Raw genomic sequence first — 115,343 nt, forward strand, 5'->3', positions numbered from 1 at the left:
GCATATATCCATAACCTTGAATTGTGGACAGAGGCGTACGCAGATCATGTGAAATTCCTGACATCCACTCTCTTTGATCTTTCTCCAGCCGCTCGCGCTCCTTCTCGGTTCGGGCCAATTGATCAGCCATTTGATAGAAAGATTCAATGACTTCCTTATAGAGCCTGTAACGGTGTCGCATTGTGCCATTGGAGCGAAATATCTTGCGTTTGTCCTTGTTGGTAAGTACCTGATCGTACTGCCCACGCCCCATACGTTCGAACCAGCCTGCGAACAGAATCAGCGGCTGACCGTAACGGTAGCCATGCCAGACCGATAAGGGTACTGCCAAGAGAAGAGCTAGACCTGCAAACCACATAAGTCCGCGCGTTGCCGTATCCATCGCCGGATGTTTCAAAGGTCCTCCCGCTGGATTGGGTGTATACAGGATCCAGGTCATTCCACTGCGCTGGTCCCGATGGGCGACAATATTCGTATCATAGTTGCTGGGTGATTGCTGGATTGCCAGAATGTCCAGTGGACGGTACCCCTTCTGCAAATACGTTCCAGCACCGATGGCTTGTTCGGTATGACCCGTGGAATTGATTACCTGGAGATAACTGCCGGTTTCACGCAGTCGCTGATCCAGAAAAGAAAGCTTTTCGCTAGATACCATCCCTTGCTGCCCATATTCGTGGAACCAGGCCATGAGCTGATCAAGGTCAGAACTTTGGTAGCCAAGGATATACAGAATCGGCACATTAAAGGCAAAGTTAAGATGAGTTTGAACAGCATACGTCCCAAGTGTCCGTGTCTCCTGAATATCGAGTAGTTGGGCGATAGAGTACGATGGCGACAGCCCATCATACGAATTTGTATTTACTTCGTAAATGACCCCGCCTTCGGCATTTACAACCTGCATCCACATTCCTTTTTCCTCAATAAGCTTATCCCACTTGGGGGAGATTTGAATGGTCCCGTCTTTTGAAGAAGCTTCTTGAGCAATCAGTTGTAAGGCCCCCACCGGAAAGTTCCGGCGCAACTCACTATTGGTCGTGTTTTGAAAGAATATAATGCAAGCAATGAGAGTAATGGCCAGAATGATCAGGGCATAAAAGATCAATTGATACGTGAAGTGAAATGTCATGCGCTGTTGTATCTTCATTGCTCCTGAAACTCCTTTGACAGCTTGTAGCCGAGCCCGCGTACGGTCAGCAGTAGCTTTGGATTTCCTGGATCGATCTCGATCTTCTCTCGTATGCGCCGAATATGTACCATTACTGTCGAGTCATCTCCCTGTCCGTTGATCCCCCACACCTGATCGTAGAGTTGTGTTTTGGAAAATACGACCCCAGGAAACTTGCAGAAATGCAGCAGCAGATGGAAAACCTGCGCAGGACAAGGTACAGGCTGTCCCTCCACGATTAACTGCCCCTCCGCCTCATTCACGGTGAAGCGGCCGAATCGGTAAACCCCTGGTTCAGGGCGTTTCACCTGACTCACAGTTGGAGCTTCAGGCTCCAAACGGCGTATGCGCGCCTGAATTCTTGCAGCTACCTCCAAAGGATTGAAGGGCTTGGTAATATAATCGTCCCCGCCCATAGCGAATCCCCTCAGCACATCGAGATCGGATGCCTTAGCCGTCAGAAACAAAATATGCGGATTTCCATATTCACGGAGCTTGGAACAAAGCTCCAGACCACTCCCGTCCGGGAGCGTGATATCGAGCAGAACGATATCCGGGGAAACCCGCTGTACCAGATCGAGAGCTTCCGCACAGGTGGAAGCATCGTAAAGCTGATGGAACCCTGCCCTGCGAAGCACCATTTGCAGCATGGTGACAATCGAGGGTTCGTCGTCGACAATTGCGATTTTAATATCCGTTTGATTGGTCATCGTTTTCACCCATTTCATAGTAGCATACTGACATTAACAGAACCTAAACGGCTTAGGCAAACTTAAACGATTGTTCAGCAACTCGTTTAGGCTCTGTTTCAATAACGCTGTTAGCATAGGAAATGAGAAACCTGATTGGCGACAAATCTATTTTATTTTAGGAGGAAAACATTTGATTATTACAACAACAGCAATAGTTGAAGGTTCCCCGGTCAGGCAGTATATCGGCGTAGCAACAGGTGAAGTCATCATCGCTGCCAATGTCGGGAGAGACTTTCTCGCTTCATTTAGAGATCTTCTAGGGGGCCGTTCTCGTACCTATGAAAACAAGCTAAGAGAAGCAAGAGACGCTGCCTTTGAAGAAATGACCAAGCAAGCCGCACAGATGGGAGCCAATGCCGTAATCGGTGTGGATCTGAACTACGAAGTTGTTCGTCAAGGTATGCTCATGGTCGCTGTCAGCGGAACGGCAGTTATTATCTAAGCATTCAAACCTAACCAAAATATAAGTCTATTAATTTTTGGTCATCTATTCCATCAGATAAATCAATAAAATATTCTTGCTGCCACTTTTGTGTTTGCGCAGCTGATTTATTTAACTCTTTTCCCAAGAGGGGTAAACTCTAATAGCCATCTTCCCTTTAGTGTCCTCGTTTTTCAAAATTCCTTTTTCGAGTAATTTAGATTTTGGAAAAACAAACTGTCCCTTCATATCTCCATTCATAATTGAGATTATTAGTTTGTCTGGACTTTCGAAAAAGGAGTACGGTTGATTTTGATTGTTTTCATCCTTTTCCCAAAATACAACAAAAAACCCTTTTTTCTTAGGAGTTAATTTGGCGAGTCGACTTCGATATGTATAATTTCCAATATAGATAATCATTCCTTCATATTCTCTATTATGCTTTTCTTCAATGATGTTTGTAATCTCTATATTATCAAAGTTAGCAAGTAAGCTATCTATTAGCTCTTTAGATTTAAACATGCTCTCATCCCCTCAATCATTTTTTTCGACGTTAATTATAGCCTCTAAGTATGTTTATGAAACGGAACTTTCATTTTTTTGTTACAGCTACTCGCAGTTTGTGATATGGTCAGTGAGGTGCGATCAGCCCGTACACATTTACATATCATGCGAGGAGAAGATTGAAAGTGAATGAAATAAAAGCATTGGAGAACCCGAACAAGTTTAGTGATCCTTTATTTGTGACACTAGTTGCAAGTTTATGTTGCTTGTTATGGGGGAGTGCCTACCCGTTTATTAAGCTTGGATATAGTGCTTTTGATATCTTGGCAGAAGATATTCCATCCAAATTTGTATTTGCAGGTTATCGATTTATTTTAGCAGGATTACTGCTTCTATTCTTGTTTCGTGTCATTAGTAAACGGAAATTTGAACTGTCTGGACGACAATTTTCAAGCTTAATATTGCTTGGCATGTTCCAAACGGGTCTGCAGTATATGTTTTTTTATGTGGGTGTAGCCAATACGACAGGTGTCAAAGGTTCGATTATGAATGCGACAACGACCTTTTTCAGTGTGGTTCTAGCACATTTTTTATATAAAAATGATAAACTGAGCAAAAATAAAATAGTCGGCTGTTTGCTAGGATTTATTGGTGTAATTATTGTAAATTTCCACTCCAATCTGCTGGAATTCTCCTTCTCTCTCACAGGTGAAGGTTTCGTTATTATTGCGGCTCTTATTTTTTCCATTACGGCCATCTATGCAAAGCACTTAACAGGCTCCATCGACGTCCTGGTTATTACCGGAGTTAGCTTGTTTGTCGGCGGACTGGCACTCACCATATTGGGACTCCTGCTTGGCGGCCGGGTTACACATTTTACACTTGAATCAACGGGTATCTTGATTTACTTAGTTTTGCTTTCATCAGCCGCATTTTGTTTGTGGAATCTACTTCTGAAATACAACAAAGTGGGAAAAGTATCTGTGTATAACTTCCTTATCCCTGTATTTGGTGCATTGCTATCGGCGTTGTTTTTGGGAGAAACGATTTTGGAATTCAAAAACCTAATTGCATTGCTCTTTGTATCCATCGGTATTTATATGGTCAATAGAGTAATCTCAACAAAATAATATTTTTCTTTCCAAACGAATGGGGACTCCCCACCTAAGATTTGGTACAAGACCGTACTCTCTAAATACAAGAAAAGGTCGCTAATGAGCGACCTTTTTTTGTATTTAAGTCTCAACTTTTCGCACTACAAACAGGAGTAAACAACATTACGCAAGCGGGGATGAACATAAGGCTCCTGATTGTTCAGCAGATGCTGCGCATACATAACCGTAAGTTCAGAGTCTGGATCAATAATGGCCATGCAGCCGGCAGCACCACTCCATCCGAATTCACCAATTGGGCTTAACGAACCGCTGCCCGCTTTGGAGATATGTGTACGTACACCCAGCCCATAACCATACCCGCCCATATGATCCCAGGAATAATCATTACGGGTCAGATCGTTCAGATGGTCTGTGCGCATCAGCTCAATTGAAGCCTGTGACAGAATGCGAACGCCATTTGGACTTGTTCCTTTTCCCGTCAGCGCACTAAGAAACAGTGCATAGTCGCTAACGGTGGACAATAGTCCGGCACCGCCGCTCTCCAAATCCGTGCCTACCCGGAATCCGTTTCCGTCCATTCGTACGGCTTTTTCAAGCTCATCATTGTAAGCATACTGCGGAATCAGGCGAGTCTGCTGTTCCTCGTTCAGGTCGAATGCCGTATCGTTCATACCTAGCGGTCCGATAATTTCTTCTTGCAGATATTTACCAAAACGTCTGCCACTCACAACCTCCACCAAAGCTCCGAGCACATCGTGACACATGCTATAGTTCCAATGCGTACCTGGCTCAAACAGAAGCGGTTCCTTGGCAAGCGCTTTCGCGAAGTCTCTTGTCGATAATATTCCGTTGGTGCTCTGCACAGCTTCCTGAATGCTTGGCGAGCCAACATCATAGGAGAACCCGGCAGTCATCGTAAACAAGTCGCGTACTGTAATCGCCTTTGTCGCTTTTTCCAATCTGACCTCGCCGCTCGATAAAGTTTTCTTCACCGTCATCTCGGCATATTCCGGCAGATAATCAGATACCGGATCGCTCAGCAGCATTTGCCCTCTCTCTACAAGTTGAAGTGCTGCCACACAGGTCATAATTTTCGTCATGGAGTAGAGATTAAAGATCGCCCCCTCGCCGATGGGCGTTTGCTCCTCCAGATTGGCGTAACCATTCCGGTAACGGAAAACGGTATCATTTTGATGCATCACTAGGACTTCTGCCCACGGAATTCTCCATGATGTGATGCGGTCAATAAATGACGCAAGCGGTTTAAAGTCCATATTTCCCCGTCCTTCTATGTAGAATCGTTTATCAATGCACATAGTGGATCTGTGTTCATACACATGACCCACATAGTATTAATATACGACCATTCACATGCATTGACCATATCTAATAGAAAGCAACTTTTCGACAATCTGTACCGATTTTAGAATCGGTACGATTACTAGAGTGTCTTGACCATGATAAAATCGATTTGTTCCTCGTCCCCCATATAAAAAGAGTGTGAGCCCGTTTGCACAAATCCCATCTTCTTGTAAAAAGCAATGGCATTGTCATTCTTTTCCCATACTCCGAGCCAGATTTCCTTCTTTTTGTGTTCCAGTGCCGTATCCATCGCTTTATTTAGCAGATATTTACCTAGTCCGTGCTTTTGGAATTTATTCCTGATATAAATCCTCTCAATTTCGAGTGAAACATCACTCATTTGTTCGGATTGGGCGCCATCTCTGTTCACTTTTAGATATCCGGCAAGTTCATCATTGTAGTAGACGAAGAAGATGTCTGAACAGCTATTAGATAACTCGGCTTCCAACTGTTTAGCGTTAAATGCTCTTTCGAGATAGGCCCTCATATTGTCAAGGGAATTCTGATCTTTGAATGTATCGTTGAATGTTTCTATACTTATTTCTTGTAATTTTAGTAAATCCTCGTGACTGCATGCTCTTATTTCCACTGTCATTCTGATATATCTCTCCTTCTATGAATCAATTACTTATTTGAAAAGAGTTCAGTTTTTTGTTGCAAATACAACATTTATTATATTTTTAATCTACTCCAAATTTGTATAGTTTGCAACATAAAATAATGAGACCAGGCAGATTAAAATACGTAGCAAACGTTTTCGGAATGTTTAATAAGTTTTCCTCGGTCAGTCTATTTAAGCAGTATTTCTTTATATTCTGTCGGACTAAGTCCTGTATATTCCTTAAACACCTTGGAGAAATAATGCTGATCACTGAACGATAACAGATCTGATAACTCCTTAAACTTCATATCCGGTTGACATTCCATTAGTCTGCATGCTTCCTTGATTCTAAGCTTTGTATAATACTGAACAAATGTGACTTGCGTTACTTTTTTAATGACTCTGCTAACGTAGGAGGGGCTGACGTGAAACTTCATTGCAATGTCATTGATGGATATTTGGGTGTACTTGTTCCGTTTGATGTACTCATCCATTTGCATAAACAGATCTTCTCTGCTTTTCCGACCATGGGATTGAAGCATATCAAAACATTGTCCAATCCATTCCGTTAATTCACGGCAGAAATCACCATATGTTTCTTCATCGAACAGTTTTTTTGCTCTAAGCTCCAAACCAAGCCTAATTCCCGCCCCTTGCTCTTCAACCAAATGTGCGAATGTATCCACTACTAAATTGATAAATCGTTCCAATTCTTTCACATGTACGTTATCCTCCGTCCATCGATTCATCAACTCGGACAGCTTAAGGGCAAACTGCTCCTTCTGACGAGCTTGTATCATGTGGACAAAAGCCAACTCCAGTGTGGAATCCAGACAACCTGCTTCAGTTCTTGTTATGGAAACCGGATTTCCGCTATCCAGCACCAATCCATTGTTCAATCGCTGGTGAATCGATAAGATGGACGATATTTGATGATAAAGCTCAGACAGATTTGCATCTTGAGACCATAGCAGCTGCCCCGCGATTGTAGTGTCCATACCTTGTACATCTAAATGACGGCGCAACGATTCGAGACACTCATGTACAGAAGAATACAAATCAAGAATCCCCCTGTTTACAAAAACGATGAATTGCTGCGGAGTTTGACTTAGAAACACTTTACATGGACGAGGAGCAAAAAAATCTTCTAAAGAAGCCTGTAATGTCTTTTGTCCCCATCGTTCCCGTTCCGAGGTGAAGGGCTGCCTGCGCAGAATGATCATCATTTGGGCCAAAAAAGCAGCATGGTCTCCTGGCTTAAGTTCAGCATAACTATGGGGATCAACGATCTCCTGCAGCTCATGGAAGTACCTAGACCTCGATTGTTCAAGCTGTTTAATAACTCTGCCCATGACTTCCTCCAGCGCCTCAGGCTCGACGGGCTTCAGCAAATAGTCGAACACCTGCAAATTCAATGCTTTTCGTGTATATTCAAAATCGCTATACCCGCTAATTAGAATGACCCTCAATTCAGGCTGGGCAAGCTTCGCCTGCTCAATTAGTGATAAGCCATCCATCTTGGGCATTCGAATGTCTGTCAACAGGAGATCGATAGGCTGCTTCTGAAGTGCTTCTAACGCCTCTTCCCCATTTGTGGCCGTAACTGCCACGTGAATGGGAAAATCCAGCTTATCCAACAGCATTTTAATATTGCGCAATATAGGTTTGCTATCCTCAACGATCATGATATTGTACATAGTCTATCCCTCCTGTGCTCAGTAAAAATCCCTCGTCATCGATCCGATGATTTGAATGGTTGCTCCTTTTTCCTTGTCTGAATGATTGTTGTAGATGTTAAATAAAAGCCGATTGCTATACATCAGTTTAAGTCGATTCACGCTATTGACGATCCCCATGTTGCCAAGAGCTGTCTGACGATCAGGGGTTTGATTCATTCCGGAGCCGGACTTCTGTATATTGGACAAAATCTCTTCTATTTTGTTTGGCTGGAAGCCCTCTCCGTTATCTTTGATCTCCAATGCCCATAATCCGTTATACTGCTTCACGGTAATTTGGATACGCCAGGGAGGTGTGGTATTAAAGAAAGCGTGCTCAATACAGTTTTCAACAAAAGGCTGAATGACCAGCCGCGGCAGCCGGATTTCACTCGTCAGTTCATCAGCATCGATGTTCCATTCCAAATCTTCTTCATACTTTTGTTGTACCAACGACAAGTAATGTCTTGTATGCTCAAGCTCATCCGTCATCGTCACATGTGCATAGGGAGATGAAACAATATAACGTAAACTGTCTGACAGATGTTTGCACATATCGGACACGACCTGGCTTCTCCCCTCTTGAGCAGCAATACTGATCAAATAAAGGACGTTATGAAGAAAATGGGGAGCGATCTGAGCTTGTAATGCGGAATTCCGCGCAGTGACTTCTTCATGTAACGCCTTCTTCTCACGATCAATGGATTGCTGTAAACGTTCCATCAAGTCCTGAAAAGCTTCATTCAACAGCAGCAGGTCGTTATTTTTAGGTCGTTCATCAACTTTCAGCTTCATATTGCTGTAGTTGATGCGCCAAATCTGGCTGCGAAGCTTACGAATGGGAAGCAACAGGTTGCGTGTGGAGAAGAAAATGTACACGAAAGAAATGAGCATTAAGGCCGTAATCAGCAAAATGGACATGCTTTGTACGGAACGGATCGAGCCTAATACCGAATCTTTCGGCGTTATTATAAAAGTAATCCAACCCGTCTGGTGAGATGTAGAATGCGTAACGTAATTATTTTGTTCATCAACTGCCAGTCCTTCGTCGGATAATGGTTCTTTCCACTCCAATTCGTTCTTTCTCATTTCCAAGCCAGTCATTTGCTCACCTTGCTTGTTCAAAATGAATACATCTCCCGCAGTAATTCCTTCCGTAAGGTTTTGAATGTAAGCTTGATCCATTTGAATACTAAGATATCCGTATAACTTGCCATTCTGATCGTTGACCGTACGGACAAAGGAGATCGTGTCTGCATCTCGAAGCAGAATAAAACCGTTCCCTGTCCACTCTCGTCCACTTCTACTTTTTTCCGTTAAGGCACTTAACATTGTTGGAGGATGCCCTGAACCCAGATACGATGTGAGCAGCACACCTTGTTTATCATAAATGGACATGTCCTTGATGTTCATGCTGGGGCCAATAGCCTGAAACATGATATCTTTTAGTTTCCGAATCTGCTTCAGTCTTTCATAATTGCTTGGTGCTGAAGAGCTCTTGTCCATCGTTGCGAAGATGTCCTTATTGGACAATATGCGCTGGGACATCTGGTTTTGCTGCTCTACGTATAGGTCAACCTGTTCTCGTACCTTTGTGGCAGTGACCAGTATATCCTCCTCTGTCTTTTGTGTAAGCGGGCGGATAACGACAAGGTTCACATAAACGATAAAGCAGCCCAGCACGAACAAAAGAAGGGCGAGAAATGTCAATAATACTTTTGTCTGCAAGCTGAATTGTGTGGCTCTATGTTTAAATTTACCCATGCTTCGGGAAGCCTCCTGTCTTGTCATGCTGTGAAACTCGTCTGGATCATGTCTTAATGTAGCATGGGTTCGAATGAAATGATAGCGATTTCAAGTTCAGGATTTTACACATAAATATTCAAGCACAGACATGTACCGGAGAAGAAGTGGATTTTATAATTGAATTTGTAAACGGATTCATTACATGTTTCAGAGGGGGATTTACGTTGAACATGCATAAAAGAAAAAAAGCAGCATCCATTGTACTGGCGAGCTTGTTGTCCATCTCACTGACCGCTTGCGGATCAGGTGGCACTGATTCTGATACGTCTGCAAGCAGTGGAAATAAGAACAGCAAGGTCACACTGGAATTGGCCATTTCGAAGAGTTCACAGGATTCTGCCTTTATCCAGCAGGATATTCTCGATGAATTTGAAAAACAGACCCATATTTCTGTTAATCTGCAGCTCATTCCGGCTGAGCAAACAACGACCGTACTGCAAACCAAGCTGGCTGTAGACGAAACGCCCGACATCATTCAATACAATTTGGCCAGTGCGGTTACGGATTTGAATCTTGAGCGCAATTTCGAAATACTGGATAACGAGTCCTGGGCCAGCAGAATTGTAAACAAAGATGTACTTTCCGCTGCCGGTCATATCTACAGCTTCCATGTCAGCCAAGATACGGGCATGCAAGGCGTCGTGTACAACAAACAGATTTTTGCTGACCTTGGTCTGTCCATCCCTACAAGTTACGAACAATTTTTGGCGATCTGTGAAAAAATTAAAGCTGGCGGCATCACCCCTGTATTCATGCCCTATAAAGATGCATGGGCTGCGAACATTTGGCCAGCGGCAGCATTTGCCGATTTTGTAGCCAAAAATGATCCGTCTTTTTTTGATGAACTCAACAGCAACAAAAGAAAATGGTCCGATATTCCCGAGTTCAAAACATTTTTGCAGCAGCAATACGAAGTCTACACCAAGGGGTATACCAATACGGATGTGCTGAGCGACAGCTATGACATGGCGGTTGGCAAATTCCTGAACAAGGAAGTCGCCATGATGTTTATGGGAGATTGGTTAATCGAAGGCGTAGCAGAACAGGATCCAAGCATGGAACTCGGCGTATTCCCAATTCCGTCTTCCGATGATGCCAAACTGGGTGCAAGTCCGCTTGGAGGACAGCTGTTCATTCCGAAAAAGGCTAAGCATTTGGATGAAGCCAAACAGTTCCTGGACTTTATCGCCTCCAAGGAAATTGCGCAACAGATCGTCGATTCCAAGGGCTATGTATCCAATTTTAGCGACGTTACTACACCGGAGTTACCTGCTTACAAACAGGATATCGTCGACAATTACATCCTGCCCAAGAAAACTGTGTTGACCACGGATGCTTACATGCTGGTAGATCGAAGTGAGCTATACAGACTGTTACAGGATCAATTCGCTGGCGGTTTGACTCCGGAGGAAGTTCTGAAATCCTGGGATGAGAAGTTCAGTCAACTGATGCAGGATAAAGGCGTTTCCGGTTTCTAAGAAATGAAATACAGGGCAGCATGTCATTCCTGAATGATGTGCTGCCTAGCCATAACGGAGTGTGAGACATGAAAAGGGCTAAAAATTTATATTCGTATTACATGGTATTTCCGGCACTACTCATCTACTCTATCTTTTTTGTCATTCCAGCAATTGCTGCTTTCTACTACTCCTTTACGGATTGGCGTCTGGATCGAATTGATCTGAAGTTTATCGGATGGGACAATTTCGAGAAAATTTTCTCAGACAAAACGCTTATTTTGGCGCTTAAAAATACGGCAATTTTTGCCGTTGTTACGGTTGCTGGCAAAAATATTATTGGTCTGCTATTAGCCGTAGCCCTAAATATGAGATTAAAAACGAAGAACCTGCTGCGCGCAATTTTCTACTCCCCTTCCATACTGAGCATTCTGGTCATCAGCATCTTGTTCACACCAATGCTGCGTACAGAAGGTACAATCAATCGTGTATTGGAAGCAGTCGGATTACATTCGTTGAGCCAGGCTTGGTTGACCAATCCTTCCCTTGTCATCTGGACGATTGCCATAGTATCCATCTGGCAAAGCGCCGGATTCCAAATGGCCATCTATCTGGCTGGTTTACAATCCATTTCTCAAGAATACTATGAAGCCGCTACGATTGATGGAGCAAGCTCCTGGAAAAGTTTTTTCAAAATTACACTGCCCCTTTTGCTGCCAGCCATCAATATTAATCTGATGTTGACGCTGATTGGTGGGCTTAAAGTATTCTCGGAAGTGTATGTCATGACTGGCGGAGGTCCAGGCAACGCTTCACAAGTTGTGGGAACAATTATTCTCCGCTCCTTCGGCGAAGGAAACTGGGGACTTGGTACCGCAGTCAACACACTTCTGTTTGTGGCGGTCACGATTATTGCTATACCGCTATTGATTTTCATGCGGCGCAAGGAGGTTACGGAATAACATGGGATATACACGCAAACTCGCTATTCGCAACTATGTTGTTGAAGGATTTCTGCTCCTCGCCTCTCTGCTCATTCTGTTGCCTCTGGTGATTCTAATATTAGGTTCGTTTAAAACGAGCGCTGAAGTACTCAGCTTCTCCTTGAGTTTGCCGGATAAATGGCAGTTTTCAAACTATGTCCGAGTATTTGAAGAAGGCGGTCTGTCCCGAGCATTCCTGAACAGCATCTGGATTACAGGGATCTCGTCCATTATCAACATTGTGGCTTCCTCAGCAGCATCCTTCATTCTGGCACGCCGGGACACAAAACTTTCAAACACAATATATATGTATTTTTTCATGGGACTGATTGCGCCGATGTCGATCATTACGACGATTCGGGTCGTACAGGGATTGGGGTTTTACGGCAGCATATCTAGTGTCATCCTGATTTATGCTGCGCTTAATACCGCTTTTAGCGTATTTTTGTACAGCGGATTTATCAAAACCATTCCAAAAGCGCTGGACGAGGTCGCGTTTCTGGAAGGTGCCAGCGTATTCGGCGTGTTTTTCCGTATTGTTACACCGCTCATTCTGCCCGTTAACGCAACGGTAGCGATCATGGTGTTTATGTCGGTATGGAATGATATTACGATTCCGGTGTACTTCCTTACGAATAGTTCAACGTGGACTATGCCGCTTTCGATCTATAATTTTTACGGCAAATACAGCCGCGATTGGAATTTGATTTTTGCAAATCTTGTACTGACTTCACTTCCTGTGTTTATCCTCTACTTGTTTGGACAGAAATATATCGTTAGCGGACTTACTGCAGGTGCAGTCAAAGGGTGACCATTGGTATTTAAATAGAAATAAACTTAGGACGCTTTTGGGAAATCAACTCCCAAAGCGTTTTTTTGTCATACTATCTTGACGTTTATTTACAATACACACTTCTTTGTTTATTTCTGAACAAATTCAATGAATCTAACAATTGATTATACATTTCTCCCTTATATAATAATAGATAGATGTTCATTACTGTATAAATGTAAATTTAAATTACACATCAGTGTTACTACAGTAATGGATGCCATTCATTTTATCCCATGCAATCCATTCATGTTGAAAGGAGATGCTACGATGGACAGACCCTATACGATTTGTCATATGCTTAGTTCGTTGGATGGCAAAATTATCGGGGATTTTCTGGAAGATGATCGGTCAGCCTACTTCATTCATGAGTATGAACGTATCCATGACCGCTACGAGTGTAATGCTTGGATGTGCGGACGAATCACGATGCAAGAGCATTTTGCACATGAATATATTCCTCCATCCAATCAAGACAAGCAGTCCCCCATTCCTCGAACGGACTATATTGCGCAGAAAGACGTTGAAACTTATGCCGTCGCTATAGATCAACACGGCAAATTGGCTTGGAACCACAATTATATATCTCAAGAGAATGGCAACAGAACAACGGATCACATCATTGAAGTCCTGACTGAAGAAGTTCCCGATGCTTATCTCGCATATCTGCAAGAATTGGGCATCTCTTATATCTTTGGTGGAACGAAAGAGCTGAACGTTGTGACGGTTGTTAAAAAATTGAAAGCATTGTTCTCCATCGATCGATTACTGCTTGAAGGCGGCGGTGTCTTAAACGGTTCTTTCCTGAACGAAGGTTTGATCGATGAGCTGAGTCTCGTATTCGTTCCTTTTGCAGAGGCAAGCTCTCCAGCTTTGACCATGTTTGAGAATAGTTCGAGTTTCAAAGAAACCTTCCCCGTTCATTTTGAATTGATAAGAGTCGAACCAATGGAACATAACGGATTGTGGATGACTTATCGAGTAGAAGGAAATTCTAAATAATTCTTAAATGTACAACGAATGGAGGATCACATAGCTATGGAAAAAAAACAAACTGCTGGACGAGATATATTGGGTGACTTCGCCCCCAAATTTGCAGAGTTGAATGACGATATTCTATTTGGCGAGGTATGGTCACGAGTAGAAGAATTATCTAGTCATGATCGCAGTATGATTACCGTCTCTGCACTTATTGCCGGTGGAAATTTCGAACAATTAACCCCACACCTTCATAAAGCAAAGGAAAATGGAGTAACTCGTAATGAAGTGTCCGAAATGATTACTCACCTTTCCTTCTATGTGGGCTGGCCTAAGGCATGGTCTGCGTTCAATATTGCAAAAGATATTTTTAAATAAAATAGAAAGTAGGGAACCATTATGACAAACGAACATTTGAGTAATAGCACCATCTTCCCGCTGGGAAAAAAAGTAGAAGCCAATTTTATTGGAGACGCGTATCTGGAGATGGTTTTTACAGATGAAACTCCACTAAACACTAGCATTGGAAATGTCACTTTTGCGCCAGGAGCACGCAATAATTGGCATTCACACGCTGTAGGTCAAGTGTTACTTGTTACAGGTGGTGAAGGCTGGTACCAGGAAGAGGGTAAACCTGCACAATTACTTAAAACCGGAGATGTTGTAAATATCGCTCCGAACGTTAAGCACTGGCATGGGGCAACAGCCGAAAGCTGGTTTGTGCATCTGGCTATGACACCAGGACAAACGGAATGGTTAGAGCCTGTGAATGATGAGTGGTACAACGCGCTCTAAGGCGAAGGAATCTGTATCTAAATGAAAGGAATGAAATTGAATATGTCTAATATTGCGGGTAAAGTTGTAATTCTTACGGGAGCATCCAGTGGGATTGGAGAAGCTACCGCGAAAGTTCTTGCTTCGAAAGGAGCCAAGCTGGTATTGGCAGCTCGCCGGGAAGAACGTTTAGTACAATTGCAAAGAGAAATTCGGAACAATGGTGGTCACGCTATTATCAAACCAACAGATGTGACTTCGCATACTCAAATGGAAGATTTGGCTGAATATGTACTAAGCGAATTTGAAAAAATTGATGTTCTAATCAACAATGCAGGAAGCATGCCTCAAGCCTTTCTTTTCAAGAAAAAAGTTGATGAATGGGACAATATGATCGATGTAAACATTAAGGGTGTCCTCTATGCTATTGCAGCAGTTCTTCCGTCTATGAGAGAACAGAAATCAGGTCATATTTTGAACCTTTCCTCTGTTGCCGGACATAACATATATCCAGGTGGAACCGTATACTGTGGAACGAAACATGCCGTCACAGCCATCTCCGAAGGCTTGCGCCAGGAAGAAGCCATGAGCGGCACAAATATCAGAGTCACCAATATTTCTCCAGGCGCTGTCAGCAGCGAGTTACTGGAAACGACAAGTGATCCTGAGTCCAAAGCAGGTTTAGATGAGTTCTACAAATCCGCTATTGATGCAGATCACATCGCACGTGCAATCGCATTTGCAATCGAGCAACCATCGGATGTAGCGATTAATGAAATGATCATTCGCCCAACGGTTCAAGTGGGTTAGTGGTATGATTCTCGATATTTTGATAAATTCGTCGTATCATTAATACAACAGAAAATCCAATCGCAATGTTATGAGCGATTGGATTTTCTGTTTTTATAGTTGCAGTTCAAATGGTAAAGGCCCATACAATCTATTATAACACAATTTAAATTGTGCTAGTGTCAATCACGAATCTGTACTTCACATCTGAAGCTAATACACGTTGGTATGCCTCGTCAATTTGGTCAGCTGAAATGACTTCGATCATAGGAACGATACTATGTTCTGCACAGAAATCAAGCATTTCCTGAGTCTCACGGATGCCCCCGATCATTGAACCTGCAAATGAGCGACGGTGACCGATAAGGGACATCACATTCACTGCCAACGGCTCTCCAGGAGCACCCACATTTACCAGCGTGCCATCCAGTGTGAGCAGTGAGAAATAAGCATTGATGTCGATATTTGCACTTACCGTGTTAATAATCAGATCAAAAGACCCGGCGAGTTTTGCGAACGTATCAGGTTCACTTGTGGCATAGTAATGATCTGCCCCGAATTGCAAACCATCCTCTTTTTTCTTCAATGATTGTGATAGAACAGTTACTTCTGCGCCCATGGCATGTGCAATTTTGACAGCCATATGACCCAGTCCACCCAGACCTACAACCGCTACTTTTTTACCTGGTCCCGCTCCCCAATGATTTAGCGGCGAGTATGTTGTAATACCTGCACATAGTAGAGGGGCAGCGACATCCAGCTCGATGTTGTCCGGAATACGAACGATGAACTCTTCGGTTACGACGATGTGAGTGGAGTACCCACCTTGTGTAGGTTCGCCGTACTTATCGACACCCGCGTAGGTAGGAACATTTCCTTTGAGACAGTACTGCTCTTCTCCTTGGCGGCAGTTCTCACATTCGCCACAGGAATCAACCATGCACCCCACCCCTACTCGGTCACCAACTTTGTACTTTGAAACTTCGGCTCCTACATCGGTGACAATTCCTGCAATCTCATGTCCAGGTACGAGCGGATAGTTTACGGGACCCCATTCGCCGTGAGCAGTATGGATGTCAGAGTGGCAAATACCGGCATATTTAATCTCGATCAGAACATCGTGCAAATCCAGATCGCGTCGTTTAATCTCAGCCGCCCGGAATGATTGGTCCGGACCGTCAACAGCTCGTGCTTTAGCAGTTATCATCATAAAACCTCCTAAGATTGTCATTCTTCCTTTTCTCTTGCAAAACTATCTTAATCCCTCTAGTTAACTCTAGGTCAAATGTCTTTTGAGATTTTGACATCCTACAACCTGCGTGGTAAAATCCCAAAAGAAATTAGAGTTAGCTCGAAGTCTATATTAGTACGAAAAGAGGAACATAAATGACATATTCAATTAGCGAAGTTGCTAAAGAATTGAATCTAACCGTATATACATTGCGTTACTACGACAAGGAAGGACTCATGCCCTTTGTAGAACGTACCCCTGGCGGAGCTCGAAACTTCAAAGAATCAGACATCGATTTTTTAAAGATCATTCAATGTCTGAAATCTACCGGGATGCCGATCAAGGATATCAAAGATTTTATTGCATGGTGTTCCGAGGGTGACTCCACCTTGCAGGAGCGATATGACATGTTTACCGAACGTAAGGCTAGTGTAGAAGCACAAATGGAAGAACTTAGAAAGACTATGGAAGTTATTGAACATAAACGTGCATATTACAGGACTGCTCTCGATGCTGGAACGGAAGAGATTCATAAAAGCAATCGAATGGGGAACTTCATTGCTAACTAAAATCGTTATATTTAACTCACAAAAAAGAGCCCAAACGTCTATAGACGTTTAGGCTCTTTTTGTTCAATCCACTTTAGCTTGACGTTATATTGTTAATAACCCATATCCTTTAATATTTTGGATAATGTACGCAAACGCTCGCCGATCATTTCATCGTCATCACTCAAAGCTTGGCTGAACAGTTTAATATCTTCATTTATTCTCTCATTGTCCGTACAGATCTCCACGGACATTGCATCCCCTTGTAGGCCAACACGATCGATGACAGGCTGCTCTGGGTCATATAAATTCTCATATCTATAGGCCTCACGAAAATGTTCCAAGGACCGACAGATCAGAATGGACAAATCCAGCACACGATGGAGAGGCAGTTCTTCAGATTGTCTGGACCACTTTTCTCCGGTATATCTCCATACTTTGGCTGAAATATCAACCTTTCCTCTATCGTTCCACTGGGCCAATCCCAGGGAAAGACCTTTTGCGTCCGTGTTTCCGGCCATACGGCCGTCAACCTTTTCATAATTATCCGATACGACAACAGGTTTATGTTTTAACGTTGTAGGTATTTTCAATTTATTCCCTCATTCCGTTTACCTTTTTTACTAATTTACTAAACGACGGTTTCATCTTATCTTGATTTTAACCGTTAGTCAAATCAGTTTCCTGTTACATGATTTAATTCTTTGGAGGTCTATTATAGCCCTTGTCTCCGTAAGGCTGTAACTTCTGAAACCACGGCTTCAGGATTTGTTTTTGTTCCCAACGTATATCCGTCACCTTATCGATGTCCTTCTGTTCCAGTACCTCATAAGTGAATGCCTCTTCTCCGAATTCTCTCCATTCTTTTTGTAACTCGGCATTCGCAAATCTTCCTTGATCCAGCTGCATCTGCAGAGTAAACCATTTGTTTTTCAAGTTGGGATAGCTGTCGATATAGATTTTTCCGTTTACTTTGTTTTTAATTTGGGCTACGCCCATATACGTCTTGATCTGCTTATATTCCTCCAGTAGCTCCCTGCGCTTATTCATATCCATCTCTCTATCTCCTTATCGTTTCAATTCTCTTTCCGTCATAGTGATGGAGTTCCCTCGGCAACTTTATTTCTTCTTTCAATGACAATAGGGAGCAATAGTAGCGCACCAATAATCACAAAAACACCACTCGCTATAAATACACTAAGCAGGGAAAACGTATCCTTGAGATACCCGGAGGTAAGCATGCCAACCACCATCATTCCCATAAAAATCGGCATGATCGCTCCGGACACCCGGCCAATAAATGCCCCTTCCGTATTCCGCACAAGAAGCGTCTGAATCCCACCTTGGATACACGGGAAGAACAATCCGCTGATTACGAGCAGAATAATGGTTAACCAAATTTGTGTTGATGCGCCCATTCCGACCGTACAGATCGCATTAACAAGTAAGCCGACTAAAAGCAGTAACTGTGGCTTTACTTTTTTAGCGATCCCGATAATTACAGCACCTCCGACCAACATGGCCGCCCCATTTGCCATTACGAGCCATTGTAAGAATTCTTTATCCTGACCCAAATTTTCAATGACAAGAAAGAGCTGAAGCGGCTGAGTCAATCCTGATGCCAAACCAACTGCCGAAAAGGTTAATCCCAGTGTTCTCAAGGATTTATTTGCCCCGATATAACGCAGGCCATCCGTGAGCTCTTTAACGAAGCCGCCACGATTCCCTGATTTCTCCTCCTCTACATCTCGGGGAAGCGATAATAATACAAGCGAAGAGCCCAGAAACATGACCGCTGTTAGGATGAGGGATACGCTAATGCCAAACTTAAGGAAAATAAACGTGCCGATGACTGGCCCCAAAACCATAAAGACAGCAACAAGCGTTTGGGACATCGCCATAACACCCTGCAATTGTTCGGCTGGTACATGCCGTTTGTACAGTTTCATCGCGGAAGGCTGAGAAAACTGTGACAAGCTGGCAGAAACGAAAGACCCAATCAGAAGTGCAACCCATCCACCATTTATGACTGCAAGCAATACAACGGCAACGGACAAACCTGATAATAAATCGCTCCATACCATTGTTTTTTTCGGCCGCCATCGATCGGCAAAGGTACCGCCAATCAGACCAAATATAAAGATCGGTGAAAATTCCGCTACCGAAATCAATGAAATATCAACCGGATTATTATGCGTCAATTCGGAAACATAAAGAAGCACCGCATAATTACGGATCCAAATTCCGAGCTGCAAGAGCACCCGGGAAAGGATAATTGTTCGAACATATGGATTGGCAAACATGTTAATACCCCATATCCTTTAAGATTTTTGCTAACGTTCGCAGCCTTTCAGTATTCATTCCATCATAAAGCAACTGCTTCTTTCATTTTTATTCCTCCTATTCCCCAACTTTTGATTTAGTAATTTACTAAATTACTAATTTACTAAATCACGGCTTCATTCTATACAGGATATCTTCCTTCGTCAACCGTTTTTTTGAATGCTTCCTTTTCAATTCTGCTTTTGAACAAAAAGTGATCCATGGGAAAAAGGTGCTGTTCAGCTTATTTTCACAATAATTTTTGTGCTAGAAATGTATCCAATAAAACAAAAAAAGCCGCTAAATTAGCGGCTTTCCGTGCTCGAACATGTATGATATGTCTTTTCAAATTGCTTACACTCAATGAAGTCACACTTGTGGACCAGAGAATCAGACTTCAGGGGCTACTAATTAGGACTTGGAATCGAATAATCTACTTTAGGAGCAGTGGCTCCCTCCGGCTTTAATTGAATGGACCGCTGGCAGATCGCTGTGATCACAAAAGCCATCAGAGCTAGTAGCACAGCTACTGGTGGCACCCAGTTTAAACCACCTAAATTGACAGCAAGCCCGCCAATTCCGGAACCGAGTGCTATCCCTACGTTTGCTGCCACGGGTAGCAATGTGGACGCAAACGGTCTGGAATTCGGCGCGATCGCTCCGGAGACGTCGAACAGATAGAGCTGGGACGCTGCGCTCATGGATGATGACAGGCAACCGATCATGAACAGGAACGCCAAGCCCAACCACAGGTGAGACACGGTGAAGCTGAGTCCCAGAAAGATTGCAGCTTGAATGACGAAAAGCCATTTGAGCTTGGGCAAGAAATCTCCTTTGGCTATTTTGGCACCGATCCAGTTGCTCAGTATGCTGCAGGCACCGTAGATAAGGAGTACAGCGCTAATCCAACGTGCAGGTACACCCATGGAGTTCCCCAGCAAAGGAGTAATATAAGTGAAAATCACAAAAATACAACTGTTTCCAAGAACCGGAATCAAGCAGGCCAGCAATATGCGCGGCTTCATAAATAGCGCCATCTGATCACTGAATGAACCCGCAATGGTCGTCGTTTGTCGCGGAAGAATCCGGAACATGAATATGAATGGCACAACCCCAATGCCTGCTGTAACAACAAACGTCATGGACCAGTTCAGATGCTGTCCGATGAAGGTTCCGAGCGGAACGCCAAGCACATTGGCAATGGAAAAGCCACCCAGTATCCAGGCAATCGCTTCCCCTCTCCGTTCCCGGTTAACTGCATCGCTTGCAATCGAGATCGAAAGCGATATCGTAAGTCCGCATGCTACGGCTGAAACGACCCGAATAACCATCAAGGAATAGAACGTCGTTGAGAAAATGGTAAGTACGTTCAAGGCAAGCACGACTGCAAACCCGATTAAAATGGAGTTTCTTCGGGGAATTCTGGCCAAGAAAGCAACGGCAAACGGTGTTCCGATCGCATAGGCAATAGCAAAGCCAGATACGAGCGCGCCTGCGGCAGCCAGTGACACTTTCATATAAGTTTCGATTTCCTTCAATACGCCCACAATTACGTATTCGGTTGTACCCAATACAAAGCTAACCAATGTAAGTGTTAAAATAAGTAAATTTTCTCTTTTTCTAGTCAAAAATAAGCCCTCACATTTCTCTCTAATGTTGCAAACGTTTCATTTTCTTAAATGGATTCCTTTCTTAACAGATTTTGCTTTCACATCCCTTCAATTCGATATATAGTACATATTATTGAATAGTGAAATTGTACTGTCAGACATGCTAAGCGACAATCAAGGTTGTTGTGATCTTCATCCAAAACATTATGTATGTTGTCATTTCACCATAGAATCTTGAAGGGAAGACATTAATGAATACACGCCATGAGCCAGACCGACTGCATGAAGATCAAGATTGCATTATTATTTATGTAGGGAAGTTGGCAGATAATCCTCATTGGAGTTTTCCTACCCATAAGCATGACGATTTGCATGAGATTATTTATGTTAATGAGGGACAGGGCTCGTTCACGATTGATGGGACAAAGCACTCGGCTCAAAAGGGAGATGTTCTTGTATACAATAAGGGAACACTTCACGAAGAAAGATCGGACCCGGAATTCCCTTTATCCACCTTTTATTGCGGCTTTCGTTTCAAAGAGGGTACTCGTGTCAACAATGATTGGGTTGTTCCACCTGGTAGTGATCCAGTTGTTCGTGCCAATCGTTATTCCGAAGAGATCCGTTCGTTAATGCAGACCATGTTCAATGAATTTTCAATCCGGGAAGAAGGATACAACTCTATCTCTCATCATCTGTTGAATGCCGTTCTGCTGATTATCAATCGCATGTCTCACCATCAGCGCACAGCAAATGAGATCGTTCGAAGCAATACCCTCGCTGAAAGTATCAAAGATTATCTGGACACGAACTATCGTCAAAATATTAAGCTGAAAGACTTGGCTGATCAATTCCATATCGACTTCTATTACTTGATTCATATGTATAAAAATTGCTACGGTACCTCCCCTTATCATTACCTCATTCAGCGAAGAATGGGAGAAGCGACCCGATTGTTGGTTTCAACCAAGAAAAAAGTATGGGAAATCTCCAAATTGGTTGGGTACGAGAACCCAAACTACTTTACGATTCTATTTACCAAAACAGTCGGTGAATCTCCGAGAAGTTTTCGCAAAAGAAACCAAAAAGACATGTTCGGTGACCCTTCCAACTAAAAAACAGGTAGCTTGAGGGCTACCTGTTTGGTCATGCGTCAATAAGAGTATGTCCATGTTTATTGGCAAGTCCTTATATTTGCCACTCATGTTTTATCAATTAAGTGCTTCGTTAGGGGCTTCATCCGAGTCTGGTTCAACATGAACATGGACAGTGTATACCTCATGTTCCCTTAACAATTCGTCTTCTACATTTGTTGAAATATCATGAGCTTTCTGAAGATCCAAATCCGATCGTACCAGAATTACCACATCGACAACGGCATTATTACCGTAATTCCGGGCTCTTAAGTCTTTTACCGCCTCTACGCCATCTACACTGGCGATTGTACTCCTGTATTCCTTGATTAGCTCTTCGTCAAATCCATCCGTAAGATGGTGTGTTGCTTCACGAAAAATGTCCCAAGCGGTTTTACATATTAGAAATCCCACTGCTACAGCTGTTAATGGATCAAGCCATGGTAGGCCGAATTGTGAACCAATAATCCCTATAACTGTCCCTATACTAACCCAGGCATCAGAAATATTATCTTTTGCAGCCGCCATAACCGCCTGGCTCTTGATCTTCAAAGCAAGTCTCTTGTTATATCTGTATACGAGATACATCACAGCGGCACATAAAATGCCTGTCCAGGCTGCCATGATGTCCGGAGATTCGCTTTTCCCCTGGAAGACGGATGTAATCGCTCCGTAAAGCACTTGCAGCCCAACTACCATCATTATGAAAGACGCAACCAGTGAGGCAACGGTCTCTGCTTTCCAATGTCCGTATGTATGATCTTTATCAGCAGGTCGTTGAGCAAGTCTCAGACCGATAAGAACCGCGATCGAAGCTATAATATCGGTAGCATTGTTTAACCCATCGGCTTTTAAAGCTTCAGAATTAGACATATAACCGATAATCATTTTAATTGCAGTCAAACAAATATAAGCAATAATACTGATAATTGCTCCCTTTTCACCTAGTTTTAAGTTCTCATACTTTATTTGCTCCACGAAACGTAATCCCCCTGATCCCAACTGTTTTCTAGCACTTTACGATGGTATCATCACGATGTTGTGTGGGTCTAGAGAAACGTTTTGAACCAAGTAAAACAATGTCTGTACAACGAAAGAGTTTGACCTCGGCCAAAAAAAGTTGCGATAAGTAAACTTTTAGATATTGTGAATCGCCCCCCTTCTCCAGTCACAATGCTCCTCTTTACTTCGGTCTGCCCCACCTTTTCCGCCATATGGCTTGACTCTGGTATCGTACCAGGGTTTATCGTGATGTATAACAAATATGGCTTTACAAATCAGGAGTGGATGAAGATGATGTTGCAAAAACAGTTTGACCAAGTGTTTAAAATTATGAAGCAATCGTTTCCCGCAGCCGAATATCGGGAATATTCAGAACAGAAGAAGCTGCTGTCCCATTCATGCTATCGCCTTCTTACAGAGGAAAATGAGCAGAATGAAGTGATTGGCTTTCTCGCAGGCTGGGAGTTCGAGTCGTTCAGATATGTTGAGCATTTGGCTGTTTCTCCGAACATTCGTGGAGACGGCATAGGCAAGCGATTAATGGAGCGTTTCATGAACCAGTCAGACAAGCCGGTTATATTGGAAGTTGAATTGCCAGAAGATGAGCTAAAGCGGAGAAGGATTGGATTTTATGAGCGCCTGGGATTCTGCCTGGGAGATCATTCTTATGTTCAGCCACCCCTTCGTGCTGTAAGTCAGCAAACCTTACCTTTACAGATCATGAGTTATCCGGCAAAGTTGACCCCGACACAATTTGAAATGGTGAGAAAATTGCTGTATAAGGAAGTGTATGGCGCGACTTCAGCATACGCGCACGCATATAATAGTTAATTGCAAACGAGGAAGAAAACCGATGAAAAACGATTATAAAATCAATGAAATCTCGAAGCTTTACGGAATAGGTGTTGACGCGCTGCGTTATTACGAAAAATTAGGATTGCTCGTGCCTCGGCGAGACGGAAACGGATATCGTCTGTACAGCCTTCAAGATATGTATAAGCTGAACATCATTCGGGACCTGCGCCAGTTGGATTTTACCATGCAACAGATCAAAGCGTATTTAGATCAGCAAAGTGTCGAAAATACACTTGAACTGTTATTGACTGAACAGGAAATGATTAAGGAACAAATAGCCAAACTTGAAACTACCCAGCGTATTATTCAAGGCAGAATCAAGGTGTTAACTGATGCCAGCAAAATTCAGACAGGAGTTTTCTGTATCAAAACGTATCCTGACCGGCCGTGTCTGCAGCTCAATACACGCATAACTCGGGATGAGGAGATGGATTATGCCATTAAAAAGCTACATCAAAAACATAAAAGTCATATTCCGGACTTTGGAAACCAATTATATGGTGCATCCGTGTCGCTTGAGGAACTAAAACATGGCGTGAAGGATGTTTTTAACTCCGTCTTCTTTATCTTCGATCCTGACGAAGCCAGAACGATCGATTACGATTACATGCTGCCAGCTGGTGAGTATCTTTCCCTTTTTTATCGGGGTAACTACCGTCAAAGTTATGAAAAAATGCTTGAGGTCGTTGCTTATGCGAATGAAAAAGGGCTCTGTGTAATGGGGGATCCTTTTGAAATCTATGAAATTGATAATCGTGATACGATCATTACCGCGCAATTTCTGACCGAAATACAGTTGCGGATTGTCAAAGAATGATAAACTCCTTAAGGTAGAAGTTATTGGATACGACGACTTGATACTATAACTTCTACCTTTATAACAAAAAAAGCCGCTAAATTATTAGCGACTTTTTGTATGTTAGTATGTTAAATCCTTTTCTCTGCGACAGTAACTCCAACTCATTGTAGTGATTAGTGAATATCTTTCTTTTTGAAATTTCCGCCCTTCACTTCGGCTACGTCGTACACTACAATAAAAGCGTTGGGATCAATTTCGTGAATGATATCCTTGATTTTGCTTTCTTCCATACGGTTGATTACGCAGGTAATCTCTTTGAATTGTTCATTGGAATAACCACCGTAAGCATCGGTATAGGTTGCTCCACGACCTAATCGGTCACGAATGGTTTCGACCATGATTTCCGGTTGATTGGTGATAATTTTAAAGGTTTTGGAGCCGCTCAAACCTTCTTCAACGATATGTATCACTTTGGAAGCGATGTAATATGCAAGTGCGGACAAGATCGCCCCTTGCAGACCAAATACAGTTGATACGACAATAAAGACAAACATGTTCAAGAATAAGATTAGATCACTGGTTCCAAAAGGTAATTTGCGTGAAAGCAGGACAGCCAACATATCGATTCCATCCAATGCTCCACCGTTACGTAGCGCCAAACCCATACCAAAACCGATGATAATCCCACCCACAACGGTAATTAATAGTGTATCCCCTTGAATAATCGTGGGTACATGGTGCATAAGGCTTGTACCCACAGCTAGCGAGGCAATACCGATAATGGAGTAAATAGCAAAGCTCTTACCTATTTGTTTGTAACCTAACCATACAAATGGAATGTTGATGATACCAATCAGCATCCCTAACGGTAAACCAAACAGTTGTGAACCAACGATACTAAGACCTGTCACACCACCGTCTGATACATTGTTTGGAATTAATACGGCTTCCAGTCCATACGAGGTGATAAAAGCCCCGATCATAATCAATAATACTTTGGAGATGATTTTCAGTTTGTTCGATTTTTGCACGTTCCTTTGATTCATTCCTTTTCCCCCTTGGACAATTAACCGATAAAAAATAGTCTATAATAAATATCACTATTTTGGCAAATTAATAATATTTATTAGCAGGACTGCTTCTGTTGATTGTATCAATTACTCCACAGCTCCAGTGGCGCCGATTCGAAGATCAACTTCCACATCAAAATCAGCTCGGGATAGTTCTTGCCCCCAGTTAGACTGCGCTTCCTTATATAAGGGGTATTGATATGCCCTGGCATAAAATCCAAACCCGAAAGGATCAATTTCATAGTCCTGGCACTTTTTGATGAGCGCCTCAATGTTTTTTTTCATTTCCTTACTCAATTTATTTTCCATTTCCTCAGAATTTTCCAAAAGTTCAAATTCAAGAAACTTTTCAGTTATAATAATGATCGACTTTACTTTAATTTTGTATTGAAATCTGCCATTTTCATAAAAGGATTTAGTTTTTACGGAAATATCGCCTAAAGAAAAACTCACCTTGTCGATGTTAAAGGGCAATGTTTGTTGTAGGTCATCAACCTGAAAAGTTAAACTGACCCCTGGCTCAGCTTGATTTTTCAAAATATGAAGAAGTGACGTTTCCTGATAAGACAGAGAAGTTCTGTATTGCCCTTTTTGGGATAAAAGAGTCGTTCCTTTTAGCATAATCTTGTTATTTTCGATCTTGATCTCCGAGATGGAAGGCGTCATCGCTCGGTCATTCAATTGTCTATGCAGCTCCTGCGCGGTTGTTTTCACAGTAGCTGAACTTCTACTGCCTGAATCCACAATCGCTTTTACAAATAAAGGTAACGGCGGTTGGTCTTTTGCTTGAAACTGAAAAATATCCGCAATAGAACCATCAAAAGCAACGATGCGATCGGTAATCGTATTCCGAGGATCACGGAACGTAACATCAAGCACTTTAAACCAATCCTTATATTGAAGCAATTGTTTTCCTATAATAATGACTTGATAATTACGTCCCGCAAGCGAACCCGGAAATTGGGCATCCTGCTGATTCCTCGACTGCCTTAAACCTTCTGCTATTCCTCCCCCTTCCCGGCTTTTCTTTTGAATGTCTTTACTGAATACAGGTGCAGATATATAATAATGGAGCTTTTTATCTATGACATCCAAACCAAGAGCCAATGGAACCGTTGCATCTTCTAAATTGGTTTTGTCGTTGGAGCAACCTGTGAGCGCAGCCAATAAAATACAAAACAGACTCGAGATCATGAATTTTACGCCCCATTTCATAAGTCTCGCCCCCGTCCCATCTTTTTGCGGATCGCTACATACAGAAGAATGCCCGCAGGCAGAGCAAACTCCATCATAAATCCAATGTAATTAAGTGCATAGTTTATTTGGGCTGATTCAATAAAGCTAGGCCGATAGAGGAAAAAGCTAAGTTCAATGACAACACACCACACTGCAAGGTGGTATCTTTCCTGACCCTTTCCCACCAGCGATGCAGAGCACTTCGACACCAGATACATGGAGGGAATCCATATGCATGAGAACACAAACAGATAAAATGCAATAAATAGCACTTCCACCCGCTCTATAAACTGGAATTCAATGGACTTCATAATGCTAATCACCGGGTCGTTATACTCCCCGATCTCATCTGGGCTAAAATACACGTAACAAATCAGCGTGATTCCCAAGTAAACCATGCAAGTAAGCGTGTTTGATATCATCATGGCAGGCAATGCCTTTTCTTTGTTAACTAGATGGGGATAGAGAAACAAAACTAAACCGATGCCAAGCATCGGATAGATCATAAATTTTATGGATGAAAGAACCGGAAACCATCCCTCTTTAAAGATGGGCAGTAAATAGAGCCAATGGGCATGACTCAGCGTAGATACATAAATGAACGGAATCCAAACGGAGAGCATCGTGACAATTTCACTATACCGGCCAATCGCCTGGAAACCATGTTGCGCAATCTGAAATGTGGGTATGAGCAGCAGCAGGACTAGAATATAAATATATGTGCTCGGCAATAACCATAATTTAATGACAAGTGAAGCAACCATATAACCGTCATATGCCAGAAGCAAATAATAGGCCATAAATATAAAAGCAGCCATTTTTGCTGCCCACACGCCAATATAACGCTGAATCAATTCTAGTATTGAGCTGTTTGGATTATATCTCATCACCTTGACGATCGCTATGGAGGCCAACGTCGCCAGTCCCCAGCCCAAGAAAATCACTAGCCAACCATCCGTCCCCGCATGTCTTGCGAGTTCTCTTGGAAGAGACAAAAAAGCAACGCTGATTTGGAAAGTAGAAATAATAAGAATGAATTGAAGCATAGTTACCGGACGAAAAGTCTTCATTTGCTAGTTTTTCTCCTTCCATCCTCTACTTTTCCCCTGGCGTCTTGACTGACGTGATTGCGTGCTTACGGGACGGTTGTTCATCATCCACAACGGTACCCGTAATAAGGTATCCTTCCAATCCGCAGCTCTAAATGGAGCTATAGGTGTGCTATAGGAGGTATTGAGCGAGTTTAATGTTATTAATCGGCCGATGATGGTCATCATACCCACGACTAGTCCGATGAACCCAAACCAGTTAGCGAGTATCATCATCATGAAACGCATGAGGCGTACAGCTGCCATCATATCTGGATTAGGAATAATAAAAGATGAGATAGCTGTAAAAGCGACGACGATAACCATCACATTGCTGATCAGCCCAGCCTGAACAACCGCCTGTCCAATGACAATACCTCCCACGATCCCTACGGTCTGCCCTACCGGAGCTGGAAGCCGAACCCCCGCTTCCCTTAGCATCTCAAGTGTGATTTCCATAATGATTGCCTCAACGAATGGAGGGAATGGAACTTGGCCCCTTGATTCACCAAGCGTTAACAACAGTTTCATCGGTATTATCTCAAAATGAAATGAAATGACTGATATAAAAAATCCAGGCAAAAAAATGGCGATGAAAAAGGCAAACATACGTAAAACTCTAAGAAATGACGAAATGGACCATCTGGAACTGTAATCATCAACCGTCTGAAAAAAGGACATGAAGGTAACAGGAGCTACCAACACACTGGGAGAACCATCGACCACAACGACACATCGTCCTTGCAGTATTTGAGAAGCAGCTGTATCCGGTCTTTCTGTCGTAATGATTTGGGGTAGTAAAGCAAGGGGTTGGTCTTCAATAAATTCTGCTAATTCTCCAGTGTTAATAATGGCATCCACATCTATGGATTGAATCCGTTCTTCGAGTACTTTAATCATCTCCGGTTTCGCCACATCTTCCAAATAAAGCAAGGATACTTCCGTTTGGCCTCGCTTCCCAACGATATACCGTTTGAGCTTTAACTCTTTGTCCGCGATATAACGGCGGATCATGGCTATATTTTGAGAACCGGTCTCAGTAAATCCTTGATGAGCTCCTTTCAGTGATGGCTCCTGCTGAGGATCCTCAATCGCTCGCTGCGGCAAACCTTTTGTATCTAGTGCATAGGCGATACTTCTTCCTTCGATAAACAGTACGCTATAGCCGAGGATAATGGAAAGTTTGAGATCATCCCACTTGGTATACGGCTTCATATATCCAACCGTTGTTATGAAGTCTTCGGAGGGGTTTCCGGTTTCGAGCTGAAGCGGAGCAAGAACATCATGATTAAGCGACGTTTTGTCAGTCAATGCTTCCATATAGATGATGGTAGCTTGTTCTCCAGTTTGTTTTATATGTAGCTTTCGAATGATCAGATCGGGAGTATCTGTGAAAATTTCTTCAATTCTAAGGATGGATTCGTCTAAACTTTTGGTGATGCTTTCATCTTTCCTGATCATGGCAGATTGTTCATCCACTACCCTAGCCTCCCTTCTTCCAGCAACTTTTCCTTATTATGACGATTATTGGAGACGATATGCATATCACTGAAATCTACTTCAAAGTTAGTCCACAAAACTTATTTTATGTATATAAAAATGTAACCGTTGGCTCTTTTAGTCGGGAATAATATACATCAAGTCAAACACAAAAAAGACGCTCCTAGTACCCAATTGGATTGGTACTAGGAGCGTCTTATATTGGATCATTTCCTAACAGAAACGGATTTATTATAAAATAGACCATTCTGTCTGAAAACGCAGTATAAAGTAAGGAATAATGAAGTTAAGCCAATCTCATTTTGAAGTCCTGATACCCGAACTCGCGAACCACTTCGCAATCGCCATCTTTTCTTTTCACAGCAATGGCTGGCAGCGGCATACCGTTAAATGTATTGGTTTTGACCATGGAGTAGATCGCCATGTCCTCAAATACCAGTCTGTCACCCGTTTTGAGCGGTTGGTCAAACGAATAATCGCCGATCACATCACCTGACAGGCAAGTTTGTCCACCCAGACGATACAGGTGGGCTTTCTCCCCTGCTTCTCCCGAACCGATAAGCGGCGGGCGATACGGCATTTCCAGCACGTCCGGCATATGGCATGTTGCCGAGGTATCCAGAATGGCAATGTCCATACCGTTCTTGTGGAAATCGAGCACAGAAGTCACCAGGAAGCCCGCGTTCAGCGCAACCGCTTCGCCCGGCTCCAGATATACTTCCAGACCATATTTTTCCTGCATGCGTTTAATGCAGGCTTCCAGTCTAGGAATGTCGTAATCCTCGCGTGTGATGTGGTGTCCACCGCCGAAGTTGATCCATTCCATTTGTGGCAGCCATTGTCCAAACTTCTCTTCTACCGCATTCAGCGTCGTTTCCAGATCATCTGAATTTTGCTGGCACAAGGTATGGAAATGCAGTCCGGAGACTCCTTCCAACAGCTCAGCACGGAAATCTTCTTGCTTTGCACCGAACCTTGAACCAGGAGAACATGGATCGTAAATCTCATGCCCCTCCTGAGTCGAGCATTCAGGGTTAATACGCAGGCCTACTTTTCGACCAGCCTGAAGCGCTTTGCCCTTGAATTTCTCCAGTTGGGAGAATGAATTGAAGATAATATGATCAGTAATCGAAAGGATTTCATCGATCTCATCTTCGCGATAAGCCGGGGCAAAGACGTGGTTCTCTTTGCCCATCTCCTCATGACCCAGGCGGGCTTCATACAGCCCGCTTGCCGTTGCACCGCTCAGATATTCTCCAATGAGCGGATACATCGTGGTCATGGAAAATGCTTTCTGAGCCAGCACGATTTTGGCTCCTGTACGTTGCATGACACCGTTCAGGATTTTGAGATTTCTTTCGATAAGTCCTTCGTCAACAACAAAACATGGCGTCGGTAATTGCTCAAACCGCATCTTAACGAACAAGCTCCGATTCTTTGACTTCTTCTGGCAATTCGTCAACGAGTACTGGTTTGAAATCTTCAACCCATGGGAGACCCCATTTGTTCAACTCTTCCATGAATGGATCTGGGTTGAACTCTTCAACGTTGTATACGCCTGGTTTGTTCCATTTACCTGTCATCACCATTGCTGCACCAATCATAGCTGGAACACCTGTTGTGTAAGAGATGGCTTGGGAACCAACTTCTTTGTAGCATTCTTGGTGATCACAAATGTTGTAAACGTAGTACGTTTTGTCTTTGCCGTCTTTTTTACCTTTGAAAATGCAACCGATGTTCGTTTTGCCCACAGTACGTGGTCCAAGGGACGCCGGATCTGGCAGTACCGCCTTCAGGAATTGCAGCGGAATGATTTGATTGCCTTCGTATTCGATAGGTTCGATCGAAGTCATGCCCACATTTTCAAGTGCTTTCAAGTGCGTAAGGTAGCTTTGACCAAATGTCATGAAGAAACGAATGCGTTTCAGACCAGGCATGTTTTTAGCCAAGGACTCCAGCTCTTCATGATAAAGCAGGTACATGTCTTTCTCGCCAACTTCTTTGAAGTCATAGACACGTTTGATTTCCATTGGTTTCGTTTCGATCCATTCACCTTTTTCCCAGTATCTTCCGTTAGCCGAAACTTCGCGGATGTTGATTTCAGGGTTGAAGTTGGTTGCGAACGGATAGCCGTGATCCCCACCGTTGCAATCCAGAATGTCAATATATTCAATCTCGTCAAAGTAATGTTTCAGGGCATAAGCAGAGAATACACCAGTAACACCTGGGTCAAATCCACTGCCTAGCAAAGCTGTAATTCCCGCTTTTTCAAAGCGCTCTTTGTAATCCCATTGCCATTTATATTCAAATTTTGCCGTATCTTCCGGCTCATAGTTCGCTGTATCCATGTAGTTCGTTTTCGTTGCAAGGCAAGCATCCATGATTGTCAGGTCTTGGTAAGGCAATGCCAGGTTCATGACGATATCCGGTTTAACTTCGTTGATCAGTGCGATCAGTTCGTCAACGTTGTCGGCATCCACTTGAGCTGTCGTAATTTTTGTTTTACCGCCGTCCAACTTCGCTTTAAGATCGTCACATTTGGATTTCGTACGACTTGCGATGCAGATTTCCTCAAATACTTCGCTGTTTTGAACGCATTTATGAACTGCTACTGAAGCTACGCCGCCGGCGCCGATGATTAGTGCTTTTCCCATTTTCCATTCTCCTAACCCAATATGAATTTTTTTTAAATTAACTTCATTATTTTTCTCATTTTTCAACTTTCCGCCCGTTCTGAACCAACAAAAAAAGCAAGGTGAAAAATGCCCCAAACGCGCATCATCACACTTGCTTGTCGATATACATCATTAAAAAGACGCAAAGTTTCCATAACTAAAAAAGTTCAAAAGAACTCCTCTAGCGGAAAGCTTCTTCATGTATATCAATATCAGATCAGAGTCTATATAGCAAATAATTCGCCTTTACCACTCTTATTGACCGTTTCACAAGTTGATGTGCAGATGCACTGGTTGTAAAGTAACCAACTTATAAAATTTGAGCTTTTAACTCAATCAATAAGGCAACATAAGTTGCCAATCGGCGTTTGACCCGGCTGTCCGTATGGCCTTAACTTCCTTAAGAGAAGTGGTCAAAAATTATCTGCTGGAAAGAACTGATTCATGTTGATATATCTGCTTTCCAAAATCACAGGTCTTACAATATCAGATACATTAAAAAAAATCAAGCGATCTCTAAAAATTTATTTATTCATCATTTTGGAACACACATTTCTCTCTTAGGCATATCTGATTATAATGGCAAATCTTTAAATAGTTACTTCCTAATGTATCCAGATCTTTCTCAATTTTCAAACTGACATATCAACGATAACGATGTGTAACATGGAAGTTGGATTATCCTAAAATAGATTGATTTAGGTAGAATAATCCTTTAGTTTTCTATGTCGAATATAAGTTATTACACGAAGTTAAGAAAAAATATAAAACTCCCAAAAATATTTTCTTCCCACTTGAAATTTTATACATTTTTGATATAGAGATATGATATATTTGGTATGTAATTTAAAATATATCCCAGAAAAGAGGATCTTATGAAAAAAGCTGTTTTGCTATTTGCTGCAATTTTCATGTTTTTGCTTTCCAGCGCTCCATCAGCATCTGCAGCTGGAGACCGCCTCATTTATGACATCATGTATAACAATTCGATTCCACTCGTATCCAACAACGTCAGGTTTTCACTGCAATACAGCGTCTACGGCGACCTACAGCTCTGGGATAACCGCACACACACGATGTTATGGAACACCAAGACCAATGACACGAGAATAAATCATTTCAAGATTGATTATTGGAGTGGAAAACTAGTGCTCCAGGATCCCCAAAACACACCTTACTGGACGTCAGACAACAAGGCATGGTCTACATCGTACTATGGAGCGGACAATCTGCCACCCAACCTCAGGGGTAACGTGCTCATCGTTCAAAACGACGGCAATTTGGTGCTATACAATACAGAAACACCGAGTGCAGGTTGGTATCCTGTCTGGGCTTCCAATACAGGAGGCCATTAAGGTCTATTGTACTGGAGTACAAGCTGTTAATCGAAGCTTCAATTGACTGATGCTTACCCTCATTTCTTTACGGTAATACAAATACACTCCACACAGTATAAACGTGTGCGAGTGTATTTTTTTGTAAGGTGAATGTTTAAGCTGCATTGACGCATACTCTTTCATTCGTATCTGTGTGTATCTTGCTCTCTATACTCCAACTTCTCCGATCATTTGCCGCTCTATCTTTTTCAACTCATAAAAATAACCTTTTTGCTCCATTAACTCCGCATAGGAACCTGCTTCCACTACCATTCCCTGTTCCAGCACTACAATGCGGTCCATCTCTTCCAGACCAGTAAGCCGATGACAGATCAAGAGAAGCGTATCCTCAGCTGCTTGTGCGTAGAGATGTTTCATCACACGTTCTTCTGTAACGTAATCCATTGAGGAAGTAGGTTCATCGAGAAGCCATAACCGTCTCTTACGAAGCATGGCCCGTGCCAAAGCCAGTCTTTGCTTCTCACCATCCGACAGGTTTTCCCCTTTTTCATATACTACATCGGTTAAAGCTGTATTCGGCAGCTGTACTTTTTCCAGCACATCTACCAGTTGTTCATCCGAATGTTCTTCATCATTCAGCAAAAGGTTATCCCGGATCGTTCCCCGGAAGAAATGACTTTGCTGCAAGACAACATTAGCCGTCTGCCAAATGCATGCCTCATCCAGTTCCTTCAACGAAATGTCATTTAATTGAATCTCCCCAGTTGTAGGTGTACGCAGTTTAAGCAGCAGTTCAATAATCGTTGATTTGCCTGATCCGCTCGGTCCGACAATCGCCGTTTTGGAGCCGGGTAAAATATGCAGCGAAATGTCCTTTAACGCTGGTCTCCACTCCCCTTCATATTGAAACGTAACATCGGAGAGATCAAGCGAAACAGCCTGATTGGCAGATAACGCTCCTTCTGGCTGTGTAGACACAGACTGCCTGTCGGAGGTCTGTATGGTTTCCGTCAGACGTTTGGCTGCGTGCTCGCTATCCTGCTTATACAAAGGTAATGTCGCCATTGCCGCAGCTTCTTCGAATACGGTTAGTGAGGCCATGACCAGCATTGCAAGAAACACGCCAGCCAGCGCTCCATCGATAATCAGATAAGCACCAAGTGTCAGCACGCCCCAGGAAATAAGGAACGTAACCAAAGCATGCATGGATTGCCCACGCAGGAGGTGTCCGGCAGCCCGATGCTGCTGGACCGTCAACGCAGCAGAAGCCTTCTGCAGCTGCTGCTCCCGTTGAGTCAGTTGTCCGTACACTTTCAAATCCCGGAACCCATACAATACTTCGGTGACTTCTGTGGAAAGCAGTGCCCGTTGTTCGCGAACGTGTCCATGTATTTTTCGCTGTCCAAGCAAAACTATTCCTGGTACAACCAATGTCGTTGTGAGCATACCTACTACAAACAAAACCGCAATCCAGAATGAAAAGGCAGAAGTAAACAACACTGTAGCCAAAAAGACCATAACAACAATAATCGGTGGATAAGCGACGCGCAAAAAATAATGTTGCAGACTCTCCACATCCCCAACAATGCGCGCAAGCAGGTCCCCGCTTCGTTTTTTGTTCAATATACCCGGCGTCAAAGGAATGAGTCGGGCAAAAAAGGATGTACGCAAACGGCTAAGCATGGAAAATGTCGCCCGGTGTGAATACAAGCGCTCTCCGTAACGACTGGCCGCCCGAAGCAGTCCAAGCAGCTTGACCAGCGAGGTGAGTACAATTAAGGTGTAAAGCGGTGGCGCGAAGACCGTTTGCGAAATCAGATATCCGCTAGCCGAGAAGAGGGCCACTCCTGCTATCCCTGCAATAAACCCACCTAGAATAGAAAGAATGATATCCTTTCGCTCCTGAATCATGGCTTTGGACAAAATCGCTAGCTCATTCATGATAAGCCCCCCTTTCGTTGAACATCAATCATCTCGGCATACTGGGGTAGGCGCGCCATAAGCTCTTCATGGCGTCCCGAATCTACTAGCACACCGTCGTCCATAAACAATATACGATCAGCATGTTGAATCGTATATAACCGGTGAGCCACCGTAATCATCGTCGCGGTTTCTGCCAATGTGGCAATGGAATGTTGCAATATCTGCTCTGTGCGCAGATCCAGTCCTACCGTGGGTTCATCAAACAATATGATGGATGGGCGCTTCAAAAAAGCACGTGCCAAGGCAAGTCGCTGCTTTTCCCCACCAGACAGCCCCCTTCCTCCTTCACCAACCAAGGTATCGAAGCCATGCTCCAATTGGGCAGCAAGTTCGGCAAGCCCGGCAACCTCTGCCGCCTGCTCGATTTCAGTCCTGGATACATTTCGCCCAGCACCAATCGCAATGTTCTCAGCAAATGTACCTGCAAAAATATAGGGATGCTGTGTAATGTAGCTAACGTGTTCGAACCATGAAGTCTCATCATATTTGAATAGCGGCTGTCCATTTACCAGAACCTCTCCTGATGCTGGCTTCAGCAAACCCGCAATGAGATGGAGTAACGTCGTTTTCCCTGAACCACTTTTGCCGACAATGGCAATGTATTCTCCCGGATCAAGCTGTGCTCGACCAGTCTCAAGCTCGAATGATTCGGGCGCATACCGAAATCGGAGATGGTTCAATATGATGGTCGGCGGTATGGAACTGCCATTGGAACGGTCCATTTGCAATGTCCCTATCCCGTTTCCTCTTTCCATCCGATCCATGTTATCGACCTCGTCAATTCCATCAGATATACCGGATTCTTCTTTGCCATCTACCGATATACTCTCCCCAGCCGTTTCCTCAAGCATCTGCTCTACCTTACGAACCGCTCCCATACTTGTTCGCCCGCTGTGAAAAGCCGTTCCCGTATTTTTCAACAGACTGTAAAACTCGGGAACGAGCAGCAGCACGAGAAACGCGGTATGGAACGCCATCGATTTGAATACAAGCAGCTGGATTGCAAGCTCAAGAGCCACGATACCGATGCTTAGCATTACGATCGATTCCAGCATGAACGTATTGGTAAACGCAATCCGCAAAATGCCCATCGTGGCATCGCGGTAACCGAGGCTAGCGCGTTCAATCTCCTGCTGCTGACGGTGAGCCCGTCCAAATATTTTCAACGAAACCAGCCCTTGAAGAGAGTCAAGAAACGTACCGGAGAACTCGGCCAGCTGCGCATATTTCTCCTCTGATTTGTTCTTTGTTTTTAGTCCCACCAAAATCATGAACAAGGGGATAAACGGTGCCGTAAACAGCATAATGAAGCCTGAATTGGCATGCTGCATAAACGTTACCACCAAAATCAGAATCGGAATGATGGCAGCCTCCATCATACGCGGCATGTACTGACTGAAATAACTGTCAGCCTCATCCACAGCATCCAGAGCAACACTGACCTTTCCGCCTGTTTGTCCACGAAGGGTTGATGGCATCGAGGCATGGGTCAAATGTTGCAGCACGGCTGCTCGCAGATTCGTCTTCGCACTGGAAGCCATATGCAAACCAACTTTTCCGTTCCCATAAGACAACCCTGTACGTACTACCATGACAGCCAGAAGTATCCCGAGCAGCATGACGACCGACGAAAGGGAAGCCTTCTCCACAAAAATCCGTTGTACTGCTTCAGCAAGCAGCGCAGCCTGACTTACAATCGCTGCACCCAGCGCAAGTGAAATCACTGCAAGAAGCACGAGACGTTTTCGTTGCCCAGACATTTGTTGAGAGATCAGGCTTGTTTTCCTCTTCATGTAAGCTCTCCTCCTTTCTATGAACCTGTGAGATTACTCCCTTACATCACATATTAAATTCAATTTATTTTTTTCCCTTAACATAATCCGCATCAAACAGAAACAGTTTGAAAACCAGAATTAAGGAAGGAATCAACATGCACATGCCACCGATAAACACAACAACCAGTGCGAAGCCCATCGCTGGTGAGGTTACACTGTTTTGAATTGTAATAAACGGATCAAGGATATAAGGATATTGACCAATTCCGTAAGCGAAAAAGGCACAGAAAAATTGCAGCATGATACATATAAACGCTAATCCGTAGCGGCGTCCGTTATAGATCAGCCACATCGCAATCATGAAGAAGGCAACGGAAAGCGCAAGTAGCCACCATAAATCCATCATATTTTGAAAATGTCGCTCATTGTGCTGTCCCAAATAAATAAATGCAGTCAGTGCGATGATAATCGTCGGTGTGCTCCAGAACAGGGCATAGTTACGAACCAGCTTCAATGCAGAGTGATCCTCTGCCCGCGACGCATAGAAGGTCAGAAATGAGCTACTAATGAACAATACGGACACAATCGCGAGTCCAACGATGCTCCATGATAACGGATTGGTAAACAGTGTCCAGTAATCCAGCGAAACCGTCGAACCCTGCTTCACGATAAAACCACCTTCAGACAGCGTTAGCGCCACTGATAGCGAAGCGGGAATAAGCAATCCCGAAGCTCCATATAGAAACAGATACACGATATTATTTTTGGAACCATAGTTCTCAAAGGCATAAAACGACCCACGAATGGCGAGCAAAATGACCGCAATACTGCCCGGTACAAGCAGTGCTGATCCGTAATAATAAGCCGTGTCCGGAAAGAATCCAACGATGCCAATATAGAAAAAGACAAAAAATACATTCGTAATCTCCCATACCGGTGATAAATAACGGGAGATCAGACGATTAATCAGGTGATCCTGTTTCGTCAAGCGTGCATAAAAGGCAAAGAAACCCGCCCCGAAATCAATGGAGGCTACAATTAAATAGCCATACAGGAACAACCAGAGCACCGAGATGCCAATCAGTTCGTAACTCATGTACGCTCACCCTTTTCTGTAGACGGATTACGCTTCTCCTTCATCCATTTCTCCATCTCGACTTCTGCCGGATTATTGTTGAACAAACGTCTTAGTACGAGAACACACATGACTCCCAGAACGATGTAGAGAAGCAGGAAGAAGAAAAAGATCATTCTGATGTTGGGTGATGAAGTGGCGGCTTCTTCAACACGCATATATCCCCGGATAATCCACGGCTGTCGCCCCAGTTCAGCATAGAACCAGCCCAGTTCAACTCCGAGAAAAGCCATGGGTGCGCCTAGTGCTATAATCCCAAGCAGCCACTTGTTCAGCTCATTGCGCTTTTTCCAGAACACAAACAGGAAGTACAGAACCGAGATAGCCAGCAGCGTAAATCCGATTCCCGCCATTAAATCAAACAGGTAGTGAACGAGCAGCGGCGGCCATTCGTCCTCCGGAAACTCCTCCAGTCCGGTTACTTCGGCATTAAAGTCACTAAAGGCCAGGAAGCTAAGCAGTTTCGGAAGGTGAAGGGCTCCTATAATTTCATGCTCCGCATTCAGCCATCCCAATAAAATCAAATCTGCGCCACTTTCTGTCTCAAAATGCCATTCTGCTGCTGCAAGTTTCTCCGGCTGATGCTCGGCCAGAAATTTGGCGGACACATCTCCCGCTAATGTGTTCAGTAAGCCGAACAGCAGAACCACCGCCATCATGAGATTCAAGGCTTTTTTGTGGTATGCAGATGCCCCTTTTCTCAGAAGCGCAAAGGCTGCAATTCCGGCTAACAGGGCAGCTCCTGTCAAATAGGCTGAGCTTAATACATGGAACACCTTGGAGAACGTCGCCGTATTCAGCATCGCCTCCACTGGGTTAACCGCTGTGAATTGGCCTGCTTCCATGACAAAGCCTCCAGGCTGGTTCATGAAGCCGTTCACCGTTGTAATAAACACAGCCGACATGCCTGCACCTGTGACGATTGGAATCGTCAGCAGCCAGTGGATGTATGGATTTTTGAATCGATCCCACGTATACAAATAAATGCCCAAGAAGATGGCTTCAAAAAAGAACGCAAACACTTCCATGAATAGCGGGAGTGCTATGACATTGCCTGCCAGTTTCATAAAATTCGGCCACACCAGGGCCAGCTGCAGTGAAATCGCTGTACCGGTCACCACACCAACCGCCACAGAAATGACAAACCCTCTTGACCACCTCTTCGCCATCAGTGTGTAATGGGGGTCCTTCTTGCGAATCCCCATGAACTCTGCAATTGCGATCATTAGAGGTATACCGACGCCAAGCGTCGCAAAAATAGCGTGGAAGCCCAGCGTCATACCTGTCACCAGCTTGCTCCACATCACCGTATCGATTGCCATCCTTTACTGCCTCCTTTCAAACTCTGTTCGATTTTCGTACTGATTTGAAACTTTTAATTATTAGGTCAGTCATCCCTTGGGCTACGTTTAATATCAGGTTTAGAGAAGTCCCACGAAATAGGTTCAGAGTTTGTCTATAAAGCGTTCCTCCATCATTGTATGTACAAAGAGAATTTTTTCACAAAGTAAGAGACGAAGGAAGCTTTACCTGATACTGAAGGGCCAAAGTACTTAACAGGACCTAATAGTTAAAATTATTATATCTTTGTGAATTAGCAATTCAATCACTGACACGTCTTCGTCCCTAAATGTTCAAGAAAGGATCAACTCTTTCTGACAACTCGGTGAAAAGCGTAAAAAATACCCAAAGGAGCTATTGATTCTTTGGACACAACCGTGGTATTGCGATTTTCAATTCTACTATGCGTGCAAGATGTTCGGGAAAAATAAAACTAAAGAAGCCGCTCGTATAGCGAGCGACTTCTCGACTTTTTTTGTTCATAAGTGTAACAGAGCTTCAATTCTTTTGCTGTACGGTCTGCTCCAGCCATTGCTGCAAGGGAATATCTTTGGTCAACTCACCGAGCAGAATGTGACTGAATATACCTTCCTGATTGATGATCATGGTCGCTGGCAACCCGGTGATACGATACAGGCCGGAGACCTTTCCGGTCACATCAATGATAACAGGGAAATCGAATTGCTGTTTCTCCATAAATTCACGAATGGTGCCCTTCGCTTCCCCCACGTTGACAAACAGAGTCTCTACATCGTTTTGATACGTCTGAGCAATCTGATTAATCATTGGCATTTCCCTCACACAGGGCGTACACCATGAAGCCCAGAAGTTAATCATGACGACTTTGCCCCGATAATCGGAGAGCTTCACCTGTTCTCCGGCTGAATTAATCGCAGTGAATTCAGGAGCAGTTGCACCGGCTTCAATAGCACCAGTTCTTTTGGAGTCGGATGATGAAGTCCCCTGGTAAATTGCCCACACAGCGGCCAGCACAGCAGCCATTCCAATCAGGATAGTAAGCAAACGTCTCATTTTCGCACTCATTTTTTTACTGTTTATTTCCAATCGATTCACCTTCATTTTAAGCCAAGACTATGATGAAATGCAGCATGAAGCGAACCGAACTGCTCTCGAAACTCCTCAGTAGAGCCATCTCCCACATTACGTCCTTGGTTCATAAAAACAATCTGATCCGCAACATCATCTGCGATTTCAAGCTGGTGGGTGGAGAACACGACCATATGTCCCTCCTCCTTGATCTGTTTTATCAGATTTGTAAACTCTTGCATCCAGAAGGGGTCCAGTCCATTCGTCGGCTCATCCATGATCAGCAGCGGAGGCTTGGACAGCAGAGCCTGGGCAAATAACACACGCTGCCGCATACCTTTGGAAAAGGTCGTGACCCGCTTCTTTTTTTGATCGGCCAAGCCTACCATAGTCAGTACTTCCGTTACTCTCTCTTTGGACACTTTCCTAAGCGCCGCCCAGAACTGGAGCACTTCCTCTGCCGTCAGACCCTGGTTGAAATGATAATCATCTGGCATATATCCTATCTGTTCCGAATATCGCTTTCGTTCTTTGGACCAGCGCATCTTGTTTACAATGATTTCTCCGGAGGTAGGTTGAAGAATACCTGCGAGCATACGCAGAACGGTGCTTTTTCCGGCCCCATTTCCGCCACATAAGGCAAGCACATGACCGGAAGAAACGCGAAAGGATATATCTTCAACGATCTGTTGTTTTTTTATGGATTTATACAGTCCAACAATCTCTGCTTCCACGTTATCCATGGGAACGCCCCCTTTCCCAGATCCCGTAGACTACCACGATAGAACATGCAATCCACAGCAGACATATCCCTGTAAAAATCCAGCTTCCACTCGCTGGTTGCACCCAATCTACCCACTGATAATATTCAGGTCCCAGTATAGAGCCCCCGCCAAGTTTGATCACAACAAACAAACGTACCAGCTCAGCCGGATTGATGAAGGTTAGAACGGTGAGTAAGGGTTTTACCCACTGATAAGGCATGAGTCCCAGCACGGAGATTAGAAGCGTAGGCCATCCGATCACAGCAAAAAACCAAACGGATACGGATATTGTTAACGCTTGCCACCGATTTTTGGATAACGAACCAATGAACAGTGCAATATTCAGAAATAGCAGCACCAGTCCACAGGAGAATACCAGAAACAATAAGTACGTCATAACATCTAAAGGGCTGCCCACCCATCCGCTAAGAAGTCCCATGAGGCCGTAACCGAATGTTACTATAGTCACTAATACAACCGACAGACCCAGATATTTTCCAACAATAAAAGACATCGTACCGATGGGGTATGTGGACAACAGCTGCCAGCTACCCTCTTCCTTTTCAGAAGTCAACGAGAACGAGCCCAGAAAGAGCGTCATCAGCGGCAACAGATAAAGAATAAGATTTAACATGGAACCTGTCGTGCCAGAGTAGCCTGTTACAAAATTCTGAGAATTAATGATTAGCAAACTCAGACTAAATATGCAGAAAAGAATCAAAAATGAATATGACCAGGGGTTGCGAAATCCCATTTTCATTTCTCGTCGAACGACTTGTAACATATCTCCCATCATGCATCACCATCTTCATTGGAAATTTACTTATGGCCTGAATCTTCCGTTGATTCACTTTCCCCATGTGTTTCTTGATGTACGCCTTCACTCATTCCCTCTTCGGAATGCCCATGCTCACCCATCATATCCATCGTCTCTGTGTTTTGTTTCCAGTCGTGGGAGGCGAGGTCTTCAGCGGTCATGATCGTTCCTACACCCTGCTCGGCAACAAATGCTTCGGCAGATGGTTTATCCTTGAAATTGAGGATCCCGTAAGCCATCGGTGTACGCAGTGAAGCGTCATATACATACGTGGCTTTGCTGTACTCAATCCATTCCTTGTCATTATAATCACGAACAAAATCCATCCCGATGTTATCTGTTCCGTTCTCTTCTTTCCACTGGTGCATACAACCAATGTCATCAAATTTATAATTTTTACCGTCTTTCGTGGTAAGCTGCGTGGCATAAGCATCATCTTTCACCTGCATTTTGCAAATGGCACAGATATCCACGTCTTCATTAATAGGCAATGCCTCGTATTTTTTTCCGCAAGCTGTTAATAACAGCACCCCAAAGAGAAGTACCATGACTGTTTTCCAATGTGTTTTCATTCTCATTTTCGTAATACCCCCATATTGATCATAATAAAAGTGGCCATGCCCAGCAGAATGCATCCGACGATCCAAACCCCAGTTGTCTCTTTGATCGCTTGTGAACCTTGTGTACCTGACTTCGTCGTCTGTGATTCCGCTTCCATACTCATTAATGGCGATCTGTCGCTTGTCCACTCTGCCTTACCTTCCGTAAACAAGTTGCTCATAAAGATCATGCCTGGAGATTGAAAGAAAAGCTGATAGGCCGAATTTCGGTTGACCACTTGCTCATAAAAAGGATTAATCCCATAGGACAATTCACTAATTCCATCCTTGTTCAGGTCAAGACCTTGAAAGGAATCCCAGTAGTTTTCCATCATCTCATTGTTCCGGCTGTCCATCGCTGAAGCTTCAATCACATTCGAAACAAATTGGTTTCTGGTAAACTGATTATCCTCCGCAAGCACGAGCTGAATTCCAATGAAATTCCGGAGCACCACATTGCCGCGAATTTCATTTCCTGAGGATTCAGCAATGTTCATGCCAACACGATTACCTTCCACGACATTGTTATGAACCGAGGATTGCTGTACGTCATACAACAAAATCCCTTGTGAATGCACATTTTCGTTCTGTTTGCGAAAGGAATTTCCCGATACAACCGTATTCTTGACGCCCATGACCATGGCTCCGGTACTGTTGTTCTCTCCCACATTGTCCACAACAGAGGAGCCATCGATATACATACAATGAATGCCATACCTGGTATGTAACAGGGTGTTAGCCTTCACCGTAAGATTGCGACTGTTCTCCAGATAGATACCATCCCGCATACCCGTAATTTTGTTGTCTTCGATGTGGGTACGATGGGAATTGTAGAGATCAATGCCATTCCCCTTTTGACCACTGGAAGCAGACTCCGGACCAGCCCATGAAATGGTATTGCTATGTATGAGCCCATCGACAGAACCCCGCAGCACGATTCCAAAACTTTGACTCTGAATATCCAGGCCCGTGATCTCTACACGATCTCCTTCAACCTGAATCGCTGCAGTGGGTTCGTTTGTTAAGTGTTGAACCGTGAAACCCTGCAATGTCACTCCATCTGAACGAATGGTGATCGTGGATTCAGCTTCCGTATTCAATAACGTTACGGAGGAGTCCCCCCGAATAGATATATTCTTGTCTATACTTACGGGACCAGAATAAATACCCGGCTCAAGCACAAGCACTTCTCCAGGGCTAGAACCATCAATGATGGACTGGAGTGGAATAGCATCTTTGGTTTCAGGAGCAGCGTTTGCAGTGTCAAACGGGTAAGAGAGCGGGATCGATAGTATCCCAATAAACAGCAACATGCTCAGGACAATCCGTTCGCGAAACATCATAACCTCCTTCATGAAACACACTGCTCATAGTGTACATAAAAACAAATTTTTACCATATAGCTCAAGCTGGCTATAGAGTTGGACCTTTTGTGTCCAAATTGTGAGTTCATTGTGGTGAAAAGCAAATAAAGTGACATCCACTTATACATAAAAACAGAAAGAACGCTCCGATATAGTAAAAAAAGCTTATTACAGACGATTGTGGTCTGTAATAAGCCCTTGCTCCAATGCATAACGTGTCAGTTGAACACGATTTTGAACCTGTAGTTTTTGCAAAATGTTTTTCAAATGATTCTTGACCGTATACTCTGAAATTGTAAAATTCACAGCGATTTCTTTGTTGGTCCATCCTGCAGCCACGCCATACAGAATATCCTTTTCTCTTGTCGTTAGCGGAACATCAGGTTCTTTTTTCTCCGTGAGTGAGACATCCTTCAGGATTTGGTAAGCCACCTCGCGGCTCAATGGAGCCTCTTCTGTAACAATGGAATGAAGATATTCCAGCCACATGGACGGTTCCAGATTTTTGAGCAGATAACCCTGAGCTCCCCGCTTCAACGCTTCCAGTAGGTGGAGTACATCATCCGAGACGGTAATCATAACAATTTTCACATAAGGAAAGGCCAATTTGATCCGCTGTGTTGCTTCAAGACCGTTCATAATGGGCATTTGAATGTCCATGAGGATTAGATCGGGAAGCCACTGTTCTGTATAATCAACCGCTTGTTGACCGTCCGATACGACGCCAATCACTTCGAAGCCGGGATCCATGGATAAAATTTCACATATGGCTTCTCTTGCATGAGCGTGATCGTCTACCACAAGTACGCGAGTATGGCTCATAACATCTCACCATCCTTTGAAAATTCGACAACAGTAAGCTGCTGCTCCCTTCGGAATTGCATGGTAAAGTTCAGTTCATTCATCCGCTCTCTCATGATTTTCAGTCCATATCGATCCTTTCGTTCAAAGGGATTCATCTCAAATCCTTTTCCATTATCTCGAATCGTGATATTCCAGCACTTCTTGTGCCCGTTCCCCTGAATCCATCCTTGTGAAGCAGATGCATGCTTTTGAATATTAAAGAGAGCTTCCCGAATACAAGCGAGAAGTTCTACTTTCTCTTTGTCAGTAAATGCATCATCCGGGATGCTCCAATCCAGTTCGATTTGGACGGGGACATCTTTGGCAATTCTTCGAATTTGGCCAAGTAGTGTGACCGATTCGTTTATAGTGAAGGTATTGTCAACGTTAGGATCATAACGTAAATCGGCAATGGCCTGACGCACATAACGATTGACTTCATGGACCGTTTTCTTGATCGAATACACATCGTCCAGCTGTTGATCCTGCTTGGCTTGTTCCTCCAAACGCCCCACTTTCACCGATAACAAGAAAAGAGATTGGGCGATTCCATCATGAAGTTCCTTGGCCAGCTTTTCACGGGATTCAAGCGCAATTTTGGCAGCACGCTCATGCTCCAGTTCTTTTTGAATACGTTCCAGGATAAGAAACAGCCGAGTTAACAACGTTATACTCACAACATATACAATGACAGGCGTAAGCCAGTTGCCCAAATTCATTGATATATAGGGGAGTAGAAACTGATGTCGTACATATTCCCAGAGACCAACCGTTAAGGTGGGAATGAGCAAGATCATCCACTTGATTTGTTTATAAGACATATTCCCCTCCTGAACTGCAAGATAAGAATCAGTGAGGTAAACGAAGAATATAACCGAACCCCCACAGGGTGTGAATCAGATCTTCCCGATTCGGCACATGCTCGGATAGTTTGTCACGCAACCGTTTCACATGGGTATCTACGGTTCGATAATCCAGATCTTCCTCATGCTCCACTTTCCAAACAATTCTCAGCAAATCCTGCCTGGAGAATGCGATTTCCGCGTGTGTCGCCAGATGATATAGCAAATCAAATTCTTTGGGAGTCATATGAATCTCCTCGTCTTCTACTGTGACTCTTCGGGACGTAGGATTGATTAAAATAGAGGAGATCAACACCTCGCTTGCTGAATGGTCCTTAGGCGCAGGTTTGATTAATCCGTTATAACGAGCCATCATGGTTTTGATGCGCAGCACAACTTCCCTCGGACTGAACGGTTTCATGACAAAGTCATCCGCTCCGGCTTTGAAAGCTTCAAGCCGATTTCCCTCTTCTGACTTGGCTGTCAGAAACATGACGGGTATGCTTAAGTTGGTCCGTAGATATTGGCATATTTCAATCCCCTTAATATCGGGGAGAATCCAATCCAGAATGATCATGGCATACGAGTCATGATGAAGCTTGCTTAAGGCTTGCCAGCCCAGCGAAGCCTCCTCAACGATAAATTGTTCTTTCTCCAAATACTTTCGAAGAAGTCCACGGACCCGTTTATCATCATCTACAATCAATATTCTATTTTGCTGCAGGGTCCCGTTCATGTCTTACCTCCAAATCTTTGTGATATGTAATCAGCATACCTTCAACGTACTCAAAAGGCATGACTCCATAGAGCCATGCCTTTAATAATCTATCTCTGAATTGTAGACAATGTATGAACGATTATGTTCAGGCTTATTTCTTGCCAGTGACGGCTGCTACCACATCGTCGGCAACCTTGCCATCTGCAATTGGGCCGGACATCATCCAATGTCTGGCAGACACTTTGAACACATGATTAGCCTTCACAGCAGGCATCGTTTTCCAAACATGAAGTTTCTCGACTTCCGTTGCAACGGCACTGTTCTCATTGAATTCTTCTTTCGTGCTAATCGATCCTCCGTAGATGGCAAACACATAATCAGCTCCAATGGAGGGCAGCTTCTCCAGAGATGTCGTGACTCCCCAATCGTCCTTAGTATCCTTTTGGAATGCTGCAACGCTTTCATCTGGATTTAATCCCAATTCAGTGTAAATGAGTGGAGCGAAGCTCGGGAAGAACACCTGCAGATCCTTGTCCGATGGACGCATGAAGACAACTGTTTTGTCCGGGCCCACTGCCGAAATGATATCTTCCTTGGCCTGTTTCAGTTTGTCAGTGTTCGCCTGAAGCACCTCTTGTGCTTTATCTTCCAGACCCGTTGCCTTGCCTATTTCCACAATGGTTTTCTCCCAATCATCCGGTGAATAGGCAATGGTTGGCGCAATCTTGCTCAGTTCCTCATACGCTTTGTCGTCAATGGCGTTTCGCTGAACCACGATAAGATCGGGCTGGGTTGCCAGAATGGCTTCCAGATTCGGATTGAAATCCGCATTTCCAGCGAGCGGGATCTTCAATGCTTTCAGTTGGTCATCCAAGTAGTAGCCATCAAAGTCGTATGCATAGACCATCGGTACGCCCAGGGACAATGTAAGATCCTCAAGACCAAATACGGCAACACGTTTTGGATGCAGCGGAACTTCCGTTTTTCCCATGGCATGTTCGATGACCTGAGTCTGAGGCTCTTCGGCAGTTTGAGTCGCTGCGCTTGCGTTTGTCTTGGTCGTTTCTGTTGTGGCTTGCTCCCCTGCTGTATTTGTTTTATTTCCGCAGGCAACAATCATAAGTGAAAGAACCAACAGCAGGAGCATCAATCCTGCAATTCCGCGTTTCCTTCCGTGTGTAGCTTTTTTTGAACGATCTCTTCTAAAGAGATCATTATTTTCTGTCTGAGACATGAGTTCCCCTCCGCATTTCTGTATTGAGAATGATTATCACATGATGATTATACAGATGTTCCTCAGCGAAGAAAATAGAAGAAGATGTCTACTTTCGCCCATTACTGGGCACTAAATAGCAAGTTTACTTCCTGAAGCAGAAGTTCATGCCGATTGGCTGTATGTTCCAGGATCGGTTCGCTTAACCAATGGCCTCCCTGTGTTAGATATACGTGCCGGTTTCGTACGGCATGCAGCTGCTTCCAGCTTTCCGCATGTTGAAGCCTCTCCCACAACATCTGGGAATGATGGTCCTTCATAACACTAACGATGATGACGTCCGCATCGAATGCAGCAATCTGTTCGGCTTCCACATATCTGGTAAATTCGATCTGATCCACACCCGAAGCCGCGGCAATCTTCAAATCGTCATAAAATACGGTTCCTGCTCTTCTTCCCCAGATTTGAATGCCCCGGGGAGACACACTTAGTGCGATTAGCTTACCTTGTTGAAACGAATCAGGAATATGATGAAGAACCGTTTCCACCTTTTCCTCATATCCAAGAAGCCATCTTTCACTTTCATTCTCCCGATCCACAAAACAGGCCGTTCGCCGCAAATGTTGCCGCCAATCTTCTCCGTGCCAACTTAGAAACAACACCGGTGCGATGTGCCGCAGCTTCTCTTTCTCCTCTTCGGGGATCATCTCGTCCAATGCAACAATCCGGTCTGGCCTGGCCCGCATCAATGCTTTGAGGTTGAAATCATAGTCGTGGCTGAGTGCTACCTTGACATCATAACGATATTTCCGGCGGTAATCATCTGTCCAAAACTGATCAATGGGCGCTGCGAAGGGGATGATTTGCAGGGTCAGCAAATGCCCAATATTGGGCCAGCTGTACGCAGCTGTTTTACATTTCCTGTTTGCCATATATGTACGAGGCGGTAATCCGACCTGCTTTTTGAATTGGCTGCTGAAATAGTGTTGGTCCTTGAAACCTGCCAATAGAGCAATGTCCTTCAGTGGTTGTCCTTCTTCCATCAGACGTTTGGCCTCGTTGGTACGAATCTCTGCCAGATAGTCCATCGAACTCTGATCGAATTTCTCTTTGAATGATCTCATGAAATAATAGCGGCTCATGCCCGCCTCATCGGCCAGGTTCTCGACTGTGATTGTATCCTGATAGTGATGCAGCATGTATTCCCGTGCTCTCTCGAGTGCGTTCTCGTGTTGGTTCTGCTTTTTGAACAGCAGATGCAGCAGGTCCTGGAGACCCGCTTGGCTTGCGAAACGATCTGTTGAATCACCCGTATGCCAGTAATTGACGATTTTTCCGCAAAGTTGCTGCACCTGTGCATCTGGAACCGTGATTGACCCACCAAGCTCCGTTAACAAACACTCAGAGGACACCTTCTGTCCACCATATGGAATGATGCCGATATGAATCCGGTACACGATCTGCTCTCCATCCGTTAAGTAAACGGTCTCGACCCGTTGGCCTGGTAATACAAAATGGGCACTATTAGGTACGAAAGGATGCGGTATACCATCAATGACGATTTTGCCGTGACGATTTGCAGCAACAAGAATGACATGATCTGGTGTTTCTTCGTATACCAAGCGATAGGCCTTGTCGACCGAATCCTTGAATACGTTCTTTAATCCATACCATGCGAGATCTGCTGCTGTCTGTCCTTCACCCTGTGGGTGATTTTGTTGTAATTGTGTCATCGTAGCGCATCCCTCTTTTCGAATCTTCTTCAGAATTCTAAATGATAACAATTCTCAATGTCAATCATAATTCTCTCATGCACCAAATATCGTGTCTTCGAATATGGATATCTACTAAGCCACAAATTTTTTAAACCTAGTAATAGAGCCCATTCATCAGGTTTTTCACAAAATTGATACCAATATGCATTTGACAAAGCTATATATTGATATAAAATTAAGAAATAGATCTATATATAGTGTTTGTATTTGATCACCTTTCATTTGTCAAGGAGGATATGATAGTGCTAATTGTGTATGATTCGATAACCGGGAATGTTAAGAGGTTTATTTCCAAGCTTCAACTGCCGGCTGTTCAGATTCAGAATCAAATGACGATTGATGAACCGTACGTACTTGTGACATATACAACAGGTTTTGGACAGATACCTGATAAGGTGTCTTCTTTTTTGCAAAAAAACTCTAAATACCTGATTGGCGTGGCCGCCAGCGGTAACCGTAACTGGGGTGAGCGTTTTGCCAAAAGTGCAGATTTGATCTCTGCATCTTATAACGTCCCGGTTATCAGTAAATTTGAATTATCAGGTTCCAAGAAAGACGTGGAGTATTTTGAACAGGAGGTGAGCCGCATTGCGACATATTGAATTAAATAACATGCTGCTAAAGCGTGACTCTGATGGCTTCTTCCAGTTACATAAGGATAAAGAGGCTGTAGAGGAGTTTATGAAAGAAATCAAAAATAAAAGCATGGCGTTTGCCAACATTGATGATCAAGTCAAATTCATGATTGATCATGATTATTACGAAGATTTCTATGCTTCCTATACAGCTGACCAAGTTAGAACCGTATTTGAAATTACGCGTGGCTATGGATATAACTTTCCTTCCTATATGGCAGCGTCCAAGTTCTATACTGATTATGCATTGAGAACCTATGACCGTAAAACATACCTTGAGCAATATTCGGATCGGGTAGCAGCCGTAGCTCTTCATCTGGGTCGAGGACACTTTGATACGGCTTGTTTGCTGTCTCGTTCTATGATGGAGCAGCGCCTTCAACCCGCAACCCCCACCTTTCTGAATGCGGGAAAAAGTCGGCGCGGTGAACTCGTTTCCTGCTTCCTGCTTGAAATGGACGATTCACTGAACTCCATAAACTATGTACTAAACACTTGTATGCAGTTATCCAAAATCGGTGGCGGAGTGGCTGTCAACCTGTCGAAGTTACGTGCTCGTGGTGAAGTCATTAAAGGTGTTGAAGGTGCTGCAAAAGGCATTACTCCTGTTCTGAAGCTGATGGAAGACGGCTTCTCCTACGCCGATCAGATGGGTCAACGTAAAGGTTCTGGTGCAGCATACTATAATATTTTCGGTTGGGACGTTATGGAACTGCTGGATAGCAAAAAGATTAATGCGGATGAGAAAATCCGGCTGAAAACTCTCTCTATCGGACTTATTGTCCCTAATCGTTTCTATAAGCTGGCTCAAGATAATGAGCCCCTGTACCTCTTCGCACCTTATAGTGTCTATAAGGCGTATGAAACACATTTGGATGATATGGATCTGGACGTAATGTATGATACCTTGCTGGCTGACGACAGGGTGAAGAAGAAAAAATCGATGAGCGCACGGGATATGCTAACTAAAATAGCAATGACTCAACTTGAATCCGGCTATCCCTACATCATTAATAAAACCAATGCCAATCAAGCACATGCCTTGAAAAACGTAGGACAAGTCAAAATGTCCAACCTCTGCACAGAGATTTTCCAACTCCAGGAAACTTCTGAAATTACAGATTATGGTCAACCGGATATTATCCGCAAAGATATCAGCTGCAACCTGGCCTCCCTCAATATTGTTAATGTTATGGAGAGTGGCAAGATCAAGGAATCCGTTCATGAGGGCATGATCGCACTGACCTCCGTCAGCGACATGACGCATGTTGCTAATGCTCCTGGTGTGGCAAAAGCCAATTCCGAAATGCATTCCGTTGGTTTGGGTGCCATGAACCTGCACGGTTACTTAGCCAAAAACAGGATTGCTTATGAAAGCTCGGAGGCCAAGGATTTTGTACGTACCTTCTTTATGACCATGAATTATCATTCTCTGGAGAAAAGTATGGAGTTTGCAGAGCAAACGGGTCAACGCTTCTATGGATTTGAGCATTCGGATTATGCGACTGGGGTATATTTTGATCGTTATGTGACTACGGATTACCGTCCCACGACATTGAAAGTACAAGAATTGTTTAACGGCATTGCTGTTCCGTCTCCCGAGGATTGGAACCAGCTTAAGTCTAAAGTGATGAAAAATGGTCTCTATCATGCCTATCGCATGGCTATTGCTCCAACAGCCAGCATCTCTTATATCCAAAACGCAACTTCCAGTGTGATGCCGATCGTAGAACAGATTGAGACTCGGACCTATGCCAATTCAACGACGTATTATCCAATGCCCTATTTGCAAAAGGATAATGTCTTCTATTACAAATCAGCGTATCAAATGGATCAATTCAAGGTGATTGATTTGATTGCGGAGATTCAGCCACATGTGGACCAAGGCATCTCAACCATTCTTCATGTCAACAGTGATGTATCCACGCGAGAATTGGCTCGTTGCTACCTGTATGCTGCTCATAAAGGGTTGAAATCTCTATATTATACAAGAACTAACAAGCTGACGATGGAAGAATGCATTGCTTGTTCAATATAAATAATTTCCCTTTAGGGTATTACGATTGGAGTTTGATATACCATGCCGGCAATTCAAGCTGTGAACTGGAATCGAGCGGATGATGATTTCACACTGATGTTCTGGAATCAGAATATTATGCAATTTTGGACCGATGATGAGATTCCTTTATCCGATGATAAAATGACCTGGGGCATGCTCAGTGATATAGAAAAAGACGCTTATATGAAAGTCTTGGGCGGCTTAACCCTTCTGGATACGATCCAGGGTGGTGTAGGTATGCCGCAGATTATGGAGCATGTCGATGGACTGCAACGCAAAGCCGTACTTAGTTTTATGGCGATGATGGAACAAATTCATGCGAAATCATACAGTAGTATTTTCACCACATTGGCATCAACCGAAGAAATTGACAGTGTATTTAAATGGGTGGAAGAAAATCCATATCTGCAAACCAAAGCGACGATTATACGTCAGTATTACATGAATATTGAAACTTCAAAAGATCTGTATATGGCAATGGCTGCATCCGTTCTTTTGGAAAGTTATTTGTTCTACAGTGGATTTTTCTATCCACTCTATTTAGCCGGACAAGGCAAACTCACATGCAGTGGTGAGATCATTGATCTGATTCTGCGGGATGAAAGTATTCACGGTGTATATGTGGGGGTATTGGCCCAGGAAATATACGCAAGCTTTGATGAAACGCAGCGGAACGATGTGTATCAAGGTTTGGTTGATCTAGTACAGCTTCTTCATCAGAATGAATTGCAATATACGAAGGAATTATATACGCCCATTCATTTGACAGAAGAAGTGGAAACCTTCCTGCGTTATAACGCAAACAAAGCGATGATGAACCTCGGGTTTGAACCATTATTTGATGACGAGGAAGTCAACCCGATTGTATTAAATGGAATCAGTACACATACCAAACAGCATGACTTTTTCTCTAAAAAAGGCAACGGGTATATCCGTACTCTGAATGTAGAACCTCTGACGGATGATGATTTCAAGTTTGAATAAGTCATAAAGAATCATAGTAAGGCTGCTAACGTCTAGCCTATGAATATAAATCAAGAAGGCTGTTCCTCCCAGAGGAATAGCCTTCTTGATTTACTTTTCGAGCAATGAAATCAGTCTTTGCAGCAGAACAGGCTCTTCCTTGCGGAATTGCTCCAACCGAAGTCTTACCTTCGCAAACACGGCCTTGTCTTCACGAATTTCATGACGGATGTATTGATCCCTTAGCTTCATTGCCCTAGTGGCTATATCCTGATAACCATTCACAAGTTCTTCGTCGTAAGGGATTATCCCCTCATCTATCAAGTAGGTAATCCGTTCACTCATCATTTTTTTGTGCTCCCAGAGCACATGAAGATGCCTCACATCGTTACGGTCACCGAGACGAGGATCGTTGCTCTCTACTGCATCATAGTACATTTGCAAATAGTCGTAGACGTCAATTCCGAAAGCCTGTTCGTCATCAGGAATGTAATTAATGCGATTCAGATGAGTGTCTCCGTTCAGGTAATCATGCAGTTGGTCGAGTGCTACGATTCTATCGAAAGGATAAGGAGAATGCGGCTCGTATTTGTAAAAATAAGTGTGATGATCCGCGGTGAGCCCCTCTCTGAGCAGATATCTCATGGAATGGACAGCATCCAGGAACTCCGTGAACGGAATCTGTACATTGCGGTAAACTCCCGTATGGTCGAACATAGAAGCATCAAAGAAACGTTTGTCCCAATCGAAACCGTACAGAAAAAGATGATGAGGAAACGGTTCCTGCTGATAAGCCGCCGCTGGCGGTAGCTTGGCTTCGTCCAAAAACACGACGCAATAATAGCCGCTGCGAATCTGATCCGCGAAAAAATGGGGCCAGGCGTCCAGCGCCAAATGCTCCAGAATCGTATAATTCACAGAGCAAGTGAGTAGAAATGGATTATTGAAATTCAGTTCGTTGGGTTTGCCCCGAAAAAAATCGATATAAAACTGTCTGCCATCCTCCAGAAAGGTTTTCTTGCAGGACAACTGAATGAAATTGCTGTAATACCAAGGAATCGTTTCCTCATGTGCACTGGTAATCGAAAGCGTGTAAGCCCACCGCAGAAATCCTTTAAGCGGCGGATTTAACACGGGCAGCTGAACAGCATTCATTCTTTCCCCCCCTTAACTACTTGCACTACTATATCCCTTCACAGCCTGTTTCCAGAGCAATCGTATTACTGTGAAGAGTATAATTGAAGCGACCAGCGCCAGTCCTGTATAGAGCCAGCTGAGCTGTCCTAGCAGAAACATTGGTCCGAAATTGGTAATCAGGAACAGCGGAATGACAAAGGTACCGATCCGCCGGACCCAAGTTGGGTATATGGCCATTGGAAAATTGTTGGCGTCCCAGGCGGAATGAGCAATCTCCGATGCAGAGCCCGTCTGAACGAACCGAAATGACAGCAATGCAGGGATAATCATTAGACAATATGTGATGATAACGGAGACAAATAACAACAACATAAACCCGGCTAGCTGGAGAAACGTCAGGGGGATGTCCATGGCATGCCAGCCAATACCAATCATGACGAAACCAACTAAAATATCGGGGATTGGAAGCGCCAGATCGACATAACGCAAAGAAGCCATAAATTGAAGAGAAACCGGCTTCGTTAACATTAGATCAAGTGAGCCGTCCTTAATATATTCCGGAATTTTCGTAAAATTGGTGAAAAACAACCCAACGTACATTCCTGTCACCACGGTGTGCATGCCTATAAATAGAAGCAGCCCTTCGGGCGGTATGCCGTCGACGTGAAGATCGGTGCGGAACACAACGAGCACATATAACAGTTTAGCAAGCAGGTAGACGGATTCCACTAGCAGGCTCATCATGAAATTACCCCGAAACTCCATCTGGGCAATGAGACAATTTTTGATGAACATACCGTACAAATGTGCGTATTTTCTCATGGCTCTAAACATATGGGATCTCCGCTACCCCCCAACCGCTGAATATTTCTTCATGGATATGCGCCATGTGAGACGAGATAACCATAAAAACAGAAGTATCCACCCGCACTGGATAAGCAATCCTTGATACATCGCCGCCACTTCCGTTTTGCCGCTGAGCACATTGACCGGAAAATAAATGGTATACGGAAACGGCGTGTACTGAAGTGCCTCCACAATCGAATCCCCGAAAATCTCCAATGGGAACATACCTCCGCTCAGAATATTCACGAGCAGACTCGTAATGACAAAAAAATAAGAGATTTCGTTCAGATAAAAAGCACTTGCACAGATGCAGTAAGAGATCAAGAAATTGAGCAATAGCGCCCCCGATAACGTAACGACGAACAAGATCAGCCGTATGACCTGGAACTCAAGCACACCACCGACAGATGATATCCAGATAATCCCGACAAACAGCACAGCTGTAACGCCGTAATAGATCGCCTTCTGTCCGAAAAAAGATACTAGCCGATATCCAAAGTAACTAACCGGTTTGATTAAATACTTGTTGAGACCACCGTTCTTGATATCGTCGACGATCTGGTGCTCGAACTGGGTAGCGATTAGTTTGGATACCAAGCCCGCCAAGATCGTATACAAAATGATTTGATTATATGAATACGAGAATAGCGCCAATTCGCCGGAATGCTGGTACACCGCTGTCCATATAAAATACTGAACAAGAATCGGAAACGCGGCTCCAACAAGACCAAGAAAGAAGTGAAAACGGTATTCCATCGATTGCTGCACACCCATCGAAAAAACAGCTGTATACAATTTGCGTCCATTCATCCAACGGATTCCTTTTGGTAGAGCATTGAGATACTCTCCTCGATTGGCACATCCTCAATCGTCCAGTCAACAATTGGAAACGAATCGAGCACAGCGCGCGACACTTCTTTTAGACGGTGTTTGGGCAGCTCCAGAACAACACTGTAGTCGTCTGCGCTGATCATTTTCCCGAATTTGGCCAGCCGCTGCTCGGCAACCGGTTCAGAGAACTGCAACTTTACAATTTTGTGCTCGCCAAACAGATCGTTAATCTTATGAAGATCTCCGTCATACAGAAGACTTCCTTCGTTAATAATGATTGTCCGCTTGCACAGGTCCTCCACGTCCTTCATGTAGTGGCTCGTCAGCAGGATCGTGGCACCAAACTGCTCATTATAGTATTTCAGAAATTCCCGCACCCTCTTCTGAGAAGGGAAATCCAGGCCGATCGTTGGCTCGTCAAGATAAAGCAGCTTTGGTCGATGGATCAGAGCGGCGATTAGCTCCATTTTCATCCGTTCGCCCAAGGACAGCCTGCGAACCTGTACATCCAGCAGGTCTTGCACATCAAGCATTTCCGATAGCTCGGCAAGACTTCGACGATAGAGATCATCCTCAACGTCATAAATACATTTGTTCAAATAAATCGAATCGCTCGCGGGAAGGTCCCACCAAAGTTGATTTTTCTGACCCATTACAATGGAGAACAGCCGTTTGAATTCGTTCTTTCGCTCCCAAGGCACATAGCCAAGTACGTCGGCTTCTCCGCTTGTGGGATACAGAATGCCCGACAACATTTTGAGCGTTGTGGTTTTACCTGCTCCGTTCGGACCCAGAAATCCAACGCACTCTCCGGGGCCGATATCGAAAGAAACGGATTTAACCGCTTCCTTCACAAGTGATTTGCGAGCAAATAAGTTTTTGAGTGAATGTTTGAGTCCTGCTTCTTTCCGGTAATATATGAACGATTTGTGCAGTTCCCGTACACGGATAAAGTCCATCCCCGCTCCTCCTGAATGATTGCATGTTTTCCCTTATTAGCGGCTTAAAGTTAAAGCGATTAAACTCCGTTATTATACAGAAGCACGCATTTGGAGCAAATCGGTGTCAGGCCGCAGGCCAGAATCTCGCGTTGTTTTCGCAGATCCTCTCCGTGGAAAATATCGGCCACACTTTCTTCGTATAAATTACCAACACTGAATTCCGGAAAAAATTTGCATGGATTGACCTTACCGTCTGGCATCACGTCCATCCGGTTCGAGATCGAGAAACATTTGGTCCGATTCATGGCCGGCTTTTCGCTACCTCGAATAAAACCTTCTACTTCTTCGGGCTCCAACGCAGGCTGATAGCGGATACGTACATTCCACACTCGTGAATTAACTCGTTTAAATTCCTCGATTAATGTGTCGAAACGATCCGGTGAGATGTGAAACGTGAAAGAGTGCCAGCTATTCTTATGGTCGCTCGCAAAGCGGGAGGCAAGGTGTGGAAAGTGTGCATCAAAGTAGGTATCCATTTTTTCTGCTGTATCTGAAGGGATGTACCATGGGAAGCAGAAGTACACGGAATCAACGCCCAGCTCTTCAAAGAATTCCATCAAGCTATACAGCTGATCAACCATTTGGTCATTTACGGTCAGAGCTACCGACACTTTACCTTTATACAAGCCCTGCTTTTGCAGATCCAACAGCAGCTGTATGGCGTGAATCACTTTTTTGAACGTGCCTTTGCCCCGAATCGCGTCATTCTCCTTCTCGAATCCTTCCAGGCTGACCAGCATGACTAAATTTTTAGACATTTTCAAAATGGAATCCAGCTTTTGTTCAACAAGACTCGCGTTTGTACAAATAGTCGTATGCCGGTCTTCCTTAGCCAGCAGTTCTGCCAGTTCATCGAACTTGGAGTAAAATAGCGGTTCTCCCCCCCATAGGAACACACGTGATTTGCGTTCTCTCGTTTCGGCGAGCAGTTTCTCCACGACGGGAATCTCGATTTCGTCTCTTTTCACTTCACTGGCAAAGCCGTGATGGAAGCCATCTGGATTCCATTCAAAGCAATGCTTGCAGCGAAGATTACAGCCGTTATTAAGCTTGATTCCGATCTCATATGGCACGGGTGCCGCATAGGTCGGGTCCTCCCGGCGTTTCCTTCCCGTTTCTGCGAGCGGAACGAGGGTTCTTTTCATATTTTGGAATGTCAGCTTATCAAACGTAACTGCTGTTTTCGGCTGCATGCGTTTTCCTCCCCAAATGATTGATTTTTGATCGCTGCTCCAGCAAACGTCTGTACACTTCTTCGAGAAGTTGTTCCGAGTAATCTAGGGCTTTCCATTCCGCAAATCCGATACCGAAACCACAGGATTCCCAATATTTTGAATTCTGAAGCTCATGGTCGCCGAACGGCTCTAACATGACAAAAGGTATTCCGTAGGACAACGAATCGTTCAGTGTCGCTCCTCCGGGCTTGCTGATAATGGCAGCGCAATTGCGCATCAGATCTGTGTAAGCAGTGTAATCACCGAGGGGCATTGCCCGAAGAATGCCATCTTCACGCACATATTGGTTCATTGGTGGAAACGAATGCCGCCCCTGGACATCCCGACTCCACGGATTCCATGAAACCTCTGTTCCGAAGTAGCGTGTGCTCCCATCGTCCTCCTCCACCTCGGAAGGATCGTAGACGATCACATCCAGCAGGTAACCAAGTTGACGAAGCTCTGCAATCGTGGACGCGTACGTTCCTATCCCCCAGCCGCCGCCATGAATCAGAATGCGCCCATCACGCTGTGCATAAGGCAGGAGTTCCTTTTCATCTGATGCAATATAGCAGTCTGGAGACAACCTTGAAGGCTCGTAAAGCCAAACGTTATCGTAGTCTGGATACACGGACTTGTGTACTTTAAACGATGGCGTATCACACACATCCAAGCGAATCAGATGAATATCCAGAGGCGTGTACGCAATGGCTTTGTACTTCTCCAGGATCGGGAGCCAAAAACCGGTAAACACAGCAAAATGAGATACCCCATGACGTATCCAGGAGTCCAACAGGAATTGGACTTCCTCTTCATCCAGGGAAGAGTCTACAGGCTTAGCCAGTTTATGCCCCATAAGGGCAACAGAGAAATCGGCATGAAATGCTTTTTTGGTGGAATTAATTTTGCACCTGATTTCTTCATGATACAGGTTCTCCAGAACGTGAACTTCTGTTCTAACACCTCTATCTTGTAGGTACGTGTTTAGATGCATAGCCGGAATGTATGCACCAAGCGAATTGCCTGACGCAAGCAGGGTAACCGAAGATGAATTCATGCGCAGCCTCCGCATTCCAGAATTAGTTGTACACCTTAATGGACAAGTCAGCGAGTACCTGCCTCAGACTCACGATCAGTTCACTGCGATGTTCGTCATTACGGCCCACGACCGAGATATACAATCGTCCCTTCGGCATACCCCGATGACTCTGGATTCCCGCGGAAATACGTCGAGAGGTCAGAATTTCATTCACCATTACGGTGTTAGATGAAATAGGCATAATTCCGTACTCATCTTTCCCTTTGAATAGAAGACCGGATACATGCAAAGCGTCGAGCAACTTTCCGAACGTGAAGCCTTCAGGTAGGCCGAGAGAAAGGAAGGTAAGTAGGCCGCTATGGCCGTACGTTTTCCAGCCTTTATCGAGATAAGCATTAATAAGGCCCATGGACTTGCGGGCGTTGATCTCAACAATGGGTACAATATCGCCGTCCTCCAGAATCATGGAGTCGAAGCACACGAAGCCATGGTATCCATCCTCGAATAATATCCGAAGTGCCTTTTCCATCGTATCAAAATAACCTGCGTTCTCCAGCAGAAGGAGCAAAGCCTCATCTGCTCTAATAGAACCGCCGTAATTCTGCTGCTGATTTATCATTCGCTGAACGGAAATGAAATCTCTCTCCCCGCTCTTATGAATAAACCAATGTGAGCTGAAATCGATCTCTTTTCTCAGTAGTGGTTCCAGCAGGAATTGCGAGCGAAATCCTCTGCTCTCCTGCTTGTCCAGGTGCTTAGCTATCCTTCGTTGCATGGCTTCATTTTCAATGAGCATGTTGCCCTTGCCGGAAACACCGAATGGATCTTTAAGCAAATACGCCCCTCGCTTCAGCAGTGTATTTCCGACAGCCTGCACTTCTCCTACACTGTTCACTTCCGTGCCATAACACTTCTCTCCGATCCTGGTCAGGATTCGGTTGGAGTAAAATTTGGAATTTACATACTTAACCGTCTCATGGTTGGGCAAAGAACCCAACGATCCTTCGGCACGTAGGTACTCCTCCGTATCAGCCGTAATGGCATAAGGAGAGAGCTGTTTTTCGTTGTGGGTCAACATCACTTCACGCTGTTGATCATCTGAAGCAAGACTGAACATGCACTGCTTGAAAACGTCCGGTTCGGGTAAGGAACTCTGTTCATCGTTCAAATCAAAGTTGTAATGGCTATGAAAGGAAAAACCTAACCCGTTCAGATACTCGTACAGCTTTGGATCGATTTTGCAGCGGGTGTAGAGGATATCGTCAGGTCCGCAAAATGGAAATAACAGCTCGTCCATACATAGGACAATGGATTCCCTGTCCTTATCAGGAATAGCAGGTAACTTGGCTAAGTCCGGATCCCTCCATCGCGTTTCCGGATCAAACGTCCCCATAACGATCGTTGGAATTACTCTGGCCTCACTTCTGGACATCTTCGTACAATGATTGCTCTTGAGACTGGCAGCTTTTTAGAAAGGTAATAAATGTGTCGATAGACTGGAGATGTTCATAATCGAATTCGTCATAGTCAATGATTACGTTTAACTGATCCTCGACTTTGAGCATAAACTGGATCATTTGCAGAGAATCGAGACCAATATCGTTATTCAGTTCCGTTGCTGGGGACAAGGATTGGCGTAGTTCCGGTTGGTCTTCTTTAATAGCGCACAAAATATCTACGATTTTATCGTACATGACTACACTCCTTTAAAGTGAACATTGTGTGAGGTACAACCGAAATTATTACGCTTACATATGCATTCAAATCAAACCTAAATTCGGTTTCGATTTCTCCTTCCTCTTCCAAAGTTACAATTATTATCTTTATAATGACATTTTATGTCAAGGGATAAAAACCTATGATATTCTACTTATAACATGGCTACTACCAACTAAAAAATCGCTATTTATAAGGGTTTTTCTGGGTCGACCCTCCTCATTTTGTTTTGAACGATTTTCTCCCTTTGATAAGATCAAGACAAATTGTTAAAATTCATGTACTAACGTTAAAAGCCACCCATTTAATAGGAAATGAGGCGAGAACATGTTTGAAATTACGATTGAATTGGTACGTCAATTAATTGATAGTCAATTTCCGAAGTGGAAAGGCTTAACGATAACACCCGTAGAAAAAAGCGGGCACGATAACCGCACCTATCGATTGGGTGACGAAATGACAATTCGTTTACCAAGTCACGAACGTTACGCCTCTGCTGTAGAAAAAGAACTGAAGTGGCTTCCAGTTTTCAAGCCTCAACTATCCTGGCCCATTCCAGCTCCCATTGCAAAAGGTGAACCTTCGGACGACTATCCCCTTCCCTGGTCGATCAACCAATGGATTGCAGGTGAGACCGTCACACATACCAACGTACTCGACCTAAGCGTTTTTGCCGAAGACCTCGCTAAATTTCTGAGGGAACTCGAAGCCATTGATGCTAGTCAAGGAATACCCGCAGGCATTCAAAATTTTCATCGCGGCGGGGACTTAGCGGTTTACGATACAGATACAAGAACCGTCATTGAAAAGGTATCCAGCGAATACGATCCAAAGCTCATGACTGAAATATGGGAGCTTGCCCTGGCAACGAAATATCAAGCTGCACCGTTATGGATCCATGGTGATGTTGCAGTAGGTAATCTGCTCGTGCAAGATGGACGATTATGCGGGGTTATTGATTTTGGAACTATGGGTGTGGGCGATCCTTCTAGTGATCTTGTGACAGCCTGGAACTTTTTTGATGATGTAAGTCGCGAAATTTTTCTAAGCTGCATGAATGTTGACCAAGATACGGTTAATCGTGCCCGTGGCTGGGCTTTGTGGAAAGCACTCATCTCCTACGCTTGGAATGAACCAGGCTCCGAAGCCTCGAACTGGGGAAAGCATGTCATAGATGTCATTATTCGTGACTATAAATCGCTCTAAGCATATATGAGCCAACCAAATCCCTACGCAGGACGTACAGCCGCGCGTAGGGATTTCTTTCTGCTTATCCGAAGATTTGTTTTGCGTTTTATTTTAGCCATCCCATTTCACCTCTAAATCTTGCAATGTTAATCACAAACAGTGTTGACATTGAGCTTAGGATAAAGCAGTTCGTTATAACGAGCTGGGGTGATGATGCAGTGGAGATGCAGATATGAAATGGAGAGCGTAAACTGATCTTACTATTGTGAATTTTTCATATATTGAAATAATAATATAGTGTACGAAGATAAGGTGCCGTGAGTTAACATTTGAAGCTACACGATTAAATTCCCCTTTAATTCTTGGATGGAAATCTGGCGAAAGCACCCCCTCCCTATGGACATAGCCAGTACGCTCTTTTTATTGTGAATTTTTCATATAGTGAAAATATAAGGTTGTTGCCAATAAAAAAGCCGCCTTTAAGGCGACTTTGTAGTTATCATGCTATTTTTATAGCTGAAAGCTGAAAAAATCAAGTTCGTCCAGTCCAGTCAGCTCCCGCTATTTCTTTCCAACGTTCTCTAATCTCGTCATATAACTCCTTACTCAGAGCTCCTTTGGCGACAAGATCCGCATTTTGCTGCCAACGATTAGGTTTGGCTGTACCCACAATCGCCGTGTCTACCCCTTCTGTACTGAGCGTAAAACGTAATGCCGTTTCAACGGCTGCTTGTGCATCTTCGCCCAGAAAACCATAACCAAGTTCATTCAAGCGCTTCCAGTATACAAAGGGATATGCTTCTTCCGCAAGCGAGTCATACGTCCATGCCGCATTGGCAATGGGACGTTTGGCAATAACCCCCATATTTCTCTTTCTCGCTTCTGGCAACGTCAGATCGATGGCTTCCTGATCAGCAATGTTCAGCGAGGTTTCCAAGCTGTCGAACACACCTGTCTGAATCGCATAAAGTGCATCTGTCGTATCGCCACTATATCCAATAAATCTTGTTTTCCCAGCTTCCTTGGCTCGTTGCAGCACTTCAATGACCGCTCCTTGCCGAAGTACTTCTTCAGAGCAACTATGAAGATGTATTACATCAACGTATTCCGTTTTTAGTCGTCGAAGACTACGGTCAATCGTTTGCTCTAATACTTTGGCGTCCCAATCTGGGCCATCTACCCCAGCGGCATGTCCACATTTGGTAAACAAATAATAATCGTCTCTGCGATGTGATAGCACATCTCCAATTAACTCTTCACTATCCCCATAACATTCAGCCGTGTCAATGACGTTTAACCCTGCATCCAACGCACTGTTAAGCAATGTTTCTACATCTGCTTTGGATACGTTCTTGCCGATCTCCGCTCCACCAAACCCAAGTGTACTTACTTTCATGCCAGTGTTTCCGTAATTACGCAGTTCCATGGATCATTTCCTCCAAGCTTCGTGAATTTGGGTACAGATAATGAATGTACATATAGTACAAATTAGTCTTCGGTATGTATTACCCTTTTGTTGGGTATTACACCCACTTGTTCATCTTACTTTATTTCCTCCAACACGGATACATCCGTTGAATCAGGTTACGAAGAACTGACTCGGGTTCCCCAGTTCAGGATGAAATTTCTCACGGAAGCGGCCTCCCGTATATTCCCCTATGATTTTTCGCCAGAATGCCTGAGCAATGACATTGTTGCGAACCTGGGTTACTTTCCACCTTCCCGGAAAACGTTCAAACAGCTCATAAGCTGCCCGGGTACCCACTCCACTACGCCGGTATTTCTGCATTACAAAAAACTCAGTCAAATAGTAGTCATTATCCTTGCTGCCTGGTTCACAACGCTCTACTAACGCAAACCCTGCTGGTGCCTCATCACTTGTAATCAAAAAAGGAAACTTACGGTCTTCCTCTGACCAAAAAGCGTCCAATCCGGGATACTCCGGGAAAATACCGTTACTATCCACATCAATATTCAAATATTTAGTAAAATCATACAGATAAAATTGCATTAAGTGCCTAATCACCTGACTGCGTTCCCGGGGAACCAGCTCTATTTTTATATTCATCCGGTTCACCTCCTCTGCTCTACTTATAACTCATACTTTAAAGCTTTACACCGCCAAGGGCAAGGAAGCATAGATGTGTGTTATTCCGGTTCCGTGAACAGGCTGTGACGATCTAAATATGGTAAACTAGGATATAGCATATTTTAGAAATTATTTTAACATGGGGGTGCCGAACTTGACCAATGTGCAAAAAGAGATTGACCGACGCAAGCTGGATGACAAACTGCCTTCCATGCCTTGGTTCGTTCAGCAATTCATTGACTATAAATTACCTGATTTATCTCCTTCAACTTTGCTTGAATATTTAAGGGATTATGAAGCCTTCTTTGGCTGGTTACGAGCGGAAGGATTATCCGAAGCAAGCTCCAATAAGGAAGTTACATTGCTTGAACTGGAAGTCCTTCGAATGGAGTCAGTAACATCTTATCGATTATTTCTGGCCACCAAGCGTGAAGGAGCGAACTCCAGAATCACGGTATCCCGCAAGCTTTCTTCCCTTCGTTCGCTCTTTCATTATTTAAGTCAGATTGCGGAAGATGAAGATTTCTATCCACTGCTGAAACGAAATATTATGGCGAAAATTGAGATCAAACGTACCCATAAACCCAAAGATACAGCAGCCAAATTAAAGGGTAAACTTCTGGAAGAAGAAGAGTTACTGGAATTTATCGGATACATCCTTGAAGGATACGCCGTGGATATGGAAAAGAACAAACAGGCGATCTACTCACACGAGCTAAACAAAGAACGGGATGCCTGTATTGCCAGCCTCATTCTGAATTCGGGTTTACGTGTATCTGAAGTGGTGAACCTGAACGTGGATGATCTGGATCTCAACAATAAGCTGCTGTATGTATATCGCAAAGGTAATAATGATGAGACGTTTAAGACGCCCGTGTATTTTAGAGAACAAGCCAAAGATGAACTCGCAACTTATATCAATCTGCGCCAGTCACGTTACCGCACACCCAAACGGGAAAAAGGCTTGTTTATCGCTCTTCGCAATGGAGATTCCGAAGGAAGTCGGATGACCAAACGGGCCATACAAGCCATGATCATGAAGTACGCCAAACAATTCGGCAAGCCGTATCTGACAGTGCATAAATTGCGCCATTCTTTTGCAACCGATTATTATCTGCAAAATGATATCTATAAAACAAAAGAACAGCTTGGACACGCTTCTACAGAAACAACCGAAATTTACGCGCACCTTACAGATAAAACGATGTCTGAAGCAATTGAACGTCGTACAGATGATGGGATGTAGCCTATTTATGCAGTTCAGCATAAATTCGATTCATTAGCTCATTAAAATGTAACTTAAAAAAGCGATTCTTTCAGGAGAATGTCCTGCAAGGATCGCTTCTTCATATCTATGGCTTCGCAAGATTAATGAAAACACACTCTTTTCCTTACATTTCATATCATTCACTTTACATAATAATTATTTCGTCATAATCTTCTTTTCTCTTCATGACATTCACGCGAAACCAGCCATCTTGCTATATCCTCTGCCTCATGAACAGAATGCCAAACGGGGCCCTCACTATCCTCCATACATTCTCTCTTGTCATGCTCCAGATCCAGCCATGAAACGATCCCGATTACATCCTGTAACGTCTCTATTAGAGAAAGATCTTTCTCTTCACGGACCATGATCAATTTGGGATATGGTGCTAGTTTGTATCCCTCAATGAGAATCCAGTCGTAGGCAGACAGATATTTTATCATGTTTTCCAACGGCGTCGCTTGTCTTTCAATGAGTGCAGTACGTTTCTCCGACAAAACAACGACTGCATCGGCCCCTGCTTGAGCAAAGCTGTAGGAATCGGTTCCTTCGTGATCCATCTCAAAATGATCATGTCCATCATGTTTTATTACAGCCACTCTTCGTCCAGCAGAGGTAAGGTACCGGGTAAGCGCAGCAATTAAAGTGCTTTTGCCTGAGTTTTTATATCCAACAATCTGTATGATATGTGGTGAAGTACTTCTTATTTCAGACATGTATGACCTACCTGACATGACCTGTGGGGAGTCTGAGAATTCGAACCTGTTCCCCCGCAGGAATGCCTTTTTTCTCGGGCGGAACAACGATCAGACAATCGCTATCTTTAATAGTAATCATGACACTGGATTCGTCCACACGCGAGGCAGAAGGTTTAGCATATACCATTCCGTTACGTATCTCTGTCCGTCCGCGTACAAAGCGCGTGAAATTGTTGACCTTTGTATAGTCATCATCCAATATGGCTGTCCATTCTTCCAAATATGGATGAGCATCAGCCTGCATCGAACGAATTGTTGGACGAACAAACAACTCAAAGCCGACAAAACAAGCCCCCGGATTGCCCGAAAGTGCAAATAGCAGCTTGTCATTAACCACTGCAGCCGTCGTAACACTGCCGGGACGCATGGTCACTTTGTTAAACAGCATCTCCATATTCCCTTCCCGAACCAAGTCCCCCATAATGTCATAATCTCCAACCGATACTCCACCTGTTGTGACCACCATATCATTATGTTCAAGCGCTTCTGTAAGCTTCGTACGTGCGGTATCCACATCATCTGCAATCGAACCATACATAACCGGTTCGCCACCCGCTTCAACGACCAGAGACCGAAGCATATAACTGTTACTGTTCCGAATACGCCCGGGTTGCAATGGCTCGTCCACTTCCAACAACTCTGTACCTGTTGCAAAAATGGCTACCTTGGGGCGTTTGTATACAGGCACTTGACCTACGCCGAATGTCGCCAGCACGGATTGTTCACCTGCCTGAATAATCGTTCCTGCTTCCAGCAGCAATTGGCCCTCATGAACTTCCAATCCAATTGGGGTAATGTTAGCATCAGTCTGAATATGGCGCTTCAGAGCAATCCATTGTTCCCCATGCTCTTCTTTACTTTCAGTCATCTCCATCATAACAACAGCATCTGCACCTTCCGGTACCTGAGCTCCTGTCATGATCCGAGCAGCTGTACCCGATGTAATCGTAAGATCCGATGTATACCCGCATGGAATTTCATCAATGATACGGAGCCAAATCTGCTGCTCGCTGGATGCTTCAATCGTATCCGAACTTAGAATCGCGAACCCATCCATTCCGGAACGACGAAAGAATGGGTAAGGATGGGGAGCATGAATCGTCTCAGCAAGCGTTCGACCATGTGCTTGCTCAAGTGTTACTTTTTCTATTGAACCCGAACTGACATGAGCAGCAACTTTCGCCTGCGCATCCGGTACTTGTATAGCTTTACGGATAAATTTTGCAGTCGTCATATCCGTTGAATGTGAATTTATTTTCAATGGTAATAGAACCTCCCTGGATCATTTGTTCATATTAAAAAGTGTAGCCCGAAAGCTAGGTCATGACAAGTACTCTCCAACATATCATTCACATGAAAGACGAATGGACAGACCATAATATGTAAGAGAAAAGGAGCTGACCTTTATGAACCAACGATGCGAATTATGTGGAAGGGAGCCTGTCGAGACAACAGTCCATCACCTGACACCGAAAGAAATGGGCGGAACACATATGCCTACTGTAGATCTTTGCATCCCTTGCCACAAACAGATTCATTCTCTGTATACCAATCGCGATATTATTACCTTAGGTTTAACTGAGATACAGGCTCTAAGGAAAGATGAGCGCATCGCTCCTTATATCCGCTGGATTCGCAAACAACCTGCCACAACCATTCCTCGTGTTCGAAAGTCCCATCATGTCCGCAAATCGTAAAACAAAAAGAACAGCGTCCAAGGTCATGTTCAGTGGCATAGCTCGCTCCACCTTACCTTTTCACTGTTCTTCTGCTAATGCTTTAATATTGCGGGCCCCATTCATGAGGAGCGCTACCTACGCCTCATGATTCGGCCGCCGCCAACCCTCGTTTTGGGTTTTTTATAGGAACTCTTCGGTGAATCAAATAATCCTCCAAGGCCGCCACTACTTTTATTACGATCAATTGTGCCTTTGCTTTGTTCCTTATTCCGGCTGAATAATCCTCCACCAGAGCCTACGCTTGAATCCTTATCGCTGCCACGACGGGTAATCGACCCTTTCCGGTCAACGGTAATGGGCGGAGCAACCTTTTTATCGCTGCTCGTCGGTGTCCGATAGGAACCTTCTCTTGGTTTGTACGTGTCCTTGTTCGTATAACCCCGATACGTACCGGACCCTCTACCCCCGAACGAATCAAACAAATTACCGATTAATGTTGCGGTTAAATAACCTTGCAAAAAGGACGAATCATAATTCTGCCGAACATATTCCTTTGAATCCACCTCAACCAAGGTGTCTTCCGCTTTATTCGGGTCTTGCTGCAAATGATAATACTGGTCCTGATACACCAGGAACATCCGCTCTGTATTTTCCGCCGAGATCTGATCCGGCTTCCGCTGTTCAGATAAATCCTGAGCAACCTCTGGAACGGTACGATCGGCAGCTCGGTACACATAGGATGTCGTATTACCACTGCCGCTGACCGATTCAAGCGGATATGTGTCCTGAACGGATGGTGCTCCGCACGCGGACAGCAGCGACATCACAAGGCTGAGGACCAGCATTAATTTTAATGCATGTGCCAAGCGCTTTTTCATTGGAACCTCTCCTAGCTCGAACGAATCACTTTGATATCCGCAGGAAGAATGGACTCACCTTCATACAGCGTAAATCTTCTGTCTTGCCACTCCACACGCAAAAACATGTTATCATCAGACTGATATTGCCATACTAATTGTTCCCCAGCCTGACCATAGGGTGTCCTGCCTGCAGTGGTTACCATTCCTCCGTATTCTTCCTCCAAATGATACGCACGTCCGTCCAGATCCAGCAACGTAGGCACCTCGTCTGGTGCATCGAGACGGCCATCAATTGGTGTATAGAGGGCATACCGGGTCATTTCCCGTTCTTCAATATGCAAATGTCGGATTGCCGTACCATCCTGCAACGTGAGTACAGCTGCATTTCGCGCTCGATGATGTACCCGCCCAACAACTTCATAGGTGACCAGCGAAACTTCACAGATATCACCAGGTGCCAGCTGAAGCATTGTTTTCTCTACCTTAGGCGGTTCAGGTTTGGCTATTATCCCTTTAATCCGTTTCCACACACTCATACCCATTACTCCTGTTCTTTATCTTATAAACAAGCTGCAATAATTAATGCGCCCACGATATGTAGTGCACCTGAGAACAAACCATAACCAGTCTTGCCCTGCTGTATTCCCGTATCCAGATCCAGGTTGGCCCATCTCCGAATCATAAAGTGAACCACACTCTCCAGAATCAGCAAAATAATAAATGAAACAACGGATACCAACAACGCTTCTCCAAGATGACCGGCTGTCGAAATGGAGGTGGCGAGTACATATCCCTGAGCAAACAGCTTCATAACCATACGTGTTGTAACGGCCATATTGCCCGCCTTCACTTCAGCAAAATCCTTATACTTCGTGAACAAAGAATCCACATACATTAAGACAAACAGCAAAACCGAACCCGATAACGTCCAGACCAGCATTGCCAAAATGTTCAAATCCATTTACATAGCCCCCACATCTCAACATGAACCGCAATTAAAAGCGAAGGAGAAACGCTGGTCTCTCCTCCGCTGGTGTCCCTGCTTGCTTACAAGGTTTTAGTTCTTATTTTCGTATTGCTTCATCAGTGCTGCCAGTTCATCCTCAACAGCCTGATCTTTGCCCAGCTTCTCGAACTCATCATCCAGCGATTTTCCTTTGGACGACATCTCATTGCTGGCTTCGGCCTGTGCTTCCATCTGCATCATTTTTTCTTCCATGCGCTTCATGCCGGCACTTGCAGTGTCGGAGCCAAATCCGTTCAGCGCCTTGTTGATTTCGGTTTGAGCTTTTGCAGCGTTGTAGCGCGCAACCAATGTTTCACGTTTGTTTTTCATTTGCGTCAATTGTTTGCGCATTTCGTCCAGCTTGCCACGAAGGTTATCGGCAGAAGCCTTGTTTTGATCATAGCTTGTTTTGTACTCGGCCATCTTCTCTTCAGCGACCTTCTTCTCTTCCAATGCCCGACGAGCCAAATCCATATTCTGTGCACGCGCTGCTGTATGTGCTTGCTCCTCACGTTTCTTCACGAGAGCTTCCTGTTCTTCAAACAGCTGCTTGAATTTCTTCTCAATGGCGATTTGTGCAGCAACAGCTTTCTCCGCATCTTCCAGATCTTCCTGCATATCCCGGATATATTGATCCGTCATTTTGATCGGATCTTCTGCCTTGTCAATAATAGAGTTAATGTTAGACATCGTTAAATCGCGCAATCGTTTGAAAATGGACATTATGGTATTCCTCCTAGTCGATAGTTCATCCTTGTATATAATCATACATACGTGGCAATGTTCTACTCGTTTCAATTTTAACAAAAAAAATCATAAAAAACGATTTTAGCGTGCTTAGCCTAAATGGAACTATTGAATCAATCGACCCGTTTGGCACAGCTCTTCATCAAGCAGCTTCTCTGCAGTCTGCACAATCTCATCAATCTGCATCCGCGTAATTTCATCAAAGTGAATTCCCATTATTACGGTAACGGTTACCTTTAAATGAAGGGCAGCCTTACGTGCCAGTCTCTCACACAACTCTTGTTCTTTATGCCCTGGAATATGCACCGTAGCCCCACTCACTCGTTCACGGTCTGGATAAAATGTGGCTACTGCTCCAATATGTGATCTTCCTCCAGTTACCATAAACACTTTGTCTTCCCCTGCCTCAATCACCTGTAAACGAACGGAGTTTAAATCGTATGTACTCATTTTGCTCCACCTGTCCTTTTCAATATGTATATGTATGGTGGAATTATGGCTCCGATTTAATGAATCAGCAGTGAAACATCTCACATCATGCATAAATACGGATGGCCCCGGGCATACCAAAGAGAACGCAATTTGGGAAAAGGAGGCACGAACATGCGTATACGCCTCATCATGTTATCCATCATGGTCATTCTTCTGGGAGGAAGTTATACTCCTGCTCAGTTATGGGCTTCTTCAAGCCCGCAAACCGAACCTGCTTCGAAGTCTGATTCTCCTGAAGAAGAACAGTTGACTCTAGGACAACTCAGACAGAAATATGCGGATACGTTCAAAACCAATGGCCCCTCAACAAAAAAGGTCGCTCTGACTTTTGATGATGTTCCTGATCCACGGTTCACACCGCAGGTGCTGGATATTCTAAAAAAATACAAGGTGCGGGCTACGTTTTTCATTGTAGGAAATCGCGCTGAGAAACATCCGGATCTGGTGAAACGTATGATAAAAGAAGGGCATATTGTGGGCAATCACAGCTACAATCACCCGGAATTCAGCAAGCTAACCATGAATGCATTTCGCAAACAAATCTTACATACCGGGGATATTATTCGAAATCTAGCGGGTTACACTCCCAAAATGATTCGTCCACCCTATGGTGACATTAACGAGCAACAGCTCCAATGGGCAGCCAAGCAACATTACAGCATCGTGAACTGGAACGTTGATTCTCTGGACTGGAAGGGCCTCTCCAAAGAGGAAGTCAAACAAAACATCCTGTCCGCCGTCAAACCAGGTTCCATTGTTCTGCAGCATGCAGGAGGCGGTGTAGGATCGAAGCTGAGTGGTACCATCGAGGCGTTGCCTGAAGTCATTGAAGAATTGCGAAACCGCGGGTACGAGCTGGTGACTTTGGACGAAATGCTGGAACTGCCAAAAGGTAAATAGATTTAATTACGGCAATGGATATTCAAAAGGGTGTTCTTCAATCACATTAATGTGATTGAAGAACACCCTTTATTGTTTAATTTAGATTAAGTTGGAGTCACCATATGATGATGTGCAGCTCGCTTTGATTTTATTTCAAAATGTAAAGTTCAACATCCTGAATACCAAATGTGCTCACGGACTGCTTGCTGCCAGGAATAAAGATATCGATCTTGTGTCCTTTAATGGCACTGCCCACATCACGAGCCGTAGCGACAAATGCCTGTTTTGGCAGTCCTGGATGTGTATGACCTGTCACCAGTACCTTTGTACCCAATGGAATGATACTTGGGTCTACTGCAATGGTACCCAATTCAAGCGGATTACCGAAGTAATCCACAGCACCCCATCCTCCATTTTCGGAAGCATCAGCGGAGTATGCTGTTGCTTTGACGTCGACAGCTTTGCTGTAATCAAACGTTTTTCCCCAGGCTTGTACAACTTTACTATCTGCATTAACGTCAAGGCTTGCGGCAGTTACCGTTTTGGCCTCCGTTTTTGCTGCTGCAGCAGAAGCTGTGTTTGTTGTTTTACCAGGGATCGTAATTTTCAAACCACCATAAATGTTGTAAGCTGAAATGTCATTATTAGCTTTAATAAGAGCGTTAAGTCCAACTCCATATTGTTTGGATAAGGTGTAGAAGGTATCCCCCTCTTTGGCCACATGAACTGAATCAGCATGAGCCGGAACGGCCTGAATGAGCATTGCTGCTGTCAGCAAAGCTGTTGCTGTTTTGGCTATACGTTTCTTGTTAATCATGGTCTTCCTCCCTCATTATGCCTGCGAAGTTAGTTGTCGGATTCGGATGGAGGAAACCACCCTATAGGTTCAATTACATTTAAGAATATATGTAGCCCTAATTCACCCCAAGCCGTGTGCAAATAATTCTTCCCCTAGCACACTTTGCATCGTTACATCCCCCACACTCCCAACTCCGGAAGTTTCGGCAGGAACAAATATATCACAATTTTGTAACCAGGGGTCGTAGTAAATGTTACCATCTGGCTAATTCACTTCAATATTTAGGCTGAATTCAAGACGTTTTTTCAAATAAATGTCTATTTGGGCTTTAATCATTGATGACAGAAACGTTACTTTTTATGTAATTCCGTGCGTATCCTTACATAACAAAACAATCCCTGCCGACGGTTCGTCGACAGGGATTGTTGAGGGGATGAAATTCTCATCCAAAGTATAGATTTTGCATTTTCATCTTGATCTTCATCCTTATTATTGGATGGTATTAGAGCACTTTAGCGAGGAAATCACGTGTACGTGCATGCTTGGGCTCGCCAAACACTTCAGCAGGCGTTCCTTCTTCTACAATAACCCCACCATCCATGAACAGGATACGGTCTCCTACTTCGCGTGCGAAGCCCATCTCATGGGTTACAATAACCATAGTCATGCCGCCCTCTGCAAGCCGCTTCATGACATCCAGTACTTCACCGACCATTTCAGGGTCCAGTGCTGAAGTAGGCTCGTCAAACAGCATGACATGCGGCTGCATCGCAAGCGCTCTTGCAATAGCGATCCGTTGTTTCTGTCCACCGGACAGCTGATTTGGATAAGCGTCCTTTTTGTCAGACAGGCCAACCGTCTTGAGCAAATCTGCGCAGATTTGTTCCGCTTCTTGTGCAGATTGTTTTTTCACTTTAATGGGAGCAATCGTAATATTCTGTTGCACCGTTTTGTGCGGAAACAGATTGAAATGCTGGAATACCATCCCCATTTTTTCACGAGTTGCATTAATGTTATGTTTGGGGTCAGTGATCGACACACCTTCAAAATTAATTTCGCCTGAAGTCGGCTGCTCCAGCAGGTTCAAACAGCGCAAAAATGTACTTTTCCCCGATCCGGACGGACCGATGACCACGACAACCTCGCCTTTGCCAATTGTTACATTAATGCCCTTGAGCACATCGTTATTTCCATATGATTTGTGTAATTGTCTAACGTCTATCACTTGCACTCAACTTCCTTTCCAGTCGACCCAGCAGCTTGGACAAAATGAACGTCAGCACAAAGTAAATGGCCGCTGCAATCAGGAATGGATTCATTCCTTGGTACGTAATGTTTTTGACTACACTTGCCTGGTACATAATGTCCACCATACCAATAACCGAGATGATGGAGGATTCCTTGATAATGGTCACGAACTCATTACCGATCGCCGGCAACACCGCTTTGAACGCTTGTGGAAGCACAATGAAGCGCATGGCCGCACCTCTGCCCATCCCCAGGGAACGAGCTGCTTCCAGTTGACCGCGATCCACACCCTGTATACCTGCCCGGAAAATCTCGGCAAGATAGGCACCACTATTAATGGATAGTGTGATAATCCCCGCCTGAAGAGCCGAGAAATTAATCCCAAAGGTCAATGATACACCGTAATAGATAATCATCAATTGTACCAGCATTGGCGTCCCACGAATGACCTCAACATAAGCTGTTCCGATCCAGCGCAAAATGGCGAAGTCATGTAGACGGAACAGACAGATGATTAAAGCGATAATTACCCCGAATATTACACCGAGTGCAGACAGTAAGAGGGTGTAACCTACACCTGTTGCATAAAAGCTTTTGTACTGCCAGAATACTTGGAAAATGTTTTGTTTACTCTTCTCTGCCATCAACTTGCTTGCTTCAGTAACCATCTGATCGATTTTATTTTCGCTTTTCAGACGTTCGAGCGTTCCGTTCACTGCATTCAGCAATTCCGTATTGCCCTTACGTATCCCGATTGCCGCTTCGGCCTGCTCTTCATCCGGAATAGCTGGAGCTAATCCAATCACGTCATCCAGGTAACCGGCAGCTACTGTATCCTCAACGATTGCAGCATTTACACGATTGGTCTGCAATTGCAGTACGATATCAGATATTTTATCAAGTGCTGTCAATTTTGCGCCTGGGATTCCCTGGCCAATCGTTTCCTGAATGGAGCCTTTTTGGACACCAATTTTTTCATTTTCCAGATCAGCCATGGTTGGATATTTATCTTTATCCGCATTGCGAACCATGATGACTTGCTTTGATTTATAATAGGTATCGGAGAAGTCAATGCTTTGTCTACGATCATCCGTTGGCGTCATTCCCGAGATGACCATATCCACCCGACCACTCTGCAACGCAGGAAGAAGTCCGTCAAAACCCATATCCTCTATTACAAGTTCTGCGCCAAGATCGGCAGCAATTTCTTTAGCAATCGAAATATCAAATCCGACAATTTGGTCTTTACCATCAATCACTTTATGGAATTCATATGGTGCAAAATCGGCACTTGTACCGAGCACCAGCTTTTTACTGCCTGAATTGCTTGTAGTTCCCGTTGCCATCGCAACAGGTGCAACCGTAGTTAGCAAGACCACAAAAGCTAGCAGCATCATGGTGTAACGACTAATCAATTTCAACCCTGTTCTCCCCTTATAATACTTTGTATGCTTTCTGTTGTTGATGCCTGAGTCATTATAAAGTAGAATGCATGATTATGCAATGCATTTCGACAGGATTCGATTACAGCCCGTTTCTGAAAAATAACCGCAACTATGATATAATTATTGAATTATTTTCATTTTTGCTTAAGGAGTCCATCATGACACATACCAAAACACAAATACTAACTGTTATTGACCAATATGCTTCCCGTTTTAAGGAGATTTCATCATACATTGGTGCCAATCCCGAACTTGGTAACGAAGAATACCTTGCTTCTGCTCGGTTAAAAGAAGAACTTGCCTACCATGGTTTCTCTGTAGAAGCTCCTGTCCTTGGTTTGGACACCGCATTTATCGGTACGTATGCTGCTTCCAAACCAGGTCCGACGATTGCCCTGTTATGTGAATACGACGCACTTCCGGAAATCGGTCATGCTTGTGGACACCATCTAATCTGTATGATGAGCCTCGGAGCTGCAGTAGGTCTGAAGTCCATACTGGATGAAGTCGGCGGAACATTAAAAGTGTTCGGTACGCCAGCGGAAGAAACGCGTGGGGCCAAAGTGCCTATGGCTGAAGCAGGATTGTTTGATGACTGTGATGTCGCACTAATGGCGCACCCTTATTACGCCTATGAGAAATCTGGCAGTTCCCTGGCTATTGATGCTGTACAATTTGAATTCCATGGGAAATCTTCACATGCTGCTGCAAGTCCACATGAAGGCATTAACGCCCTGGATGCAGTAATCCAGACGTTTAATGGCATTAATGCGTTCCGTCAACAAGTGAAAAGCACGGTTCGTATTCATGGGGTTATCAATAGCGGAGGACAGGCAGCCAACATCATACCTGACTACGCTTCAGCACAATTCTATGTACGTGCCTCGACGAGAAAAGAGTTGAATATTCTCACTCAACGCGTAATTCAGATCGCGGAAGGTTCTGCTTTGCAAACGGGATGCCGGCTTGTTACATCTAATTATGAGACTTCCTATGATGAGATGGTCACGAATGAATCGTTATCTGCTGCTTTTAGTGCTAATCTGCTTAAACTGGGTATTTCTCAAGAGGAGATCGTGAGTGGTAACGACCATGGTTCTATGGATATTGGTAACGTATCCTTGCGTTGTCCTGCGATCCACCCTTATATCCGTGTTGTGGACGAAGTTCATACGCTTCATTCCATTGAATTCCGGGATCTGGCGTTACAGGAACGGGCCCTGGACGGTATGATCCTTGGAGCCAAGGCAATTGCTGCAACTGCTTATGATGTTCTTACACAACCTGAGCTGCTGCAAACCATTCAAACAGAGTTTAAGCAAGCAAGTCGCTAAGTTTTTCGCAAAATGCTGCGTATTTGCAGCAGGGTGTTCTGCAGGACCTGCATTTCGGGTCTTAAGGAGCACCCTTTTGTTTTGTCATAAATACGTATATACGGACACAAGCTGGAAATGCTGTGAAAAGAAAACGTTGAAAAATGTTGAAATCTTTACATTTAGCGGCTGAACTAATGGTTCACATGCTGTCTAACTTGGTTATTTATAGCTATAACTTTATCTTGAGCTCAGGAGGTGTTGTCATGCTGCTCGAAGCGATGTATCACGTTCCACGCGATAAATGGGCTTATGCTTATAATCCCTCGACGATTCACCTGCGTGTACGAACGAAGAGAGACGATGTACAATATGTGACTGCACTGACTGGTGATAAATACGATTGGAATGGAACTTATAAGGAAATTCAATTGGAAAAAGCGGCTTCCGACAATATGTTTGATTACTGGGAAACTGCAGTTAAGCCCAAATTCAAACGTCTGACTTACATCTTTCGTATAACCGCCGGTACCGAAAATATTTATTTGGCTGATAACGGAATTCATTATACTCCCCCGTATCCTACAGGAGGATATTATGAATTTTCCTACATTCATGAAATTGATGTATTTAAGGTTCCCGAATGGGCTAAAGAAGCCGTGTTCTACCAAATCATGACCGAAAGGTTTGCCAATGGTAATCCCGATCTGAACCCGGAAGGAACCCAGGAATGGGGCGGTCGACCTGAACTGGATAACTACTTTGGCGGAGACCTGCAAGGTGTTCTCAATCACCTGGATGATCTGACTAAACTCGGTGTTAACGCCATCTACTTTACCCCTCTGTTCCAAGCAAACTCCTACCATAAATACGATACCGTTGATTATAAAAAAGTAGACCCTCAATTCGGGGACAATGAAATGCTCAAAAAAGTAGCAGAACAATGTCATCGCCGCGGAATCCGTGTCATGCTGGATGCGGTATTTAACCATTGCAGCGAAGACTTCCCTCCTTTTCAGGATGTCCTGAAGAACGGCAAAAACTCCAAATATGCAGACTGGTTTCATATTAATGAATATCCGGTGCAGATCAAGGATGGTATACCAACCTACGATACCTTTGGATTTTATGGCAATATGCCCAAGTTCAATACCGCCAATCCCGAAGTAAAAGACTATTTGCTTGATGTGGCTGAATACTGGATCAAGGAGATTAAACTAGACGGTTGGCGACTCGATGTTGCGAATGAAGTGGATAACCATTTCTGGCGTGATTTCCGCAAAGTAGTCAAAACCGCCAATCCAGAAGCCTATATTGTAGGCGAAGTTTGGAGTGATTCCCTGACATGGCTTATGGGAGATCAATTTGATTCCGTAATGAACTACCCTTTTGCTGACAAGGTGCTTGAATTCTTTTGTGGTTCGATGGATGGTTATAACTTCGCTAACGAGATGGGCTCACTCATTATGCGTTACCCGCAACAGACGAATGAAGTCATCTTCAATATGCTGTGCAGTCATGACACCCCACGTCTGCTTACTCGGGCCGGAGAAGACAAACGCAGATTAAAATTGTCGGTTGTGTTTCTTTTCACTTATATTGGTACGCCCTGTATATTCTATGGGGATGAGGTTGGTATACGTGGAGAAGGTGATCCGGATTGCCGTAAATGCATGCAATGGGACCCTGCCAAGCAAGATAAGGAGCTTTATGACTTCTATCGCCTGATGATTGATTTGCGGAAAAGTAATGAGGCTCTTCGCAAAGGCCGCTTCCGTTTTTTGAAGGCCGATCACAATGATCCATGCATCATTTATGAACGTATGGATGACTCTCTTCACTTTACGGTGTGGATGAACAATACTCCGCTAGAACGTACACTGTCACATCCGATGGAAACCAAGGACTGGAAGGATGCTCTAACCGAAGATGCTGTTGTTCCCACCAATGGAGTGATGAATATTAAACTTGATCCTTACGGATACCGTATTTTGTATAGACAATTGGAACCGAGCTAACTACTTGCCAGAAAAACTCCTGAAAATTGAATAACCTTTTAATAATCAACGGATGCTCAGGAGTTTTCTGACGAAGAGCTGAAGTTTAGGCTATAACTTCGTCGTTTTCAAATCCCCTTTTGCATCTATGGTTATCTTCCACCGCGTAGAATTTGGACCAAGCATGACAATTTCATTTATTAATTGATATAGCGTTCCATTATTGTCTTTAACCAGATCAACGACAATGTTTTTCCCATTTGTAAAGGGACTTGCACCAAAGAGATAACGTCCCGTCGCACTTGCCGCAACCATCAGCATGTTATCTCTTATGATGTTGCCCTCCACCGTATTATTAACCATGTCCAGATGCACTGCCCACCATGTTCCCTCATATTTCAAGCGATTTCCAGTGACGATATTGTTGGAGCCACGAACTTGAATACATGTGCCTTTTCCTGCAACTGAATTGTGAGAAAAGGTACAATCATTATGCAAACTGACCATCCGGTCAGGATTGGTCGTCTCAAAGCCTAGCTCAATGATGTTGCTCGATGCAATCACTCCATTGGCAATATCCATTGCTATCCCCGCTTGGGCAATATAATTGCCTTTTACGATAATATGACCATCCGCCACAATTCCCCAGTGTTTACCTCTTGGAATAATAATGTTGTCTGATATAATTCCGATGTCCATGCCTTCTGCACCTGTACTGGTTTTCGCTTCTATGGCAGCAGTAGCACTTGGCCTTGAGATGGTGTCGATCAGGTTTCCCTGGATTACAAACAGATGGTTGCTTAAATCGTTGGGATTATATTGGGAGGGAAGGAAAGATACTGAAATAACAGACGTGATTTTGATATTCTTAAAGACATTGGAGGTTACAAAGGCACCTTCGAAACCGATAAGCCCCACACCAAATGATGTTCCAATCAGGCTATTACCATGTATATGCAGGTTTTTGGCTCCAGTCTCACCTCCTTCATTGTTACAGGTAATCCCACCACCGACTGTAGGCATATGATTCACTTGTTGTCCGCCTGAGAAGGCAGCATAATCTGAATCACTGGATAATACAGGCGTGTGTAGAAAGTTATCGATGATCGAAACATGCCATGTTCCCTTGACCAGGATACCATCTCCAAGATAGCGATAACAGTCATTCTCACGAATCACCACAAAAACCAAATGACTCCGAACTGCAATCGGTTCCTCTCCCAAGTGATGAAGTTTATTGTTTCTTATGACGACATTTCGGGCGGGATTGTCTTGACTGCTGGAACCATTGACTCCAATCCCATCGGTAAATTTACTAATATCGTTATTTTGCAACAGTACATTGCTCGAATTCTCGATGTATAAACCTGTCTTGCTTTTACTCCAAGCTGCTTGAGTCGTACGAACCAAGGTCAAGCCACTTATCTCTACATGATTGCTTCCTTCGATTCTGATTCCCTGATCGGAGACCTCCAATATTGCGCCTGGCAACGCTTTGATGATAACAGACCTTCCACTAAACGTATAGAACCAGCCCGTCTTGACAACTTTATAGTGCCCTGGCGTAAATAATAAAACATCACCTTCTTGTGCTGAGTCAAAAAAAGCTTTAATCTGGGCTGTCTGATCGCTTCCATCTCCGGGAGCAAAACTCCTCACATTAATAAAACTGCCTGTCAGCGTGGATTGTACAGCGGCAATATTTCCCATGATCTGGCCAAACATTTCATTCATTTTGACGGCATTATATCCGTCGACACTGCTTAGAGCCTGCAAATTAGGATTGTAATCAGAGGTAAAATTAATGTAGTTGTTCATTTTAAATTCGCCTCCTCTTATGATCGTACAAAAAAGCCACAGTACAAATATACTGCGGCTCATTTATGCAAAACTATTTCACAGATTCAAGCGTTATTCGGCGATAAATATCCATATACTCTTCAGCTGAGACGTTCCAGCTGTAGTCTCCGCTCATTGCATTTTTCACGATCTTTTTCCAGTGCTCGGGCTGACGGTAAAACTTCTCGGCGCGGCGAATGGTGTTCATCATGTCATGGGCGTTAAAACTGGTGAAAGAGAATCCATTCCCCTCACCGCTGAATTCATTGTATGCCTGCACCGTATCGTTCAGACCCCCGGTTTCCCGGACAAGTGGTACACTGCCATAACGGAGTGCAAGCAATTGGCTAATGCCACATGGCTCGAACCTCGATGGCATCAAGAACAGATCACTGCCGGCATAGAAGCGGCGAGATAACCCATCATTGAAGGTAATCTGAGCAGACATTTTCAGCGGATAACGATTAGCTGCCTCACGGAACCAGTGCTCATAAGCCGGATCCCCGGTACCCAATACTGCGAATTGAATGTCGTCATAGTACAATAATTCATCCAGTACACGACATACCAAATCCAAACCTTTGGAATCCACTAGCCTTGTAACCATCACCATAAGTGGAGCATCCGGACGTACTGGCAATCCTAATTCCTTTTGCAGCTCGATCTTGTTCTCGATTTTCTTGGACAGGCTGGTTCTGTATTTAACCGCAATTTTATTGTCCGCTGCAGGGTTGTAACTCTTAGTATCAATACCGTTAACAATCCCACTGAAACGATCGCCCAAGGAACTGAGTAATCCATCCAGACCATAGCCATAGTAGGAGGTTTGTACTTCCTGGGCGTAGGTAGGGCTGACAGTTGTTACATGATCCGCAAAAACGACTCCTGCCTTCAGGAAATTGACATTGCCATAATATTCTGCTCCATCCACCGTGAAATACCGATCATCCAGCTCAAGCAGATCACTGAATAAATCATGTGGAAACACACCTTGATATAACAGGTTATGTATCGTAAAAACCGTTCTCATTTCACTGTAAAAAGGATCATGAGCATAGTGAGCTTCCAGTAGTAAAGGAATCATCCCCGCGTGCCAATCGTGACTGTGCAGCACATCCGGCTTAAACTCAATTTGCGGCAGCACCTCGAGAACAGCACGATTGAAGAAGGCAAAACGCTCCCCGTCATCCATATACCCATACACGCCATCCCGTCCAAAATAGTATTCATTGTCCACAAAGTAGACAGGAATTCCGTCATGGACAAGCATCTCTATTCCACAATACGGTCTGCGCCAACCAAGAGGAATATCTTTCGTAATGACAGACTCCATTGCCTCTTTATACTCATCCGGAATGCCCTTATATTTGGGTAAAATGACACGAACATCTGCCCCACTCTTCTTTAATGCCTGTGGTAATGCGCCGATGACGTCAGCAAGGCCTCCTGTTTTGATAAATGGATGTACTTCAGCAGCAGCAAATAGAATATTCATGCCTTCGTCCTCCTTTTGGGTTTAACTGTAGTGCTTTCTGTGGTTTTACTGGTTCTAGTGGTACTGGCTTTTGCTCTGACGGATTGAACTTCAAGGGGCAATGCATCCGTTTTCCGACGTGTGTTCTTTTTTAAAATAACTACGCTTAGCGGTGGCAAAACAACTTCCAAACTATGTGGTTGCCCATGAAAAGGAATCTTTTCAGTAGTAAGCTGCATATCATTGATAATGCCTGATCCGCCGTAATCGGAATGATCACTGTTCAGAACTTCGGTATACATACCGGGACGCATGACACCAATCCGGTAACGCTCCCGCTTGACTGGCTGAAAGTTAATGAGCACAAGGAGTGTATCCGCAGGTTTTTTTCCTTTGCGCACATATGAAATGACACTTTGGTCCTGATCATCCGGAGTGATCCATTCATAACCGTCAAAGGAATGATCAAGCTCCCACAAAGCTTTTTCGCCCAAGTATAGCTCGGACAGATCCCGCTCAAACTTGTGGAGTTTACGGTGACTGTCGTAGTTCAGCAAAAACCAGTCCAGTTGATCTTCATCTTTCCATTCGATAAACTGGCCGAATTCTCCACCCATAAACAGCAGTTTTTTGCCTGGGAATGTCATAAAGTACCCCATGAAGGCACGCATGCCGGCAAACTTCTGCTCGTATGTTCCTGGCATCTTGTCTAGGAGCGACTTTTTGCCATGAACGACCTCGTCATGAGACAGAGGAAGCACGTAATTTTCAGCAAAGGAGTATACGACCGGGAATGTCAGCAAATGATGTTTGGAAGGACGTTCGTGAAAATCGGATTCCATGTAATCAAGTGTATCGTTCATCCAACCCATGTTCCATTTGTAGTTGAAACCTAGCCCACCCTGATCTACTGGTGAAGTAACCATTGGCCATGCACTGGATTCTTCTGCCATCATCAGCGCATAGGGAAAGTACTTGAAGACTGTTTCATTCAACTGCTGCAAAAAAGCAACAGCTTCCTTGTTTTCCAGGCCACCTTCGTTATTCGTTCGGTATTGACCTGGCTGCTTTTCGAAATCCAACTTAAGCATACTGGTTACGGCGTCGACCCGAAGTCCGTCGAAATGGTACATCTCCATCCAGTACAACGCATTCGAGATCAAAAACGAACGAATTTCAGGTTTAGAGTAGTCAAAGCTAAGTGTGCCCCAACCTGGTCTCTCTGCTAACAATGGATCTGCATATTCATACAAGGGCGTTCCATCAAACAAACGCAAGCCATGAGCATCCTTGGCAAAATGCGCGGGGACCCAATCAAGCAATACGCCTATACCTGCCTGATGTAGCGTATCAATCAAATACATCAGATCTTTAGGATGCCCATAACGGCTGGTTGGCGCAAAGAATCCAGTGTTCTGATACCCCCACGAAAGGTCGTAAGGATGTTCACTCAGGGGCATCATCTCAACATGGGTATATTTCATCTCCAATAAATAAGGAACAAGCAATTCCGCAAGTTCACGATAACTGTAAAGAGTTCCGTCTTCTTTTCGTTTCCAGGTTCCAGCATGCATTTCATAAATATGTAGAGGTTTGTTATACACGCCTCGTTGTTTGCGTCTCCATGCGCCATCATTCCATTTGTAACCTTCAATGGAGCTGGTGACCGATGCCGTACGCGGACGAACTTCCGCCTGGAAAGCATAAGGGTCTGCTTTAAGCAATTCAGTACCATCTTCCGTTAATATACGGAATTTGTATAAAGTTCCTTCACTGATTTCCGGAATAAAACGACTCCAAAATCCAGAATCGGGTATCTTATAAAAAGGTTCCTGTTCACCTTTCCAACCATTACGGTCTAAAGCCAGTCCAACTTCTGTGGCATTCGGAGCCCACACGGTAAAACGATATCCCTGACGATGATCTTCGATCGCAGGCTGTGCGCCCATTATTCGATAACTGTGATGAAGGTTTCCTTCATGAAACAAATAAATGTGCTCCGGTGAAATTTCCGGGTTTGTTAACGGTTGAATGGCCAAGAGATCACCTTCTTCTCCAGAAAATAGATATAACATTAACCATTACCCCATTCTAGCCAAGTTGAAAAGAAAAATGCGGTGTGTAAAAAAATGTTGTAATTTTTCAGGATTTTTACAGTATACATCGTTTCAATAGCTCCGCATTGCGTTTATGTATGTACTACACTGGACAAATATCTTGGGAGGGAAACGATTATGTTTAATAAAGATTGCATCGCTATGCTGTTGGCGGGAGGAGAAGGGAAGCGATTAGCCCCTTTAACCTCAAGTATCGCAAAACCCGCTGTACCGTTTGGCGGGCACTACCGGATTATCGATTTTCCTCTCAGCAACTGCGTAAACTCAGGCATCGACACCGTAGGTGTTCTGACGCAGTATCAAGCTGATTCATTACATGATCACATTGGTGGAGGAGAACCTTGGGGACATGGTACTTCAAGTGAGGCAGGAATTTCCTTACTTCCATCTTATCATACAGGAAATGACGAATACTTGGGAACCGCGGATGCTATTTATAAAAATATTGACTATATTGACCAACAAAACCCCGAAAATGTTCTAATTTTGTCGGGTGACCATATCTATCATATGAATTATCGTGAAATGCTGGAAGCTCATACCGCTAATGAAGCGGTAGCGACGATCTCGGTTATGGAAGTTCCATGGGAAGAAGCCCATCGCTTCGGCATTATGGCAGCGGATGAGAATCTGAGAGTTACCGAGTTTGCCGAGAAACCGGCCGAACCGAAAAGTAATCTGGCTTCCATGGGCATTTACATGTTCAAATGGGAATACCTGAAGCGCCACTTGCTCGAAGATGCCGCTAATCCGGAATCCAGCCATGACTTCGGTAAAGATGTGATTCCTCAAATGTTGAATGAGAACACCCCTCTCTTCGTATATAACTTCAATGGTTATTGGAAAGACGTGGGTACCGTGAAGAGTTTATGGGATGCGCACATGGATCTGCTTCATAACGATGAAGACTGGAGCCTGCAAAAAGAAGACTGGCCTATGTTTACTCGTGAGTGGAGAACTAAACCAAGTGCATACAAAGCACGTCAGACACGTGCTGAGCTCCTGCACTCCATGATCCATGAATCCTGCGCCATTGATGGCCGGGCTGAACGTTCTGTTATTTTCTGCGGAGCCGAAGTTGGTAAAGGTTCTGAGGTTAAAGACAGCGTGATCATGCCGAATGCACGGGTAGGCCGCGGTGTTCACATCGAACGCGCCATCATTGGTGAAGGTGCCATTATCAAAGATGGTGCCATTGTCAAAGGAACGGCGGATGAAATCGTGGTTGTCGGACCGAATGAGATTGTCTCCGCCAAACCGGCTGTGCGCACACAACCTGTACGCATGCTGAAAGATGTTTACGAAAAAAGCGGGCGTCTGCGCGCTGGTGAACTTTCTTCATAAACATAAAGAAAAGGCGAGCCATATATGGCTCGCCTTTTTGTTGCGAAAACAAATTTATGCAGAAATCAATTTTTTTTCGGATCAGATTCTGCTTGAGTTAACTTCGCATCGACACTTTCTTCGGCTTCATCAGTCTGCATTATGGTTTCCTCCACCGTCTCTTCCTCCGGTAAAGCTGGTAACGTCACCGTCACCGTTGTTCCCGTCCCGAGTTCACTTTGCATGATAATTGTTCCCTCATGCAGTTCTACTAATTCCTGCGTAATAGCAAGTCCAAGCCCTGTTCCACCGTTCTGGTGATCGACCTGGAAGAAGCGATCACGCACCTTGATTAAATGCTCTTCACTGATACCAATACCCGTATCCTGAACAGCAGCTATAATCTGCCCGTCTTCTTCTTTGACCGATAAAAAGATCCAGGAATTCTCATGCGAGAATTTGATCGCATTGTCTACAATGTTCAGGAAAACTTGTTTTAATCTGTTACCATCCCCAAAAACATTGAAAGCACGATTTTCATCACTTTCTAACTTGAGATGTATCTGTTTTTGCTCAGCTTTTGCCCAAACATTCAACATGGTTTCCTGAACAATCTCACGAATGCTGACGGTTCCTTTCACCAACTTCATCTGATTTTGCTGCAATTTGGAGAAATCGAGCATCTCTTCTACAAGTCCGATCAGACGCTCCGTTTCTTTAGAGATAATACTCATTCCAATTCTCGTTTCATCCGGATCGTATCCACCGGAGTCCAGCGTCTCACTCCACCCTTTGATACTGGTCAGGGGCGTTCGCAATTCATGAGAAATGGAAGAAATAAAATCGTCTTTGATCTGATTGCTGCGTACAATTTCATGTGCCATAAAATTCAAAGTAGATGCCAGTTCGCCTAATTCATGTTTGTAGTTTCCCTTAACTCTGACATCCAGACGTCCTCGGGCCATTTGAGCGGACACCGCCGTAATGTTGTTAATCGGTCGTACTATGGAATTGGCCATACCTATACTGATGATCAAGACGATTGCCAGTACGCCAACACCTACTGCAATCGCAAGCATCCCCATGAACAATAACTTGGAATTCACATTTTCGAGCGATGTTAGGTATCGAATAACATACGTATTTTCGCCGCCTAGATCAAACTTGTGGGAAACGGCCATGACCTGCTCTCCTGTACCTGGTTGTCTGCCTACCCAACGTCCCATACTGCCATTCAACGCCTGTTGGATATCACTCGTTTGCAGCACGGCCCGGTCAGACTCAAATGCAGTCGAACTCGCTAACACATGACCGTTCAGATCCAGAATCTCGAGTTCTGTATTAGATAATTCCAAATTAACAAGTAATCTGGACAGATTATTTCCATCTTCCGAATTACTCTCACGAGCTAGAGGCTCAAAAAAATCCTTCGAATTGGAGATATGGGTACTGATTGTATTGTAGATGCTCTCATAATAATATCGTTGCACCGCCAGCATAAATACGAATTCCACCAACAGCAGAGCCAGAAAAACTACAATGAAGTAATGTAGTACAATCTGCCGTGTGATGCCTTTTTTGATCATTGATCCCGGCCCTTCCATTTGTAACCGTGACCCCATACAGTCTGCAGGTATTCAGGTTCGGAAGGATTGTTCTCAATTTTCTGGCGCAAGCGGCGAATGTTTACGTCCACGATTTTGGGATCACCCATATACTCTTTGCCCCATACATGATCCAGCAGCACATCTCGACTAAGCGGTGTATTTTCTTTTTCCAGGAAAAATTGAATCAAAGAAAATTCAGTTGGTGTTAACTCAATTAATTCATTTTGCTTCTTGAATTGCTTTGAAATCAGATCCAAAGAAAATGGACCAGATTGGAATGTAACCTTGGCAGCTGTCTCCCGGTGAACGTTCACCCGGCGTAGCAAAGACTGAATGCGTGCAATGAGCTCTGTTGGACTGAACGGCTTACTTACGTGATCGTCCGCGCCAACGGAGAGCGCATAAACCTTGTCCTGCTCCTGTACTTTGGCTGTAAGGAAAATAATACCCAGACGTTCATTCGTTTCACGAATACGACGACACACTTCAAATCCGTCAATTCCAGGAACCATAACATCCAGCAAAGCCAAGTCGATATCTGGTACGGATTGCAAAATGCGAAGCGCCTCGTGTCCATCTCCCGCTTCGAGTACTTCGAACCCGTTTCTCTTCAAATTAATAACAATAAAACTGCGGATGGATTCTTCATCCTCTAGAATAAGTACTTTACTCATTAAGTTCTTCCTTTCTATTCAGTTGCGGTATATTGTCAAGCAATCCACCATCGGCATCCAGTTGTGCACCGCGGGAAGCAATGACCCGATCATTCGTCCGGGTAATTTCTTTCCAACTTTTGCCTTTTTCCTGTTCCCACTGAGAAAGCGTGAAATATTTTATTTCACCTACGGTTTCATCGGTATCAATCATTTTAAAACGGATGTATTTTTCCTTTTCCGATTTGGTATCGATGGTAATCTTTCCATACCACTCCGGCTTCAGATTCAAATGGAATAAGTCAGCATCATCCCGATATTGGAATGAGACAAATTTCTTATCATCCTTGCCATCCCATTGATAAAAAGTATAGAACCACATCCGGGAATCAAATACGTAATGCTCCCAGCCTTTAGGTGTTTCCTTCAAGCCAAACTCAATAATACCATCATTGTCGACATCACCGCTTAAAATTTTGTCATCTCTGTAGGTTTGATCAGGCGATTTAAAAGCATTCACTAACTTATTATCTTTTACGTATATGATCTGTGAAAATGTACTTCGGTCATCCAACTCTGAATCCAGTACAATACCCACTTTATCTTTTGCAATCTGACCACCGAGAGCATTATATATTTCTTTCACAGTGTAGTCCGTCTGCATTCTATCAACTTCCTTGAAACTTCCGTCGTCGTACTGATATAACGCAATAGATGCAAATCCGCTATTATTCAGGGATACGATTGCGAAATCATTTTTCTTGTCCCCGTTTAAATCGAGGGTGTTCCCTTGAACATCATCTATAATATATTGATTATAAGGAACACCTCCCAATACTTGTTCAAGTGCTCCGGCTTTATAAGAATAAGCAGTTAACGCTTTCTGTTCTTGTAAACTTACGCCCAGGATAATATCCGGATTCCCATCATTGGTAATGTCCAATACTTTGAATGATTGCAGTTCATTTCCCGGAACATCAAATGTCAACTTCTTAACCCATGAATCCCCCTGCTCCTCCAGTAACATGCCATGAATTCGCACGTTCTCATTCGGGGTCTCATAGAAAACGATGGCTTCCCGAGTACCATCTCCGTTCAGGTCTTCAACACGAATCATACTGGTATTATTCATGTCTTTGGGGCGAATCAATTTGCTTTCGGGTGGCTGTTCCCGCTGAACCACATTTAATAATTTTTCCTTGTCTGTAGACATCATTGGTTTTCTCATCAAACCCTTAGGATCGCTTATAACAGTACATCCGCTAAGGACTGAACCGAGCAAGATACTTACTGCTCCCCCCGCTAACAGGCGCCCCCACCGTGAATTAAGCAAATTCATCACTCTTTTCAATAGTTTAAATCATATTTTTTTCTTGCTGTGTCAACCGACGTCCACGTATATCAAAAGCAATCTTGCCTTCCGCAAGACCCCAGATGCGGGTCGCATGTTTCTCTGCCATTTCAATGGGCAATACTGCAATCACGGTAGCCCGTTCCTCTTCGCACAATTTGCGCAGCGTTTCCAGCACCGTATCTGCTGTATGAGGATCAAGTCCGATGACAGGCTCATCTGCCAAAACAACTTTAGCGCCATGCGCAAGCGCTCTGGCAATCGCGACACGCTGCTTCTCGCCACCACTGAGCTTCTCTGCCGTCTGGTGGGCTTTATCCAGCAATCCGAGCCCTTCCAGATAATCCATCGCACCCATATAATCATCGGAACGAACCATACCTGTTACCATTCTCCACAAAGGAGTTTGACCGGACCGACCGATCAATACATTTTTCAAAGCTGTACGTCTCGGATACAATTGCGGATTCTGTTCCAAGTATGCCCATTCCCGTTTAATTTTCCGTTTTCCGGACCAACCTTCTTTTATAATCTCGGCTCCGTCCACCGTAAATTGACCACTATCCCATTTTTCCATCATAGCAAGGCATTTAAGCAGCATACTTTTCCCACTGCCACTTGAACCCACTACTCCAATCATTTCTCCCTGTTGCATATCGAATCGTATATCCCGCAGAACCGGAACCCGGTCCGCTCCAACGGATTTGCTTAAACCCTCAACTCTGATCATCGCGATGTCTCCTCTTGTCCATGTTTTTCCCTACTACTAGTGTACTCGGAAATGGACATCAATTTCCATGCGAACACCAGCTTCTATTTTACCACAGATTCGAGCATAGGTTTACGACGAAATAATACACCTGCTGCACCAAAAAGAAGATACATGAATCCAAGCAAAATAAACATGCTTCCTGGTGAAATCCAGTTGATCACTTGGCCACCCAGATTCGGTCCAATGATGCTTCCAATTGTAAAATGAAATGAGGCCACCACGTTCGCTGCAGGCAGTAGCGCTTTTGGCAAAATATCGGCGGCATAGGCCAGGCCAAGCGAGAAAAATGAACCTACCAGACCTCCTGCTATGGTCAACAGCACAAGTGTCCACCAGAAATGTGTGCCCGCAACAGGAACCAGCATAAAGATGATACCTCCTGTAATACCAGCAAACATTAATGTTTGCTTACGTCCATAACGGTCACTCAATATGCCTAAAGGCAATTGCAGGAATAGACCACCTATTCCGACAAAAGGCAGTAATGACGATATCTGATTGGCATCCAAACCAATACGCAGGCCGTATACCGGAAAATTGCTGTTCATCCCGGCTTCCATGTACCCGTACAATAACGCAGGCAACAGCGCATACCATGCCCAGGCCAGACTTCGTCGGAAACGGCGTTCAGGCAGTTGTCCATGTTCGGCCTTTTCCGGCTTCGTATCGGGAAGCTTCATTAATACAAGGATAAGTACAGCAGCCATACATACGAATAATACCCAGAATGGAACGGCATCTCCAAAACCAAGTAGCTTGATTCCCAATGGGCCAATACTGAATCCTAAACCATAAGACATGCCGTATAAAGAGATGTAACGTCCGCGTTTTTCGGGTGCGGTCACCAGTAGCACCCATAATTGGGCAGAATAATGGAGTGCACTATCCCCGATTCCGACGACAAGACGCAATATGAACCAAATTTTGATATCCGGAAAATAAGGAAACAGAATGAGGGGAATCATGACAAATAACAGTCCGCCGATAATCAACTTTTTGAAACCAATAGCTCCCAGCAATCGTTCTGCCACCAAGGTCATGGCAAAAGAGCCAACGTACAGTGCGGCTGCATTCAAACCGTTTAAACCCGGTGAGACTCCCTTTTGCTCCAAAAAAATCGAGAGCACCGGTAATAAAAGGCCCTGACTGATCCCCGCCACAACAATAACGGTAATCAGAATGAGATAGTTAGATGTAGAATGTGATAATTTTGGGGTGGTTATAGATGACACAAAAATCATTCCTCCTGCAAGCATACAAAGAAAAATCGCCATCACTGACGACCTTTCAGATGTTATATCTATTCTATTGATCATGCATGGTTAAGCCAGGGGTTTTGCCCTGGACTTGAACATTATAGTGGACAACGCCCTGCAAAACAAGCCATAATAGTACTTAAGTCGCTGCGTACATTTAGATGTGACGGGAGGATTCTGCATCATATGGCTTATCATGTTAAAATCGATGTTTCACCGATATATGAAATGCTCAACAGCTTTTTGGTCTATGTAACGAAGAAGTGGATTCAACATCTGGATGTTGGCCCCGAATGGATCATTGAGGTGGAAGGCAAACTAAGTTCCAACGTTCGTGCAGCGCTCGCACCTGCTGCCACCTGGCCTTTTGATGACTTTGATGTATTATTTGCATGGGCGGCCTATCGGAACACTTCTAATGAGAATATTGATTTCCTGGATATGCTTGCTGGACTAACAGCCGAAGAGCTGTTCGCACGCGTATCTGTTCTGCTGCCCCATCTTACCATAGAAGAATCTACACGTATTCGGGATAGCTATGTGCCACTTTTACGACTTTGGGATCAGCATTACTGCCAGAATATGAGTGAGGATTATCGTACCTGGCTTGAGGAAGACGCTGAAGAGAAACGCGTACTGCTTGATAAAATGGGGCCTGAACTCCTTATTGAATACGCTACTGCGGGTGTTCTGGTTGAACCGATGCCTGGACTGGATGAAGTTATCCTGTTTCCAACCGTCCACAACCGTCCTATTAATATGTACTGCTTCTATGAGGGCATGATGATCATGCAGTATCCTGTAGACGCACCCGAAGAGGATGAAGACCAACCACCAACCTGTCTGCTTCGTTTTACACATGCCCTGGCTGATCCGGAAAGACTCCGTCTGCTCCGTTACGTGTCAGGTGAACCGAAGTCTCTCGCTGAGATGTGTGAGGAGTTGGGTAAAGACGAGGATATGGTTAAAGATCAGGTTATGGCATTACGCATCGCCGGACTGCTACGAACCCATCTGCTCGGCAGTAATCGTAAAGAGAAATACAGTATTCGACCAGATGGCGTATCTGAATTGAATATGTTCCTGGAATCTTATATACGCATATAAAATATGAACAACTGTGCTGCTGGCTGCAAGGAGTGAATTGGATATGAAAATAATAAAACAACATATTTTGTTCGATCTAGATGATACACTCGTGTACTGCAATAAATATTTCAACCTGGTGCTTGGTGAATTCTTCGAGAACATGCAAGAGTGGTTTGACGGACATGCACTAACAGTTCAACAAATTAGGGAGAAACAGCTGGAGATTGATGTAACCGGGGTCAACAAACTGGGATTTGCAAGTCACCATTTCCCACAATCCCTTATTGATACCTACCGTTACTTCTCCCAGAAGTTCTCAAAACCCACCTCTCAACAAGAAGAGTCTTACCTCACCAAATTGGGGATGAGTGTATATGACCAAGAGGTGGAGCCTTATCCTCATATGGTCGAAACGCTGGAGAATCTTAAATCGGCTGGACACGCCCTCTACCTGTACACAGGTGGAGAAACCGTAATTCAGCAGCGGAAGATTGACCAGATGAAGCTTTCGGCTTATTTTGATGACCGGATCTACATTCGGCAACATAAGAACATTGAAGCGCTTGAAGGTATACTCTCTACTGGACCTTTTGAGCGTCGTGCAACGTGGATGATTGGAAACTCACTGCGTACAGACATCATGCCAGCAGTGACGGCTGGCATCCATAGCATATATATCAAACAGCCGAACGAATGGCAATACAACATGGTAGAGCTTCAACCTAATCCCGAGACATCGATGTATACCATCACGGCCCTGGAAGAGGTACCGAAGGTTATTCATGAAAATATACAACAGCAGCAACAAAAAAGGACCCTTGGATAAGGGTCCTTTTCTTATTTTATTGTAATTGAATTTGACGCTGGCCCATCAGGAATCACATTCTTCTTACAGCCTTAACATCCAATAAACCTATGCATCCTGCTTTTCCGCAGATAGCTTGCCGGTTACCTTATCTTGCAAAATAATACGAGCCTTCACCGTACTTCCGTCTTTTCGTTTAAAAGCTAGTACTTGAGTACTTCCCTTTTCAATCAACGCTTTTAACATCGTACTGGTGATTTTCTTACCGACGTACTCTTTCCATATGACAAACCCGCAGCCTTCTTTGAAACGTGTACAGCCATAGCCTTTCTTGCCTTCAATGATCTGACCGGTGCAACCCGGTGATGGACAAGATGCCAGCGTTTCTCGAACGCCCGATTGACTGGAAGTCGAAGATCGAGTTTGTGCTGTCGCGTTCGCGACACTGCCAGTTCTGGATGAAGCTCCTGACGTTTGACGTGAAGTCTTCGAACCCGCACTGGTACTTGAGCCCGTACCTGATGTCTTGGCAGAAGTTGTCCTGGTGCTGGTTTTCTGGGTTTTGGCTCCCTTGCCTTTACCCCGCCCCCCACGTGTATCTTCCCCAAAAGCATCCGCTGGTGCCGGTGCCTGCACACGTACTTTATCAATAATGGACATCGTAAATTTTTTGACGTTCTCCATAAACTTGTCCTGGCCCGCTTCACCTTTGGAAATTTGGTACAATCTTCTTTCCCATTGGCCCGTCATTTCAGGCGAGGTTAACAGATCTACGCCTGCCTTACGGATCAACTCAATGGCTGTCCGGCCCTTCAACGTCAGTTGCATCTTTTTACCCTGCATCGTAATGTAACCCACGTTTTTGAGTCGTTCGATCGTTGCCGCACGTGTCGCAGGTGTCCCTAGTCCACTGTCTTTCATTGCATCACGTAACTCTTCATTCTCGATCTGTTTCCCTGCACTCTCCATTGCTTTTAGCAACGTTCCCTCAGTATAACTCTTGGGAGGCTGTGTCGCCTTCTCCTTGAATTCACTCTTGGTACATTGAACAGGCAATTCAGGTTGAACAGCAAATGCCTTGTCTGTCCATTCCTCTGCTTCCTCTTCTTCGTTGCTGTTTTTCTTTGTCTTTTTCTTGCCTGTCTGCTCCTGATCTGAAGACCCCAATACCACCTTCCACCCCAGTGACAGCAGTTCTTTCACAGATGTCTTGAACTGGTGTTTCTCAACGTCAGTGAGCACGGTATGCTGCTTATACTCTGCTGGCGGATAGAAATGAGATAAGAAACGCCTTACGATCAGATCATAGATATTCTGTTCATCCTTGGATAACGTACCCGGTCGTTTCAATGTAGGCAGAATCGCATGGTGATCCTCAACTCTGGACGGGTTACATACACCCTTGTTACCTTTATGAACAAGTTCAGGTTTCGCTCCTTGCGCCAGTTCACTATAGGGTCCATTTTTAAGCAGATTCAGCGTTTTGTGCATACCTTCAATATTCTGTTCCGTAACATAGTTTGAATTGGTCCGTGGATAAGAGATCACTTTATGTTTCTCGTAAAGCGCTTGAGCAATATCCAACGTTTTCTTCGCTCCATATCCATACTTCGCATTTGCTTCACGTTGCAAAAGGGTCAGATCATACAACCTGTATGGATACTCCTTAGTCTGTTTTGCTTCGTACTTGGTAATCTGTCCTGTCTTCCCCTTCACACTGGTCGCAATTGATTCAGCAATGGCGGGGTCGGTCAGCTTGTCCCCTTGACGTAATCCCCTGTACTCCACTCCTTCTTGACGAAACCATGCGGCTACTTCATAAAAAGTCTGGGACTGGAACGCTTCAATCTCGATTTCCCGATCATAGATCAAGGCCAGTACCGGAGTCTGCACCCGGCCTACAGAGAGCAAGGCATTATGTCTTGTAGTGAAAGCCCGGGACGCATTCATGCCAATCAGCCAATCCGCTTCACTACGCGCTCTGGCAGCATGAGTCAAATTCTCAAATTCCGAGGCGTCTTTCAAACCGTCAAAACCACGTTTAATACTCTCAGCGGTCAAATCCGATATCCACAGACGTTTGACAGGCTGACGCAGCTTCAACTGTTGTTGAATTAAGGCAAAAATATACTGTCCCTCTCGCCCTGCATCACAAGCATTAACGATGGCCGATGCCCTTTTCGCAAGTTCTCCGATCATTTTCAGTTGATCTTTCGTTCTGGGGTTGGGTACGATCTTAAACTGATCCGGAATGATCGGCAGGTCGCTGATATTCCAGCGCTTGTACTTTGAATCATAGGCATCCGGTTCAGCAAGTCCCAATAGATGACCAATCGCCCAGGTGATAATGTAATGCTCACCTTCCAAATAATTGCGATTGTTCTTGGCTCTTGGTTCTATGACGGCGGCAATGGTTCGGCCCATGTCGGGCTTTTCCGCAATAACCAGTGTCTTCATCCGTCCATCTCTCCTCCTTCACCGTCCAGATGACGGCAAAAAGGGGCCTTCCGCCCACGGAAGCCCCTTGCTTCTGAAACTAATTATATCAGATTTTGGTTGCGGGAGCATCCTCCCCATTAGATTTACCCTGCTGCCTGTTCATTCAAAGCCTGCTTCGCTCTACACTCTTTGCACACGCCCTGAAAATCAAGCCGATGGTCTGTAACGGCAAAGCCGTATTGACGCTCGATTTGTTGTTCAAGACGAAGCAAACCATCCTCCATAATCTCTTCTACAGTGCCACACTCTGTGCAAATCAAATGATGATGGTGATGTGAACCATCCGTACTTCGCAGGTCGAAGCGCGCAGCACCGTCCCCAAAGTTAATCTTTTCTACGACCTGCAGGTCACTAAGCAGTTCAAGCGTACGATATACGGTAGCCAAGCCAATCTCCGGGAATTGTTCCTTGACCAGCAGAAATACTTCCTCAGCGCTAAAATGATCCTTCTCATGTTCAAGTAACACACGTACCGTAACTTCTCGTTGTTGTGTCAGCTTATAACTTTTTGCAACCAACTGTTTTTTAATGTCATCAATCTGTTCTGAAATGGATTTGTCCCGGTTACTTGCCATAAAGATTGCACCTCCGGATATTATAATTTCACAATTTGTGTAGTTTTCAAGTAAGTGTCATTATGCTTCTTATTTATAATCATTATAATGTAATAATAAATCTTTATGAGATAAAAAGCAATGCTATACCTCACAGTTGTCTAAAATAATTGTAGCTGAAGGACTCATGTAATCGTAAAAACAACAAAAAACTCCCGCTAATTGCAAGAGTTTTGTTGAATCAATTATATATTTTATTCAATAATTGCAAATCCATATCCATATGCGGCTCATTAACTCGTTATACGAGAACTGTAGCACCCATCAAGTATTTGTCCACTTCACGGGCAGCTTCACGGCCTTCATTAATTGCCCATACAACCAGACTTTGACCACGACGCATGTCACCTGCTGCAAATACTTTATCCACATTGGTATTGTATTTACCGTAACGCGCCTTAACATTGGTACGACGGTCTGTTGCAAGTCCTAGTTGTTCCACCAAAGTCTGCTCCGGTCCGTCAAAACCGATAGCAATCATGGCCATTTGAGCTGGGAAGACACGCTCTGTACCCGGAATCGGCTGATAGATCTTACGTCCCGTCTCATCTACAATACGCTCGATTTGAACGGTGTGAAGTTCTTTGAGATTCCCTTCATCATCACCCACAAATTTGGTCGTCATGATGGAGAACTCACGCGGATCGTCACCGAACAATGCTTTCGCTTCTTCCTGTGCATAATCAAGAGTATATACGTTCGGGAATTGCGGCCAAGGGTTATTAATACGATCCCTTTCCATAGGAGCCTGAGTATGTGTACCAAATTGTGTAATGCTCCGACAACCATGACGAAGTGATGTAGCTACACAGTCGGAACCTGTATCCCCGCCACCGATGACGATAACATCCTTGTCCTGTGCTGACAGGTAATTACCATCCTCCAGATTGGAGTCCAAGTAACTTTTGATGCTGCCATTCAGGAAATCCATGGCGTAATGTACGCCTTTCAAGTCACTGCCTTCAATGTTGAACTCACGTGGTTTGGTTGCACCGCCGCACAAAACAACCGCATCATAATCATCCACCAGTTGCTGCGCAGCAATATCTTTACCGATCTCCGTGTTAGTTACAAATTGAATGCCTTCTGCTTCCAACAAATCAACACGACGCTGAACGACGTTTTTGTCCAATTTCATCGTAGGAATACCATACATCAGCAGTCCGCCGACACGGTCGGAGCGCTCGTATACCGTCACCGAGTGACCTGCTTTGTTCAACTGAGCTGCCGTAGCCAGGCCTGCAGGACCTGAACCTACAACTGCTACACGTTTACCCGTACGTTTCTCTGGAGGCTGGGGAACCACCCATCCTTCTTCAAAACCCTTTTCAATAATCGCTTCTTCAATCGTTTTGATGGTTACAGGTTCACCGATAAGTCCCACTGTACATGATCCTTCACAAGGAGCAGGGCAGACACGACCTGTAAACTCAGGGAAATTATTCGTTTTGTGCAGACGATCAAGTGCTTCTCTCCACAAACCACGATACACCAGATTATTCCATTCTGGAATCAGGTTATGCACAGGACAGCCCGATGTTCCGCCAGTCATATCTATACCTGTATGGCAATACGGGGTACCACAATCCATGCATCGTGCACCTTGTGTTCTGAGCTCTTCTTCCGCCATATGTTTATGAAACTCTTCCCAATCCTTAACCCGCTCCGCTGGTTGGCGGTCCGCAGGCAGCTGCCGTTTGTATTCCATAAATCCAGTAGGTGTAGACATCTTACGTTTTCCCCCATCCGTTCTTGTCTTAATCCCTTCATCTGCATGGTTCTATATGAAATGGATTACTCATGTTTGAGTTTTTGTATATTGTATCACAAAATCTTCTCGAAGATATTTCAATTATAGTAGCATTTTGCATGCTGAATATTAAATGGATTATCCGAATAATTATTTGTATTTTATACATCATATCGTCCAAGTCTACCCATGGTCAATACCCTTAAAATGGTTATTTCTGAGGTCTGACTATACGAAAGCAGGCGTTTAATTAATGAAAAAACGACAGCAACGTTATTTAAATGTAAGGTAATTTATCATTAAAAACAACATTTTTTATTGTCTTAGGCTACCAAATCCGAACAATAACTAATTTTAGGGCTTTACAACGGTGAAATCCTACAATTTTTATACTTTTTTACTAAAGAGAGATTAGAGGCTATGTATTACAATCATTTTCTTCGTTAATCAAACGTTATATTTATGTCATCTTTATGTGATTTCTTATTTATTTCATTTTATTTTTAAAAGAAAAGACGCTGTTCACGAATATTTCGTAAATCAGCGCCCTTATATTTCGTTTATAGCGTAATTTTGGGCTCTTTTACTTCATCTTATGTCCCTCTTACCGTTTTCGTTCGTAGAACTCAAACGTATACGCATAAACATTTTTTTCATCTTGCTCGCCTTCGATCTGTTCTGTTAGCTCCCACTCCGACCAATCCACTTCCGGGAAAAAGGTATCCCCTTCAAAATTCTCATGGATTTTGGTTACCACCAGACGATCTGCGAGCGGCAAAAACTCACGATAGACCTGAGAACCGCCAATGACGCAAAGCTCTTCGCCTTTTGTAACTTCCAGACCCTCTTCAATCGTATGCACCACTTCAGCCTGATTCGCTTGATAGTTAAGATCTCTTGTTACAACAATATTCCGACGTTGCGGAAGCGGCTTGCCTCCAAAGGACTCCCATGTATTGCGTCCCATAATAATCGTTTTGTTTAACGTACGTTGCTTGAAAAAGGCCATATCTTTAGGCAAACGCCACGGAATGGAATTATTCAATCCAATGACGCCATTCTCGCCCATCGCCCATACAAGTTCAATGCTCAAGATTACACACTCCTTCAATCCGCATCTGTTTAGAGGTTGTTGAAAATCACGTACTTATACAGCAATCGGGGCTTTAATTCCCGGATGATGCTGATAGTTCTCAAACTCAAAATCATCAAACGTATAATCGAAAATGGAATCCGGCTTGCGCTTGATAACCAACTTAGGCAGCGCGAATGGCTCACGCTCCAATTGAGTTTTCACTTGTTCCACATGGTTTGAGTAGATGTGTACATCCCCACCGGACCAAATAAACTCTCCTACTTCAAGATCACACTGCTGGGCAATCATATGTGTCAGCAGCGAATAGCTGGCAATGTTAAATGGCAGCCCGAGGAACGTATCTACAGAACGCATGGTAAGCATACACGATAGTTTACCCTCAGCAACGTAGAACTGAAACGCGAAATGACAAGGAGGCAATTTCATGTTGTTAATCTCCGCCACATTCCAGGCACTAACGAGGTGACGCCGCGAATCCGGATTATTTTTGATCGAATCAATAACGGCTGCAATCTGATCGATCTTCTCTCCGTTAGGTGCTTCCCAGGTACGCCATTGTGATCCATACACCGGACCTAGGTCGCCATTCTCATCTGCCCAATCGTCCCAGATCTTCACGCCGTTTTCCTTGAGATAAGATATATTCGTATCCCCGCTCAAAAACCACAACAACTCATGAATGACTGATTTCAGATGGATTCGTTTGGTGGTTACCAGCGGAAACCCTTCGGATAGGTCATATCGAAGTTGTCTGCCAAATACCGATTGTGTTCCAGTGCCAGTGCGATCTCCCTTATGCACGCCTGTATCCAGAATATCCTGTAATAAATCGAGATAGTTTTTCAAATTATATTCCCCTCGCACTTTTATTCATACTAAACTAAAGAATATTTACACTTACCACTCCGATGACAGAACAACCTTCCGATCGCTGTTATCCCCAGATTTTTTTGATTTCCTTTTTCAAAAGTATAAAATCCGGGGATAAAGGCGAAGCGTATGCTTCCGATGCAGCTTTCCTTCAGAAAGCTTTTAGCTCCGCTTCTACAGGTCTTTTCTGTCCTCTACGTTCTCGTGTAAAAGGTTAGTTTAACTTACTTAAATACTAAATATATAGACCGTGATTGGCTTGGAGCCACATCATAACTGATCATTACTACAGTGTACCACAATTGAGTTGTTGGATAAAATCAATTCACTAAAACTTTTGAGTGTGTAACTTTTCATCATATCATATACACTCGTATGTTGAATTTCTCCGCTTTTGCTCAGAAAAAAGAGACGAACAACGCGTTAACGTCATTCGTCTCTTCTGATTTACGTATAATGCCGGACGAATCCGAAGCTTAGACGATATTAGCGGGAAATGATGTGGATCGGGTGACCCATAACCAGTTCCGCAGCTTCCATCACGATTTCGCCCAAAGTAGGGTGAGCGTGAATAGTCAGCGCCAAATCTTCCAGAGTAGCACCCATTTCAATTGCGAGACCAAGCTCAGCAATCAGGTTGGAAGCTTCCAGACCTACGATTTGGCAACCCAACACGAGGCCGCTTTCTTCGTCAGCAACGATTTTCACGAAGCCTTCAGCGTGGTTCAAAGATACAGCACGGCCATTACCCGCATATGGGAATTTGCCAGCTTTTACTTTGTAGCCTTTTTCTTTAGCTTCTTTCTCAGTGTAACCTACGCTGGAGCACTCAGGATCTGTGAACACAACTGCAGGCATACATTTGTAGTCAACTACAGATGGTTGTCCTGCGATCGCTTCAGCAGCCACTTTACCTTCATAAGAAGCTTTGTGGGCAAGTGCCAGACCGGATACGATATCACCGATTGCAAAGATGTGAGGAATGCTAGTACGGCCTTGGTGATCAACTTTAACGAATCCACGCTCGTCAACGTCTACGCCAATCAGGTCCAGACCAAGCTCTCCGTCTGTATTTGGACGACGTCCTACAGTAACCAGCAGGTAATCTGCAGTTACTTCTTTGGATTCACCATTTACGGAATATTTAACAGTTACATCTTTATCCGTTTGCTCAGCACTTTCAGCTTTTGCACCCGTTACGATTTCGATGCCTGTTTTCTTCATGTTTTTAGCTACGAGGCTAGTCATGTCTTTATCGAAACCTGGCAGTACAGTATCCAAACCTTCGATGATTGTTACTTTAGCACCGAATTTAGAGTACATTTGGCCAAGCTCAGCACCGATATAACCGCCACCGATAACGATCATGCTTTTTGGAACTTCAGGCAAGTTCAGAGCTTCTGTAGAAGACAGAATGCGTCCGCCAAACGGGAAAGGTTTCAACTCGATTGGACGGGAACCTGTTGCAATGATTGCATTTTTAAATTTGTAACGTGGAGACTCGTGATCGTTGAATACACGAGCTTCGTTTTCGTTGATGAACATGCACTCACCGTTGAAAACTTCAACTTTGTTGCCTTTGAGCAAACCAGCTACACCGCCAGTCATTTTCTTAACAACGCCGTTTTTGAATTCTTGAGTTTTGCTGAAGTCCACTTTTACGTTCTCAGCAGAGATACCAAAAGCTTCGCCGTGCAATGCAGACTCATATTGGTGTGCAGCCGAGATCAGGGCTTTGGATGGAATACATCCGCGGTTCAAACAAACGCCGCCCAGTTCGGATTTGTCTACGATCAATACGCTTTGGCCCAGTTGAGCAGCACGGATGGCAGCTACATAGCCACCAGGACCCGCACCAATTACTAATGTGTCGATATTGAGAGAAGCGTCGCCTACTACCATATCTTACACCTCCATAACAAGCAGCTCAGGGTTAGCGAGCAGCTGTTTAATGTAGTTCATAAAGTTTTGTGCTGTTGCGCCATCGATGATACGGTGGTCGAAGCTCAGGGAAAGAGCCATTACAGGTGCTGCAACTACTTCGCCATTTTTGATAACGGCTTTTTCGCTGATGCGTCCAGTTCCGAGAATTGCAACTTCTGGGAAGTTGATGATTGGAGTAAAGAACATACCGCCAGCAGAACCAATGTTACTGATGGAGATTGTGCTTCCTCTCATTTCATTCGCGCTCAATTTGCCATCGCGGCCACGAGCTGCCAGATCACGAATGGAATCAGCGATCATCCAGATGGATTTACGATCAGCATCTTTGATAACAGGAACGATCAAGCCGTTGTCTGTATCTGTAGCGATACCGATGTTGTAGTATTTTTTGTATACAATTTCATTAGCTTCTTCATCGATCATAGCGTTCAATGCTGGGAACTCACGGGAAGCTGCAACCAGAGCTTTAACGATGAATGGCAGATAAGTTACTTTTGTACCTTTTTTCTCAGCGATAGGTTTCATGCGAGTACGGAAAGCAACCAGTTCAGTTACGTCCACTTCGTCCATGATTGTAACGTGAGGTGCTGTGTAAGCTGATTTAACCATCGCATTGGAGATCGCTTTACGGATACCTTTGAATGGCACGCGCTCTTCTTCCACACGTTGATCAGCTGCAGCTGCTGCTGGTGCTGCGGATTTTTTCTCTTCTTGAGCCGGAGCTTCGGAAGATGCCACTGCGGAAGAACCGCCACCGTTTTTGAAGGATTCAACATCTTCTTTAGTAACTTTACCATTGTTGCCAGTACCGTTAACTTGAGCGATGTCTACGCCTTGTTCGCGAGCAAATTTACGCACGCTTGGTGTTGCCAGAACGTCTTTGGCAGGTACTGCCGGAACGCTGTTGTTTCCGCCTTCTTTAGCTGCATCCGAGCTGGAAGCTGCTGCTGAAGAACCGCTTGTGTCAGCTCCGCCTTGAGCTGCATCTTTTTCTTGATCGTCTGCAGGAGCGTCGTCTTGCTCAGGAAGCTCGCCTTCAGCATCGATGATTGCAACAACTTCGCCAACGTGGCAAACTTGGCCATCTTTTGCGAATACTTCTGTTACTGTGCCGTTAACCGGACAAGGTACTTCAACGACCGCTTTGTCATTCTGTACTTCCATGATGATGTCGTCGTCAGTTACTTTGTCACCGACTTTGATGTGCATCTTGATGATTTCGCCTTCGTGAAGGCCTTCGCCCAGTTCAGGGAATTTGTATTCAAATTTAGCCAACTGAAAAACCTCCTTGATTATGTCTCAATCCTGAAAACAACCCTTAACTCCAAGAAACAACCGTTACTGCTAGTGCAATAAACTGTTACTCAAGGGGCTAATGGCTGTTTACAGTGCAGCTTGCGCTGCGGTGTGGATCACCATACTGCGCCTTGCGGCATGTCAGATGATTAAATTAGAAATTTACGACTTTGTTAACCGCAGCAACGATACGTGCTGGGTTAGGAAGCCATGTATCTTCAATTTGTGCAAATGGATATACAGTATCCGGACCAGCTACACGCAGAACCGGTGCTTCCAAGTGCAGGATTGCTTTTTCATTGATTTGGGCAATGACTTCAGCTGCAACACCTGCGCTCTTTTGAGCTTCCTGTACAACAATTGCACGGTTTGTTTTCTTAATGGAAGCAACGATAGTATCGATGTCGATTGGGCTAACCGTACGAAGGTCGATAACTTCAACTTTGATTCCTTGTTTTTCGAGTTCTTCTGCTGCTTTCACCGAAGTGTGAACCATCATACCGTAAGTAACGATAGTTACATCAGAACCTTCACGAACAACGTTCGCTTTACCCAGCTCAACTGTGTAATCTTCTTCAGGTACTTCTGCACGGAATGCATGGTACAAGTTCAAGTGCTCCATGAAGAATACAGGGTCGTTATCGCGAATAGAAGCGATCATCAGACCTTTTGCATCGTAAGGGTTAGAAGGTACTACCACTTTAATACCCGGAGTTTGCGTAAGCAAACCTTCGAGGGAATCTGTGTGCAATTCTGCCGCTTTTACACCGCCACCGAATGGTGTACGGAATACGATTGGAGAATTATATTTACCGCCGGAGCGGAAACGCATACGAGCTGCTTGAACTACCATTTGGTCAAGGGCTTCGAAGATAAAACCAACGAATTGGATCTCGGCAACCGGACGGAAACCTTGAACACCCAAACCTACAGCCAGACCGCCAATAGCGGACTCAGCAAGTGGAGTATCAAATACACGCTCTTCGCCAAACTCTTTTTGCAGACCTTCCGTTACACGGAAAACGCCGCCTACATTACCTACGTCTTCACCGAAAAGCAGAACGTTAGGATCACGTTTCAACTCAACGCGAAGCGCATCACGGATTGCTTCTTTCATGTTCATTTGTGCCATTTGCTTCATTTCCTCCTTAAACATTGACAGTTCACATTTGAATTCATACATGTATACCGGGACACGGGAACCCGTCCCGGATGTTTATGCTTTATCGGAAAAAACTTATTGGAAATCAGCTTTTTGCTCTTCCAAGTGCTTAGGCGTTTGTTCGAACATGCTGTCGATCAAGCCTGAAATCGTCATTTTCTCGGTTTTTTCCGCTTTTTTGATCTCTTCGTTCACTTTTGCTTTTGCTTCTTCTTTCACACGTGCTGTATCTTCTTCAGTCCAAAGACCTTTTTTCTCCAGATATTTAGCAAAACGTGCGATTGGATCTTTAGCATTCCATTCAGCCTCTTCTTCTTTTGTACGATATTTGGAAGCATCGTCAGAAAGGGAGTGAGGACGGAAACGGTAAGTTACTGCTTCGATCAGAGTTGCGCCTTCGCCGTTACGACCACGTTCAGCAGCTTCCTGAACCGCTTTGATAACTGCGAAGATGTCCATACCATCAATTTTAACACCTTTGATACCTGCTGCTACCGCTTTGTGAGCGATGGACAGAGCTGCCGTTTGTTTGGCAAAAGGAGTTGTAATGGCATAACCATTGTTTTGTACGAAGAAAATAACAGGCAATTTGTAAACACCAGCGTAGTTCAGACCTTCGTAGAAGTCACCTTCTGAAGAACCACCATCACCTGTGTACGTAATTACAACTTGTTTTTGTTTCTTCAATTTGTAACCCATAGCAATACCCATTGCGTGCAGGATTTGTGCACCAATGATGATTTGCGGCATCAATACATTAACGCCATCTGGGATTTGTCCACCATGTTGGTGTCCACGGGAGTACAGGAACGCTTGATAAAGAGGAAGTCCATGCCACACGAGTTGCGGAATGTCACGATAGCCAGGACATACAAAGTCTTCTTTTTCAATTGCAAATTCACTACCAACCATTGTAGCTTCTTGACCAGATACTGGAGCATAGAAACCAAGACGACCTTGACGGCCCAGGTTTACTGCACGGTCATCCCAAGTACGGGTAAATACCATGCGGTACATAATTTCTTTTAATTGATCGTCGGAAAGTTTAGGCATCATGTCTTTGTTAACGATTTCGCCATCAGGAGACAGCACGGACAGAGCTTCTACATCCTCCGTATATACTTCATAAGGAACCTTGCTCATTTTTTTCTTCACCTCAACAAAAAATTTGAATATCAAGTTCCGCTGTTATAATATTATTATACACCTGTTTCACTGCATACGTCAAAGATATCCGTAATTTTTTTATGTTTCCTTCCGGATTGTATGTATAACAGGGGCTTAATATTGGTATAACAGCATAATACATGTTTGCGTATTTGACCTATCCCCGCACAAGGTTAATCTTACCGTATTGCGCGGTCGAATGCAAAAATTAACCGAGAAAGGTGACGTTTTATGACGGATTCCCGCTATTTGAAACGCACGATTGTGAAGGAAGAGATTGAGAGCCGCTATCTGGGAGAGAAGCGCACACTACGAATTTATCTTCCCCCAGGCTATAACGAATTGTTATCCTACCCTGTCGTTTATTGTCAGGATGGTGAAGAATTCTTCAACTTTGGACGTATCGCCACCACTGCCAACCGCATCATTCTCGACGAGGGAGCCGAACCTTTCATTATAGTAGGAGTTCAGGTTGATGTGTCTGTAAGAACTCAGGAATACGCCCCTTTCGGCGATCGGTTCAAGGCGTATACCTCATGCTTCGCTGAAGAGATTATTCCCTATGTAGAAGAGAAATATCCTGTTCGCCGCTCTCCGCAGGAACGTATTCTTGCCGGCGACTCGCTGGGTGGCAGCGTTTCGCTTCATCTTGCTCTACTCTATCCAGACCTGTTTACCCGTGTCATCAGTATGTCTGGAGCTTACTACTCCGCATCCCAGGAAATTTACGCTGCAGCTGAAGACTTGTCCTGGTTATCAATCTGGATGATTGTTGGTCTGCAGGAGACTGCCTTTGAGGCAGATACCGGCACGTATAATTTTGTTCAATTAAACCGGGATACACGGGATTTGCTTGAAAAACGAGGTGCACTCGTCTCCTATCAGGAGAAAGACGGGCATCACCAATGGGGATTCTGGCAGAACGAGCTGCCGGAAGCACTGCTTTATTTTCTTCAAGAAAATTAATTGAATTATTGAACAGGCGGCTGAAATGCCGCTTTTGTTTTACAATTTTATGATAACGCTTACACCAACACTCAAAAAAGAAGCAGGTTCTCTCCTGCTTGTCCGTCCAGCTTCTTCTCTTGTATCAAACTTGTCATTTCAAGCAAATGTAAAAATTGTTATGTCAATGAATGTTCCTTTTCAATCCGATCCAGCAACACGTCACAACCTGCATCAACCAGCCTGTACACTTCTTCAAAATTCCCTGTATAATACGGGTCGGGTACTTCACGGAGCGTCTCGTCCGGCAGCAGATCCATCATCTTGATAATTTCCGCATCTTCACCACCTGTTACACTTCTTACGTTAGCTGCGTTGGAATCATCCATGCATATAATGTAATTAAAATTTGTGAAGTCCGCACTCGCAAATTGCCTTGCCGCCATATTGGCATAAGAAATTTGATATGAATCCAGCAATGATCGAGTCCCCTCATGAGGTGGTTTGCCAACATGCCAGTCTCCTGTACCTGCTGAGTCCACTGAAATCTGCTGATCAAGTCCTCTTTCACTCACTTTATGTCGGAGGACAGCCTCAGCCATTGGTGAGCGGCATATGTTACCCAAACATACAAACAAAACGTTAATCATGTTATTCCCCCTTACTCAAGGTGCGGTTAAGTGGCGTTGGTGCTATCTGAGGTTTCACACTCTCCGTCTGTACCAGAGAACGACGTGGCAGCTTCCATTTATAATGAACAGAACACATCCGGAAGAACACAACTGCAGCGAAACATATTAACAGTCCAACGTTCGTTGTGAACCATCCCATACCTATGGCAAAACCAGCTGTTATTGCCCACACCGCATAAATTTCATCGCGCAGTACCAATGGCTTCCTGCCTGCCAGTAGATCACGAATGATTCCTCCGCCTATACCGGTCATTACTGCGGCTACAATAACCGCACTAATGGGATGTCCCATATTGGCCGCGTACAATGCCCCTTGAATCGCAAATGCTGCAAGTCCAATCGCATCGAACAGCGCTTCTGTCCGCTTCCAGTGACCAATCCACTTAAGAGGTAGTACAAATGCAATGGCTACAGATATTAGGGCGAGCATAATCAGCATTCCCTGGCTCCATAACATCGTTACGGGTACACCAATGAGAACATTACGAATGACTCCGCCTCCAAATGCGGTTACGAGTCCCAGTACCAGTACGCCCAAAATATCATATTCCTCTTCCATCGCCACAAAAGCTCCGGACATTGCAAATGCAATGGTACCTATAATGCTGAATACTTCAAAAATGTGCAAGTCCAACCTGTTCAAACCTCACTTTTCAAGTCATCTCCATGTCGCTCTACCCATTGTATCCGCGCATGCCGAAATTGTGCAACCACATTTTGTGGATTATACTGGTTTTGTGAATGATTTTTGCATCATTCTAACACCTTAATTAGAAGTGAATTGTTTGTTTATTGATTAGGAAGGATGAAATAGAATGACTAAGAAACGAATTGTTATTTTCACAGGCGGAAACCTCTCTCCTCAATTTCTACAAGAAATCGGTAAGGATGACATCATTATCGCAGCCGATCGTGGGGCGTTATTCTTAATAGAAAACGGAATTCAGCCACATATCGCAGTAGGAGATTTCGATTCTATTCCCGAGCAGGAACTGGAGCGTGTGCGAGATAACAGTGAACGGATAATCACCTGCGATCCTGTGCTTAAGGATTTGACGGATACCGAAATGGCATTTGAAACAGCACTCGATCTTGAGCCTACGGACATTCTTATGTTGGGCGCAACGGGCACACGCATGGATCATACGCTGGCTAACGTACATATTATGGTCCGTGCTATGCAGCATCATATTTCCTGTACTCTGCAGGATGAACACAATTATATGATGCTAACGACCTCCGAAGCTTTTGTGGAAGACCGTGGATATGAGTACATCTCCCTGCTCCCACTTACTAATGAAGTAACAGGTATTACACTGGAAGGTTTCATGTACCCGCTAGATCAAGCTACTATACGCATGGGACAGTCTTTGGGGATTAGCAACAAACTGCTTGGAAAGTCTGGCACCGTATCAATCGATAGTGGGTTATTACTCATTATTCAGAGCAAAGATTAACCTTCTGCCTATACTTATTACGTTTTTGTAACCAATGATTTAGATTAAAAATAAGCAAATAAAACAGCAAAGACCCTTGATATATCAAGGGTCTTTCTTATGTTTGTAGCATTTGAGGTTCGTCAATGATTAATTTTTTGACATTTTTAATGGTATTTTAATAAACAAACCCAAAACGTTGCGGCTCTAGGGAGGAGAAGGTTCCATCCAATTTCTAGGCTGTTACAAAGCTGTTATACTCGCTCTAGCAACTAAACGAAAACGAATTTTGGAGGTACTCACATGAAAACAAACATCTTTGTCCAAAAGGCCGTAACCGTCGGGTTGTGCGCTACACTAGGTTTTGGAGCTGTATTAATGACTAATGCACCTGTTGCACAGGCAGCAAGCGCTTCTGTATCCACAGGACAACAAATCGTGAACTATGGTAAAACCTTTACAGGAACTCCATATAAATTTGGTGCGTCAACTTCTACTACCAAAAATTTTGACTGCTCTTCATTTATGAAATACATCTTTAAAAAGTATGGTGTTGATTTGCCGCGTACATCCGTTAAGCAATCCAAAGAAGGCGTAGCTGTGTCCAAAGCAAATCTGCGAGTTGGAGATCTGGTCTTCTTCTCCAGCGGTAGTCGCTCCACAGGCTCCAATATTACTCACGTAGGCGTATATGCAGGCGACGGAAAAGTTCTGCACACGTACGGATCACCAGGTGTAACTCTCTCCGACTTGAACTCGGGGAACTGGAAGAAAACATATATTAAAGCTCGCCGCGTACTGTAGCTCATATTTTAGAAATAACGAAGCGAGTGGGGCCGGATCTAATGATCCGGTCCTTTTATATTTACCCAATGAAGTTCTCTGTACAAACAGGATTTATGTGGAAAACAGACTCTAAGTTCGTTGAGACGACCTCTTTTATTGGGTATGCAGCATATAACCCACTCCACGAACGGTATGAATTAATTTGACACTCCTCCCCTTATCCACCTTCACTCGTAAATGTTTGATATACACATCCACCACATTGGTATCCATTGCAAAATCATACCCCCATACTTCCCTTAAAATAACGCTCCGGGGACACGCCTCATTCACATGACGGGCTAAAAATTCCAGCAATTCGTATTCTTTTGGAGTCAATACCAGGTATTCGCCTGAACGACTTACACGGCGTGAACGCAGATTGACCTTGAGGTCATGAACTACAATGACTTCTTCATCTTCCTGTGAAACATGTGAGAACACACGTAAAAGATTCCGTATTCTGGCCATCATCACATTGCCGTGAATAGGTGCTTCCATCACATCATTAGCGCCGTAATCGAGTAATTCCACAATCAATTCAGGTGATATCTTGGGAGTTATTACAAGCAATGGAGATGTGACTCCTATGTGCACAAATGACTCTAGTCCATTTTTCAGGGCATCTTCATGACATCCTTCATTTATTAATATGATCATATTGAGATTCGTGAGTGTTGGTTCAGAAAGACGGTTCAGATCTGTCCATTCCATTTGCTCGACCTGGTACCCTTCAGCACACAATATGCCTTGAATAAAAGAAACCAGATCGCCCCTGCCAACCAGTAATATGGATGTTTTCATTTTTTTCACCCGGCCTGTCTTATACGCTGCTACATTTGCTGGTTAAGACTACACTTAGTCTCCACATACATACTTGTGACCACTGTGCTTCGCAGCATTGTTGTATGTTTATCATGCCGTAAAATGAAAAAGTCCATTCCCGGAAGGAACGGACTCGGAACAATCATTTGATTTTTCTCTAACCAAAGTACCGGTGAACCAGCGTACGCGCCTCTGCCGTGTCTTTTGTTCCATGAACTAGGACGCGACCATCCTGAAAAATGACCACCCTGTGCGCTCCCGTTGTAAATGAAACCAAAAACGGATTAGCCTCCACGTTGCCTTCATCCAGCTTGCCGAGACGATCAGCCGTATGCTGTAAATCCAGATTCATCCGCCGTGAAGGGCGAATCTGAACCGTATCCCTGCCACATAATACGTCTGTTTTCTCCAGATTTGAGGCAGAGAGGTACGGAAAGTTAGCCTTTACTCCGCAGGAAGGACAATCTTCTTTTCGGGCACCGTCGACGTTAATGGATATGTATTCATTTCTCCACACATCGAATGATAACAACTTGCGTCTCAATGCACCTGAATTACCACTGAGAAGCTTCATCGCTTCGGCAGTCTGATTAGCCGTAACCATCTGCACCGCCTGAGGGATAATGCCTGACGTATCACAGGTATCCCCACCTAACGGAACCTCACCCAACAAACAGTTTAAACAAGGCGTTTCTCCAGGCAGAAACGTGTAGGTAATTCCATAACTGCCCACACATCCCCCATAAATCCAGGGAATACGATACTTCTGTGACATATCATTTATTAATAGCCGGGTATCAAAATTATCTGTTGCATCCATGATCAAGTCTGCGTTTTGAACCAATTCCTCCAGTTCATCTACTCTGACGTCCATCACTTTGCCTACAACCTCAACGGTAGAATTAATGTCAGATAGACGATTCTTTGCTGCCATCGCTTTGGGCATTCGATGAATCGCGTCTTGCTCTATATATAATTGCTGTCGCTGTAGGTTGCTCCACTCCACATAGTCACGATCTGCAATGGTAATATGGCCAATTCCTGAACGTACCAGTGTTTCAGCAATGCCCGTACCAAGCGCGCCCGCTCCAACAATTAATACTTTACTGTTATTCAATCTATGCTGACCTTCCTTACCAATAGGTGCATACCGTTCCTGTCTGGAATAGCGGTCTCCCTGTTCAGAAGATTGTGTCTGATTAGTCATGTATGAACCATTCCTTCCGCCGGACTACTCGCTGCTGCATAGCGCTTAACGGGAATCATGCCTGCCTCATAAGCCAGTCTACCTGCTTCAACCCCCATTCGCATTGCCTTCGCCATCTTCACGGGATCTCCAGATCCGGAGACAGCCGTATTCAACAAAACACCGTCTGCTCCCAGCTCCATCGCATGAGCAGCATCTTTAGGTGCTCGAAGTCCTGCATCCACAATAACAGGAACGACGGCTTGTTCAATAATAATCTCCAGATTATAGGGATTAATAATTCCTCTCCCCGCACCTATGGGTGAAGCTCCAGGCATAACAGCATGTACGCCGAGTAGTTGCAATCGCTTGGCCAGAATAACATCGTCCGAGATATAAGGCAGTACCGTAAAGCCCTTTTCAAGCAAGATTTCGCAAGCTTTATAGGTTTCAATTGGGTCAGGAAGCAATGTGATTCCATCGCCGATAACTTCTACTTTTATCATATCACAAAGTCCTGACGCTCGAGCAAGTTCAGCGATTCGCACAGCTTCCTCTGCTGTTGAAGCACCCGCTGTATTGGGAAGCAGGGTATACCTTTTCAAATCCAGTGTGTCCAGAAAGTGCTGTTTGTTGCGATCTTCCAGATTCAATCGTCGAACTGCAAACGTTAAAACTTCCGTACCTGAGGCCTCAACCGCCTTGCCCTGCACCTCCAAGTCTGAAAATTTGCCTGTACCTAGCAGCAATCTAGATTCAAACGTATAATTTCCAATCCTCAACATAGCTCAACCGCCTCCCACAAAATGTACAATTTCAATTCGGTCTCCGTCTCTTAACGCTGTCGTTTCATGATATTCCCGCGTTAAAATTTGACGATTCAATTCAACCACGACGGTTTTCACTTGCAAATTAAATGAATGGAGCAATTTGTCTACACGATTCAAGCTATCTTCAATTTGCATGGTTTGTCCGTTGACAATGATGTTCACTGCAACATCTCCTTTCTGTTCAAACGTTCTGGACTAAGAGCTTGAATCCCAAGTTCTTCCGAGGTTTTGCCACAAATCAAGTCAGCCATGAGGCTGGCTGTAATTGCACTAAGCAATATTCCGTTACGATAATGTCCAAAAGCAGCGAATAAACCCGGAACACTTTCACAAGCCCCTACATACGGCAATCCATCCGGAGTCGAGGGACGAACACCAGCCCACGCTCGGATAAAATGCGCTTCCTTCATGCCAGGAACCCAATTTGTCGCAGCTGTAAGCAACTTCTGAATACCTTGGACCGAAACTTTCATGTCTGTTCTTCCTGGAAGGCTTGTTGCACCGAGCCATACTTCTCCATTGGCTTTGGGAACAATATATATATCCTCTGCATACACCGTTTTGTCAGGTCTGTAACCGACATGATGGGGTGAAAACTGCACCGCTGCAATCTCCCCTTTCACAGGCAAAACAGGCGATTTCAGACCCACTTGTCTCATCAATTCTTCACCATGTAACCCTGTAGCAATAATGACATTTCTCGATGTCATCGTTCCCATTGAAGTCTCAACCCCTTGCACACCGTTCATATCCGTATACAAACGGACATCCTGTACACCTTCCATCACCCTCGCACCCATGGCTTGAGCTGATCTGATATAAGCTTGTGTTAGATTGACGGGAAGAACCTCGCTCTCGGAAGGTCTGTAATATGCACCATACGTATCCCTGTTTAACCATGAAGCTTCCTGTTGGACAGCGACTCGATCCCACCAAATATGTTCTGTAGATAAGGTAGACGATCGATTATTTTTGTAACTGCTGACCTCACTGTATGAACGAAAAGGAGTAATAAAACCATGCTGTTGCAGCCCCATCTCCACTCCGCTAAGCGAACTGATTCGTTCCTTCTGCTCATGAAGCAAAGCTCTGCTCTTCTGTGCAAGCTTCGCCATTACAGCATGAGTGAATTCCTCACTGTCAGCAGCAAGCATCCCGGCAGCTGCACAGGAAGTTCCTCCAGCAATCCGCGCCCGCTCAACCAGAAGAACATCATGACCTCGGCTAGCAAGTTCACATGCAATGGCACAACCGATAACTCCTCCGCCTACAATAATGGTTTCTGCATGAAGCTTGCCTCGAACTTCCGCTCCAACTTTACTTCCCGATACTATTCCTGGATGATAGCCTGAACGATTCCTGCTTCGACTTCTTGCTTCCTCTCTCATGGTCTCATCTCCCTGGTTCAACATACCTCTCTGAATCCTCGATCGCCTGTCGCAATGAAGCCGCGGCCAGTTTCGGCTCATCGTTCGACCAAATCGTTGAAATCACAGCTGCTCCTCTGGCACCAGCAGTTCGAATGGCAGCAATTTTCTCAGGACTAATCCCGCCAATCGCGATCACCGGAATTGAAACATTGGAGCATACCTCAGCCAACGCACTAAGCCCTCTTGATTCGCAATTAGGTTTACTATTTGAAGCATAGACGTGCCCATAAAAAAGATAATCCGCTCCACGTTCTTCAGCAATTTTTGCTTCTTCCAGAGAATGAACCGATATGCCTACGCGGAGCCGATCGTCTCTCTTTAACTCATCCTTATCGTAACTACGAATAACTGATTGACCCCAATGCACACCACCAAGCGAGTTATGTTGGTACAGCTGATCTAAGCCATTTATAATGATTCGGCTAGATGGAACACCTTCTGTTTTTAGACTTTGCGCCCAATACATCTGTTGCTCAAGAGGAAGCTTTTTTTCCCGAATGTGGATATAATCGACCCGCCGCCATATATCCTTAGCAATATTCAGAAAAGAGTCCATGTCTCCTGTACTTGGTGAAACCACATGCAGTTCGAATGATCTTGTAGTTACATGTTCGTGGAAGATTGCCGTCCCGTTCGCCCTCCTTTTGCATGATTTAAGCTAATACAAAACAAAAAAGCCACTCCCGTAGGGGAGTGGCCACGAATTTAGAATTCATGGATCAACTGAATGACTGTTCAATGCAATTACTTTATACATAACGCATAACAACTATAGAAATCATCCATAGTCGCAACGCTGTTACATAGAGTTGCATGATTTATCTTGCAGGCAATATCGCAAAGTCATCGATAAAGCTCTTTGTCATTAGTTGAAACGCGCCACTTCCCTACGCTGGTATGATCCAGATCAGGTACGAAGGGTCCGGAATCGCATTCTTCCATCTCAGCCGCATCGTGCGGCCCCCCTAGTGTTCATATGAAGCTGTAGCCTATGTTACCATAGACACCTTTTTTTGTCACCGTACATTTCCATTTATTACGTTATTGTTTTTCGGACCAAGCTTCGACATCCCACGTTTTGGTAACCCAACCTTCATAAAAATCAGGTTCATGGGATACGAGCAGTACGGTACCCTTGAATTCTTGCAAGGCACGTTTCAACTCTGCTTTAGCCGTTACATCCAAATGGTTTGTAGGCTCATCGAACAAAATCCAGTTACTTTCACGCATCAGAAGTTTACACAGACGAACTTTGGCTTGTTCACCACCACTAAGCGCGTTAAGCGGGCGGGTGATATGCTCATTTTTCAATCCACAACGTGCGAGATGCCCCCGGACTTCATTCTGTGTCAAATGAGAAAATTCGTTCCACACATCTTCGATTGGAGTAATATTACCTGCAC

The 115,343-nt window shown here is 44.2% G+C and carries 109 protein-coding genes and 2 riboswitches (2 of these 111 only partly in view); of the genes, 29 read left to right on the forward strand and 80 right to left on the reverse strand.

All coding sequences use genetic code 11. From position 1 onward, the window contains the following. Both CS562_RS12985 and CS562_RS12990 read right to left on the reverse strand, forming a co-directional pair. On the reverse strand, window positions 1-1,144 hold the 5' portion of the coding sequence (locus CS562_RS12985) for a HAMP domain-containing sensor histidine kinase (RefSeq protein ID WP_099856175.1). The gene continues 596 nt to the left of window position 1, outside the view; the window shows 1,144 of its 1,740 coding nt (coding positions 1-1,144); its start codon is at window positions 1,142-1,144; the stop codon falls past the left edge of the window. Then, window positions 1,141-1,875, reverse strand: coding sequence for a response regulator transcription factor (locus CS562_RS12990; RefSeq protein ID WP_099856176.1), 735 nt, complete (start codon window positions 1,873-1,875; stop codon window positions 1,141-1,143). Before CS562_RS12990 ends, CS562_RS12985 begins: the two co-directional genes overlap by 4 nt. A 172-nt stretch (window positions 1,876-2,047) precedes the next feature. Here CS562_RS12990 and CS562_RS12995 point away from each other — a divergent pair, with 172 nt between their 5' ends. After that, window positions 2,048-2,359 carry a YbjQ family protein gene (locus CS562_RS12995; protein ID WP_099856178.1) on the forward strand — a complete coding sequence of 104 codons (312 nt, stop codon included), beginning with the start codon at window positions 2,048-2,050 and terminating at the stop codon, window positions 2,357-2,359. Between the two features lie 10 nt (window positions 2,360-2,369). Here the strand turns inward: CS562_RS12995 and CS562_RS33425 are convergent, their stop codons facing one another. After that, on the reverse strand, window positions 2,370-2,486 hold the full coding sequence (locus CS562_RS33425) for a MepB family protein (protein ID WP_257219472.1): 117 nt from the start codon (window positions 2,484-2,486) through the stop codon (window positions 2,370-2,372). Then, complete coding sequence (locus CS562_RS13000) at window positions 2,471-2,860, reverse strand: MepB family protein (protein WP_257219473.1); 390 nt, start codon at window positions 2,858-2,860, stop codon at window positions 2,471-2,473. The genes CS562_RS33425 and CS562_RS13000 overlap by 16 nt, the downstream gene beginning before the upstream one ends. Before the next feature lie 167 nt (window positions 2,861-3,027). On the opposite strand from CS562_RS13000, the gene CS562_RS13005 reads away from it, so the two are divergent. After that, window positions 3,028-3,972 (forward strand): DMT family transporter, encoded by a 945-nt coding sequence (locus tag CS562_RS13005; protein WP_218642255.1) that lies wholly within the window; start codon window positions 3,028-3,030, stop codon window positions 3,970-3,972. 125 nt (window positions 3,973-4,097) lie between these two features. Here CS562_RS13005 and CS562_RS13010 read toward each other — a convergent pair whose 3' ends face one another. The 4 genes from CS562_RS13010 to CS562_RS13025 all read right to left on the reverse strand — a co-directional run bounded on the left by CS562_RS13010 (window position 4,098) and on the right by CS562_RS13025 (window position 9,399). Then, window positions 4,098-5,231, reverse strand: coding sequence for a serine hydrolase domain-containing protein (locus CS562_RS13010; protein ID WP_099856180.1), 1,134 nt, complete (start codon window positions 5,229-5,231; stop codon window positions 4,098-4,100). A 167-nt stretch (window positions 5,232-5,398) separates the two neighbouring features. Next, window positions 5,399-5,914 carry a spermidine/spermine N(1)-acetyltransferase gene (paiA, locus tag CS562_RS13015; protein ID WP_099856182.1) on the reverse strand — a complete coding sequence of 172 codons (516 nt, stop codon included), beginning with the start codon at window positions 5,912-5,914 and terminating at the stop codon, window positions 5,399-5,401. A 194-nt stretch (window positions 5,915-6,108) separates the two neighbouring features. Next, window positions 6,109-7,617 carry a response regulator transcription factor gene (locus tag CS562_RS13020; protein WP_076289197.1) on the reverse strand — a complete coding sequence of 503 codons (1,509 nt, stop codon included), beginning with the start codon at window positions 7,615-7,617 and terminating at the stop codon, window positions 6,109-6,111. An 18-nt stretch (window positions 7,618-7,635) separates the two neighbouring features. After that, the gene (locus CS562_RS13025; RefSeq protein ID WP_099856183.1) at window positions 7,636-9,399 is read right to left on the reverse strand and encodes a cache domain-containing sensor histidine kinase; all 1,764 of its coding nucleotides are present in this window, start codon (window positions 9,397-9,399) and stop codon (window positions 7,636-7,638) included. Between the two features lie 212 nt (window positions 9,400-9,611). Between CS562_RS13025 and CS562_RS13030 the strand changes: the two genes are divergently transcribed. From CS562_RS13030 to CS562_RS13060, 7 genes are all read left to right on the forward strand, one after another. Further along, complete coding sequence (locus CS562_RS13030) at window positions 9,612-10,919, forward strand: ABC transporter substrate-binding protein (protein WP_076289359.1); 1,308 nt, start codon at window positions 9,612-9,614, stop codon at window positions 10,917-10,919. Between the two features lie 68 nt (window positions 10,920-10,987). Next, window positions 10,988-11,860, forward strand: coding sequence for a carbohydrate ABC transporter permease (locus CS562_RS13035; protein ID WP_076289195.1), 873 nt, complete (start codon window positions 10,988-10,990; stop codon window positions 11,858-11,860). Window position 11,861: 1 nt separating this feature from the next. Next, window positions 11,862-12,692, forward strand: coding sequence for a carbohydrate ABC transporter permease (locus CS562_RS13040; RefSeq protein WP_076289194.1), 831 nt, complete (start codon window positions 11,862-11,864; stop codon window positions 12,690-12,692). A 291-nt stretch (window positions 12,693-12,983) separates the two neighbouring features. After that, entirely contained in the window at window positions 12,984-13,715 is a 732-nt protein-coding gene (locus CS562_RS13045; RefSeq protein WP_180287118.1) for a dihydrofolate reductase family protein, read from the forward strand. Window positions 13,716-13,751: 36 nt separating this feature from the next. Then, window positions 13,752-14,069, forward strand: a complete 318-nt coding sequence (locus CS562_RS13050; protein WP_099856187.1) for a carboxymuconolactone decarboxylase family protein — start codon at window positions 13,752-13,754, stop codon at window positions 14,067-14,069. Between the two features lie 21 nt (window positions 14,070-14,090). Further along, entirely contained in the window at window positions 14,091-14,486 is a 396-nt protein-coding gene (locus tag CS562_RS13055) for a cupin domain-containing protein (protein WP_076289191.1), read from the forward strand. A gap of 42 nt (window positions 14,487-14,528) precedes the next feature. Beyond that, complete coding sequence (locus CS562_RS13060) at window positions 14,529-15,275, forward strand: SDR family oxidoreductase (RefSeq protein WP_099856729.1); 747 nt, start codon at window positions 14,529-14,531, stop codon at window positions 15,273-15,275. A gap of 145 nt (window positions 15,276-15,420) precedes the next feature. Here the strand turns inward: CS562_RS13060 and CS562_RS13065 are convergent, their stop codons facing one another. Further along, complete coding sequence (locus CS562_RS13065; protein ID WP_076289190.1) at window positions 15,421-16,461, reverse strand: NAD(P)-dependent alcohol dehydrogenase; 1,041 nt, start codon at window positions 16,459-16,461, stop codon at window positions 15,421-15,423. Between the two features lie 179 nt (window positions 16,462-16,640). Here CS562_RS13065 and CS562_RS13070 point away from each other — a divergent pair, with 179 nt between their 5' ends. Continuing rightward, window positions 16,641-17,054 (forward strand): MerR family transcriptional regulator, encoded by a 414-nt coding sequence (locus CS562_RS13070; protein WP_076289189.1) that lies wholly within the window; start codon window positions 16,641-16,643, stop codon window positions 17,052-17,054. Between the two features lie 92 nt (window positions 17,055-17,146). On the opposite strand, the gene CS562_RS13075 is transcribed toward CS562_RS13070, so the two are convergent. From CS562_RS13075 to CS562_RS13090, 4 genes are all read right to left on the reverse strand, one after another. After that, complete coding sequence (locus CS562_RS13075; protein WP_076289188.1) at window positions 17,147-17,626, reverse strand: DUF6530 family protein; 480 nt, start codon at window positions 17,624-17,626, stop codon at window positions 17,147-17,149. A 103-nt stretch (window positions 17,627-17,729) separates the two neighbouring features. Then, entirely contained in the window at window positions 17,730-18,089 is a 360-nt protein-coding gene (locus CS562_RS13080) for a GIY-YIG nuclease family protein (protein WP_099856189.1), read from the reverse strand. A 35-nt stretch (window positions 18,090-18,124) separates the two neighbouring features. Next, window positions 18,125-19,336 carry an MFS transporter gene (locus tag CS562_RS13085; RefSeq protein ID WP_099856191.1) on the reverse strand — a complete coding sequence of 404 codons (1,212 nt, stop codon included), beginning with the start codon at window positions 19,334-19,336 and terminating at the stop codon, window positions 18,125-18,127. A gap of 426 nt (window positions 19,337-19,762) precedes the next feature. Next, window positions 19,763-20,983: an MFS transporter gene (locus CS562_RS13090; RefSeq protein ID WP_099856193.1), complete on the reverse strand. Its 1,221-nt coding sequence runs from the start codon at window positions 20,981-20,983 to the stop codon at window positions 19,763-19,765. Between the two features lie 233 nt (window positions 20,984-21,216). Here CS562_RS13090 and CS562_RS13095 point away from each other — a divergent pair, with 233 nt between their 5' ends. Continuing rightward, entirely contained in the window at window positions 21,217-22,080 is an 864-nt protein-coding gene (locus tag CS562_RS13095; protein ID WP_099856195.1) for an AraC family transcriptional regulator, read from the forward strand. 96 nt (window positions 22,081-22,176) lie between these two features. Here CS562_RS13095 and CS562_RS13100 read toward each other — a convergent pair whose 3' ends face one another. Further along, window positions 22,177-23,076, reverse strand: a complete 900-nt coding sequence (locus tag CS562_RS13100) for a cation diffusion facilitator family transporter (protein ID WP_099856197.1) — start codon at window positions 23,074-23,076, stop codon at window positions 22,177-22,179. A 315-nt stretch (window positions 23,077-23,391) separates the two neighbouring features. Here CS562_RS13100 and CS562_RS13105 point away from each other — a divergent pair, with 315 nt between their 5' ends. Both CS562_RS13105 and CS562_RS13110 read left to right on the forward strand, forming a co-directional pair. Next, window positions 23,392-23,931, forward strand: coding sequence for a GNAT family N-acetyltransferase (locus tag CS562_RS13105; RefSeq protein WP_099856200.1), 540 nt, complete (start codon window positions 23,392-23,394; stop codon window positions 23,929-23,931). 22 nt (window positions 23,932-23,953) lie between these two features. Further along, complete coding sequence (locus tag CS562_RS13110) at window positions 23,954-24,772, forward strand: MerR family transcriptional regulator (RefSeq protein ID WP_099856202.1); 819 nt, start codon at window positions 23,954-23,956, stop codon at window positions 24,770-24,772. Between the two features lie 155 nt (window positions 24,773-24,927). On the opposite strand, the gene CS562_RS13115 is transcribed toward CS562_RS13110, so the two are convergent. The 6 genes from CS562_RS13115 to CS562_RS13140 form a co-directional block, all read right to left on the reverse strand. After that, a complete protein-coding gene (locus CS562_RS13115; protein ID WP_076289180.1) occupies window positions 24,928-25,800 on the reverse strand; it encodes a YitT family protein in 873 nt (290 codons plus the stop codon). A 111-nt stretch (window positions 25,801-25,911) separates the two neighbouring features. After that, window positions 25,912-27,039, reverse strand: coding sequence for a Ger(x)C family spore germination protein (locus CS562_RS13120; RefSeq protein ID WP_099856204.1), 1,128 nt, complete (start codon window positions 27,037-27,039; stop codon window positions 25,912-25,914). Continuing rightward, a complete protein-coding gene (locus CS562_RS13125; RefSeq protein WP_099856206.1) occupies window positions 27,036-28,130 on the reverse strand; it encodes a GerAB/ArcD/ProY family transporter in 1,095 nt (364 codons plus the stop codon). The genes CS562_RS13120 and CS562_RS13125 overlap by 4 nt, the downstream gene beginning before the upstream one ends. A gap of 3 nt (window positions 28,131-28,133) precedes the next feature. Then, the gene (locus tag CS562_RS13130) at window positions 28,134-29,609 is read right to left on the reverse strand and encodes a spore germination protein (RefSeq protein ID WP_099856731.1); all 1,476 of its coding nucleotides are present in this window, start codon (window positions 29,607-29,609) and stop codon (window positions 28,134-28,136) included. 325 nt (window positions 29,610-29,934) lie between these two features. Continuing rightward, the gene (gene nspC / locus CS562_RS13135) at window positions 29,935-31,062 is read right to left on the reverse strand and encodes a carboxynorspermidine decarboxylase (protein WP_076289177.1); all 1,128 of its coding nucleotides are present in this window, start codon (window positions 31,060-31,062) and stop codon (window positions 29,935-29,937) included. 1 nt (window position 31,063) lies between these two features. Further along, window positions 31,064-32,302 carry a saccharopine dehydrogenase family protein gene (locus tag CS562_RS13140; RefSeq protein WP_099856208.1) on the reverse strand — a complete coding sequence of 413 codons (1,239 nt, stop codon included), beginning with the start codon at window positions 32,300-32,302 and terminating at the stop codon, window positions 31,064-31,066. Between the two features lie 896 nt (window positions 32,303-33,198). Here CS562_RS13140 and CS562_RS13145 point away from each other — a divergent pair. After that, on the forward strand, window positions 33,199-33,678 hold the full coding sequence (locus CS562_RS13145; RefSeq protein WP_063562780.1) for an immunoglobulin domain-containing protein: 480 nt from the start codon (window positions 33,199-33,201) through the stop codon (window positions 33,676-33,678). Between the two features lie 189 nt (window positions 33,679-33,867). Here the strand turns inward: CS562_RS13145 and cydC are convergent, their stop codons facing one another. The 14 genes from cydC to CS562_RS13215 form a co-directional block, all read right to left on the reverse strand. Continuing rightward, window positions 33,868-35,601, reverse strand: a complete 1,734-nt coding sequence (gene cydC, locus CS562_RS13150) for a thiol reductant ABC exporter subunit CydC (protein WP_099856210.1) — start codon at window positions 35,599-35,601, stop codon at window positions 33,868-33,870. After that, window positions 35,598-37,436 carry a thiol reductant ABC exporter subunit CydD gene (cydD, locus tag CS562_RS13155; RefSeq protein WP_099856212.1) on the reverse strand — a complete coding sequence of 613 codons (1,839 nt, stop codon included), beginning with the start codon at window positions 37,434-37,436 and terminating at the stop codon, window positions 35,598-35,600. Before cydD ends, cydC begins: the two co-directional genes overlap by 4 nt. A 64-nt stretch (window positions 37,437-37,500) precedes the next feature. Beyond that, window positions 37,501-38,514 carry a cytochrome d ubiquinol oxidase subunit II gene (locus tag CS562_RS13160; RefSeq protein WP_076289172.1) on the reverse strand — a complete coding sequence of 338 codons (1,014 nt, stop codon included), beginning with the start codon at window positions 38,512-38,514 and terminating at the stop codon, window positions 37,501-37,503. Continuing rightward, on the reverse strand, window positions 38,511-39,875 hold the full coding sequence (locus CS562_RS13165) for a cytochrome ubiquinol oxidase subunit I (RefSeq protein WP_076289171.1): 1,365 nt from the start codon (window positions 39,873-39,875) through the stop codon (window positions 38,511-38,513). The genes CS562_RS13160 and CS562_RS13165 overlap by 4 nt, the downstream gene beginning before the upstream one ends. A gap of 517 nt (window positions 39,876-40,392) precedes the next feature. Next, window positions 40,393-40,959: a TlpA family protein disulfide reductase gene (locus tag CS562_RS13170; protein WP_257219474.1), complete on the reverse strand. Its 567-nt coding sequence runs from the start codon at window positions 40,957-40,959 to the stop codon at window positions 40,393-40,395. An 11-nt stretch (window positions 40,960-40,970) separates the two neighbouring features. Further along, window positions 40,971-41,684, reverse strand: coding sequence for a heme ABC exporter ATP-binding protein CcmA (ccmA, locus tag CS562_RS13175; protein ID WP_099856216.1), 714 nt, complete (start codon window positions 41,682-41,684; stop codon window positions 40,971-40,973). Further along, a complete protein-coding gene (locus tag CS562_RS13180) occupies window positions 41,677-42,498 on the reverse strand; it encodes an ABC transporter permease (RefSeq protein ID WP_099856733.1) in 822 nt (273 codons plus the stop codon). Before CS562_RS13180 ends, ccmA begins: the two co-directional genes overlap by 8 nt. A gap of 26 nt (window positions 42,499-42,524) precedes the next feature. Continuing rightward, entirely contained in the window at window positions 42,525-43,100 is a 576-nt protein-coding gene (locus CS562_RS13185) for a nitrous oxide reductase accessory protein NosL (protein WP_099856218.1), read from the reverse strand. Further along, window positions 43,097-44,461 carry a right-handed parallel beta-helix repeat-containing protein gene (locus tag CS562_RS13190; protein ID WP_257219475.1) on the reverse strand — a complete coding sequence of 455 codons (1,365 nt, stop codon included), beginning with the start codon at window positions 44,459-44,461 and terminating at the stop codon, window positions 43,097-43,099. The genes CS562_RS13185 and CS562_RS13190 overlap by 4 nt, the downstream gene beginning before the upstream one ends. Before the next feature lie 192 nt (window positions 44,462-44,653). Continuing rightward, window positions 44,654-45,307, reverse strand: a complete 654-nt coding sequence (locus CS562_RS13195) for a response regulator (protein WP_099856222.1) — start codon at window positions 45,305-45,307, stop codon at window positions 44,654-44,656. Then, window positions 45,304-46,149: a sensor histidine kinase gene (locus tag CS562_RS13200; protein ID WP_099856224.1), complete on the reverse strand. Its 846-nt coding sequence runs from the start codon at window positions 46,147-46,149 to the stop codon at window positions 45,304-45,306. The genes CS562_RS13195 and CS562_RS13200 overlap by 4 nt, the downstream gene beginning before the upstream one ends. A 28-nt stretch (window positions 46,150-46,177) precedes the next feature. Next, window positions 46,178-46,906 carry a response regulator transcription factor gene (locus tag CS562_RS13205; RefSeq protein ID WP_099856226.1) on the reverse strand — a complete coding sequence of 243 codons (729 nt, stop codon included), beginning with the start codon at window positions 46,904-46,906 and terminating at the stop codon, window positions 46,178-46,180. A gap of 133 nt (window positions 46,907-47,039) precedes the next feature. Further along, window positions 47,040-48,122 (reverse strand): ABC transporter substrate-binding protein, encoded by a 1,083-nt coding sequence (locus CS562_RS13210; RefSeq protein ID WP_099856228.1) that lies wholly within the window; start codon window positions 48,120-48,122, stop codon window positions 47,040-47,042. Between the two features lie 101 nt (window positions 48,123-48,223). Then, complete coding sequence (locus tag CS562_RS13215; protein ID WP_099856230.1) at window positions 48,224-49,834, reverse strand: helix-turn-helix domain-containing protein; 1,611 nt, start codon at window positions 49,832-49,834, stop codon at window positions 48,224-48,226. Between the two features lie 284 nt (window positions 49,835-50,118). On the opposite strand from CS562_RS13215, the gene nrdI reads away from it, so the two are divergent. From nrdI to nrdF, 3 genes are read left to right on the forward strand one after another with little or no spacing between them, the layout of a single operon-like run. Then, complete coding sequence (gene nrdI, locus CS562_RS13220; RefSeq protein ID WP_076289163.1) at window positions 50,119-50,478, forward strand: class Ib ribonucleoside-diphosphate reductase assembly flavoprotein NrdI; 360 nt, start codon at window positions 50,119-50,121, stop codon at window positions 50,476-50,478. Beyond that, entirely contained in the window at window positions 50,465-52,549 is a 2,085-nt protein-coding gene (gene nrdE / locus CS562_RS13225) for a class 1b ribonucleoside-diphosphate reductase subunit alpha (protein WP_099856232.1), read from the forward strand. Before nrdI ends, nrdE begins: the two co-directional genes overlap by 14 nt. Before the next feature lie 42 nt (window positions 52,550-52,591). Then, window positions 52,592-53,554: a class 1b ribonucleoside-diphosphate reductase subunit beta gene (gene nrdF, locus CS562_RS13230; RefSeq protein ID WP_090807055.1), complete on the forward strand. Its 963-nt coding sequence runs from the start codon at window positions 52,592-52,594 to the stop codon at window positions 53,552-53,554. 90 nt (window positions 53,555-53,644) lie between these two features. On the opposite strand, the gene CS562_RS13235 is transcribed toward nrdF, so the two are convergent. The 8 genes from CS562_RS13235 to CS562_RS13270 are packed head-to-tail and all read right to left on the reverse strand — an operon-like array spanning window position 53,645 to window position 61,295. Continuing rightward, on the reverse strand, window positions 53,645-54,688 hold the full coding sequence (locus tag CS562_RS13235) for a hypothetical protein (RefSeq protein ID WP_099856234.1): 1,044 nt from the start codon (window positions 54,686-54,688) through the stop codon (window positions 53,645-53,647). Between the two features lie 12 nt (window positions 54,689-54,700). Continuing rightward, window positions 54,701-55,504: an ABC transporter permease gene (locus CS562_RS13240; protein WP_079693900.1), complete on the reverse strand. Its 804-nt coding sequence runs from the start codon at window positions 55,502-55,504 to the stop codon at window positions 54,701-54,703. A 12-nt stretch (window positions 55,505-55,516) separates the two neighbouring features. Then, a complete protein-coding gene (locus CS562_RS13245) occupies window positions 55,517-56,326 on the reverse strand; it encodes an ABC transporter permease (RefSeq protein WP_099856236.1) in 810 nt (269 codons plus the stop codon). Further along, window positions 56,323-57,306 carry an ABC transporter ATP-binding protein gene (locus tag CS562_RS13250; protein ID WP_099856238.1) on the reverse strand — a complete coding sequence of 328 codons (984 nt, stop codon included), beginning with the start codon at window positions 57,304-57,306 and terminating at the stop codon, window positions 56,323-56,325. The genes CS562_RS13245 and CS562_RS13250 overlap by 4 nt, the downstream gene beginning before the upstream one ends. A 59-nt stretch (window positions 57,307-57,365) precedes the next feature. Further along, complete coding sequence (locus CS562_RS13255; protein WP_099856242.1) at window positions 57,366-58,541, reverse strand: radical SAM protein; 1,176 nt, start codon at window positions 58,539-58,541, stop codon at window positions 57,366-57,368. Next, the gene (locus CS562_RS13260) at window positions 58,513-59,619 is read right to left on the reverse strand and encodes a glycosyltransferase family protein (RefSeq protein WP_099856244.1); all 1,107 of its coding nucleotides are present in this window, start codon (window positions 59,617-59,619) and stop codon (window positions 58,513-58,515) included. Before CS562_RS13260 ends, CS562_RS13255 begins: the two co-directional genes overlap by 29 nt. A 22-nt stretch (window positions 59,620-59,641) precedes the next feature. Further along, window positions 59,642-61,033 (reverse strand): hypothetical protein, encoded by a 1,392-nt coding sequence (locus CS562_RS13265; protein WP_099856246.1) that lies wholly within the window; start codon window positions 61,031-61,033, stop codon window positions 59,642-59,644. After that, window positions 61,020-61,295 carry an acyl carrier protein gene (locus tag CS562_RS13270; RefSeq protein WP_064637210.1) on the reverse strand — a complete coding sequence of 92 codons (276 nt, stop codon included), beginning with the start codon at window positions 61,293-61,295 and terminating at the stop codon, window positions 61,020-61,022. Before CS562_RS13270 ends, CS562_RS13265 begins: the two co-directional genes overlap by 14 nt. A 349-nt stretch (window positions 61,296-61,644) precedes the next feature. Here CS562_RS13270 and CS562_RS13275 point away from each other — a divergent pair, with 349 nt between their 5' ends. After that, on the forward strand, window positions 61,645-62,523 hold the full coding sequence (locus CS562_RS13275; RefSeq protein ID WP_099856249.1) for an aminoglycoside phosphotransferase family protein: 879 nt from the start codon (window positions 61,645-61,647) through the stop codon (window positions 62,521-62,523). 514 nt (window positions 62,524-63,037) lie between these two features. Here CS562_RS13275 and CS562_RS13280 read toward each other — a convergent pair. Together CS562_RS13280 and CS562_RS13285 are read right to left on the reverse strand one after the other, a co-directional pair. Beyond that, window positions 63,038-63,931, reverse strand: coding sequence for an aldo/keto reductase (locus CS562_RS13280; protein WP_099856251.1), 894 nt, complete (start codon window positions 63,929-63,931; stop codon window positions 63,038-63,040). 153 nt (window positions 63,932-64,084) lie between these two features. Continuing rightward, window positions 64,085-64,573 (reverse strand): GNAT family N-acetyltransferase, encoded by a 489-nt coding sequence (locus CS562_RS13285; protein WP_076289151.1) that lies wholly within the window; start codon window positions 64,571-64,573, stop codon window positions 64,085-64,087. Between the two features lie 160 nt (window positions 64,574-64,733). On the opposite strand from CS562_RS13285, the gene xerS reads away from it, so the two are divergent. Then, window positions 64,734-65,840 carry a tyrosine recombinase XerS gene (gene xerS, locus CS562_RS13290; RefSeq protein WP_063562805.1) on the forward strand — a complete coding sequence of 369 codons (1,107 nt, stop codon included), beginning with the start codon at window positions 64,734-64,736 and terminating at the stop codon, window positions 65,838-65,840. 185 nt (window positions 65,841-66,025) lie between these two features. Here xerS and mobB read toward each other — a convergent pair whose 3' ends face one another. Both mobB and CS562_RS13300 read right to left on the reverse strand, forming a co-directional pair. Continuing rightward, on the reverse strand, window positions 66,026-66,577 hold the full coding sequence (mobB, locus tag CS562_RS13295) for a molybdopterin-guanine dinucleotide biosynthesis protein B (protein WP_180287119.1): 552 nt from the start codon (window positions 66,575-66,577) through the stop codon (window positions 66,026-66,028). Between the two features lie 7 nt (window positions 66,578-66,584). Further along, a complete protein-coding gene (locus CS562_RS13300) occupies window positions 66,585-67,853 on the reverse strand; it encodes a molybdopterin molybdotransferase MoeA (RefSeq protein WP_076289353.1) in 1,269 nt (422 codons plus the stop codon). Window positions 67,854-68,025: 172 nt separating this feature from the next. Between CS562_RS13300 and CS562_RS13305 the strand changes: the two genes are divergently transcribed. Beyond that, window positions 68,026-68,316: an HNH endonuclease gene (locus CS562_RS13305; RefSeq protein WP_099856255.1), complete on the forward strand. Its 291-nt coding sequence runs from the start codon at window positions 68,026-68,028 to the stop codon at window positions 68,314-68,316. A gap of 113 nt (window positions 68,317-68,429) precedes the next feature. Here CS562_RS13305 and CS562_RS13310 read toward each other — a convergent pair whose 3' ends face one another. The 5 genes from CS562_RS13310 to lpdD all read right to left on the reverse strand — a co-directional run bounded on the left by CS562_RS13310 (window position 68,430) and on the right by lpdD (window position 71,361). After that, entirely contained in the window at window positions 68,430-69,176 is a 747-nt protein-coding gene (locus CS562_RS13310; protein WP_076289147.1) for a DUF4247 domain-containing protein, read from the reverse strand. Window positions 69,177-69,187: 11 nt separating this feature from the next. After that, window positions 69,188-69,694 (reverse strand): DUF4178 domain-containing protein, encoded by a 507-nt coding sequence (locus CS562_RS13315; RefSeq protein ID WP_099856257.1) that lies wholly within the window; start codon window positions 69,692-69,694, stop codon window positions 69,188-69,190. Window positions 69,695-69,717: 23 nt separating this feature from the next. Further along, window positions 69,718-70,119 carry a DUF350 domain-containing protein gene (locus CS562_RS13320; RefSeq protein WP_063562809.1) on the reverse strand — a complete coding sequence of 134 codons (402 nt, stop codon included), beginning with the start codon at window positions 70,117-70,119 and terminating at the stop codon, window positions 69,718-69,720. A gap of 96 nt (window positions 70,120-70,215) precedes the next feature. Beyond that, a complete protein-coding gene (locus CS562_RS13325) occupies window positions 70,216-70,887 on the reverse strand; it encodes a PspA/IM30 family protein (RefSeq protein WP_024634017.1) in 672 nt (223 codons plus the stop codon). Between the two features lie 129 nt (window positions 70,888-71,016). Then, on the reverse strand, window positions 71,017-71,361 hold the full coding sequence (gene lpdD / locus CS562_RS13330) for a prenylated flavin chaperone LpdD (RefSeq protein ID WP_076289145.1): 345 nt from the start codon (window positions 71,359-71,361) through the stop codon (window positions 71,017-71,019). A 153-nt stretch (window positions 71,362-71,514) separates the two neighbouring features. Between lpdD and CS562_RS13335 the strand changes: the two genes are divergently transcribed. Next, the gene (locus tag CS562_RS13335; protein ID WP_099856259.1) at window positions 71,515-72,303 is read left to right on the forward strand and encodes a polysaccharide deacetylase family protein; all 789 of its coding nucleotides are present in this window, start codon (window positions 71,515-71,517) and stop codon (window positions 72,301-72,303) included. 130 nt (window positions 72,304-72,433) lie between these two features. On the opposite strand, the gene CS562_RS13340 is transcribed toward CS562_RS13335, so the two are convergent. The 3 genes from CS562_RS13340 to CS562_RS13350 form a co-directional block, all read right to left on the reverse strand. Beyond that, window positions 72,434-73,102 carry a 3D domain-containing protein gene (locus tag CS562_RS13340; RefSeq protein ID WP_063562812.1) on the reverse strand — a complete coding sequence of 223 codons (669 nt, stop codon included), beginning with the start codon at window positions 73,100-73,102 and terminating at the stop codon, window positions 72,434-72,436. Between the two features lie 2 nt (window positions 73,103-73,104). Further along, window positions 73,105-73,302: riboswitch (cyclic di-AMP (ydaO/yuaA leader) on the reverse strand. 284 nt (window positions 73,303-73,586) lie between these two features. After that, on the reverse strand, window positions 73,587-74,309 hold the full coding sequence (locus tag CS562_RS13345; protein WP_099856261.1) for an amino acid ABC transporter ATP-binding protein: 723 nt from the start codon (window positions 74,307-74,309) through the stop codon (window positions 73,587-73,589). Continuing rightward, the gene (locus CS562_RS13350; RefSeq protein WP_099856264.1) at window positions 74,296-75,753 is read right to left on the reverse strand and encodes an ABC transporter substrate-binding protein/permease; all 1,458 of its coding nucleotides are present in this window, start codon (window positions 75,751-75,753) and stop codon (window positions 74,296-74,298) included. The genes CS562_RS13345 and CS562_RS13350 overlap by 14 nt, the downstream gene beginning before the upstream one ends. Window positions 75,754-75,935: 182 nt before the next feature. On the opposite strand from CS562_RS13350, the gene CS562_RS13355 reads away from it, so the two are divergent. Next, the gene (locus CS562_RS13355) at window positions 75,936-77,111 is read left to right on the forward strand and encodes a M20 family metallopeptidase (RefSeq protein WP_099856735.1); all 1,176 of its coding nucleotides are present in this window, start codon (window positions 75,936-75,938) and stop codon (window positions 77,109-77,111) included. Between the two features lie 245 nt (window positions 77,112-77,356). Continuing rightward, window positions 77,357-79,108 (forward strand): alpha-glycosidase, encoded by a 1,752-nt coding sequence (locus CS562_RS13360; RefSeq protein WP_076289141.1) that lies wholly within the window; start codon window positions 77,357-77,359, stop codon window positions 79,106-79,108. A 90-nt stretch (window positions 79,109-79,198) separates the two neighbouring features. On the opposite strand, the gene CS562_RS13365 is transcribed toward CS562_RS13360, so the two are convergent. The 3 genes from CS562_RS13365 to glgB all read right to left on the reverse strand — a co-directional run bounded on the left by CS562_RS13365 (window position 79,199) and on the right by glgB (window position 84,475). Beyond that, entirely contained in the window at window positions 79,199-80,905 is a 1,707-nt protein-coding gene (locus CS562_RS13365; RefSeq protein WP_180287120.1) for a NosD domain-containing protein, read from the reverse strand. 73 nt (window positions 80,906-80,978) lie between these two features. After that, window positions 80,979-82,421, reverse strand: a complete 1,443-nt coding sequence (gene glgA / locus CS562_RS13370) for a glycogen synthase GlgA (protein ID WP_099856269.1) — start codon at window positions 82,419-82,421, stop codon at window positions 80,979-80,981. Continuing rightward, window positions 82,418-84,475, reverse strand: coding sequence for a 1,4-alpha-glucan branching protein GlgB (glgB, locus tag CS562_RS13375; protein WP_257219476.1), 2,058 nt, complete (start codon window positions 84,473-84,475; stop codon window positions 82,418-82,420). Before glgB ends, glgA begins: the two co-directional genes overlap by 4 nt. A gap of 159 nt (window positions 84,476-84,634) precedes the next feature. Here glgB and CS562_RS13380 point away from each other — a divergent pair, with 159 nt between their 5' ends. After that, window positions 84,635-85,861: a glucose-1-phosphate adenylyltransferase gene (locus CS562_RS13380; RefSeq protein WP_076289137.1), complete on the forward strand. Its 1,227-nt coding sequence runs from the start codon at window positions 84,635-84,637 to the stop codon at window positions 85,859-85,861. A 65-nt stretch (window positions 85,862-85,926) separates the two neighbouring features. Here the strand turns inward: CS562_RS13380 and CS562_RS13385 are convergent, their stop codons facing one another. The 5 genes from CS562_RS13385 to CS562_RS13405 form a co-directional block, all read right to left on the reverse strand. Then, window positions 85,927-87,426, reverse strand: a complete 1,500-nt coding sequence (locus CS562_RS13385; RefSeq protein WP_099856271.1) for a sensor histidine kinase — start codon at window positions 87,424-87,426, stop codon at window positions 85,927-85,929. Continuing rightward, entirely contained in the window at window positions 87,423-88,121 is a 699-nt protein-coding gene (locus CS562_RS13390; protein ID WP_063562821.1) for a response regulator transcription factor, read from the reverse strand. Before CS562_RS13390 ends, CS562_RS13385 begins: the two co-directional genes overlap by 4 nt. Further along, complete coding sequence (locus CS562_RS13395; RefSeq protein WP_099856274.1) at window positions 88,114-89,313, reverse strand: hypothetical protein; 1,200 nt, start codon at window positions 89,311-89,313, stop codon at window positions 88,114-88,116. Before CS562_RS13395 ends, CS562_RS13390 begins: the two co-directional genes overlap by 8 nt. A 142-nt stretch (window positions 89,314-89,455) precedes the next feature. After that, complete coding sequence (locus CS562_RS13400) at window positions 89,456-90,181, reverse strand: phosphonate ABC transporter ATP-binding protein (protein WP_076289134.1); 726 nt, start codon at window positions 90,179-90,181, stop codon at window positions 89,456-89,458. A gap of 83 nt (window positions 90,182-90,264) precedes the next feature. Beyond that, complete coding sequence (locus tag CS562_RS13405; protein ID WP_076289133.1) at window positions 90,265-91,464, reverse strand: MFS transporter; 1,200 nt, start codon at window positions 91,462-91,464, stop codon at window positions 90,265-90,267. Between the two features lie 201 nt (window positions 91,465-91,665). On the opposite strand from CS562_RS13405, the gene CS562_RS13410 reads away from it, so the two are divergent. Then, window positions 91,666-92,586, forward strand: a complete 921-nt coding sequence (locus tag CS562_RS13410; RefSeq protein WP_090899820.1) for an ArsR/SmtB family transcription factor — start codon at window positions 91,666-91,668, stop codon at window positions 92,584-92,586. 43 nt (window positions 92,587-92,629) lie between these two features. Further along, a complete protein-coding gene (locus CS562_RS13415) occupies window positions 92,630-93,394 on the forward strand; it encodes an HAD family hydrolase (RefSeq protein ID WP_076289131.1) in 765 nt (254 codons plus the stop codon). Window positions 93,395-93,481: 87 nt separating this feature from the next. On the opposite strand, the gene CS562_RS13420 is transcribed toward CS562_RS13415, so the two are convergent. The 9 genes from CS562_RS13420 to pdhA all read right to left on the reverse strand — a co-directional run bounded on the left by CS562_RS13420 (window position 93,482) and on the right by pdhA (window position 105,747). Further along, entirely contained in the window at window positions 93,482-95,830 is a 2,349-nt protein-coding gene (locus tag CS562_RS13420; protein WP_099856277.1) for a DNA topoisomerase 3, read from the reverse strand. A gap of 125 nt (window positions 95,831-95,955) precedes the next feature. After that, a complete protein-coding gene (gene fur, locus CS562_RS13425; protein ID WP_094936362.1) occupies window positions 95,956-96,423 on the reverse strand; it encodes a ferric iron uptake transcriptional regulator in 468 nt (155 codons plus the stop codon). A gap of 304 nt (window positions 96,424-96,727) precedes the next feature. Then, complete coding sequence (locus CS562_RS13430; RefSeq protein WP_024633996.1) at window positions 96,728-98,215, reverse strand: glutamate synthase subunit beta; 1,488 nt, start codon at window positions 98,213-98,215, stop codon at window positions 96,728-96,730. Between the two features lie 625 nt (window positions 98,216-98,840). Next, window positions 98,841-99,329: a dihydrofolate reductase gene (locus CS562_RS13435; protein ID WP_076289129.1), complete on the reverse strand. Its 489-nt coding sequence runs from the start codon at window positions 99,327-99,329 to the stop codon at window positions 98,841-98,843. Window positions 99,330-99,383: 54 nt separating this feature from the next. Continuing rightward, window positions 99,384-100,178, reverse strand: a complete 795-nt coding sequence (thyA, locus tag CS562_RS13440; RefSeq protein ID WP_099856280.1) for a thymidylate synthase — start codon at window positions 100,176-100,178, stop codon at window positions 99,384-99,386. A gap of 510 nt (window positions 100,179-100,688) precedes the next feature. Continuing rightward, window positions 100,689-102,104 (reverse strand): dihydrolipoyl dehydrogenase, encoded by a 1,416-nt coding sequence (gene lpdA, locus CS562_RS13445; RefSeq protein WP_024630356.1) that lies wholly within the window; start codon window positions 102,102-102,104, stop codon window positions 100,689-100,691. Between the two features lie 3 nt (window positions 102,105-102,107). Beyond that, window positions 102,108-103,421, reverse strand: a complete 1,314-nt coding sequence (locus tag CS562_RS13450) for a dihydrolipoamide acetyltransferase family protein (protein ID WP_072733282.1) — start codon at window positions 103,419-103,421, stop codon at window positions 102,108-102,110. 175 nt (window positions 103,422-103,596) lie between these two features. After that, on the reverse strand, window positions 103,597-104,574 hold the full coding sequence (locus CS562_RS13455) for an alpha-ketoacid dehydrogenase subunit beta (protein ID WP_072733283.1): 978 nt from the start codon (window positions 104,572-104,574) through the stop codon (window positions 103,597-103,599). 105 nt (window positions 104,575-104,679) lie between these two features. Continuing rightward, window positions 104,680-105,747: a pyruvate dehydrogenase (acetyl-transferring) E1 component subunit alpha gene (gene pdhA / locus CS562_RS13460; RefSeq protein ID WP_053780908.1), complete on the reverse strand. Its 1,068-nt coding sequence runs from the start codon at window positions 105,745-105,747 to the stop codon at window positions 104,680-104,682. 255 nt (window positions 105,748-106,002) lie between these two features. Between pdhA and CS562_RS13465 the strand changes: the two genes are divergently transcribed. Next, complete coding sequence (locus tag CS562_RS13465; protein WP_076289127.1) at window positions 106,003-106,737, forward strand: alpha/beta hydrolase; 735 nt, start codon at window positions 106,003-106,005, stop codon at window positions 106,735-106,737. A 158-nt stretch (window positions 106,738-106,895) separates the two neighbouring features. Here the strand turns inward: CS562_RS13465 and CS562_RS13470 are convergent, their stop codons facing one another. Continuing rightward, entirely contained in the window at window positions 106,896-107,366 is a 471-nt protein-coding gene (locus CS562_RS13470) for a low molecular weight protein-tyrosine-phosphatase (RefSeq protein WP_099856283.1), read from the reverse strand. A 1-nt stretch (window position 107,367) separates the two neighbouring features. Continuing rightward, complete coding sequence (locus CS562_RS13475; RefSeq protein ID WP_076289350.1) at window positions 107,368-108,036, reverse strand: trimeric intracellular cation channel family protein; 669 nt, start codon at window positions 108,034-108,036, stop codon at window positions 107,368-107,370. A 187-nt stretch (window positions 108,037-108,223) separates the two neighbouring features. Here CS562_RS13475 and CS562_RS13480 point away from each other — a divergent pair, with 187 nt between their 5' ends. Next, window positions 108,224-108,865: a thiamine diphosphokinase gene (locus CS562_RS13480; RefSeq protein ID WP_099856285.1), complete on the forward strand. Its 642-nt coding sequence runs from the start codon at window positions 108,224-108,226 to the stop codon at window positions 108,863-108,865. A gap of 282 nt (window positions 108,866-109,147) precedes the next feature. Then, a complete protein-coding gene (locus CS562_RS13485) occupies window positions 109,148-109,648 on the forward strand; it encodes a C40 family peptidase (RefSeq protein ID WP_076289124.1) in 501 nt (166 codons plus the stop codon). A gap of 135 nt (window positions 109,649-109,783) precedes the next feature. On the opposite strand, the gene CS562_RS13490 is transcribed toward CS562_RS13485, so the two are convergent. The 7 genes from CS562_RS13490 to CS562_RS13520 form a co-directional block, all read right to left on the reverse strand. Continuing rightward, window positions 109,784-110,473, reverse strand: a complete 690-nt coding sequence (locus CS562_RS13490; protein WP_257219478.1) for a winged helix-turn-helix domain-containing protein — start codon at window positions 110,471-110,473, stop codon at window positions 109,784-109,786. A 178-nt stretch (window positions 110,474-110,651) separates the two neighbouring features. Further along, complete coding sequence (locus CS562_RS13495; RefSeq protein WP_099856288.1) at window positions 110,652-111,701, reverse strand: ThiF family adenylyltransferase; 1,050 nt, start codon at window positions 111,699-111,701, stop codon at window positions 110,652-110,654. Continuing rightward, on the reverse strand, window positions 111,698-112,465 hold the full coding sequence (locus CS562_RS13500; RefSeq protein WP_076289121.1) for a thiazole synthase: 768 nt from the start codon (window positions 112,463-112,465) through the stop codon (window positions 111,698-111,700). Before CS562_RS13500 ends, CS562_RS13495 begins: the two co-directional genes overlap by 4 nt. Before the next feature lie 3 nt (window positions 112,466-112,468). Then, on the reverse strand, window positions 112,469-112,672 hold the full coding sequence (thiS, locus tag CS562_RS13505; RefSeq protein ID WP_063562837.1) for a sulfur carrier protein ThiS: 204 nt from the start codon (window positions 112,670-112,672) through the stop codon (window positions 112,469-112,471). After that, window positions 112,669-113,898 (reverse strand): glycine oxidase ThiO, encoded by a 1,230-nt coding sequence (thiO, locus tag CS562_RS13510; RefSeq protein WP_180287121.1) that lies wholly within the window; start codon window positions 113,896-113,898, stop codon window positions 112,669-112,671. Before thiO ends, thiS begins: the two co-directional genes overlap by 4 nt. 4 nt (window positions 113,899-113,902) lie before the next feature. Then, window positions 113,903-114,520 carry a thiamine phosphate synthase gene (locus tag CS562_RS13515; protein WP_483874448.1) on the reverse strand — a complete coding sequence of 206 codons (618 nt, stop codon included), beginning with the start codon at window positions 114,518-114,520 and terminating at the stop codon, window positions 113,903-113,905. A 287-nt stretch (window positions 114,521-114,807) separates the two neighbouring features. Further along, a riboswitch (TPP riboswitch) is annotated at window positions 114,808-114,917 on the reverse strand. A gap of 64 nt (window positions 114,918-114,981) precedes the next feature. Beyond that, window positions 114,982-115,343 carry the 3' portion of an ABC-F family ATP-binding cassette domain-containing protein gene (locus CS562_RS13520; RefSeq protein ID WP_076289118.1) on the reverse strand. 1,189 nt of this gene lie beyond the right edge of the window, so only the last 362 of its 1,551 coding nucleotides appear in the window; its start codon lies beyond the right edge, outside the window; the stop codon is at window positions 114,982-114,984.

It is taken from the genome of Paenibacillus sp. LK1, assembly GCF_002750415.1.
In the GTDB taxonomy this organism is placed as follows: Bacteria; Bacillota; Bacilli; order Paenibacillales; family Paenibacillaceae; genus Paenibacillus; species Paenibacillus taichungensis.

Coding starts and splice junctions, on each gene's coding strand:
- CS562_RS13400 (WP_076289134.1), bottom strand. CDS start 90,181: ATGATCAGAGTTGAGGGTTTAAGCAAATCCGTTGGAGCGGACCGGGTT.
- CS562_RS13360 (WP_076289141.1), top strand. CDS start 77,357: ATGCTGCTCGAAGCGATGTATCACGTTCCACGCGATAAATGGGCTTAT.
- CS562_RS13050 (WP_099856187.1), top strand. CDS start 13,752: ATGGAAAAAAAACAAACTGCTGGACGAGATATATTGGGTGACTTCGCC.
- lpdA (WP_024630356.1), bottom strand. CDS start 102,104: ATGGTAGTAGGCGACGCTTCTCTCAATATCGACACATTAGTAATTGGT.
- CS562_RS13500 (WP_076289121.1), bottom strand. CDS start 112,465: ATGTTGAGGATTGGAAATTATACGTTTGAATCTAGATTGCTGCTAGGT.
- CS562_RS13185 (WP_099856218.1), bottom strand. CDS start 43,100: ATGAGAATGAAAACACATTGGAAAACAGTCATGGTACTTCTCTTTGGG.
- CS562_RS13195 (WP_099856222.1), bottom strand. CDS start 45,307: ATGAGCCATACTCGCGTACTTGTGGTAGACGATCACGCTCATGCAAGA.
- CS562_RS13065 (WP_076289190.1), bottom strand. CDS start 16,461: ATGATAACTGCTAAAGCACGAGCTGTTGACGGTCCGGACCAATCATTC.
- CS562_RS13485 (WP_076289124.1), top strand. CDS start 109,148: ATGAAAACAAACATCTTTGTCCAAAAGGCCGTAACCGTCGGGTTGTGC.
- cydD (WP_099856212.1), bottom strand. CDS start 37,436: ATGAAGAGGAAAACAAGCCTGATCTCTCAACAAATGTCTGGGCAACGA.
- CS562_RS13020 (WP_076289197.1), bottom strand. CDS start 7,617: ATGTACAATATCATGATCGTTGAGGATAGCAAACCTATATTGCGCAAT.
- lpdD (WP_076289145.1), bottom strand. CDS start 71,361: ATGAGTACATACGATTTAAACTCCGTTCGTTTACAGGTGATTGAGGCA.
- thiO (WP_180287121.1), bottom strand. CDS start 113,898: ATGAGAGAGGAAGCAAGAAGTCGAAGCAGGAATCGTTCAGGCTATCAT.
- CS562_RS13025 (WP_099856183.1), bottom strand. CDS start 9,399: ATGGGTAAATTTAAACATAGAGCCACACAATTCAGCTTGCAGACAAAA.
- nspC (WP_076289177.1), bottom strand. CDS start 31,062: ATGCGGTTTGAGCAATTACCGACGCCATGTTTTGTTGTTGACGAAGGA.
- CS562_RS13070 (WP_076289189.1), top strand. CDS start 16,641: ATGACATATTCAATTAGCGAAGTTGCTAAAGAATTGAATCTAACCGTA.
- CS562_RS13260 (WP_099856244.1), bottom strand. CDS start 59,619: ATGAATTCATCTTCGGTTACCCTGCTTGCGTCAGGCAATTCGCTTGGT.
- CS562_RS13085 (WP_099856191.1), bottom strand. CDS start 19,336: ATGTTTGCCAATCCATATGTTCGAACAATTATCCTTTCCCGGGTGCTC.
- CS562_RS13310 (WP_076289147.1), bottom strand. CDS start 69,176: ATGAAAAAGCGCTTGGCACATGCATTAAAATTAATGCTGGTCCTCAGC.
- CS562_RS13105 (WP_099856200.1), top strand. CDS start 23,392: ATGATGTTGCAAAAACAGTTTGACCAAGTGTTTAAAATTATGAAGCAA.
- paiA (WP_099856182.1), bottom strand. CDS start 5,914: ATGACAGTGGAAATAAGAGCATGCAGTCACGAGGATTTACTAAAATTA.
- CS562_RS13420 (WP_099856277.1), bottom strand. CDS start 95,830: ATGAAGACACTGGTTATTGCGGAAAAGCCCGACATGGGCCGAACCATT.
- CS562_RS13180 (WP_099856733.1), bottom strand. CDS start 42,498: ATGGGAGATATGTTACAAGTCGTTCGACGAGAAATGAAAATGGGATTT.
- CS562_RS13405 (WP_076289133.1), bottom strand. CDS start 91,464: ATGATTTTTGTGTCATCTATAACCACCCCAAAATTATCACATTCTACA.
- CS562_RS13010 (WP_099856180.1), bottom strand. CDS start 5,231: ATGGACTTTAAACCGCTTGCGTCATTTATTGACCGCATCACATCATGG.
- CS562_RS13490 (WP_257219478.1), bottom strand. CDS start 110,473: ATGAAAACATCCATATTACTGGTTGGCAGGGGCGATCTGGTTTCTTTT.
- CS562_RS13380 (WP_076289137.1), top strand. CDS start 84,635: ATGTTTAATAAAGATTGCATCGCTATGCTGTTGGCGGGAGGAGAAGGG.
- CS562_RS13495 (WP_099856288.1), bottom strand. CDS start 111,701: ATGACTAATCAGACACAATCTTCTGAACAGGGAGACCGCTATTCCAGA.
- CS562_RS13125 (WP_099856206.1), bottom strand. CDS start 28,130: ATGAAGACTTTTCGTCCGGTAACTATGCTTCAATTCATTCTTATTATT.
- CS562_RS13315 (WP_099856257.1), bottom strand. CDS start 69,694: ATGAGTGTGTGGAAACGGATTAAAGGGATAATAGCCAAACCTGAACCG.
- CS562_RS13245 (WP_099856236.1), bottom strand. CDS start 56,326: ATGAATGGACGCAAATTGTATACAGCTGTTTTTTCGATGGGTGTGCAG.
- CS562_RS13305 (WP_099856255.1), top strand. CDS start 68,026: ATGAACCAACGATGCGAATTATGTGGAAGGGAGCCTGTCGAGACAACA.
- CS562_RS13340 (WP_063562812.1), bottom strand. CDS start 73,102: ATGATTAACAAGAAACGTATAGCCAAAACAGCAACAGCTTTGCTGACA.
- nrdF (WP_090807055.1), top strand. CDS start 52,592: ATGCCGGCAATTCAAGCTGTGAACTGGAATCGAGCGGATGATGATTTC.
- CS562_RS13285 (WP_076289151.1), bottom strand. CDS start 64,573: ATGAATATAAAAATAGAGCTGGTTCCCCGGGAACGCAGTCAGGTGATT.
- CS562_RS13190 (WP_257219475.1), bottom strand. CDS start 44,461: ATGTTTCGCGAACGGATTGTCCTGAGCATGTTGCTGTTTATTGGGATA.
- CS562_RS13355 (WP_099856735.1), top strand. CDS start 75,936: ATGACACATACCAAAACACAAATACTAACTGTTATTGACCAATATGCT.
- CS562_RS13300 (WP_076289353.1), bottom strand. CDS start 67,853: ATGACGACTGCAAAATTTATCCGTAAAGCTATACAAGTACCGGATGCG.
- CS562_RS13480 (WP_099856285.1), top strand. CDS start 108,224: ATGACTAAGAAACGAATTGTTATTTTCACAGGCGGAAACCTCTCTCCT.
- CS562_RS13140 (WP_099856208.1), bottom strand. CDS start 32,302: ATGGGAAAAGCACTAATCATCGGCGCCGGCGGCGTAGCTTCAGTAGCA.
- CS562_RS13465 (WP_076289127.1), top strand. CDS start 106,003: ATGACGGATTCCCGCTATTTGAAACGCACGATTGTGAAGGAAGAGATT.
- CS562_RS13385 (WP_099856271.1), bottom strand. CDS start 87,426: ATGATCAAAAAAGGCATCACACGGCAGATTGTACTACATTACTTCATT.
- CS562_RS13200 (WP_099856224.1), bottom strand. CDS start 46,149: ATGTCTTATAAACAAATCAAGTGGATGATCTTGCTCATTCCCACCTTA.
- CS562_RS13055 (WP_076289191.1), top strand. CDS start 14,091: ATGACAAACGAACATTTGAGTAATAGCACCATCTTCCCGCTGGGAAAA.
- ccmA (WP_099856216.1), bottom strand. CDS start 41,684: ATGGATAACGTGGAAGCAGAGATTGTTGGACTGTATAAATCCATAAAA.
- CS562_RS13250 (WP_099856238.1), bottom strand. CDS start 57,306: ATGGACTTTATCCGTGTACGGGAACTGCACAAATCGTTCATATATTAC.
- CS562_RS13410 (WP_090899820.1), top strand. CDS start 91,666: ATGGCTTATCATGTTAAAATCGATGTTTCACCGATATATGAAATGCTC.
- CS562_RS13000 (WP_257219473.1), bottom strand. CDS start 2,860: ATGTTTAAATCTAAAGAGCTAATAGATAGCTTACTTGCTAACTTTGAT.
- CS562_RS13215 (WP_099856230.1), bottom strand. CDS start 49,834: ATGACACAATTACAACAAAATCACCCACAGGGTGAAGGACAGACAGCA.
- CS562_RS13365 (WP_180287120.1), bottom strand. CDS start 80,905: ATGAACAACTACATTAATTTTACCTCTGATTACAATCCTAATTTGCAG.
- CS562_RS13210 (WP_099856228.1), bottom strand. CDS start 48,122: ATGTCTCAGACAGAAAATAATGATCTCTTTAGAAGAGATCGTTCAAAA.
- cydC (WP_099856210.1), bottom strand. CDS start 35,601: ATGAATGAGCTAGCGATTTTGTCCAAAGCCATGATTCAGGAGCGAAAG.
- mobB (WP_180287119.1), bottom strand. CDS start 66,577: ATGTCTGAAATAAGAAGTACTTCACCACATATCATACAGATTGTTGGA.
- CS562_RS13455 (WP_072733283.1), bottom strand. CDS start 104,574: ATGGCACAAATGAACATGAAAGAAGCAATCCGTGATGCGCTTCGCGTT.
- CS562_RS13325 (WP_024634017.1), bottom strand. CDS start 70,887: ATGTCCATTTTCAAACGATTGCGCGATTTAACGATGTCTAACATTAAC.
- CS562_RS13040 (WP_076289194.1), top strand. CDS start 11,862: ATGGGATATACACGCAAACTCGCTATTCGCAACTATGTTGTTGAAGGA.
- CS562_RS13240 (WP_079693900.1), bottom strand. CDS start 55,504: ATGTTTAGAGCCATGAGAAAATACGCACATTTGTACGGTATGTTCATC.
- CS562_RS13320 (WP_063562809.1), bottom strand. CDS start 70,119: ATGGATTTGAACATTTTGGCAATGCTGGTCTGGACGTTATCGGGTTCG.
- glgA (WP_099856269.1), bottom strand. CDS start 82,421: ATGAATATTCTATTTGCTGCTGCTGAAGTACATCCATTTATCAAAACA.
- pdhA (WP_053780908.1), bottom strand. CDS start 105,747: ATGAGCAAGGTTCCTTATGAAGTATATACGGAGGATGTAGAAGCTCTG.
- CS562_RS13255 (WP_099856242.1), bottom strand. CDS start 58,541: ATGCAGCCGAAAACAGCAGTTACGTTTGATAAGCTGACATTCCAAAAT.
- CS562_RS13045 (WP_180287118.1), top strand. CDS start 12,984: ATGGACAGACCCTATACGATTTGTCATATGCTTAGTTCGTTGGATGGC.
- CS562_RS13060 (WP_099856729.1), top strand. CDS start 14,529: ATGTCTAATATTGCGGGTAAAGTTGTAATTCTTACGGGAGCATCCAGT.
- CS562_RS13430 (WP_024633996.1), bottom strand. CDS start 98,215: ATGTCTACACCTACTGGATTTATGGAATACAAACGGCAGCTGCCTGCG.
- CS562_RS13415 (WP_076289131.1), top strand. CDS start 92,630: ATGAAAATAATAAAACAACATATTTTGTTCGATCTAGATGATACACTC.
- CS562_RS13145 (WP_063562780.1), top strand. CDS start 33,199: ATGAAAAAAGCTGTTTTGCTATTTGCTGCAATTTTCATGTTTTTGCTT.
- CS562_RS13160 (WP_076289172.1), bottom strand. CDS start 38,514: ATGAGTTACGAACTGATTGGCATCTCGGTGCTCTGGTTGTTCCTGTAT.
- CS562_RS13030 (WP_076289359.1), top strand. CDS start 9,612: ATGCATAAAAGAAAAAAAGCAGCATCCATTGTACTGGCGAGCTTGTTG.
- CS562_RS13470 (WP_099856283.1), bottom strand. CDS start 107,366: ATGATTAACGTTTTGTTTGTATGTTTGGGTAACATATGCCGCTCACCA.
- CS562_RS13270 (WP_064637210.1), bottom strand. CDS start 61,295: ATGTACGATAAAATCGTAGATATTTTGTGCGCTATTAAAGAAGACCAA.
- CS562_RS13120 (WP_099856204.1), bottom strand. CDS start 27,039: ATGAAATGGGGCGTAAAATTCATGATCTCGAGTCTGTTTTGTATTTTA.
- CS562_RS13275 (WP_099856249.1), top strand. CDS start 61,645: ATGTTTGAAATTACGATTGAATTGGTACGTCAATTAATTGATAGTCAA.
- CS562_RS12990 (WP_099856176.1), bottom strand. CDS start 1,875: ATGACCAATCAAACGGATATTAAAATCGCAATTGTCGACGACGAACCC.
- CS562_RS13130 (WP_099856731.1), bottom strand. CDS start 29,609: ATGATCAGGAAAGATGAAAGCATCACCAAAAGTTTAGACGAATCCATC.
- CS562_RS13115 (WP_076289180.1), bottom strand. CDS start 25,800: ATGAATCAAAGGAACGTGCAAAAATCGAACAAACTGAAAATCATCTCC.
- CS562_RS13110 (WP_099856202.1), top strand. CDS start 23,954: ATGAAAAACGATTATAAAATCAATGAAATCTCGAAGCTTTACGGAATA.
- CS562_RS13080 (WP_099856189.1), bottom strand. CDS start 18,089: ATGGATATGAATAAGCGCAGGGAGCTACTGGAGGAATATAAGCAGATC.
- CS562_RS13235 (WP_099856234.1), bottom strand. CDS start 54,688: ATGAATGCTGTTCAGCTGCCCGTGTTAAATCCGCCGCTTAAAGGATTT.
- CS562_RS13165 (WP_076289171.1), bottom strand. CDS start 39,875: ATGGCAATCGATACGGTGATGTGGAGCAAGCTGGTGACAGGTATGACG.
- CS562_RS13395 (WP_099856274.1), bottom strand. CDS start 89,313: ATGTCTACAGACAAGGAAAAATTATTAAATGTGGTTCAGCGGGAACAG.
- CS562_RS13095 (WP_099856195.1), top strand. CDS start 21,217: ATGAATACACGCCATGAGCCAGACCGACTGCATGAAGATCAAGATTGC.
- glgB (WP_257219476.1), bottom strand. CDS start 84,475: ATGTTATATCTATTTTCTGGAGAAGAAGGTGATCTCTTGGCCATTCAA.
- CS562_RS13335 (WP_099856259.1), top strand. CDS start 71,515: ATGCGTATACGCCTCATCATGTTATCCATCATGGTCATTCTTCTGGGA.
- CS562_RS13205 (WP_099856226.1), bottom strand. CDS start 46,906: ATGAACGGGACCCTGCAGCAAAATAGAATATTGATTGTAGATGATGAT.
- CS562_RS13035 (WP_076289195.1), top strand. CDS start 10,988: ATGAAAAGGGCTAAAAATTTATATTCGTATTACATGGTATTTCCGGCA.
- CS562_RS13265 (WP_099856246.1), bottom strand. CDS start 61,033: ATGTCCAGAAGTGAGGCCAGAGTAATTCCAACGATCGTTATGGGGACG.
- xerS (WP_063562805.1), top strand. CDS start 64,734: ATGGGGGTGCCGAACTTGACCAATGTGCAAAAAGAGATTGACCGACGC.
- CS562_RS13390 (WP_063562821.1), bottom strand. CDS start 88,121: ATGAGTAAAGTACTTATTCTAGAGGATGAAGAATCCATCCGCAGTTTT.
- CS562_RS13280 (WP_099856251.1), bottom strand. CDS start 63,931: ATGGAACTGCGTAATTACGGAAACACTGGCATGAAAGTAAGTACACTT.